This is a genomic window from Vibrio sp. R11-SG3-ISO3-SZ (assembly GCF_059834345.1).
This window is the reverse complement of record NZ_JCBDGX010000089.1, coordinates 1-115,343: the sequence shown is the minus strand read 5'-3', so window position 1 is coordinate 115,343 and position 115,343 is coordinate 1. Positions and strand designations below refer to the sequence as shown.

Sequence of the window (115,343 nt, the reverse complement as noted above, 5' to 3'; positions counted from 1 at the left end):
TCATGGTCGTCATCACTCGTTACTTCTCAACACTCTCTTTATATCGACCATTTTGCACGAACTTTAGCGCTTCTCTCGTGACCAAACGCATATTTCTTACCACCCTACAGACTTTAAGGGTGGTCGCGACTCCACCTACTTAGCTTGTGAATCAAGGCTTATCGATAGTAGAATCGAAACTCATTCCACGCTCAGCGCGAATTCAACGATAAACCAATGAGTTAAATCGAGTTGGTGTCACGTTGAACGATAAGCCTGCGCATACAGAGATAGTCATAATGAACAAACTCCTTACTCTGACACTCGTCATACTGACATTTGGCTTAGCCGGATGCAGTGAGTCAACCGAACCCACCGAAGGCAAACACTACGAACCACTCCCCGTTAACCTCTCCACCTTCCGAGTGGAGCCCGTTATTGAAGTGTTCTCTCTACATTGTAGTCACTGTCGTAAAATGGAAGAGGCGCTACCTGAACTTGAACAATTGGTCGGCCAGTCGTTTGGCAAGGTGCACGTCACGTTCAATGAAAGCGCACAAGTGGGTGCGATGATTTACTACTCCGCGCAAATGCAACTTGGTCATACACCGGATCACGCAATGATGACGGAACTGTTTGCCGCTGCGCAAATGGGGGATGGCGCATCGTTAGATGACAAGAAACAAGCGATTGATGCGGCGTTTGAAACTCGCAACTTAACCAGCCCTTACAATCTCGATAATGATCAGCAAAGTCAGCTGTTTAAAAAGATCGAACGCGCGCATGAGATGACCACTCAAGGGCAGATCAATGCGGTGCCAATGTTCATCGTCAAAGGCAAGTATCGCATCCTTACCTCTGCCCACAGCGATATTGCCGACATTGCCAATACGATCCAATTCTTACTTGCTCAACCTTAACTCTGTCAGGACGTTACTATGTCTAAAATTATCATTCCTATCGTTATCGTGGTTCTCGCGGTGTTTTTTGTCTATCGTACTTGGACGAATAGCAAAGCGGCCGAAGCTAATCTTGCTGCTGGCGAGGCATTTTTGGCTGAGAATGGCCAAAAAGAAGGCGTTATCACCACCGACAGTGGTCTTCAATACCAAGTACTCACCAAAGGTGACGGGACGGTATTCCCTACCGTGGCAAGCACAGTAAAAGTGCACTACCACGGTAGTTTGATTGACGGCACGGTCTTCGACAGCTCTGTCGACCGTGGAGAGCCTATCAGCTTTAAACTTGGTCAAGTGATCAAAGGGTGGCAAGAAGGACTGACTTACATGAACGTCGGTGACAAAGTAAGACTGTTTATTCCAAGCGCATTGGCGTACGGAAAAAGCGGCACTGGCCCTATCCCACCCGCAGCGACACTCATTTTTGACGTTGAATTGCTGGCCATTGACTAAGGCAAGGTCATCTAACCGAGTCTCTTGTGATAATCCATAAAAAAAGCCGCTAAGCGGCTTTTTTTCAGCTGACAAACATAGCGTTTTACTTGTGTTTGTCTTGAATAAACGTACGGCTGACATCGACAACGGCAATGTCTTTAAAGAAGCTACGACCAAGAAGTATTGGGTAGGTCAAGTGCGTTCTGTCGGCTAATGTGAACTCTGTTTTTTCCTTCACATCACCGATTTGAATCCAGCCCTCAACCACTGCGCGCTTTTCAGACTCTTCAGAAGTTGATTGGCGAATTTTCACCCAGCGCTGAACAGGCAAAGCAATTTCTCTGCTTTTTACACCCTCGTGTTCAATTTTGAACTTGACCCAATCCTTTCCGTCACGCTCAAACGGCAACACCTCTACCGCACTGATTGATGACGTTGTCGCCCCAGTATCGATACGCGCTTTAAAGCTCGCTTCTAGTCCGGGCACATACACCCACTCTTGTTCACCAAGCATCAACTTACCATCCGCCGTTTTCTTCGGCGATTCTGTCGGCTTAGGTGCCACTGGTTTTTCCGGTTTAGGCTCAGGTTTGACCTCAGGCTCTTGTGGTGCAGTCGGCTCTGGCTCCGAGGTGTCTGGTGACGTCACCTCTGGCGTTGTCACTTCCGGCTCCTGCGTTTGTGGCGTTTGCTCAGGCTCAACCACTGATTCACCCGTCGTTGAACACGCCACCAATCCACCACTCAATAGTAACGGCAGGACGATTTTCCATGTTTTATTCATTGGACCACCTAATCTTGTCAACATGGCCGCTCATCTTGAGCGGCACTCGCGAGTTTTCAATACGCAGATGTCTTTACGCGACACGAACGATAGCGTTGGCAACGTATGGGATGTCTTTTTCCGTCAAACCGGCAATGTTAATTCGACCATCGCCTACGCCATAAATGCCATATTCTTCACGAAGTTGCGTCATTTGCTCTTGGCTAAAGCCTAGCACAGTGAACATGCCTTTGTGGCTCTGAATAAAGTCGAATTGTGATGTTCCGTGGCTATTTTTCAGTTCATCACACAATGCTTTGCGTAGGCTAACCAAACGTTGTTGCATCTGTGACAGCTCTTGTTTCCAGACTTGGGTCAGCGCGTCACTGCCCAAAATGGTTTTCACTAGCGCCGCGCCATGATCAGGCGGCATGGTGTAAGTGGAACGCGCGAGGGTCATCAACTTGCCTTTGGCGTTGTCCGCTTCCTGCTTAGTGTTTGCAACCACAATCGCCGCTCCCGTGCGCTCACGGTATAGGCCAAAGTTTTTCGAGCATGACGTGGTGATCAACATCTCTTCCACGTTGTCTGCCATGTAGCGAAGACCTTTCGCGTCTTCCTCTAACCCATCGCCAAAACCTTGATAAGCGATATCGACAAACGGGGTAAAACCATTTTTCTGCGACAGCTGGGTGATGGCCTGCCATGCGTCAAAATCGATGTCAGCACCCGTTGGGTTATGGCAACAGCCGTGCAATAACACGACGTCATCTTTTCCAGCGGTGCGCAGATCCGCCATCATCGCATCAACGTCGACTTGCTTAGTGTCACGGCTAAAATAGCGGTAGTGACGTACTTTCAGCCCCGCCGCTTCCATCACAGGTTTGTGGTTCACATAACTTGGATTAGAAATCCATATTGTTGTATTTGGCTGCGCCACCTTCATCAAGTCACCCAGCATACGCAGAGCACCGCTAGCACCTGGGGTTTGAATAGCAGACACGCGATCCATTGCCGATGTGCCCGTCAACAGCAGATCAATCATCGACTGGTTAAACTGCTCACAGCCCGCAAGGCCAACGTAAGATTTGGTGGTTTGCGTCGCGACGACAATATCTTGGGCTTGTTTAATGGCTTGCATTACAGGGGTTTCACCTGCGCTGTTTTTATAAACGCCAATGCCAAGGTCTACTTTTTCATCACGAGGATCGTTGCGGTACGCAACAGAGAGAGAAAGAATCGGATCCAGCATAGGTGCTGGTAATTGAGAAAACATGAAAGTCACAACCCTTTGAAATTCAAGATGGCTGACAACTTATCATTTAATCCTACTTTCTAGAAACTATTTTGTGAGCGATAGTTCAATTTCATCGATTGCTTTTGTAAATTTTCACATACAGTTAACAATGAGCCCTACCCCAAGGTATTACTGCAATTTGAACGTGTGGATGATTTGATTCGCGCTACCCCGCCATTCAAGATTAAGATCGCGCTGCTCTTGAATGTATTTGCCATCGATTAAGGTATCAATGTACTGCGTCACTTCACGCTGCGCATCATCAAGCTCTGCTAGGGAATACCCCGTCCAGACCCAGATGTCTTTTCCCGGGCACTCGGCGCGTACGCGTTTGACCAACTTAAGGATTTGCGGCACGTTAGCAGGGTGGAGCGGATCCCCACCGGACAGCGATAACCCTCGGCGCTTGATACGTGGATCGTTAAGATCAGCGATGATTCTATCTTCCGCTTCTTGAGTGAACAACACTCCTGAGTCCAAACGCTGAGTAGACTGATTGTAGCAGCCTCGACACTGATGCACGCAACCTGAGACAAACAAGGTGCATCGCGTGCCAGGGCCATTGACCACATCGACGGGGTAATATTGGTGATAATTCATCGCTCTTTCCAAAACAAAAGCCGCTAACTAAACACGAAACAAAACAGAGGACAAAAGAAGCCAGTCAAACTGGCTTCTTATCAGCTTGTCTAGGTGGCCACTTACAGATGCTTAACGCGTCGTTTTACTTCTTCTTGCTTGCCGAAGTTGAAAGGTCTGGCGTCTGGGCTACCAAGATAACCACACACGCGGCGCGTCACTGATACTTTGGTCGAGTCGTGGTTGCCACAGCTTGGGCAGGTAAAGCCTTTGCTGGTACAGTCGAACTCCCCGTTGTAGCCACACTCATAACACTCGTCAATCGGCGTGTTGGTGCCGTAGTAAGGCACGCGGCTGTAGCTGTAATCCCAGACGTTTTCGAGCGCTTCGACGTTGCGCTGCATATTCGGGAACTCACCGTAGCAGATGAATCCACCGCTTGAGATCTCAGGGTATGGCATTTCAAAATCAATTTTATCGTACGGGTTAACCTTTTTCTCCACATCAAGGTGGAAGCTGTTGGTGTAGTAGCCTTTGTCCGTCACCCCTTCAATCACACCGTACTCTTTGGTATCGATTCGGCAGAAACGGCTGCACAAGTTTTCACTTGGTGTGCCGTATAAGCTGTAACCGTAGCCAGACTCTTGTGTCCACTGATTCACTGCTTGTTTAAGATGCTTAATGATGTTAAGCGCTTTTTCACGCAGTTCACTGTTATCGTACACATGGGTTTGATGGCCAAAGAGCGCATTCACTGTCTCGTGGATACCAATGTAACCAAGTGAAATCGAGGCACGACCGTTTTTGAAGATGTTCGCAATTGGCTCATCGGCACCTAGTCGGATGCCACATGCCCCTTCCATATAGAGGATAGGTGCGACGCGCGCTTTGACATTCTCTAAACGTGAGATGCGTGTTTCCAACGCACGGCGTGCCAGTTTCAGCTTGGCATCCAGCAGTTGGTAGAATTTGCTCTCATCGCCGCCCGCTTGAATAGCGATGCGTGGCAAGTTGAGGCTCACAACCCCCAAGTTATTGCGCCCTTCATGAATCAGCTCGCCATTTTCTTCATAGGTGCCCAAGAAGCTACGGCAACCCATCGGCGTTTTAAATGACCCAGTCACTTCGACGACTTTTTCGTAATTCAAGATGTCGGGATACATACGCTTCGATGCACATTCCAACGCCAATTGCTTGATGTCGTAGTTCGGATCGCCCGCTTTGTGGTTTAAGCCATCTTTAATACCAAATACCAATTTTGGGAACACTGCTGTTTTGCGGTTTTTACCCAATCCGGCAATACGATTTTTCAAGATGGATTGTTGGATAAGGCGTGAGCCCCAACTGGTGCCTAAACCAAAACCAAAGGTGACAAACGGTGTTTGCCCATTGGCGGTGTGCAGGGTGTTCACTTCATATTCCAACGATTGGAAAGCGTCATAACACTCTTTTTCAGTGCGCGCACGCGCAAACGCCTCAGGATCATGAATATCCCACTCTTTGGCGATCTCTAGGTGCTTGTCATAACTCGTCATCACGTACGGTTCGAGCACCTCATCAATACGGTTGATGGTGGTGCCGCCGTAGATATGGCTAGCAACCTGCGCGATGATTTGCGCCGTAACTGCGGTCGCCGTCGAGATCGATTTCGGTGTATCAATCTCTGCGTTACCCATTTTAAAACCGTGGGTCAGCATGCCTTGCAGGTCAATTAGCATGCAGTTGAACATTGGGAAGAACGGCGCGTAATCTAAATCGTGGTAGTGAATGTCGCCCGATTCATGAGCTTGAACAACATCACGGGGTAAAATGTGGGTTTTCGCGTAGTGCTTCGCAACAATGCCTGCCAAAAGATCGCGCTGAGTTGGGATCACCTTGCCATCTTTGTTGGCGTTTTCGTTGATGAGATCAACATTGCTCTCTTCAATCAGACCTTCAATTTCACGCGTCAGTGCACTTTGTTTTTCACGCGCGATGTCACGGTCATGGCGGTACTCAATGTAAGCACGCGCGAGTGACTTATACGGCCCCTGCATCAACTCGTTTTCAACTAGGGTTTGGATTTCATGGATGTGGACTTCATCGTGATCGCATAATTGCAGCTCGATCGCTAACGCGACATTGAGTGCGTAGATGGCAATTTCTTTATCAACGGTATCGGCGGCGGCTTCCACTGCGGCTTGTATACGATCTCGGCTAAATGGCGCTCTTGAGCCATCCCGTTTGATTACGATTGGTTTCACCTTTTCTCCTTACCCAGCATACTCACAGAGTTATCCACAAACACACTATATAGGGTTAATTTCTATTCGATCAATACTATATATTGTGGCGTATTTAACGAGATAGGCACCATGAAAGTATTGATTTTGATCAATAAAAAACGCCCCTAGCGTAAGATCAAAGCGTTCTAGTGGCACCGATCAAAATTAGGAAGGAAACGATGAAAACATTCAGATTTGAGATAAATTCGCTTGCAATTTTCAGAGCACTTATAGGATAAAGGATGAGTCAAATTCATGGATAGGGTGACGCTAACAATGCGCGATTGGACCGCCTCTTTTCTCTCACTCAGAGCTTACGTGCTACTTGTCGCCTTGGTTGGTTCCATCGGCTCAAGTCATGCTCTGACGTTAGCCAGTTGGAATATTGAGTGGCTTAGCTCTGACCCTAGCGATCGCTTTGAAGCGTCACTGCGTTCTGCGCAAGATTTCGACGCTTTAGGTCGTTATTTTGCCCAAATCGATCCCGACGTGCTCGCCTTTCAAGAGGTCAATGATGAACAAGCGCTGCGCAGCGTTGTGGGTTCGGGCTATCAAATCTGGTTGTCGGATCGCTCGTTAGAGCGCCATCAAGACGCCCAGTTTGGTGCGATTAACCAATATACAGGGTTTGCGGTGAGAGCGGGTATAGAGGTCGTTCAACGTGACGACATCATACTGGTGGACCAAGCTCGCAGCCGACTGCGCTTTGCCGCTTATCTGGTGCTTAACCCGCAAGGCCATCAACCCCTGCACCTTCTTTCGGTGCATTTAAAAGCCGGTTGCAGCGGCGCGTATCGTGATAATCGAGATTGTCGCCTTCTTTACACTCAAGGTGAGAGCTTAAACGCGTGGATCAGTGAACGTGAAGCAAACCAAGAGGCTTACCTCATCATGGGCGACTTTAACCATAATCTAGCGTTTAAAGGCGACTGGCTTTGGCGCACCTTGACAGAGGGCACCAAAGCGCAATTGGCGAGCGATCGTACCGCAGCGCAATGCGTCGTGCGCTCTAACAAACAAGCGAATAAAACCCATAAGTTTCGCAGCCTAATTGACCATGTCATCGCCAGCCCATCGCTTACTCTGGCCATGCCTTATCAAGTCACCTATAAAACGAGTGACCTCTTCCAATATCGTCTTAGCGATCATTGTCCGATGGTCACTCGCATTATCGACTAATTTTGGTTATCCCCTTGGCTTTAAATAGTCGTTAGCGAGCAAAGCGATGTTTCATCGCAACGTAGTACAGCACGGGGATCACCAACAACGTTAAGATGGTAGAAACGAAGATCCCGAAAATCAAACTAATGGCGAGACCATTAAAAATCGGGTCATCGAGAATGAACACCGCGCCAATCATCGCAGCCAGTGCGGTTAACATGATGGGTTTAGCGCGAACCGCCGCCGATTGAATCACCGCTTCTGCAAACTCAACGCCCTCTTCGACCTGTTGATTAATAAAGTCCACCAAGAGTATCGAATTACGTACGATGATGCCTGCTAGCGCAATCATGCCAATCATAGAGGTCGCGGTAAATTGCGCGCCGAGCAATGCATGACCTGGCATCACACCGATGATGGTCAGTGGAATCGGCGCCATAATGATCAGCGGTACCAAATAGGATTTAAACTGCGCCACTACCAATAAGTAGATCAGAATCATACCAACACCATAAGCAATGCCCATATCGCGGAAGGTTTCGTAGGTAATGGTCCACTCGCCATCCCAACGCACTGACACGCCATTAAGTCCATCAGGTTGCGCGACGTAGTATTGCTCTAGGGTCATCGCCTCATCCAACTTACCGACTAAGTCGAACATGCCGTACAGCGGGCTATCCAACTCGCCAGCCATATCGGCGACCACCATCACCATAGGCACCATGTTTTTTCGTACTATATAGGCTTCCATTGGCAACACGTTGACGCTCACGAGATCCGAGAGCGGAAACGCTTGACCATTTTGGCTGCCGACCTTCATGTTCAGCACTTGCTCTAAGCGCACTTTAGCCTCTTCACTGGCTTGAATCATAATGGGCACTGGGTATTTACTGTGCTCGCTGTGCAGATAAGTCACAGGCTTGCCACCCACCGCCGTTGCCAGCGCATCGACTATCGACGCATACGGCACTTGATAATGCGCGGCCTTACTTCGATCAATCGCCACCTGCCATTTTTGGTGATGTTCGGGCAGATACATGTCAACATCAACGATGTCCTCTGTCTCACGGAAAATTGCTCGTATCTGCTGTGCGGCTTGATGACGAATGGCATCGGTTGGCGCGTAGACTTCTGCCAATATCGGTGACCAAACCGGTGGCCCCGGCGGCACTTCAACCACTTTAACTTTGCCCCCAAAGCGCGATGCAATCTCATTGAGCACTGGGCGCACCTCACCAGCAATGGTGTGGCTATCTCGGTCACGATCTTTCCTATCCACCAAATTCACTTGAATATCGCCTTGATTCGGTTGATTGCGCATAAAGTAGTGACGAACCAAGCCATTAAAGTTGATAGGCGCCGCCGTACCCGCATAGATTTGATAGCCAGTGACTTCAGGCACCTCCTCGAGCGCTTGTCCAAGTTCAAACAGTACGCGCTGCGTCCGCTCTAGCGGCTCACCCTCTGGCATATCCAGCACTACTTGAAACTCGGATTTGTTGTCAAAAGGCAGCATCTTCAACACCACCGATTGCACCACTGGCAGCAGTACCGAACCAGCAATCAGCGCCAATATCGCCAACAATAACAACCAACGATTGCGACGCTGTGCTCTGGCGGTGACAAAAGGGGCCATAATGCGATGAAACAGTGATGAGCTCGCACCGGTAGCGTCTTCGTGATGGGCGTGTTTGAGTAGATGATGCGCTAGCCAAGGTGAGAGCACAAAGGCGACCGCCAGTGAAATCAACATCCCCATAGACGCATTGATTGGAATTGGGCTCATGTATGGCCCCATCAATCCGCTCACAAACGCCATCGGCAGCAATGCCGCGATCACGGTTAAGGTTGCTAAGATGGTCGGTCCACCGACTTCATCGACGGCGACGGGGATCAATTCATCAAGTGATTTTTTGCCCATCGACATATGGCGGTGAATGTTTTCCACCACCACAATCGCGTCATCGACCAAAATACCGATTGAGAATATCAGGGCGAACAGTGACACGCGATTGAGGGTAAATCCCCAAGCCCAAGACGCAAACAACGTGATCATCAAGGTCACCACAATGGCGATTCCGACGACGATAGCTTCACGCCAACCCATGGTCAGCAAGACCAGAATCACCACCGCCGCCGTGGCGAACGCCAGTTTGCCAATCAACGTATTGCTTTTGTCCGCCGCGGTTTTACCGTAGTCACGTGTTATTTCAACCTTAATGCCTTCGGGAATCAGTTGATTCTTAAGTGCGTCTAAACGCGCTTCAACGGCTTTCGCGACGTTGACTGCATTCTCACCGCTTTTTTTTGCCACCGCGAGCGTGACTGCGGGATGCAAGCCCTCTTTTGAGCTCGTCCACACCTGCTGCGTCGGCGTGTTAGTGCCTAAGCTAACCGTAGCAATATCTTCTAAATAGACGGGGGTTTGGTTATACAACCCGACCACTAGCTGTTTCACCTCTTCAACGCGTGAAAGAAATTGGCCGACTTGAACTGGAAACTGTTGATTTTCATGGGTCAAGCTCAGCATGGGTGAGCTTTGATTCGCGGCGGGCAAATGCTGATTGAGCTGATCCAAGGTGATATTAAAACTGTTCATCTTTACAGGATCTAAACGCACGTCAACAATGGTCTCGTGACTGCCGACTGTATAGATGTCTCGTGTCCCTTCAATGCGTTTAAGCTCAGTTTCTAATCCGTGTGCTACCTGAGTTAACTGCTGCTGATCGAGCTTCGCCGATGGGCTGGATAAGGTGATACTGACGATCGGCACATCCTCAATCCCTTTGGGTTTAATGACGGGCTCACCGACACCCACGCCCTGCGGCATCCAGTCTTTATTGGAATAGAGTTTATTATAAATGCGCACGACAGCGTCGTTACGGCTAACGCCAACATCAAAGATCGCGACGATCATCGCGCCATCGGGCTGCGAGAAGGAGTAGATTTTATCAATACCCTGAATTTCAGAAATGATCTGTTCTGCGGGTGTGGTGACTAGGCTCTCCACTTCTGCGGGCGTTGCGCCGGGGAAGGGAATATACACATCCGCGAAGGTGACATCGATTTGCGGCTCTTCTTCTTTGGGAGTGATGATAACCGCAAACAGGCCCATCAATAAGCCCACCAACGCCAACAATGGCGTCATGGCTGAGTTTTGAAATGCTGCGGCAATACGGCCTGAGATCCCTAGCTTATGTTCCATGCGACTTTCCCCCTGCCCTTATTGCTGCTGGCTTAATGTGGGCAGGGTCGCGTAGATCGCGTCTCCCTCTTCCAACCCAGACAGCACCTCAACGTACTCGCCCACTTGTTGACCTAAACGCACTGGGTTAAGCACCGGTCCGTTTTTACTTTGACGGTAAACCGCACTTAACTCGCCTCGGCGTACTACCGCCTCATTGGGAATCATTTGTATGACGCGTTCACCGAAGCGAAACTCAGTTTTCACCCACATTCCCGGCACCAAGGCGCTCGCATTAGCAGGCAAATCTTTGCTGTCGGGTAAATCCAAACGAATTTTGAAGGTGTGAGACGTGGTGTCGGCATAGCTGAACAAGTTATAGGAGGTGGGCGCGACGCGCTCGCCATTGGGTGCCATCACATCAAATTGAGAGACATCCTTAACAAGTGGTTGATAGAGCTGAGGAATTTGCGTTTCAACGCGCAGGCGATCTAAAGAGAAGCCACTAAGTAGTGGCGACCCTGGCGCAGCGGTTTCACCCAGTTCGACATGACGCGCTGTGACCACGCCGTCATAAGGCGCTTGAATACTGGTGTAGCCAAGGGACTCTTTTGCCTGAGCGACACTTGCTTGCGCCGCTTTCACTGACGCTGCAGTGCTGCGCGCACGCGCTTCTGCGCTGTCCATTTGATCTTGAGAAATCGCCCCTTTCGGGAAGAGTTGACGATACCGGGCAACCTGAGCTTGCGCCTCACGATTAAGCGCAATCGCACTAGCCAGTTGTGCATTGGCGGCATCGAGCGAGGCCGATTGTTGCACCGCGCTGATTTCAAGCAACACTTGCCCTTGTTTAACGACATCATTGACATCAACGTGCAGGCTCACAACTCGCCCAGACGTCTGAGCGGCGACGGTTCCTTGATTGACGGGTTGAATCACGCCATCTAAATGGACACTCTGCGCCATCGGAGCGCGTGTGACCGTGTACAAGGTGTCATTCTGGTTAGCCATGCTCACATAAGAAAAGCCCATCAGGCTCACGGCCAGTGTAGACGTGACTACAGAGAGTTGAAATGTCCTTTTCATGATCGCCGCTCCTTTTTTTGAGGGGTTATGTATCAGTGTAAAACTTAAGCCAGTTGAGACTGTGACTTGCGGCTGTTTTTAAAACAAATCATTAGGTTAGTGGCCCCTAGACCAACCATCATGCTGGCAAAAAAGATCCACACGCCCACGTTACCTAAACCAAGACTGGCCATTGCAGGTCCTGGGCAAACGCCGGCTAGCCCCCAACCCACGCCAAACAGCGCAGCGCCGCTTAACAATCGACCATCAATCTGCTTACTTTTTGCTAGGCAAAAGGTCTGTGCTGCGAGCGGCTTTTTCTTGGGTTTAATCAACAAAAAATAGCTCGGCATAAACACCAACAAGGCGCCGCCCATCACAAACATCAAACTTGGATCCCACTGACCCGCGATGTCCAAAAAGCCCAGAACTTTGTTTGGGTCTGCCATACCCGACACCACCATGCCCATGCCAAATAACACGCCTGCCAACAGTGACGTTAGACGAAAAACAACTTTATTCATGAGAAGATCCTAGGGTTATACAAGGTGGAATCGAACAAATACCGTCAGCGCTGCCACGCCCATAAAGACGCCAGTCGCGACCATTGAACGCTTAGACAAACGGCCAAGGCCACAAATACCGTGCCCACTGGTGCAACCGTTGCCAAGGCGTGTACCCACTCCAACAAGCAAACCGGCGAGCGCCAATCCTGTCGCACTGGTTGAATAGACCGTCACCACATCGTCAACAAACAGCAAGGCTGCAAGAATACCGCCCGAGACCATGCCCACCGCGAAAAGCAATCGCCAAGAAAAATCGTTCGATTTCGGCGTAAGTAGCCCCGTCATGATGCCGCTAATGCCCGCGATTTTTCCGTTAATCAGCAACAAAATCGTGGCTGAAACCCCAAGTAACATGCCTCCTGCTAACGATTCCCAAGGAACTGTGAACGCCATATTTACCTCTAAATGTTGTATATATTAATGTTGGGTTTACCCTGTGTTATCGAGCGCAAAAAATCGTCTCTAAACTCTGAATAAGTTGAATCACTCGCGCATCTGCCAAGGAGTAGAACACCTGTTGGGACTCTTTACGCGCCTGTATTAACCCGTGCTTACGCAGCACAGTAAGATGTTGAGAGAAGGCGGATTGACTCAGTGCCGACCCTTCTTGCAACGCCCCAACGCCGACTTCGCCTTGCGTCAATTGACATAAGACCATCAAACGCTCTGGGTGAGCCATGACCTTGAGTAGCTCAGAAGCCTCAACCGCATTTTGTTGCATTTGGCTTAGATTCAATGTTTGTTCACTCATGACACACCTATTATTTTGCAATGGAATGCTCTCTAACGAATGGCTTGATAATAAACTCTAACCTAATTTAGTCAATACTAATTTAGTATTTTTGCAATTAGGCAAATAAACATTAGACTTTTCTAATTTAGAGTTCTATAGTACGAGGGTTTCATCACGAAAATGATTCGAAGGGAGAACGATCATGACGTTAGAAAATGCTATTCGTGTACTGGCAGGCAGTATGGTTCTGCTCTCGGTGGTCCTGACCTTCACCGTCAGCAGCCACTTTGTTTGGCTAACCGTGTTTGTTGGCGTTAACTTGATTCAAAGCGCGTTTACAGGTTTGTGCCCTGCCGCTTTCTTTTTGAAAAAACTTGGTTTTCACTAATCGGAGTCACCCATGACTAAAATTGTTATCGTAGGCGGTGTTGCAGGTGGTGCATCTGCGGCTGCTCGTGCTCGTCGCCTTAGCGAGGATGCTCAAATCATCATGTTGGAACGTGGTGAGTTTGTTTCGTTAGAAAAGTAAACAATAAACCACTCTTTTTGGGGAGTGTCTATTGCTTACCTTTTTATAGGATTTGGAGTAACCAAGAATGACAAAAATAGTAATCGTTGGTGGTGTTGCTGGCGGTGCATCAGCTGCGGCACGTGCTCGTCGCTTAAGCGAAGATGCTGAAATCATTATGTTTGAACGAGGCGAGTTCGTATCGTTTGCGAATTGTGGATTACCATATCATATAGGCGGAGATATCACGGAAAGGGCTAACCTTCTTCTTCAAACTCCTCAAAGTTTCCTTGCACGGTTTAATGTTAATGTAAGAACCATGAGTGAAGTGGTTAGCATCGACAAAGAAAAAAAGTTTGTTACTATCAAAAATGTACTAGACGGTTCTGAGTACACTGAAAGCTATGACTTTCTACTGCTCAGCCCAGGTGCAGGCCCAATTGTTCCACCTATCCCAGGAATTGATAATCCCCTAACCCATTCTCTGCGGAATATCCCAGATATGGATAAAATTATTAACACAATAAAGATGAACCGTCCTGAACATGCGACAGTTGTAGGTGGTGGTTTTATCGGATTAGAAATGATGGAAGCATTCCATCAGCTAGGTATTAAGACGACATTAGTTGAGCTTGCTGATCAAGTAATGACACCAGTCGATCGTGAAATGGCTGGCTTTGCTCATGCTGAGATCAAAGCTCATGATGTCGACCTTCGCTTAGGCGTTGCTCTAGAAGCTGTAGAGTATGTACAAGAGCCTCATGTCCCTAACTTAGAAAGTGGTGAAACTGATGAGCATGCTCATATTCAGGGGCACCTCAATCTAACTTTAAGCAACGGAGACATGATCAAGACAGAAGTACTTGTGATGGCTATCGGTGTACGTCCTGAAATCAAACTAGCCCAGGATGCTGGTTTGAGAATTGGTGAATTAGGCGGCATCTGGACAACGCCTAGCATGCAAACAAGCGATCCTTCCATTTATGCGGTAGGTGATGCGATAGAAGAAGCTGACTTCGTTACTGGCAACCCTACCCTTGTTCCCCTTGCTGGCCCAGCTAACCGTCAGGGACGCATGGCGGCAGATAACATGCTTGGTCGCAATGAAACTTATCAGGGAACTCAAGGTACTGCTATTTGTAAGATTTTCGATCTAGCGATTGCTTCTACTGGTAAAAATGAAAAAACACTGAAACACGAAGGTATTCCATATAAGAAGGTTTATGTTCACACTGCAAGCCATGCAAGCTACTACCCTGGCGCAGAAATTGTTTCATTTAAGATGCTTTACTGCCCAGATACTTTAAAAATACTCGGTGCTCAAGCTGCGGGTAAAGATGGTGTTGATAAGCGTATTGATATCATGGCGGTGGCACAACGTGCTTGCATGACTATCGATCAACTTCAACATCTTGAACTGACTTATGCTCCACCGTTTGGTAGTGCGAAAGACGTAATTAACCAAGCTGCATTTGTAGCCAACAATATTGAGAAAGGTGATATTAAGGCTATTCAGTTTGAAGAGCTTGAAACACTGACTGAAGATCAAATCGTTCTTGATGTGCGCACACCAGCAGAGATTGAAAACTTCGGTACATTACGCGGCTCAATAAATATTCCTGTGGACGAACTTCGTAACCGTATGAACGAGCTTCCAAAGGATAAAGAAATCGTTGTTCTTTGCGCTGTTGGGTTACGTGGTAACGTCGCTTGTCGCCAACTAACAAATAATGGTTACAACGCTCGCAATGTAGTTGGTGGCTATAGAACTTACATGTTCTCAAAGGCTTAAGTTGTGCTAATTCTTAGGGGAGCCTATCGGCTTCCCTAATTATTTCTAGCTACTCTATACTAAAGTCCATCTGTTAGTTAGATCTTTAATAGTCTGCCGCCCATACATTATTTCTGTCACTTGGCCCTCTTTGAAAACAACATACGCAGGAATACTTCTTAGTCCTAATCGTTCAGATATGGATTTCGAAGCCTCAACATCAGATTTCAGAACAACCGCCTTACCCTTCAGCTCAAAGGCCGCATTGATCAGAGTACCTTCCATTACCCGACAAACAGAGCACCAATCCTCTGAGATTGCTAACAATACATCGTCATGCTTTTTAACAAGCTCTTTTAAATGGTTCTCAGTTTCAATTCGAATGACGTCACTCATGAAATCTAGATTCATTTTTTGTCCTGTTAACCTTCATTGAAATAATTTGGTCTAAGCTTACGTCAGCATTATCCAATACTCGTTACCACGTAACGTAAGCAAGTTCATGTCGAAATATTCCGAGCCTGGCTCGGGATCGACTCTAATGCATTGTTTTTATAAAAAATCACCTGCAAAATCTATTGCCGCAATGTCAGAATCATTTAGCCGCAGTTGATCTACCAACTCATACACCAATGCCTTTGTTTCCTCTTTAGGCTCCCTGTTGTTCTTACATTTAATTTGGTTAACTTCCAACCGTAATTTGCCTTCTGATTTCACTTTCAAATCGACAGTTACTCTTTCGGGTACTTCCATTTTGAACGCAAGGTAGGTTCCAGCAGCAAACATCGAATGAAAACTGACGATACATTGTTGCTGTTCCACCGACTCCTGAAGTAGCTCATCATAGTTGTATATTTGTACAAGCCTATCATCGCCACCTTCAAAAATAACAGGAAAAGGAATATCCGCATCATCAGGCCTAGTAGTACGGCTCAAAATGCGCTGTTCAGTTCATCGGCCATGTAATGCCACCAAATCATCATATTAGCTCAATTCCCGAATAATGGCTTCAGGGTTGCCAATTCCCTTACACCACACCAACCTAATAGAATCCTTAACATAACCGATTTGATTTCAAATCTTTCGCCCTTCGTCTTCAACAAGCCCCCTACCCAGATTTTACCTAGCAACATTGGTAAAATCTGGTCGGACAATTAAAACCAAGTCATTAACTACAGGATATTATCTGAATTGAAGATAATCTTTCGTTTCTGAGTTCAGATACAGCTCGATGTAAACCAACTCTTGTCCCGTTTTATAGTTGAGTTGAAACTTATCCAGAAACCTTAGAGCAGCTCTACTCCCATCAAAACCTAACAAGATTTTGGGCGCACAAGCGGTCGGTAAAGATGGCGTCGATAAACGCATTGACGTGATGGCGGTAGCTCAGCGCGCAGGTATGACTGTCGATCAGTTGCAGCACCTTGAATTAACTTACGCCCCACCGTACGGCTCGGCAAAAGACGTCATCAACCAAGCCGCGTTTGTTGCCAACAACCTAATCAAAGGCGACAGCAAAGCGATTCACTTTGATGAAATCGACAACCTCACAGAGGACCAAGTCTTGCTTGACGTGCGTAACCCAGGTGAGTTGGAATCAGTCGGTTACATCGATGGTGCGATTAACATCCCTGTCGACCAGTTGCGTCACCGCATGAACGAGCTACCTAAAGACAAAGAGATCGTTATCTACTGTCAAGTAGGGTTACGCGGTAACGTGGCCTACCGTCAATTGGTCAACAACGGCTTTAAGGCGCGCAACCTACTCGGTGGTTACCGCACCTACAAGTTCGCTACGGCCTAAGTTTTTATTCCACCACGTCAACACTGTCTTGGGGAGCGAATGGCTCCCCTTTTTTGTTTCGTTACCTACACAAGCCACCATATCGTGTCGCCACCGTCTGAGCAAAAACAGGCACACCGTACCTAGTAAGATAGCACTGATCATCCATTGCTCTCGGTTCATTCCTAGTTCCAGCATTATTTGTCCTTGTGATTGATGGTGCGAGTAGGCATCGGCATTACAAAAAACGTCCCTCTTGCACTGTCACTTCTTTCTTGACGAAATCAATAAAAGAACTGATGCGTCGTGACGTAGCAGAGTTACGGTAATAGACAGCGTGAATAGGCTGACGAATGTCTTGTGAAGCATCTGTAAGCAATTCAGTGAGGGCACCACTCTGCCTATCTTGATAAGTCATGAAGTCTGACAAGCACGCGATCCCAGCACCGTGCAGTGCTAAGGCACGAATCGTTTCCCCGTTGTCCGAACGTAGATTACTCGTGATCTTAATGAGCTTGTTACTGTCATCAAGCAATGGCCAATCTTTTAGCGACTCCGGGCGGCTAAAGCCCAGCAATTTGTGCGACAGCAGATCTTGAACACAGTTAGGTTTGCCTTGTGCTTCAATATACGCAGGACTGGCGAGAATGCGTATACGGCTATGGCCAATAAACGTGGCTCTGAGCGTTGAATCTCTTAGTTCTCCGATGCGAAACGCAATGTCGGTCTTTTTGCCGACCAGATCGATGTTCTCTTCATTGGAATTTAACTCAATCTCCACATCAGGATACGTTTGCTGATAGCGAGCAATTAATGGCGTCAGCACATGCAAACAAAAAGGGGTCGCGGCATTGATTCTCAACAATCCTGATGGTTGTGTTTTTTGGCTGGTCAGCTGCGCTTCCGCCGCTTCTACCTCATCCAAGATTTGCCGAACTTTGGCGAGGTAGACCGTCCCTTCACTCGTCACATCTAGCTTTCGCGTTGTACGATTAAGCAGCGTCGTGTCGAGTTTCGTTTCTAAGCGCGATACGGTGCGACTGACAGCAGAGACCGTCACCGACAATACTTGTGCAGCATCGCTGATCGAACCCACATCCACTACAGTCACAAACGTCTTCATCTCATCGAGGGTCGCTTTCATTGTTTACCAATTATCAAATTAGATTTTCTTTTTGTTAACTATACTGCAAGAAATAGGCACCGTACATTAGTCAGCACACAAACCCTTCCTTTAAAAATAGGAGTTCATATGGCAGTTCCCACTTTCGGTGTCGGCACATTTCGTCTGACAGGAGACACAGTAAAACAATCGGTCAAACACGCGCTCGACTTGGGCTATCGCGCCATTGATACAGCGCAAATCTATGGCAATGAAGCGGATATTGGAGAGGTGATCGCGGCAAGTCATCTGTCTCGTGAATCTCTATTTATTACCACCAAGATTTGGGTGGATAACATGAGTGAGGCATCACTTATTGCTAGCCTTCGAGAGAGCCTTAAGAAACTCAACACGGATTACGTCGACCTCACTCTGATTCATTGGCCGGGGACAGACAAGAATATCGAGGAGTACATGAAGGCGCTGATGGAAGCAAAGACGCTGGGTCTGACAAAACAGATTGGCGTGTCGAACTTCAATATCGACCTGCTTCAGCAAGCGATTGATATCGTCGGTGTCGATCACATTGCCACTAACCAAATTGAACTGAGCCCTTATTTGCAAAACAACAAACTGGTTGAATTCATGCAACAGCAAGGGATTCAGGTGACGTCATACATGACGCTCGCCTACGGCAAAGTGCTTCACGATGAGGTCATCAAACAGATCGCGGTTGAGTGCAACGCAACCCCAGCGCAAGTTACACTCGCTTGGGCGCTAAACAAAGGCTACGCTGTGATCCCTTCATCGACCAAGCGCGATAACTTAGCCAGCAACCTTGAGGCGCAAAAGCTAACACTGAGTGATGATAATATGGCACGCATCGACGCATTAGAAAGAAATGGGCGTGAAGTCGCCCCAGATGGGTTAGCACCCATCTGGGATTAGTCGGGTAATAGCGTCGGAGATCTGTTTTCTCTAAAACGCCGTCCTCACACAAACCATTACACGCAATGGGTTTGCACCATCAAACCCTTTGCTTTTCAACGCTATTGATATATAAACTAATGCATTGTTTTACCACGTTATCCTTGCCTTTCCTTTTTTATGTTACTCACCCTTGTTATTTTGTTGGCTATCGTCCTTACCGCGCTGCTGGCGCACTACTATCACTCCGAATCTGTACGTAGAAAAAGTCGCCAAGACGCAAAGCAGACGCTATTGCTGCGCTGCAAACGCATTAAACAGACATTCAAAGGCCACATAGAACGCTTTTGTGCCCTTGATGCCCTAACGCCAGAAACAGAAATGGCCGTGCTCCGTTTAGCCAACCTGTTCTTCGTTTTTCAACCGGTCAACAGTCACACGGTTGAGCAATACCAAGAGACGTTAAACAACTTGGTCAAGACGATTGATGAGCGAATTGATGCGGCCCAAGAGACATCACTGGACATGCTGAGTGCTGATCTTGAGCGATTTGCCGCTTCACTGCCTAAAGCGAACAGTGCTTATACTGCCAGCTTCTATCGTAATGACTTACCTGCGATGATTTATCACCTCAGCAATCAGACGACCACTTCCGTGAGTGATGAGGCCACCATGAAACCTGCACCAGAAATGGTCACCGAGTAAGGTAAGCAGTTGAGAGTGCTCACACTCTCGTTTGTGTTCGCATGAGCTGCCTAATTAATACGCTATAGTGCAGACTGCAAAGAGAAAGGAGAACTCATGTCAGCCACCCACACTCAACCCGTCATGAAATGGGGCGTGATTGCGCCGGGTCGCATCGCGCATAACTTTGCCAAAGGGATAAGTGTTGTCGACGATGCCTGTATCACAGCCGTCGCCAGTCGAGATAAACAGCGCGCAACGGCGTTCGCTGATCAGTATGGAATCGATCGCATATATTTGGATTACGCCGAGTTAATTCGCGACCCCGACATCGATGCCATCTACATCGCCACACCTCATGCGTTTCACTTTGAGCTAGCAAAACAATGCTTGTTGGCCCGAAAACCGGTGTTATGTGAAAAGCCATTGACGATGAATGCCGCGCAATCACAAGCGTTGGCGAGCCTCGCTTTAGAACAGTCCACTTTCATCATGGAGGCGCTGTGGTCGAAATTTCTCCCTGTTTGGCGAAATATGAACACATGGTTGGCGCAAATTGGCGAAGTGAAACAGGTTCACTCGAGCTTTTGTTTTAAGGTGGATGTTGACCCAAATGATCGTTTATTTGATCCCTTGCTTGGAGGTGGAGCGCTGCACGACATTGGCATTTACAATATCGCGCTATCGAACCTCCTATTTGGTCAAGCGCCGTGTGACTGGAAACTGAGCGGCGATGTCGGGCAAACAGGGGTGGAAGAAACGGTTAATGCACTTTTAGATTATGGTGACGGCCGACATGCCACCTTTCATTGTAGCTTCTATGTGGATGAGCCAATGGTGATGCAAATCTCAGGCACTCATGGACGCATTGTCATTGATGCGCCTTTCTTTGGTGCCCAATCTGCCACGCTCTACGCTGACGATAACGCCCCTGAAACCTTTCAGGTCACCCATCACGGCGGTGGGTTTGAATACCAGATTCGTGAAGCCATGGCATGCATTCGCAGTGGCCAAGTATTTAGTGAGATTCACCCTCTCTCATCAACGCTAGAGCACATGCATATTATTGATCAAATGCGCGCTGAACTGGGCATCCCAACGCCCTAGCACAAGACTGTTCGCCATCAGATTTAGGTCACCTAGATTTAGGTGACTCTTGAACAATTCCCAAAATAGTCACTCAACACCTCAATCACTAACTGATGATCGTCAGCTTGAGGTAACCCTGAGACCGTGATGGCACCTACAAGGCCACAACCTCGAATTCGAATCGGGAATGACCCACCATGCGCACAGTACTGAGTCGCATCTAGGTGCGTTTGGCGTTCAAAATCTCGCTGCTTTTGCGCATTGTACTGACCTAAGTAATAGGAGCTGTGGCCAAATCGCATCACAGAGCGGCGTTTGCGCATCGCCCAGTCTAGATTGTCGGCTGTGGTTCCGGGCATGGCGAACTGAAAGATGACCTGTTCAAATGCATACACTTCAACCAGCACAGCCGCCGACTGCGCTTCGGCACGCTGTTTTAACGCCAGCCCCAGCTCCCATGCTGTCTCATTGTTAAAGCGTTCAAACTGAAGTTCAGCTTCTTGCTCTAACAATACCTCTATTGACGCTTGAGTCATTGATTCCACTCCCAGTCACCTTCCAGTGCTAATGTTTGCCCTAAGCGACTGCTCTGCATCGCTAATTCAATCAGGCGAATCGTCACTAGCGCTTGTTCGGGCGTGACGGGGACTGGCGTGTTGTGTCGAATGGCGCTGGCCATTTGCTCAAAATAGGTTTGGTATTGACCCGAAAAAGTGTCAATGCGCTCAGAGCCTTCACCGTGATAAAAACGCCCAAAGTGCGCCTCACTTTCTTGGCCCCAGCTTAGGTCTAAAGGTGTCATTCCTGAAATTAGCTGAGACTCCTGCGGATCAAGACCGTATTTTTCATAGCTGCCCTGTGTGCCCTTAACGCTAAAACGATGGTTGGGGCCCGCACTGAACATATCGCCATGAAGTACTGCTAATCGGTTGGGGTAATGAAGCATAACGTTGAAGTAATCCACCGTGGTGCTCGATGGACGTAGCATTTTGCAATGAGCACTGATCGCCTCTGGTAAGCCAAACAGTTCAAGCGCTTGATCGATAAGATGCGAGCCAAGATCGAATAAAATACCGCCGCCATCGGTTGCCTGTTCACGCCAGCGAACGCGCACTTCGGGTCTAAATCGGTCAAAGTGAGACTCGAAATGTTTAACGTCACCCACTCTGCCCTCTTCAATAAGGGATTTAACGGTTAAAAAGTCTCCATCCCAACGTCGATTGTGGTAAACACTGAGTAGACACTGATTTTGTTTCGCCAAATCAATCAACGCCTGACCATCTTGCACATTCGTCACAAACGGCTTCTCAATGATGACGTGCTTCCCCTTTTCCAATGCTAATTTCGCTAACGGAAAGTGTTCACTGTTGGGCGCGGTAATAATCACCAGTTCAGCGTCAGATTGAGTAAGCATCGCCACGGCGTCTGTAAAGTGCTGGACGTTTGGCCAATCTTGGGCCACCTCCGCCTTACTGGTGCTGACAGCAACAAAATCAAAGGCTTCTAAGCTGGTAATAAACGGGATGTGGAAGGTTTTTGCAGAAAAGCCGTAGCCCACTACAGCAGTTTTGATAGGAGAAAAAGTCATAGCACTACTCGGTCAATTATGGAGATTACCCATCTGGGGTCAAATGGGAGATCTGAGGTTCGTCGTTTATGAACAACCGATTCTATTCGACATCCATCACTCATAAAACCCCAAAAACATTCATCACTAAAATTCCATGATGACAAACATTACTCACTGTTCTGTAAACCTTATTTCACCATAGAACGCATGGGCTTGCTCGCCACTATTGTCCGTATCGGTCATAATAGCAATGACATCAATATACTGGTACGCGCGGGCGTTATCGATATCACTACCCTTGTCGCCAAAGTAGGTGATGAAGTCTTGATAAACGTTACGCTTTTCATCATGCCATAAGCCAAGTTTTGCCTCGTGGTCTTTCACCGCTAACATTTTGACCCTTTCACCTGCATAAGCATTATCCCAAGAAGTGCCTTCACTTTGTGAGCTCGACCAAACGTAGTTGAGCGCTTGTGAGCTTAGTCCCATCAAGCCCTTTTCCATCACAAGATAAATCCGCGCGGCATAATCATCCCCTTGTTTGCTGCGCTCGTCTAATCTGGTGAGTGCTTGGTCCACTTTCCATCGCCAATGGATCATCGGTGTCTGCAAAAGATCAACACGCTTAGCGATTACCCAGCCAGACGCACTCTCTTCACTGACTGCTTGCAGCACTGAACCACCTAGCATTGGCTGATATTGAGTATTGCCAGAAAACACTTTTTCACGCCACGTTGAGTCATTAATCTCAAACGGCAGTAATGTCACATCAGCGCTGACATAAAACGCGCTGCTGAAAAGAAAGAAGCCAAGTGAAGATTTCATGGATAACACCAATATAGAGTTGAGGTGATAACTTAGTGTAATCACCATTTAATAACGATACGATCAGCATGAAACGGCCGCTGCCTAATTTCAAGGAGGTATTTCGCCTCCTTGGTGCTTATCGAGATTACACCCCGTTTCTGCGTTTTTGCTTTTCTCCCATCACCCGTCGCACCATTTTGCCAAATTGTTTACTTTTTGCGCGTTGCTGCGCAAGCGTGGCGCCGTTGTGGGCCTGCTCACGTAAGAGCTTTTGGTAGTTGTGAAAACGGCGTTCATCCAACTCACCATTGGCGATAGCTTGCTGCACGGCGCAGCCCGGCTCACTTTGATGCTGACAATCACCAAAGCGGCACGCTTTAGCCAAGCTCGCTACGTCTGCAAAAGTCTCACTCACGCCATCTTCACAGTCCGCCAGTTGAATTTCTCGCATTCCCGGAGTATCGAGCAAAACCGCGCCCGAGGGCAGAAAGTGAATCGAGCGCGAAGTGGTGGTGTGCCTACCCTTGCTGTCATCCTCACGGATACCTCCGGTCGCTTGCTCCTGCTCTCCTAGCAAGGTATTGACGAGCGTGGATTTCCCCACCCCAGACGATCCGATAAACGCCACCGTTTGGCCTTCGCCGCACCAGCTCATCAAGCGACTTACGCGGTTAGCGTCAAGCGCATTGACACTCTCAACCATGAGAAATGGATCCAATTGCTGCACCTGTTGGCGCAGCGCCGCTTCATCCTCGCACAAATCGGCTTTAGTCAGCACGACTACGGGCTCAACCTTGGCTTCATTAACAAGGGCAAGGTAGCGCTCAATGCGGCTTAGGTTGAAATCATAGTTAAGCGAACAGACGATAAATACGGTGTCCACATTGGCAGCAATCAGTTGCTGTTCGACCTTTGTCCCTGCGGCTTTTCGGCTAAACAGGCTTCGGCGTTCAAGTAGAGACGAGAACTGTTGCTGACCATCCAACACTAGCCAATCGCCAACGGTCATCGCTGGCAATGAACGGGTGATCGGTAAATGATGCTCTTGATAGCCGTCACCTTGTGGGCTTAGCACCACGTAACCACTGCGATGATGTGCGATGACGCGAGCCCAGCGAGTATCATCGTAATCGTCTAATGAGATCTGCTGCTGAAAAAATGGCTTCCAACCGAGACGTTTAAGCAAATTCGGCTTTTTGTTGGCCGCGGTTAAAAAAGAAAATTTTGTATTCATGATTGAATTATCCCAGACGCAACAATGCGCCTTAATACATAGAGCATTAGGGTCTAATTCGGATAGAGTTGACCCCGGCGATACCGGGCAAAGAAGGGGGACTGTGGATTGTCCACAAAGAGCGATTTGGCGGTTTACCCTTTCACTGCCCAGTTGCTGTTCATCATTACAATCATCTTGTGTCCTCGCTTTAGGTGAAATAACGCGCTGAATATAGACCTCAGTGGTGAGGCTGTCAAACCCAGCGCATACAATCCGAGTTCAACAATGCGTTACGCCGATGCGACTAACTCGTCTCGGACTATTTTGGCGCCGTCGCTCAATGCTTTGAGCTTGGCAGCAGAGACCTCGCGAGGCAGAGGTGCCATGCCGCAGTTGGTACAAGGGTACAGCTTATCGGCATCGACATATTTGAGCGCTTCTCTGAGCGTACTTGCGACCTCTTCTGGCGTTTCAATGTCATGAGTGGCGACATCAATAGCGCCCACCATCACTTTTTTGCCTCGAATCAATGATAACAACTCAATCGGCACACGTGAGTTGTGGCACTCCAGTGAGATAATATCGATGTTTGATTGCTGCAACTTAGGGAACACGGCCTCATACTGGCGCCACTCGCTGCCCAACGTTTTTTTCCAGTCAGTGTTGGCTTTGATACCGTAGCCATAGCAGATGTGCACCGCGGTTTCACATTTAAGCCCTTCAATCGCACGTTCTAAGCAGGCGACTCCCCAGTCGTTCACGTCATCGAAGAACACATTAAACGCGGGTTCATCAAACTGGATGATATCGACACCTGCCGCTTCAAGCTCTTTTGCTTCTTGATTGAGGATCTTGGCAAACTCCCACGCCAATTTCTCACGGCTTTTGTAGTGCGCATCATACAAGGTATCGATCATAGTCATCGGCCCAGGCAGTGCCCACTTGATGGGTTGGTCAGTTTGCTGGCGCAAAAATTTCGCGTCCTCGACAAACACGGGTTTGATGCGACTTACCGGGCCAACCACGGTTGGCACGCTTGCTTCATAACGATTACGAATGGTCACGGTTTGACGATTGTCGAAATCCACCCCACCCAAATGCTCAATGAATGTAGTGACAAAGTGCTGGCGCGTTTGCTCGCCGTCACTGACGATAGTAACGCCCGCGAATTGCTGCTCTTGCAGGGCTACACGCAGAGCATCGCGTTTTCCATCTTGCAGCGCTTCCCCTTCTAACTTCCACGGGGACCACAGTGTCTCCGGCTCGGCAAGCCATGACGGTTTAGGTAAGCTTCCCGCGGTAGATGTCGGTAGTAATGTTTTCATCGATTGTTCCTTCACAGTATTTTCATCATGGTTACGCGTAGCTTTCTGACCACTGCTCAAGTCGCGCTTGATACGGTTGAATAAAGTGCGTTTGTGCAAATTTCCCTTGCTCTACTGCTAATTGGCTGCGTTCTTCACGGTCATAGACGATTTGTGTCAGAGAGTGATCGCGATTTTTCAATTTTGGCTGATACACCGCGCCCGCGGCTGCGTTAGCGTTGTAGATCTCAGGGCGATAAATCTTTTGAAAGGTCTCCATCGTGCTGATCGTGCTGATGAGTTCTAGATTGGTGTAATCATTGAGCAAGTCCCCAAAGAAATAGAAAGCCAACGGCGCGGCGCAGTTCGGCGGCATAAAGTAACGCACGTCTAAGCCCATCTTTTTGAAATACTGCTCAGTAAGCGACGATTCATTCGGCAGATACTCAACACCGAGCACCGGGTGTTGATTGCTGGTGCGGCGATAGATTTTGTTGTCAGAAACACTGAGGCAAATCACCGGACGCTTGTTAAACGATTGCTGATATGTCGAAGAGCGAACAAAAGACTGGAACAGTTGGCCATGCAGCTCACCAAATTTGGGCGGCACACTAAACTGGTTCGCCTGCTTATTGTGCTCAAGCAGTAAGACACTAAAATCGTAATCGCGCACATAGGAAGAGAAGTTATTCCCCACGATACCTTCAATACGTTGATTGTTTTTATGATCCAAAATATGCGTTTGCAGAACTTCTATCGAGGGAAAGGCGTCACTTTGCCCGTCCAACGCAATCTCGACGGAGATGATGTCCAACTCCAATGCGTAACGATCACCAGTAGGGTTGTCCCAATGGGCAAGCGAATTGAAGCGATTGTCCATCATTCGCAGCGCCGCTCGCAGGTTCTCTTGACGCTGCTCGCCCCGTGCCAAGTTGGCAAAGTTGGTGGTAATACGCGTGTTGTCTGACGGCAGATAATGCTCATCAAAACGCAGGCTCTTAACCCTAAAAGTGAACTCGTTATTCATTGTAATTATCCTTTTTCCTGAGAAAACGCTGACGGTTTAGGCTCTGCTAGGTGGGTCAAAGCCTAACGACAGTTATACGGAGCTCATGAGTTGAAGAATATTGGTATTACTTCACTTTAAACATGAAGAAGTTTCATGGTGAGAATAGCGAAACGATAAATAAAACGACTGACCTACTGGTCGTCAATGGTGAAAATCAACAATATAAACAAGGTATAACGTTGTCACTAGCGGGAAAACAGAGTTAGACTTAACGATAGTGAATAGGTTACAAAGGCTTGAAAAACATGGTTACGTCGCGTTCCACCGCATCGACGCATAAACAAAAGGAAGTGCAGAGAATTATGGCGGCGCTATCAACTGCTGTCGCGCAACACAAACTAAAACCGGGACAGCGTTTGGTTGAAGCGCAAATTGTCTCCGCACTCCAAGCCAACCGTAACCATGTACAAACGGCGCTACAACGCTTGGCCCTGCAACACATCGTTAAGATCGAGCCCAACCGTGGCGCGATGGTGGCCAAACCTAGTGAAGCCGAAGCCAAAGAAGTATTTGCGGCTCGTCGGGTGATTGAAAGAGGTATCGTTGAAGGTATTTCATCCGAACTGATGGCCGACCATTGGCATGAGATTCTTGCACACATTGAGCGTGAGCATGCTGCTGTACATACCGATGATCGACGAGAAATTGTCGACGCGCTGTGTGACTTTCATCGTCTCTTAGCGCGACTCTGTGGCAATACGGTATTGATGGAGATGTTTGACAACCTGATGGTACGCAGCTCGTTAATCGTCGCACTCTACCAGCGTAACGACGTTCCCACCTGCCAGCATGATGAACACCTGCAGCTTATAGAGGCATTAAAGTCTGGCGACACAAGCCTTGCCGTCTCTGTGATGTTAGCCCACCTCGACCATCTTGAGGCTGAGCTAGACTTAAGCCGTCACAAAGAGCAAGAACTCGATTTGAGTGAAGCACTCAACCTTTGATATCAGTATTGTGCTTACCACTTATTCTTTCTCGTTCTCTGAGCCTTACCGCGAAGCTATACTGACGTCAAGCCCGCGTTTATTGCGCCTTCTCCAATTGATGCAACTGAACTTCTGGCCTGGTAAAGGTGACGTTTCCGCGCTTGATACCCATAGTGGGTAGCGCTATCTTCGCGACGATATCGGCTTTGTCTAACGCATCAAAAAACACCGCGTCCGCCGCCTTTCCGACCCCTATGCCATGCTGAACAATTTTCATGAGCCTTGCTGAATCGGTACAAATCCAATCGAAACACTGCGCTAACTCTGTTTTTGTCGCCAAATGGGCAATGTTGGCATACAGATTCGCCATCCTGATTTGAGACGCGTCGCCATAAGGTGTAAATGGATTCTCAATGTTGTTGCTCGATATTGAGCAGCACACCCCACGCTGACTCATCGGCTTGAGCGGCGCCACCCCTCTCGGTATCAGACAATCAAAATCACGACCGTTGAGAAAAAGATCGGTGCTCGGCAGCGCCGTCAAATGAACACCTGCCATAGCCATTTGTGCTGCTATGGGCGCGAGCGCTTGTGATGGCAGCGCCGATAGTTTTGTCACATGCCCAACGGTAACCCGTCCCTGATAATCAAATGCCTGCGTCATCTCGATAACAAACGGCAATGTCATGTTGGATGTATCAAGGTCAAAATCAAGGTGAAAATCAATATCCACATCGTATTGCTTGGCCAAAGAAAACAGCGCCCTTACCTGCTGCTCTGGTTCACTATCGGTATAAGGGCACCCCCCCAACAGATCCGCCCCTTGATCGAGTGCGTCAGCCAGTAATTCGTACGTTCCCGGGTTATTGTGAAGGCCTTCTTGTGGAAAGACGCACAACTCCAGCGTTATCGCCCAGGCATACTCTTTTTTGAGCGCTGAGATTGCCTGAAAACCAACCAACCCTATCACAGGATCAATCTCTACATGCGTACGCATATAACTGGTACCATGCTTGATGGCCTTCTCTAGTACCTGTTTCCCGCGCTGATAGATGTCTTGATAAGTGAACTCCGCTTTTAGCCGTGAGGTCTGTTCAATCGCTTCTTGCAGTGTGCCTTTTTGCAAGGCACACCGAGATACCGTGCATGCTTTATCAAGATGTACATGGGTTTCTACCAGACCGGGTAGCATCAACCTGCCTTGTGCGTCTATCTCTTTCCTCCCCCTCAGTTCACCGGGTTCAAGTTCAACTTGCCGTTTAAAGCCAACAAACACCCCCTCGTTGATAAATGCGCAGTTAAGTTGTGGCTCGCCGTCCAAGCGGCAATTGGTCACTACAGTATCGGCTATCATTAGCTTGCTCCTAAATACGCTTTTTCTAGCTCAGAATCTGATCGTAGCTGTTCCGAACTGCCGGTTTGTACAATGGTGCCCGTTTCAAGCAGGTACGCGCGATCGGCTATCTGCAAGGCAAGGTTCGCCATCTGATCAACCAGTAAGATGGTCACGCCGTCATCTCTGAGCTGCGCGAGCGCATCATAGAGCTCAGCGATCATCGAAGGTGCGAGCCCAAGTGACGGTTCATCCAACAACAAAATGTGTGGCTTCGCCATTAATGCCCTGCCTACCGCCACCATCTGCTGCTCACCTCCGGATAGAAGGCCCGCCGGACTGTCGATACGATCGCGAAGACGAGGGAATCGCGCCAAAATAGCCTCAATTTCTGACTCTTTATCCACTTCATCTATACGGCTGTGTGCTCCCATTAACAAATTATCTCTGACGGAGAGCTCACCAAATAACTGACGACCTTCGGGTACCAAAGCCAATCCGCGTTTCGCTATTTGACTCGCATCGAGGTGATGGATATAAGCATCGTCAAGACCAATCGTACCGCTGCGCGGTTTTTTCAAACCAGCGAGGCTTTGTAAAATGCTGCTCTTTCCAGCGCCATTGGCGCCCAAGATGGCGACACACTCACCCGGGTTCACTTCAATGTCCACTTCGTGCACAACCGGTGAGGCACCGTAATCTATCGTTAATTGCTTGGTAAACAACACGGCTTCTTTTTCCGCTTTCCATCTGTTTTCACGCGGCGGTGCGGTATAACTGGTTGCGCCAAGATAAGCGGCGATGACTTTGGGATCTTGTTGTATCTGTTGAGGTTTGCCGAAGGCAATGGGCGTACCTGCATCCAGTACTAATATGTCATCACTGACACCCATCACCAATTTCATATCATGCTCAACCAAGATGACCGCAATACCAAAGCCTGCAATCGACTTAATTAATTGAGCAAGCTGATCGGTGTCTTCTCTACTCAGCCCAGCTGCAGGTTCATCCAGCAGTATCACCCACGGGCATGTCGCCAACGCACGCGCAATCTCGACCAAACGTCGATCGACATGTGGCAAGTCTTCCGCTGGCGTGTGGATAGAGCCACGATAGCCCACCAAAGCCAATAGGTTTAACGCCAGATCTCTTTGACCGGATTGCTCCGCATAAAACGGGTGACCGAGTGTACCCTGCTGCATTGCAGCAAGCAGGTTTTCAATGACCGACATATCCTCAAACAGTTGTGTGGTTTGATAGGTGCGAGAAACACCACTTCGGGCAATGCGGTGTGCAGGAAGCCCCGCGACTTCTTCATTCAACATCACACTGCCTTGATCGGGCGTATAAAAACCACTGATCATATTGAGCACGGTGGTTTTGCCCGCGCCATTAGGGCCGATGATGCTCGTCACTTTGCCTAACGGCGCTTCAAAACTCACCGCTTTGGCGGCAACCACGCCACCAAACGTGATACCGATATTATTGACTTTGAGCGCGTTCAACCCGTTGTCAGCACGATCATAAAACGTCGCGATAAGATGACGATTGACAGAATGGGGCGGAAGTTGGGTGAATGAGCGACGAAATTTCGCTGCGACCTCTCCAATCAAACCTCTTGGCGCCACCCATAGAACCACCAATAGCAAAACAGCGAATATCAGCAGGCGATATTCCGCCAGAGGCGCTAAGAGTTCAGGCAATAACACGACCACAGTGGCGCCAATGACCGGCCCCCACAGCGTGCCGACTCCCCCCAAAATAACGACGAGAACGGACAAAATTGACTGGGTAAACGGAAATGTACTTGGGCTGATGTACATCATAAGCGGAGGGATCATCGCCCCGGCGATACCGGCAAATGCCGCAGACAAAGAAAACGCGAGGGTTTGCGTCTGTACTGGATTAAATCCTAGCGATCTCGCGGCAATAGGGCTGGACTTGACCGCGCGCATCGCTTTGCCCCAGCCACTGAAATAAAACAGCTGATAGGTGAGTAACCCCAAGCCTAAAATGGCAGTGCTGGTTAAGGCAAGTAGACGTTCAGGTTCCATCTCTCCGAATTGCGGCATCATGATACCCATCAATCCGTTGGCGCCTCCAGTGAGGCTCTTCCACTCCATCAAACCATGATGAACCACAAAGGCAAAAGCGATCGTCACCATTGCCAAGTAAGGGCCAGTAACCCGCATAGCTGGAATGGCGAGTAATGCTCCAATGGCTGCGCACACTAAACATGCCGCAGCTAAGGCGAGCACAAACGGCACATCATTGAGCAATAATAATGCGCTCACGTAAGCACCGATGGCGTAGAAAGCAATGTGACCGAAGCTTATCTGACCACTCATCCCCATTAATATGTTGAGCCCGACTCCGACGATAGCCGTTAACACGCATAGGGTAAAAACCAGCAGAGAATAACTGTCGAGTAGGAAACACAATATCGCCCCTACTAGGGTGAACAGCGCCACCCATAACCAAGACTTGGTATTGATAGCGCTCATACCTTCACCTCCTGACCTTTAACAAACAGGCCATTCGGCTTCACAGCCAAAGCTATAATGACCAGAGTAAAGGTAATAATTTGTGTAAATGCAGAGCCAAAATAGACGGTGACAATCGCTTCAACTAAACCAAAAATAAGCCCTGCGCTGAATACGCCGGAGGCACTCGCGATCCCGCCAAGGATAGCAACAGCAAACGCCTTCAAGCCAAACAATGTTCCCATGTCCGAATGCACGGCATAGAGCGGCGCGATGAGAATGCCTGCAATTGCCGCAAGTACCGTAGAGACAGCAAAACTGACGGCGACCACGCGACTAACATTAATCCCCATTAACTGCGCTGAATTGGGGTTTTGAACGCTCGCCTGCAGCACCTTACCAAGTTGGGTATGCCTTACGACCAAGACAAGTAAACCTGCAATGACCACCCCGACAACCGGGATCATGACTTGCAGTACATAAACACCGCTACCAAATAGCTCAAGACTTGTCGTCGCGAACGTGTTGGTGAACTGCCTTGGCTCTTTGCCGAAACTGAACAGAACCGCGTTGTCCATCAATATCCCCCCAGCCACTGTCGCCATAAGCCACGCATCGGAGCCTTTGCTGGCAAACGGACGCACTAAGAACCGCTCGATGACCAGTCCATATAATGCGCTTAAAAGCAGTGTGATAGAAAAAGCAACCCAATACGGCATACCCCATGTGATACATAATGTGTAAGCCAGCACAGCACCAAGCATCATCGCGCTGCCCTGAGAAAAATTCACCGTCTTACTGACGATAAAGGTAATATGGAAACCCAAAGCAAGGAGAGCATACATGCTCCCCAGACCAAGGCCTGTTATGATCGCGGCGGTTAACATGGCGCTACGCTCTCCTTTACATGGTGATGGATGAATAACCCAAACCGATCGTTACTGAACTGGAACGATTTGGTTATTCACAAAGTGTGTGAACACGTAGTCATTGGGGCCGATCGCATCATGCTGTGTTTCTGTAAACGGACGCTTGAAATCCTTGATCAGCCCTTGATAGTCATCAATGCGGTAGTACCCTTCACGAATCGCGCTCCCCTCCGTAGATCCAGCATTCTTGATTGCGAGCGCCGTTAAATGCATCGCGTCATACGCATTGGCAATGCCAACGGCTGGAGTCACATCGGCAACACTTTGTATCTCTGGGAATTTCGCTTGTAACTTGCCAAATACCTCGCCGCCTTTTCCGGTTGTGGTATCCGTAAAGGTAAACGTCTGAATAAAGTGCACTCGATCGGCCGTTGGACCAGCTAGCTCACCGAAACGTCCACCCGCCGGTCCCCAGTGGGAGACTACAGGGACATCCCAGCCCATACGTTCAAGTGATTTGACCACCTGAGCAGAAGGCGCGACGTTCGCTACCATTAATAGCGTGTCCGTCCCTTTCTCTTTTAAACGGGTCAATTGTGGGACTAAGTCAACGTCACCAGATTCAATACGCTCAATACCGGTGTGTTCTATGCCACGACTATTGAGAGCTTGGCGAAAACCTGTTTCGTTCGACTCACCCCAAGGGTTGTTTATCAGCAACATGCCTGGCTTTTTCATCGCATACTTATCGATGGCATACTGAACCAGCGCTTCGTCGACCACCTCATCCACCGCTGAGACACGAAACACATAGTTCTCCTTAGCGCCATTTTTGGTAATGGGTGTACCCGCGGCCCACACCCCCATGAAGGGCATTTTCATTCGGTTGGCGACAGGTACAATCGCAAGCGAAACGGGCGTGTCTAAACCACCAAATAACACAGCGACCTCTTCTTTTTGAATCAACTCGCGTGCCGCTAACAGCCCTTTTGATGGGTTGCTTTCATCGTCACGTCGCACCAGTTCAAGTGGTCGACCTAATACGCCGCCACCTTCGTTTATCTCATCAATCGCAATTTCTAACCCACGAGTGATCGCCTCTCCTGATTTCGCCGACTGGCCTGATAGAGCAGCAACTAATCCCACTTTAATCGGCTCCTGCGCAATGGTTGAAAACGCCGTCAAAGACGCAGCGGCCAAAGCGCCTATCCCAAGTCCCTGTCTGACCCATTTTTTGATAATTGAATGTTTCATAAGATCCCTCTTTTTATTGATTGCTAGCTATTGCACAATAATTGCTAGCAATTTAGGTGCCATACGAAAAAGTGCGGTTTTCAGCCGATTAGAGGCGCACTTTGCACAAAAAAGGCACAAAAATTAACATTTTTGCACCAAATCAAACCACATAAGGAAATGAATCGATGAGTGAACTAGAGAATGCTGTAGACATCGTCCAACAATTTTTAGAAGCATCAATGAAGCCAGATCCGGAGACGGCCGCGACGTTTATGGACCCTGACGTTAAAATCACTTTTACAGGTCGAAGAGAAATGGAGGATACCCACGCCATCACGGCTTTTAACCAACAACGATACCAATGGGTGAAAAAGAACATTCAGCAATACGATGCAATGGAAAAAGAGGGCCACTGCGTCGTGTATTCAACAGGTTTTTTGTATGGTCAGTGGCCAGATGGACGCCATTTCGATGGCAATCGCTACACAGATAGATTTGAAGTCAGGAAGGGTAAAATTACAAAAATGGACGTGCTCAACGACAGCGCTGAGTGGATTCTTGATCCATCGATAAATCGTGAGCAGGCTGAATAGGTCAGCACGTAGATCATACTGATGTCCATTCACGCCTTCTCATCAATTTGTAACCCCCTACGCCACATGATGTTGGCATGGGGGGTTATAAACATATTTTAGCAGCGTTCAGATAACTCTTGCAGATAATACCGCCACCCTCCAGTCTGGGTAATGTCGGTAGCCCCTTCAATGCCAATCCCTTCACATATGAACCCTGTAACCCAGTCACCAGAATCAATCTCAACGCGGCCCAACCCCAATGGATGGGGAATGAGCATCAAAAGGGAACCAAGCTGCTTTTTCGGCACGCGCCAAATTTCAACTTCAATCTTTTGCCCTTGGTTTGAATGACGCACTAAGCCCGGTCTCAGTGGGGGCCCGCCGGCTAAGCAATAAAGAGAATAGTGTTCAGATGTCGTGGTTCGCCGTTTAAAGTTCGCACCTAACTCAATCAGTTGATGATTGAGCGCTAAATCTTTCATGTGTGCACCACAAACCAATAGGTCCACACTCTCGCAACTCTCTAATTCTATTTCGGTCGCCCCTAGCGGTAAGTTCATCGTTCTCTGCCACTCGGTCGCTAACGCAACCAAGGCTTCGTCATGAAACGCTTGGGCAAACAGAGTTACGCCAAACGGGAGTCCGGCGTCGGTGAAACCTGCTGGCATTGCGATCGCACTGTAGTCGAGTAAGTTCATGAAATTGGTGTAGTAACCAAGGTTTGAGTTGAGCCCGATTGGGTTGTTGCTCACCTCATCAATAGTGTAAATCGTGCCGGCGGTAGGGGTTAGCACAACATCCACATTTTCCATCAATTTATCGCACTGAACTTTAAATGCTTGCAGTCGATACATGGCTTTAAACGTATCCGCAGCCGATAGTTGTTTCGCTCCACCGACAATCGTTTGAATCACTTCTAAACACTGTTCTTGATTATCGTTGAAAAAGGATTCAATCGCGGCGTATCGCTCCGCAACCCAGGGACCTTGGTAAAGAAGATTGGCGGCTTCTAAGAAGGGTGACAAATCGAAAGGAATAGTCTGCGCGCCCAAAGACTCTAAGCGAGCAACCGACTGAGCATAGAGCTTACGGTAGTCTTCATTACCAAAGAATTTAAGCTGCTCTTCACCTGGAACTCCGACCCTCAATCCTGAAAATTGCGTCGTTGGGTTTTGTCCTTGTTTAAGGGCATGGCGAGCATAACAGTCGCTCTCATCGTAGCTTGCGCCAACTTGGTAGAGGGTGCTTAAGTCTTCAGCACATTTGGTAAAAAACGTCACGCAATCTAGTGTACGGCAGGCCGGAACAACGCCACTGCAGCTCAACACCCCTCTGCTCGGTTTGAGGCCATAAAGGTTGTTAAATGCTGCCGGGACACGTCCTGAACCCGCGGTATCGGTACCCAATGCAAAGTAAACTTGGTTGCTCGCAACCGCAACCGCACTGCCAGAGCTCGAACCGCCTGAGATGTATTCAGGATCAAAGCTATTTTTCACCGCTCCCCAAGGGCTGCGTGTACCCACTAAGCCAGTGGCGAACTGGTCAAGGCTCGTCTTACCTAAGGGGACTGCACCTGCTTTTATCAACTGCTGAACAACGTAAGCCGACTCCGTTGGTTGATAGCGGTATGCCTCGCAACCCGCGGTGGTGTCTAACCCCTGCAAATCGATATTATCTTTGATCGCAAAAGGAACACCAAACAGAGGTAGCTGGTCAATCTCTTGCCCTGAAAGTTGAGCGAGATACTCGCCCAGTTGCTGGTCAGAAATCACTGACACCCAGGCATTGGATTGATCCGCTCTCACTTGCGCCAGTTTGCTGCGCAAAAACGTCTCTACCTCTATATCACCATTACGGTATGCTTCAAGTAAGCGACCGATCGTTGTTGGCTCTTCCATTGCCTGACACCTTGTATTTGAATCTGTCATCTTTTCTATCCTCAAAAAACGAATCATGCCTTGCAGGTGTTGACGACAAGCAGTGGCTCACCCGCATGGACTTGTGCGCCCGCCTCGTGGCATATCGAGTCAATCACACCAGAGACACTCGCGGTCACCTCAAGCTCCATCTTCATCGCTTCTAGTATCATCACGACGTCGTTCTCTTTTACCGTTTGGCCTGGCTTAACAAGCACTTGCCAGATGTTGCCAGCAACATGACTCTCAATGGCTTCTTGTCCCTCTGCAAGCTCAGTGTGTACATTCGACTGCTCAATTTCAGTGGCGACAAAATTCGCTTGTCCAGACTCTTCCCAGCGTTGGCGCTCTTGTTCAAATGCTTGTTGCTGGCGCTCTTTGCTTTGCTTTATTTCCTCGGCATGGTCATCTAGAGTGGATTGATAATCTGCGAGTGAAAACTCTGTCTGTTCAATTTTGATTGGGTAATGACCTAAAGGATGCTTTTCACGAATATCCAATAGCTCTTGTGCACTCACTTCATAGAACCTAATCTGGTCAAAAAAGCGCAATAGCCAAGGCTTGGTAAAGGCTTCTGTTTGACGGTAGCGATTCCACATTTGGAAAGTGCGACCGACAAATTGATACCCCCCGGGGCCTTCCATGCCGTAGACACACAAATAGGCGCCACCAATGCCTACCGCGTTTTCAGGCGTCCAAGTACGTGCTGGATTATATTTAGTCGTGACCAAGCGGTGACGAGGATCCATTGGCGTTGCGACCGGCGCGCCAAGATACACATCCCCTAAGCCCATCACTAAGTAGCTGGCATCGAACACAATGCGCTTAACGTCCTCGACTGAATCAAGCCCGTTGATACGGCGAATAAACTCAATGTTGTCTGGGCACCAAGGTGCGTCTTTACGTACGATCTCATCGTATTTACGTATCGCCAGCCGAGTGGCTTCATCATCCCAAGAGAGTGGCAAATGCACTACGCGAGCAGGGACAGCGAGATCATCGATGTTATCCAGCGTTGCTTCAATTTTTTCTAGCTCTTCAAGCAACTGCGCTCTTGGCAACATAAGGTTATCGTAGTGAATTTGCAGGGAACGTATACCCGGAGTCAGTTCTTCTACACCTAGCAACCGCCGCTCTTGAAGCTTCAGCATCAAAGCATGAACTCGAAATCGCAGACGAATATCGAGTCTTTGTGGTCCATATTCCACCAGCAGGTAATCCTCGCCACTGGGTCGATATACCACCTGTTCTCCATATTGACTGGCTGGTATTGTTTTAATGACGGGCGAGCCGAGATCTGCTCTTGGCAGCGCCATTTCATCAATAGTGCCGACTTCAATTTGAGCCAGCTGCGCGCGCTCGGCTAACTCGGCGTTTTCTACCGTAACCGGAATAAATCGAATCTTATCCCCTGCTTTGAGCTGTCCCATTTTCCATAGATCGGCTTTGATGATGGTGGCAGGGCAAACGAACCCTCCCAAGCTGGGCCCATCCGGCCCTAAGATGACCGGCATGTCACCCGTGAAATCGATGGTACCAACCGCATACGCATTATCGTGAATGTTAGAGGGATGAAGGCCCGCTTCGCCACCGTCAGCCCGCGCCCAATTTGGTTTCGGTCCAATTAAGCGTACACCGGTTCGGCTCGAGTTAAAGTGCACTTTCCACTGCGCATCAAAAAATGTATCGATATCTTCCTGAGTGAAAAAATCAGGCGCACCGTGCGGCCCATAGATCACTCGAATCTGCCACTCGCCGTTGAAAATCGGCTGAGGAAGTGAGCCAATTTCAGCGCTACCCGCTTGAACGACGGGATGAATGTGCAACACATCGCCCGCTAGCAATGCGCGCCCAGCATGGCCCCCAAATTGACCTAAAGTGAAGGTTGAACGGCTACCTAGATATTGAGGGCAATCAATTCCCCCCTGAACAGCGAGATAAGTGCGAGCGCCATCGAGTATTTTACCGAGTTTGAGCGTTTGTCCTGCTTTGATGCCGATGGCCGCATTCATCGCAACTGATTGATCATCAAGCGTCGCTTGAATCGTTGCACCCGTTAGAGCTATACGAGTGTCTTGGTTAAATTTTAACGTTGGACCAGAAACAATCATTTCCAGACCGGCACTGGATTCATCATTCCCCAGCAGTCTATTGCCTAAACGGAAGCTCAAGCTATCCATCGGACCTGAAGGCGGCACGCCAATGTCCCAGTAGCCTGTTCGTGCTGGGTAGTCTTGAATGGTGGTTTGGGTACCTCCGCTGATCACATCAAAGGTAGCGGGCTTGAACTCAAAGCTATTAAGAGATTGAGTCAGCACCTCGCCTTTCTTAACCCGTTCGCTCGCTAAGAGCTGGCTCAAGTACGCTTTGTTGTGCTCTATTCCGTAAATAGTACTTTTGTCCAAGCTTTGTTTAAGTTCAGCCAGAGCCGTGTCTCTATCGGCAGCATGAACGATCACTTTCGCCAGCATAGGGTCAAAAAATGGTGATACTTCGACGCCCGCTTCAATCCAGTGTTCAATGCGCAAATTCTCTTGCTCTGCCCACTCAACATGGCTCAATAGACCGGCACAAGGTTGAAAGTTTTTGTTGGCATCTTCCGCATAGAGACGAACCTGAATTGCATGACCTTGTGATTTGAGGTGCGCGCCCAGCGCTTTTAAGTCGAGTTGCTCTGCCCCTTGGCGAACCATCCACTCGACAAGGTCCACACCAAACACTTCTTCTGTGACACCATGTTCAACCTGAAGACGTGTGTTGACTTCAAGGAAGTAGAAGGCTTGTGTTTGCTGATCCAATACAAACTCCACCGTTCCTGCATTCCGGTAATTGACCTGAGCGGCCAACTTCACTGCGGTCTCGTGCAGCTTAATTCGGGTTTCATCGTCTAGGTTAGGCGCGGGGGTTTCTTCAATGACTTTTTGGTTGCGGCGCTGCGCCGAGCAGTCCCGCTCGCCCAAGGCAACGACATGACCCTGCCCATCGCCAAAAATCTGGACTTCAATGTGGCGTGCTTGCTGAATAAACTTCTCGATAAACACGCCACTGTTGCTGAAATTGTTCTCACTTAATCGTTTAACTCTGTCGTAAGCCTCATCCAACTCTTGGCTTGTGAAGCAACATTGCATGCCGATACCACCACCGCCCGCCGTGCTTTTGAGCATCACTGGGTACCCAATGTTCTCCGCTTCACGCAGTGCTTGCTGCTTGTCGTTAAGCAACCCCGTGCCAGGGAGAAGTGGAACATTGGCTTGAGTGGCAATGTCGCGTGCAGAGTGTTTTAGTCCGAACGCACGCATTTGCTCTGCTGTGGGCCCTAAAAAGACCAACCCTTCTTTTTCGCAGCGTTCAACGAACTCTGGATTTTCACTCAGGAAACCGTAGCCAGGATGAATCGCTTGCGCGCCCGACTCTTTGGCAATGGAAAATATTTTATCTTGATCAAGGTAGGTCTCGGTCGCGCCCCCTTGTCCTAGAGAGAACGCCTCATCAGCACCGATGACATGGAGGCTGTGTGAATCGGCTTCGCTGTAAATCGCAACGCTGCCAATATTGAGGTGTTTTAACGTGCGGATAACTCGACAGGCAATGGCTCCACGGTTAGCAATCAATACCTTACTAAACATAATTTCGTCCCTAAAATCCGGGTCGTCCCGGAACAACAAAGAGCATTCGTTAGGGTCGTCCCTTGCTCATGTTCGACAGCGTGCTTGCTGACGTTATCGCCAAAACCTTTATTCCCAGATAATGACCTCAACGGGGGTGGGATTGTAGGCATTACATGGATTGTTCAATTGTGGGCAGTTTGACATCAACACAATGACGTTCATGTGAGCTTTAAGCTCCACGTATTTACCTGCACCACTGATACCGTCGGCAAAAGTCAGACCGCCTTCGGCTGTGACGGGGACATTCATAAAGAAGTTAATATTGTGGGTGATGTCGCGCTTCGACATACCAAACTGCTCATTTTCAGCCACCGCCAGTAACCAGCTATCACGGCAAGCATGCATACACTTTTTGTCTAGCGAGTAGCGTACTGTGTTGCTCTCAGTCGCACATGCGCCGCCCAAGGTATCGTGTCGACCACAGGTATCCGCCACTATCTCAAGCATTACGTTGCCTTGATCAGATAAAATCTTAGTGCCTGCGGTTAGATAAACATTGCCCTGCTCTCGAATCGTATCCATCGCGCTGTAACGCTCTGAAGGATCATTGGCGTTGTAAAACAGCGTATCTGCGGCTTGGTTACCCTCAATATCAAGAATGCGCACAGTCTGCCCTTTTTTGACGACTTTCATGTAGTAATCACCCGCTGGCACGGTGTCACGATATAGGGCTTCATTAAGTGGCAATTGGCTCTCTACAATCATGTTTTGCTCCTTTAGCAACATTGGCGGGTGGCTGATGGTTCAAACGTTCGACTTGCCGTTGCTGCATAGCGGCGGTTATTTTCAAAGCCTCGCTCGTTCTCTTCCCGATGAGTGAGACAGGCATCGCCATCTTGCATTGGCTCAGATTCCCATACTGAAACCTCAACGGGCTGGTATGGGTAGGTTTTTGATGGATTAAGTGGATGTGGACAAGTGGTCATCACAACCAACGTATCCATTTCAAATCGCAGTTCAATGCTATCGCCCGCGTTGCTGTGTTGTGGGTCGTAGTTAAGATTACCCTCCTCATCGGTGGCGACTTTGCTAAATAGATTTAAGTTCGCAGCCAAATCACGCTTACCTAAACCGTATTTAGCCACCTCGACCAACAACGCATCATAACCATTTTGCTTCCACTGATTGCGTTGGGTTTGGTAGTCCCGCTCACCCCATTTTTCTGCCACTTTTTGTTTGTTGCTGACCCCACACACCGTATCAATCCAGCCGGTATCATCGCGCACAATCGAGCAGAAGATGCGTCCCATATCAGAGTACAAACAGTGGCCTTGGGTTAACTTAAACGTATGTTGGCACTTCAAGGTATCGGGCGCATTGTAGCGCTCAAGTAGATTAGCCGGGTTGTAGAACAGCACACTCAAATTCGCACCACCCTCGATATCTATGAAGCGTACGGTTCGCCCTTTGGGTACCACCATTGACCAATGCGCGGCCCCTGGCAGAGTGTCTGAAAAAATCACATCCTGTTTTGCTAACATGTTTTATTCCTTATGCAATTTTGGAAAAAAGTTGGTCTGGCGGCGTGTTGTCCAACTGCTCGGTTGAGATATCAAATGTCACCTGAGCGCCAAAACGCTCCGGCGCTTGCTCATCATGACGAGTATGATCAAACACCCATAAACGGTTGCCCAGATGGAAGCCTTCACTCAGGTCGTGCGTGATCATGAACACCGTTAAATTTTGCTCTTTCCACAGCGACTTCACTAACACATGCATATCTTTTCGAATCCCCGGATCCAGCGCGCCAAACGGTTCATCCAACAACAAAATTCTTGGTCTTTTTATCAGCGCCTGAGCGATGGAGAGTCGCTGCCTCATACCACCCGATAGCTCATGCGGGTATTTATCTTGAGCCGCTACAAGGCCAACCTGCTCGAGCATCTTTAATGCCTGCTCTTTGGCCTGCTGCTTCTTCGAGCCAAACAGTCGTCCCAGCGTGCGGCTAGAAAGACTATTCGACTCAAACTCATAACCGAGCATGACATTCTCAAGTGCTGTTAAGTGTGGGAATACAGAGTACTTTTGAAAAACGATGCCTCGTTCGACTCCAGGTTCTTGAGTCAAAGGTTCGCCATCCAATAGTAATTGTCCTCTTGAGGGTGTTTCGGTACCGAGCAACATATTGAGGAATGTGGTTTTACCGCACCCAGAGGCGCCTACAATACTGACAAAATCCCCTTCATGAACGGTAAGGTTTAGACGCTCTAAAACAATGTTGTCGCCATACTCTTTCCAGACCTGTTTAACTTGAATGATCGGAGGGGTGTTTTCTTTGTTCGTAGTGGAGTTAACCATGGCTCTCTCCTTGTGACTGGTGATACCAAGGGCTGAGCTTTTTTGATGCTAGACGCAGCAACCAGTCCATGCTGTAAGCTAAGAGAGTAATCCACAACACATACGGCAGAATCACATCCATCGATAGATAACGGCGTACTAAGAAGATACGATAGCCCAAACCTTCGGTAGCGACTATCGCTTCTGCAGCAATCAGAAACAGCCATGCGCTACCCAAGGTTAGGCGAACCGCTTCAATCAGTTTGGGCATAATTTGCGGAAGGATCACTCGCACGATTATTTGCCAACTGTTCGCACCTAAAGTCTGAGCCTTTATGAGCTGTTCATCCGGCAAGCTTTGCACTCGAAGTTGAATATCCCTAATGATGATTGGACACACACCGATGACAATCAGCACGACCTTGGACAATTCACCCACTCCGAATGAAATGAACAAAATCGGTAAAATCGCCATAGGTGGTATCAGTGATACGGCCGTGATCACCGGTGATAGCGACGCGCGCATTAAAGGAACGATCCCGGTCGCAATGCCCAATGACAGACCAAGTAGAGCACTGAGACCAATCCCCCAGCCCAGCCGTGCTAGGCTTGCAAAGGTGTCCGTCCACATTAGGTATTCGCCCGTTCTTCGACTTGGGGTAAAGGCCATTCTATCAATGGCATCAGCAAAACTGCTGAAGGCTGGCAGCAATTTGTCTGCGGAGTTCGCCGCCAATCTCGCATCCGATGCCGTCACATAGACGGCAAGCAGGATAAGAAAAGGCATCACGCCGAGCAAAACCCGCCCAAGTTTAGACGGGTGACGGTTAATTACTTTGGTCATAATGACTCCAATTACAACGACCGAATGGTGAGGTTACAGCGTGTTGTCCGCTGCCATCTGCATGTATTCAGAAGTAAATCGGAGCTTGACGTTGCTAGGGTCACCGAACACACCCGTTGGTGTTTCTACACCAATGAAGCCCGCATCAGGTGCACCTTCGCCAAGTAATCCATGTTCAAACGAAAACTCACTGACTTTTTGCATCGTTTCTGCCAGTTTAGGGCTTTGCGTAAAGCTGACCGCCTCATCTGCTGAGTAGAACATGTTGGTCGCTTGGAGTTGAGACTTGTAGCCATCAAGATCTGTCCCTGACGCTTGCGCCATATATGATTTGGCTTCATCGCCCTGTTCAGGTGATTGCATGATTGACATGATCTCATACCATGCGCCCGTTAATGCTTTACCTAGTGCGGGGTTACTTTGTAGCGTCTCTGTATTGACGACGAGTAGATCAATGATTTCGCCAGGAATATCAGATGAGTCGAAAACAAAAGAGGTGTCTGGCTGAGAAGTAATTTCGCTAAGAAGGGGGTTCCAAGTCACAACCGATGTCACTTCACTTGTGCTAAACGCAGCAACAAGATCAGCGTCAGAGGTGTTCACCACTTTCACATCACGCTCACTCAAGCCGACACTTTCTAATGCACGGGCCATCAAGTAGTGAGACACACTCAACTCGACAAGATTGATCGATTTGCCTTTTAGGTCTTCAAGTTGCTTGTCCCCTTTAAGGACAATACCGTCATTCCCATTGGAAAAATCACCGACCACAAGAGCAGTAGAGTCCACACCACTTGCAGCGGGAATCGTTAATGCATCCATATTGGTCATCACAGTGGCATCGAACTGACCTGTCGTGAACTGGTTGATCGACTCTATATAGTCGTTCACCTGCACGACATCGATGTCAATGCCATATTTGTCTGCCCATTTGTCTATGATCCCAGCATGATCGGCATAATCCCAAGGCATCCAACCAACGTAGATGGACCAAGCCAGCGTAAATTTCTCTTTCTCTTGAGCGACTGCGATAGGTGAAAAAGCGGATGCCAGTAGCGAAGTGCCGACAACCGATGCGAGTAGGCTTTTTTTGATTTGAGCTTTCATTTGAATCTCCTCCATGAGGTCACTGAATATCAACACAAGAGACGCAACCAATAAGTTTGGTTCAATCTCCCGGGCTTCTATCCCTCCGTGTGACCTCTTACGAGGTTGACAACTCTTGACCCAGACACTGTTTCAACAGCCGGAACCCTAGATGTCTATTTTCCAAATTGTATGTTAGCCAGACAACATTAACCGCTAACTATGCGCTCTTGTGAACTGATATCGAGTATTACAAAACTCATGCCAACCATTAAGACACATAAAATCAACAACTTAAAATCGATTAACTTCACTCAACCTCTCTAAATGAGATCATATTGGTGCATAAGCCCTACATGGGTGCATTGAAAATCCGGTCACTGTTTAACGACTTATTCCATGCATGATTGAGTATCCCGATAAACCCAAACAACATTTTCATCCGATAGTGGTATTTCAAACCAAGACCAGAACAACTCCAACATTTCAGGTGTCATTTCATACGACTTGGCATCCAAATTTGAATTGCGCAAAAGCGCCCTTTGCCGACATGTTTCAAAAGGTACGTCAAGGTAATGCACTTCACTCTCAACCCCCTTTTCTGATGCCCAGCGAATAAAAGTATCCCGGTCAAATTTGCGCCAGAAACCAAAATCGAAAATAACTGGTACACCGAGAGTAAAAAGCTGAAGAGCAGAATCTTTAAACAAGTCTTGAAGCGCAGCTAAACGACTGTCGAAGAGTTCACGCTCCATATGCTCACCATATAAAGGAATCATCCATTCATCTATGGAGAAACGAAAAGCCCCATACTTTTTTGCTAGTTCCTTGGAGTAAGTCGTTTTACCTGAGCCGATAAAACCGCATACGAAATAGATCTTGGTCATAATTTCTCTTTAGCTAATAATATCCAACAAAAGTGTGAGGCGCGCGATCGTAACACTCTAGCCGTACGTCCTTACCACTCAACTTGGTCCAGTATGAATAGTAGCTTGCCGATCGCCAACATGTTTCCCGACGCTTTCAATTTACGCAGAGGGGATAATTTCCACGCTATCGATAAATTTAAGTAATGATGGGCTGAAGAATATGAGGTTATAGTACCTAAACGACACCTAAGACCTCTTCGCGATAGGGGACACCAAATTGGCCACCATTTGGCCACCGGCATAATAGGCAACGTCCCGAGCTTGAATTTCAGACATGAAAAAACACGCAATAAAGCGCTTAATATTCAATAGATTGGGACAAAAATATTAGTTGGGAATGATTGGAGCGTACTGCGGGAATCGAACCCGCATCATCAGCTTGGAAGGCTGAGGTAATAGCCATTATACGAAGTACGCATCTTCGGAAAGCGTGTTTACTATGCCATATCCGATGAAAAAGAAAAGCCTAATTTCCAGTTATTTAGCTCGTTCGGACGCTTTTTGTACGTAACGGGCAAACTTTCATCGACGCATCGTCTCTTTACCCTTTTTCTGGGCTGGGCGGCTCACCCAATTCGGTCGGTATCCTTTATTTGTCGTGTTTTGCTCGCTAGAATAAAGCCAATTTTAGATAGCTATCCGAGAACTGATTGCCATGGCAAAACTCACCCTTCAAGAGCAAATGCTCAAAGCTGGCTTAGTCAATGAGAAGAAACTCAAGAAAGCCAAGAAAGGCTCAAAAAAATCGCGTGTTCAAGCGCGTGAAGTGAAAGCCGCCGTCGAAGAGCAAAAAAAAGCGCAAGTTGAACGTGATAAAGCACTCAGCAAAGAACAAAACGAACAGCGCTTAAGCAAAGAGATTCGCGCCCAAGTGAAACAACTGATCCAGATGAACAAGCTAGACTTGGGCGATGGAGAGATCAAGTACAACTTTACCGATGGCACATTGGTCAAATCTCTCTATGTGACGGAACTGGTGCGAACCCAGCTTAGTAAAGGCATTCTTGCAATTGTACGCGAAGATGAGTCTTACGTTGTGATTCCAAGTAGCGTCGCGAATAAAATTGCTCAGCGTGATGAGAGTGTCATCGTCGATCAAAAAGAAGCGGATGAAGAGACCATCGCAGAGGACGACCCATATGCAGAATTTGTCGTCCCTGATGATTTAATGTGGTAATTAACGCCCACCTAAACAGCGAACTTGCCCATCGTGAGTTCGCTACTCTTGCTCAGTGGTCGACGCCTCTATCGTTCGACTGACGACACAGTCCTTACCCTTGGCTTTTGCCTCATACATTAAGTGGTCCGCATCGGATAACGTAATGCCCTTGTGGGTCTTCGGGTACATTGCGCAGCCCACGCTCACAGTCACGTGACGTGTGCCTTCGATACAGCAGTCAACAAGGCGGACATTGTCACAAATCTGATGGGCAATTAACCGAGCTGTATTCGACGTTTCACCAAACACCAACACAGCAAACTCTTCTCCGCCGATTCTGCCCAGCAAGCAATGTTTCGTGATTGCGTCCCGCGCTGCCCACGCCACATTTTGGATTACGCAGTCCCCTATTTGATGACCAAAGGTGTCGTTGACCTGTTTAAAGTCATCAATATCAAAAATGATGACCGCCAGTGGCCGGCCTCGACTGATGGCACGGTTGAACTCACGGATAAAATGACGGCGGTTGCTGACTCCAGTCAACTCATCTTGTTCACTCAACTTTTTCAACCGACGATTGGCTGCTTCCAGCTGCACCGTTTTCCGCTTCACCGTCACTTTAAGTAGCACAATGTAGCCAAGCGCCGTCAACGTACAGACAAAAACAATCAGCGGCACCAAATATTTAGGGTAGACGGTACTGACGTACATCCAGCGCTGTAATATTTGGTTTTTGTCGTCCTCACTAAAACGCTTGAGGTTGCTGATGATGGTGTTATAGAGGTCACGCTCCCCTTCCGCCACGGCAGGGCGTAAGTCGCCGGAGTAAAGATGACGAACACCAATAAAGCGGTGAGGTTCATCGCTGCTATAGAGATAAAAATTCGCGACCTGAAGATCAGAAACAAAGGCGGAAATTTTTCCATTAAACGCGGCATCAATCATCAGTTGGTTGTTGGCAAAACTGACGACATCTAAGCCAGGGAATTCACGTCGGGTAAAAGACTCTTCGTAACCACCGGCAACCACACCCACGCGATAATTGTGGTCACCACGCATAAACTCATCAATGTCTTGAGTGATGAGCGATTGATGGACATAGAGCTGAGTATCGATCTTCATAATACTCGGGCCATACTCAAGATACTGCTCTCGACTTTCTGACCAGAGCAAACCGGCATGGATATCGGCGTCACCGCTTTTCATCGCATCCAAAGAGGCTTGCCAGTCCACGAGTAAAAATTCGACGTTGACCTTATTCAGCTCACCATATTTGCGCCAGTAATCAACCAAGATCCCATCCGGTTCCCCTTTCTGATTGAGAAAGGAAAAAGGCTTCCAGGCTTTGGAATTGGTCACGACTATCGTTTCCGCGTGGTCGGCATACACCGAGTTAGCCACCAACACCAGAAGCAGTACAAATAACTGACGCACATCATCCCCTAAACGAAAAAGCTCAAGCATGCATTGCTTGAGCTTCAATACTTCACTCAACGGTTAATGTATAGACGACGTCAGCACGCTTTTCCTGCGCCCATCGTGATTTACCCACAAACTTAGTGCAACAATACACATAATTGAGAATTGGATCTCACTAAACAGGTGGGGGCATTACCCCATCACGTTTGCGCTACGCGTCTATTACTCAGTTTTAAAACGCTGCATCTCGCCATTAAGATCAGAAATGCCTTGCTTGACGGTATCCGTGACCTGTGAGGACGACACAGAAATCGTCGCCACGTCTTCTGCGGATGCGATCACCTGCGCCATGATCGACTGTATCTCTTGCGTTGCTGAAGATTGTCTTTGCGCGGCATCCAACAAGGCATTCATTTGTTGGCTCACCTGTTCGATTTGGTCGGTAGTCTGGCTCAGCGTCCCATAGGCTTGTTGGGTTTGCGCTGCGCCTTGCTGCGCTAGATGGCGGCTTTGTTCTATCTCACTGACCACTTGAGAGGTCGACGTCTGAATCGCATTGACGATAGCGTTGATTTCAGAAGTCGATTCCGTGGTACGTGAGGCAAGCAAACGCACCTCATCAGCCACCACAGCAAAACCGCGCCCGTACTCACCGGCTCGCGCCGCTTCTATCGCAGCATTCAACGCCAGTAGATTGGTTTGTTCCGCAAGTCCCTCAATCACCTCTGTTACGCGGCCAATCGCCTCACTCTCTTTACTCAACTCAGCAACTCGCTGATTGGCCGCTTCAATACGACTGTGCAGCTCATCGACTGTGGTGCGATTGTGTTCGAGTGCCTCACCACCGAGTCGAATCTGCTGGCGTGATTGCGCCAAACTCTCAGCCGATTGCTGCACTTGAACTGAAGTGGTTTGGGCACTTTCACTGACATCGGCAAGTTGATTGCCAACATCGCTCATTTTCTCTTTTTGTAGCGCCACTTGAGACGCGGTCTTTTGGTTGGCTTTGAGTAGGTCATTCATACTGTCGTTGACCGACTGAGCCTTGCTCGATACACCATGAACAATCTCATTCAGCGCCGTGTTCATGGTATTGATTGACAGCATCAAGCTCGCGAGTTCATCGCTCCCTTCGATGCGCAATGGGGATTGAGAGACATCCCCTGAAGCAATGGCCTGCGCGCGCTTGGAAACAATTTTTAAACGGCGGCCGATGTTATTACCCATCGCTTGTGACAAGCTCACCGCCACAATCACCACAGCAATGATTGAACCAACCAAAACACTGATGACTGTCGTCACGGAGGTAAATATCCCCTCACCGCTTATGTCCGCTTTTTGCTGTTGTATCTCGATCAAGGCTTCAAGCTGACGGTCTAGATCATCCACCGCGGGAATCAGCTCGTTGGCCATCACTTGGTTTGCCTGATTCCAATCGGTGGAGAGTCGCAGTGCAACCACTTGATCCGCTAATGGATAGTATAGCTGCTGCATCTCTTTAAACAGCTCCCACAAACCTTGATCACTGCTCGACAGTAAGGTTAATTTAGATTCAATTTCATTGACTGGTTTGGCATGCAGGTCAAGCCACTCATGGTACTTGTCTAAGTGCTCTTGTTTGCCGTATTGGAGAAAATCTCGCATCGCCGACAGCGCATTTGCAAATGAGGTATAACTGTCTGCGTACAAGCGGAACAAGCGCTTGCGCTCTCCACCCTCTTTATTGCCCGCTTCATCGTTAATCAGGCCCTGCAACTGATCTAACGCCACTTCGGCAATCGGCGCCGCTTCATAGATAAACAATGAGTGAGCCGGTAAATTTTCGTCACTGTGACTGAGTTGGGCGATACGTGAAAACAGTGCGCTGGTGTTCTGCCAAGCCGCATTGATCTGCTGGTATTGCGCCTCACTCACTAACGGCTCAAGTGCAGGCAAGGCGTTATTCAGGCCCTCCATCGCTTGCTGTAACTGCTGGAACTGTTGCTCTCCGACACGTTCGTCGCCGCCCAATAGCATATAGGCACGTAACGTCGATACGGTGGCTTGAAGTGATTGCTGAATAGAACGCGCAGCATCGACCGTCGGAAGATCGGTCGATAGCAGCGAATCGGTATGCTGCTCTACAGTGTTAACACTGCGAAAAATAAACAAAGCGGATACGATAAAAAGTACTGCAAGTGACACAAAACTAAGACGTAACTTCCCTGATATCGTGAGTTTCATCCTTAAACTCCTAAAGTTAGTTTCGCTGCAACTATATCCTGTTCAACCGGATTGTTAAACAATAGTGAACAAAAACTTACTACTTTCGTTTAGCTGGGATTAGTGATGCGCGATCGAAAAGGGCGTTAAATCTGAGGACCAGTGTGGCAGGCGTTGACTCGGATAATAGACTTATAGATGTGATAGAACCCAAAAATCGCCCCAGAAGGCTCCAGGGCGAGACTCGATTAGATGTGCGAGCTCACCACGTACTGTTCTAATTCTTGGTTTGATACAGTTGTGATCAACTCATCATTCAAGTAAAACGCTACACTCTCATCACCTTTGACGCCGGTAAGCGTTTTGCTTGTTCCATCTAGGTAAGCGATGTCCATTTGTACGGTATTGGCGTCAATGGATTGAATCGTTGTGTTTTCAATCTCGTTCGCACTGGAAAGCGGGACATCCGTTAGAGACTTGTCCAACTTATCGTTTACCTTGATGTAGTTGTCGGTTGGCGTATCCACTACCGCAGGAGACTTCCCAGTGATTGGGTTAGTGCCCGTCCAAAACTCCACCGCGTTGACGATAAACAGGTCAGCGACACTGGCAATACCGTAAACCGGTGACAGCAAAACAAACAAACCTTCACGGCCGTAGCGGTTATCTACCGCTTCTAGGTTGAATTTAGTGACAAGCCCAGTTGTCGCCATTTGTCCCATACAACCCGTCAGTGTGCTAACGCCTAGCGCGGCAATCACCGCGACTTTTACTTTGCTTGATTTCATTATTGTCGTTCCATTGTTGATGATGGCGCGCATGCTAACGACAGAGTCATCGGTTTGAAAGAGATCGCCTCTATTTTTTACCGAATACTGACACGTTAAGTGTCTAATTACTCAGCACTTCTATCATTCCGACAAGATGATTCGTCCCTATCCTACATGCCAAACCAATAGCCCACTGACAACTTAGGTCATAAACCGCGCAAATTGTAACCAGAACAGTCATCAATTGTTGCGCCATTTTTAACAACAAAACAAACGCTTAACATCTCAGTATTTATTTTCTATTTTGTCCCAAAAAGAGATTCCAATCACATATAGATTGGTTATAATTCGCGCCCGTTGCGTCTTATGTTGATAAACGCAAACAAAATTTGAGTATTCCGCCATTAACCCGCCTCTTCCCCCGAAGAGACTCACAGAGAAGAATAATGAGCAAGATTGATAAAGCATCACGCATCCTGCTAGCAGGTTTCTGTATCAACCTCTGCCTTGGCATCTTGTATGCTTGGAGCGTATTTAACAAGGCACTCGTCACAGAAGCAGGCTGGAGCGCCGCTGAAGCTTCTGCCCCTTATGCCACTGCAACCATCACTTTCTCTATCTGTCTTTTAGTTGCGGGCATTCTTCAAGATCGCATGGGTCCACGTCTGATCCTAATTCTAGGTACAGTACTGACTGGTCTAGGTATGATTGCCTCTGGTTTTGCGACCACCCCGCTGATGCTTAACATCACCTTTGGTGTCATTACCGGTGCCGGTATCGGTTTTGGTTATGCATGTTTGTCTCCATCGGCGATGAAGTGGTTCCACTCGTCGAAGAAAGGTATGGTTAATGGTTTGATCGCAGCAGGCTTTGGCTTGGCGGCAATTTATCTTGCTCCTGTGACGTCTGCGCTGATTGACAGCATGGGCATTCAGAGCAGCTTTATGGTGCTTGGTGCCGGTGTACTCGCGATTGCGGTTCCTCTTGCAGCCACCATCAACAACCCACCAGCAGGCTACACGCCAGCAGAACCAAAAGTAAAAGCGGGCGCGGCGCCAAAAGCAGTAAAAACTTCTGAGAACTTGTCTTGGAAAGCAATGCTGAAAACGCCTCAGTTCTACTCGCTTTGGGTTATGTACGCGTTTGCCGCATCTGTAGGTTTGATGATCATTGGTAACATCACCACCATCGCAAGTGTTCAAGCAAACCTGCCAAATGCGGTTTACCTAGCGTCTATCCTTGCGGTCTTTAACTCTGGCGGTCGTGTTGCTGCGGGTATCTTGGCTGACAAAATTGGTGGTGTGCGCACTCTGCTTCTCGCATTCGTGTTGCAAGGCATCAACATGGTGCTTTTCGCCACCTTCAAATCAGAGTTCACACTGATCATCGGTACGGCGATCGCAGCGGTGGGTTACGGTACCCTGCTAGCGGTATTCCCAACCTTGACAGCGGAATTCTACGGCCTGAAAAATTACGGTACGAACTACGGCGTACTCTACACTGCATGGGGTATCGGCGGTGCAATTGGTGCGGCAGTCGTTGGTTTCTCGATGAAGCACGGCGAAGCATACGGCCTTGCTTACACCATCTCAGCAGTCATGATGGGGGTTTGTATCGTGCTAGCGCTAGTGACCAAACCGCTATCTGAAGCGAAAGTTGCTGAGTTGAAAAATGCCTAAACATTGATTTGTTTTGCAAAAGGCTTACCCTGATCGGTAAGCCTTTTTTGTATTTCAAAGTAATGTAGGACGAGACAGATTGTTATGGACGCTCAACCCACGCTCGCGCCCCATTATTACCTCGACAATTTTATCAAGCTCACTTCGCATGCTCAGCAGTGGTACAGCGACCTGCTGCATGAGGACGAGCAAGCGTGGTTGGCTCGCTTTAATATGCAGAGCCGCGATGCTCAGTGCTTGCTTGTTCGATTACTGAGCCGTAAAGGTGAATGGTTTCGCAGTGATAAGTTACACTATCCAGAAATCAGCAGTATCACCGAGGCGTTAAGCACACTCGAGCAACACGGTTTTATCCTTATTAATGGTCCGATTGATAAGAAAACCTTAGCCGCGTCATTATTGACCAAACCCGAAATCGTCGCTCTGTTTTCACCGCTCAATAAGCAGCGAAAGAAAGAAGCCTTGGTGGCTGAGCTGCCCCGCGAGCCTTTTCTCACCGCTTCCGCGTTAGATTTTGACTGGATCAAGCTTGAGCATGGCAGCATGCTCGATCTGCTTCTCACGCTGTTTTTCGCCAATACCCACCAAGATTTAAGTCAATTTGTCCTTGATGACTTGGGCCTTCATCGTTACGAACCCTATCCTCTGAGCCGCGAGCGGCGCTTTTTTCCAATCAGAGACGATGTCGATAGTCTGCTGCAACTCAGTCAGTTGAGTGAGCAATACCAACAAGGCGACAGAAAATGCGCCGACACACTGGTCACGCTAGCCGATCAGATCCCCACTTCGCATACTCACCCTTACGTGGAGCGCAAACGTCAGCACCTCATCAACGATATCGCGCGCGATCTTGAGCGCGTCCAGCGTCTTGACGAGGCGCTGACGCTGTATCAGCAAACAGATCTTCCTCCCACCCGTGAGCGACAAGCGCGCATTCTAGATAAGTTGAATAGAGATTTTAGTGACGTTGTCACTAAGATGTTACATACACCAAGAGACCAAGCTGAGTACGAAGTCGCGCTCAAGTTGCAACAACGATTAAAGCGCAAGCAGGGAGAGCGCGTACCCAGGGCGCAAAAGCCTGCGCACGATGCGATGCACCTTGCGCTTGACCTCTCTCGAGAACGGGTTGAGTTGGCGGTGAAAGCTCACTTAGAAGCGCAAGGTTGGCAGGTCTATTTTTGTGAAAATGCGCTCCTCAATGGCTTATTTGGTTTGGCATTTTGGCCTGTCATCTTTGCGCCCGTCGAAGGGGCATTCATCAATGCTTACCAATATCGCCCGCTTGATCTCTACCATTCAGATTTCGCAAGCAAACGCCGCGAAGAGATTGAGCATGTGATGCAAACTCTACAAGGGCGCGACTGGTCAGCACTGCTCACGACCTATCGGGACAAATACGCCACCAACAATGCGTTTGTACAGTGGTCGCTATTGGACGAAGAACTGCTTAGCCTAGCGTTAAACACCATTCCAACACCCACACTGATCGCTTTGTTTCGCATTTTATTGAGCGATCTTAAGCTGTATCGCAATGGCCAGCCGGATCTGATCGCCTTTAAAGAGGGTCAATATCAATGGATAGAAGTCAAAGGACCCGGTGACAAACTGCAAGATAACCAATGGCGCTGGATTGAATACTTCACACGGCTTGAAGTACCTTTTTCGGTCTGTTATGTCACGCACCAGGCGGAACCTTATTCGAGCGAAAATGCGCATTAATTTGCACTATCGCTCAGTTTTTGCTGCAATTCATCTATCACTGACCAGCGGAATCATCCAAATCATGAATCCAAAAAAGATCTTGAGCCTACTTACCGTACTCTTTTTTGCCGGCTGTGCCACCTATGCTGGCCTGAATTACGATCAGCTGTTTGGCATAGAGCAAGTGCGCGAGCGCCGAGTCGACGCGAGCGATACACGACACGATTTCTTTCATGCTCAAGTCAAACCTATTCTTGATAAACGCTGTGTGGTTTGCCACGCCTGTTACGACGCCCCTTGCCAGCTCAAGATGTCATCAGTTGAAGGAATAGAACGAGGTGGCAGCAAGGAACTGGTCTATCAAGGTACGCGACTGACTGCCGCAAGCCCGACGCGTCTGTTTGAAGACGCGCAAACCACACAACAGTGGCGCGAGCTCGGCTTTCACCCGATTTTAAACGAGCGCAATCAAACGCCAACCGCCAACCTAGAGGCGGGCTTGATGGCGAAAATGTTGATGCAAAAAGAGGCGCACCCACTACCCAAACAAGTTCAACTTGAAGGTTTTGATTTTGCTATTGACCGAAGCCAAGTGTGCCCAACCATGGACGAGTTTGAGCAATACCAAGCGGATCACCCAACTTGGGGAATGCCCTACGGCATGCCGAATTTACCCCAACAGGAATACGCGACTCTCATGGCCTGGCTGCAAGGCGGCGCAACGATGAGCGCACCGCTGCCGCTTAGCCAAGAGCAGCAGCAACATGTTGATCAGTATGAAGCACTGCTTAATCTGCCTTCTCGTAAAGGTCAGTTGACTGCGCGCTATCTCTATGAGCACCTGTTTCTCTTCCATCTTTATTTCTCTGAGATAGACGATGCGCAGCCGAGATTTTTCACTATCGTACGCTCAGCAACCCCACCGGGCGAGCCGGTTCAGCGCATTGCCACTCGCAGGCCGTACGATGATCCGGGCGTGGCGCGCGTATACTACCGCTTGATCCCTGAGCAAGGCACTATTGTCGATAAGACGCACATGCCCTATGCGCTTAATCAGCAGCGCTACCACAACTGGAAAAGCTGGTTTATTGATGCTGAGTATGACGTCGCGACCTTACCCAGTTATGAGCCTGATGTCGCGGCGAATCCCATGACGGCCTTTATCGATCTACCCGTCAAAGCGCGCTTCAACTACTTGCTCGACAACGCACAAAATACCATCAACGCCTTCATCAAAGGGCCGGTATGCCGAGGACAATTGGCGCTCAATGTCATCAATGACCGATTTTGGGTCTTTTTTTTAGATCCCGATAAATCGGATATTCCGCAAGTGAATGAGTTTTATCGCTCGCAAGCCGACAACCTAAAACTGCCTGCTGAGCTGGAAAGCAATACGCTGCCGATTGCCAATTGGGTCAGTTATTCCAAGCAGCAAGCGCGCTATTTGAAAGCGAAATCTGAGTTCACCAATCAGTGGTTTAAAGACGGCAAACACCTGACCACCGATATCATCTGGACAGGCGGTGGCACGAACCCCAATGCCGCTCTCACGGTATTTCGCCATTTTGATAGTGCGTCGGTGGTCCAAGGGTTAGTCGGCACGCCACCAAAAACCGCCTGGGTGCTTGATTATGCCTTGTTAGAGCGCATTCATTACCTCCTTGTGGCAGGCTTTGATGTCTATGGCAACTTTGGCCACCAATTGATGACGCGCATGTTTATGGACTTCCTGCGCCTAGAGGGAGAAAGTAATTTTGTCGCCTTACTTCCTCAAGAGGTTCGTCATCAAGAGCATTCGAGCTGGTATCAAGATCAGAGCGCTCAGTTGAGTGATTTCTTACAGCGCAACGTCGAACCCTTCAACCAACCAACGCAAGTGCGCTATGCCAGCGATGATCCGAAAGCGGAGCTGTATGACATTCTCCAAACCCAACTCGCCCCCGTACTGTCCAACCGTTTCAAGATTGAGCAAACGGGTCTAAGCGAGCGCAGTGAAGCAACCCTGAGACGTATCGATGCAATACAAGGTGAAGGTCTGGTCCATTTGCCACAAAGCCTGATGATCATGGTGCGCGCGCCAAGCGGACAAGAGCAGTTGTTTACTCTGCTACACAATAACGCTCACACCAATATTTCTAGCTTGTTTAATGAAGAGAGTAACCGTGATTTCGCCAATGATGATTTAACCTTAGTGCGCGGAGTGATCGGTAGCTATCCGGCTGCGTACCTATCGTTGGAGGAATCTGAGGTCGATCAGTTGGTCGAATCATTAGAAGCGCTGCGAACCGAAGACGATTACATTAAGATACTGGATCAATTCGCGATTCGCCGCAGTTCTGATGAATTCTGGCCGTTCAGTGACCGCGTGCACGAGTGGTATAAAGCGGATCAACCGATCGAATTTGGATTGCTGGACTATAATCGTTTTGAAAACAGATAAACGTTTTAATTGGGTTTAACGTGTTATCGGAGGTAGTTATGGGACTTCAAGACAATATCCGAGCATTGGAGCAACAAATCTATGTCGCGTGCTCCGAAGGTGATTACGACACCGTACAGATGTTAGAGCACCAACTCGACAGCTTGAGAAACCGGTCATCTCACACCCGTGATGACTCCCCTTATGCACCCGAAGGGAAGCTCTATCCGGAAGACGACTGGTACTAACTATAGTTGCTCAGTCAACTGGGCCGCCTCACTCGCCCTGCCTTGCAGGGCGTTTTATTATTCTGTCACTCGCTCTGTTCATTCCAACATTGTTCGCTGAGTTATTGGCCTACATGTCCAACCCAATTTGCGTAGGCGTTCTTCGCCCAATCCGCTAAAATATTCCGTCACTAAAAAGCGCTTTACAACGCAAGATTACACGCTATCATTCGTGCGCAAACGTTTGCCTCACTTTTTGAGTCTGTATTTTGAGGGTTTTATGCTGTCCGATATTGAAATCTGTCGCACGACATCACTGCAATCTATCGATCAGGTTGCGCTTAACGCTGGATTAACGGAATCAGAGTTTCACAGCCAAGGAAAATATAAGGCCAAAATCTCACTGAGCACACTGAAAAGGCTCGATGATCAACCTACAGGCAAGCTAATCGTCGTGACCGCGATTACTCCAACCCCTCTTGGCGAAGGCAAAACCGTCACCACGATTGGCCTTGCGCAAGGATTGAAAAAGTTGGGGCGCTCTGTAATGGCGTGCATTCGTCAACCTTCTATGGGGCCCGTGTTTGGCGTCAAAGGCGGCGCAGCGGGCGGCGGTTACTCGCAAGTCGCGCCGATGGAAGAGTTGAACTTGCACCTCACTGGCGATATTCATGCGGTGAGCGCTGCCCACAACCTCGCGGCGGCCGCCATTGACGCGCGTCTGTATCATGAACAGCGCAACGGCTATGACGATTTCGAAACGCGCAGTGGACTCAAAGCACTGCGTCTTAACCCAGAACGCATCGTGTGGAAACGCGTAATGGATCATAATGACCGTGCACTGCGCATGATCCGCGTGGGTCAGAACGAGCCAGGTAAAACCATCAACGGCTTTGAGCGCCAAGATGGCTTTGACATTTCAGCCGCATCGGAACTGATGGCCATTCTTGCCCTTGCCAGCAACCTGAGCGATTTGCGCCAGCGTATCGGCCGTGTTGTACTAGCTTATGATCTCGATGGGCAGCCCGTGACCGCAGAAGATTTGCAAGTCGCCGGCGCTATGGCAGTCTGCATGAAAGACGCCATCGAACCCACGTTAATGCAAACGCTAGAAGGTGTGCCGACCTTGATCCACGCTGGGCCTTTCGCCAATATTGCTCACGGTAACTCTTCCATCATCGCAGACAATATCGCCACCAAGTTGGCCGATTTCACGGTCACCGAAGGCGGCTTTGGTTCAGACATGGGCTTTGAAAAAGCGTGCAACATCAAAGCGCAACTCTCCGGCAAAGCGCCTGATTGCGCCGTCATTGTGGCAACGTTGCGCGGACTTAAAGCCAACTCTGGCTGTTACGACTTAAAGCCAGGCCAAGCCTTGCCTGACGCCCTATTCCATGATGATAAAGACGCGCTGCACGCTGGATTTGAAAACCTAAAATGGCACATCGACAATGTCAACAAGTACGGCGTGCCGGCGGTTGTGGCCATCAACCGATTCCCGCAAGACAGCGAACAAGAGCTCGCTGAGCTGAAAGCGCTGATCGAAGCTCTGCCAAACAATGTCGCCGTTTCTATCAGCGAAGGCTTTGCCCTTGGTGGTGAAGGCACTCGTGAGCTTGCCGCCAAGGTGGTGGAACAAACGCAGACGAGCGCGAGCTTTAAGCCACTGTATCAACTTTCCCAATCACTGGAAGAGAAACTGATGGCGGTAACAGAAACAGGCTATGGCGCGTCGTCCATCACGCTCAGTGAGCTGGCGAAAGCGCAACTGGCCCAGTTCAAGCAACAAGGCTTTGATCACCTTGCCGTCTGTATGGCAAAAACGCCCATGTCCATCTCGACTGATGGCGCAGTCAAAGGGGCGCCTAGTCACTTTGATGTGCCAGTACGGGAACTCAAGCTGTGTGCAGGTGCCGGTTTTATCTACGCCCTGTGTGGCAATGTGATGACGATGCCTGGTCTCCCTGATAAACCAGCGTTTATGAATCTTGATCTAGACGATGACGGCAACATCATCGGGCTGAGCTAAACCTTAGCGAGTTAGCTTCGCCTTTCAGGTTTTATTCAAGTTTGAACGAGGCTTGGGCACTGTGCCTAAGCCTTTATTTTTTAAGCCACTGCGCCACTTTTCACCCTAGATGTTGTACCATTGACATTCAGTCAGCCAACAGTGGACCCCATCATGGAAGCCGAACTACTCGAAATCAAAAACTTCCTCGCCCAACATCCGCCTTTTGATGAACTCGAAGATGAAGTTCTCAACACCGTCACGAAAAGCATCGAAATCTCCTATTTTCGGGAAGATACACCCGTCATCCACTTTGGCGATGAGATTCACGATCTGTATATGATTCGCAGTGGCGTCATTGAAGTCTACCGCCGCAAAGGGGAGCTCTATAACCGAATCGATGAGGGCGCCTTATTTGGCCAAATGGGGCTACTGACCAACAACAAAGTCCGCTTCCCGGCGAAAGCGATCACCGACACCCTACTCTATTGCATTCCCGAAGCGGTGTTCCAGCACCTCTACGACAACTATGAATCCTTTGCCGATTTTGTTGAAGTACAAGACAGTGCGCGTCTTCGCCATGCGATTTCCACCTCAACCGAGCAAAACGATCTCACCACGTCTAAGGTGCGCACCTTGCTGACCGGTGAAGTGCCTTACATCTACAAAACCGAGTCGATTCAAAACGCGGCGATCAAAATGGCCGATGAGAATGTCTCTTCGTTGTTGATTTATGATGCTGATATCGTCGAGAGCGATGAAGAAGACACCAACCCATTAGTCGGGATCATTACCGACCGCGATTTGTGCACACGCGTGCTCGCGCAGGGTCTTAACCCCGCAGACCAAGTAGCGGACGTGATGACCACCGAACTCATCTCCCTTGATCACAACGCCTACGTCTATGAAGCCATGCTCACCATGCTGCGCTACAACGTCCATCATTTACCTGTGCTGAAAGACAAAAAACCGATAGGCATCATTGAGGCAACCGATATTGTTCGCTATGAGTCACAAAACTCGCTGCTACTGGTGAGCACCATCTTCCAACAACAAAGCATTGATGAATTGGCGGTGTTGTCCCAACAAGTGAAGGACAGTTTCGTCCGTCTGGTGAACGAAGACGCCAACTCGCACATGGTGGGCAGCGCGATGTCGGTGATTGGTCGCAGCTTTAAGCAGCGTATCATCGAGTTGGCAGAAGAAGAGCTCGGCGAAGCACCCATCCCCTACTGCTTTGTCGCACTGGGATCGATGGGGCGCGATGAACAGTTATTAGTCACCGACCAAGACAACGCCATTATTCTCGACAACAGTTTTGATAAAAAACGGCACGATGACTATTTTGCACTGCTCGCCAAACGCGTCTGTGATGGGCTTGATCGCTGCGGCTACCAATACTGCACCGGCGACATTATGGCGACAAACCCCGACTGGCGAATGACACGCACCGAGTGGGAAGAGTGTTTTGCCGATTGGATTGACGATCCAAACCCTAAGGCGCTGCTCAATGCCTCTATTTTCTTTGACTTAGATGGCGTGTATGGCAGGCTCAAATTCGCGGAGCAACTCAATGGTTTTATCGTCCGCCGCGCCCGTAAGAACAACCGTTTTCTCGCGTGCTTGGCGCGCAATGCCATGAACCGCACCCCACCACTTGGCTTTTTTAAAGATTTTGTGATGGAAAAAGACGGTCAGCACAAAAACTCGATCAACTTAAAACGTCGTGGCACCGCGCCACTGGCCGACCTTATCCGTGTGCATGCACTGGCCGTTGGCTCTCGCTCAAGAAATTCATTCGAACGTCTTGATGACATTCAAGAAGCGGGTATTTTGCCAAAAGGCAAAGCGCGAGATTTGCGTGACGCGTTGGAATTCATCTCCATGGTACGTATCCGCCACCAAGCCTATGATGTGGAAAATGAGATTGAACCAGACAACAACATCGAGCCTGAGCACTTGTCTGATTTTGAACGACGCAACCTCAAAGATGCGTTTCAGATATTGAGTAATGCGCAGAACTTCCTCAAGTTCCGCTATCAAGCGAGCAACAACTTTAAGTAGGCGACACTATGCTAAATCGACTCAAATACGCTGGCAGCATAGACTGGCCGAACAAGTTCCAACAAAAGCTCGCACTGACTCAAGATGAGCGACTGCTACGCTACTACCAAGCGGGCGTGCCTGCGCTCGACACCCCAATTAGCGAGGTGAAGTTTCTAGCGATGGATTTTGAAACCACCGGCCTTGATGCCAATCAAGATGACATCATCACCATAGGGACTGTGCCCTTTGATCTTAATCGAATCTACATGAATCAGGCCAAGCACTGGACCGTTCGTCCCCGTCAGCAGTTAGCGGAAGAGTCGGTGGTCATTCATGGCATTACCCACTCAGATGTGCTGGACGCTCCGGATTTGTCTGCTGTGTTTGATCAAGTATTAGAGCAAATGGCGGGTAAGATCACCGTGGTTCACTATCAAAAAATCGAACGTGAGTTTTTCGATCAAGCGCTGCGCTCTCGCATCAATGAAGGCATTGAGTTTCCAGTGGTCGATACCATGCAACTTGAAATCGAATGGCAGAAGAAACAGACCCAGGGCATCATCAATCGGATTAAAGGCAAAAAACCACAATCGGTCCGTTTAGCGGCAAGTCGCACACGTTATGGTTTGCCACAATACACGCCACATCATGCCCTAACCGATGCGATCGCAACCGCTGAGCTTCTTCAAGCGCAGATCGCCTATCGCTTTGCACCTTCGACCCCCATTGGCAAACTGTGGATTTAAGTCGCTGTCACTCAGAGGTTTCAATTTTAGCGAGGCATAAAAAAACGGGAGACCTTCGAGTCTCCCGTTTTATTTTCACTTATTGTTGGAATGACTTACTGGTTGTATTTCTCAGTACGCATACCGAGTATCAAGCTGACACACATCAACAGCAGGACAATCGTGAACGGCAGCGCGGTTGAAATCGCACCCGCTTGTAGCGCTTGAATCGCTTCCGTACCACCAATCCAGAGTAGCGCAACCGCAATCGCCCCTTCCATGAAGGCCCAGAATACACGTTGCAGGACAGGCGCATCCACTTTACCACCAGCGGTAATGCTGTCGATAACCAGTGAGCCTGAGTCCGATGAGGTGATAAAGAACACCAAGACCAGTACCACTGCAATCACAGAGAGCATCGTGCCCATTGGCAGCACATCAAACATCTGGAACATCGCTAGCGACACATCCGTCAAGCCGTTGGCACCTAGCTCACCAATGTTGTTGACCACTTGATCAATCGCAATGCCACCGAAGACCGACATCCAAAGCAAGGTAACGGCGGTAGGGACAAGCAACACTGCGGTCATGAACTCGCGCACAGTACGACCTTTAGAAACGCGAGCAATGAACATACCGACAAATGGCGACCATGAAATCCACCAAGCCCAGTAGAAAACAGTCCAACCTTGGAACCAAGCAACGTCTTCACGACCATGCGGGTTACTTAACGGGATGATGTTTTCAACGTACGCCATCAGCGTTGTGCCGATGTTGCCAAACGTAACCGCATAACCGATCAGAGCCACCAAAATCAGCAGCACGAACGCTACCAACATGTTGATGTTACTGATCACTTTTACGCCACCGTCGATACCACGAACAACCGATACCACCGCCAATAATGTCACAATAGTAATCACGACAATCTGTAGCCCTAGGCCGGCATCAATACCGAAGACATGGTGAATACCACTGGCCGCTTGTTGCGCGCCAAGACCAAGAGACGTTGCCAAACCAAACAAGGTAGCCAAAACCGCTAGGATGTCCACCACGTGACCTGCCCAGCCCCAAGCGCGATCGCCCAGAAGTGGATAAAAAATTGAGCGAATTGAGAGCGGTAAGCCTTTGTTGTACGCAAAGAACGCAAGTGACAGTGCCACCACGCCATAGATAGCCCACGGGTGCAGACCCCAGTGGAACATGGTTGCGCCCATAGCCAGTTTGGCGGCGGCTTCTGTGTTGGCTTCCACACCCAGTGGCGTTTCATACCATCCGGTGAAATACGCAACAGGCTCTGCCACACTCCAGAACATCAGTCCGATACCCATACCAGCAGCAAACAGCATAGAGAGCCAGGAGATGAACGAATAGTCCGCCGTCGCTTGTTGACCACCAAGTCGGATTTTTCCAAGCGGTGAAACAATCAACGCCAGGCAGAAGATCACGAAAATGTTGCCCGACCAAATGAACAGCCAATCAAAGCTGCCAATGATTTGCCATTTTAGGCCATCTAACGCAGATTTAGCCGACTCCGCATCAAGCACTAGCGTCGCTACCAAGAACAACGCGATCAAACCCGCGCTGATCCCAAAGACAGGGTTGTGAACATCAAACCCCCACTTTTGCACATTATCTTGCCCGACGGTGTAGTCGGTGCTATCGATACTGTACTTATCTATACCCTTAGTCATCGTTCCTCTCTTAGATGATTAGTGCGTGTGTTCGAGCTTGTTGACATAAAAATCATTAGTCGTAAAACTAATATCTTGCGCTTTACGACGCATTCCTAACGAAGTTCAAGCTCGTCGCGAACGCACATATTGTACTCACCCATATAAAATGTTCCATTAAACCTCGGTTAAATGTTCACTTTTTACCCACAAAGGTTAGCAGAAGTTCAATTTTTAAACAAAACCCTCACTCAATGCTGACATGGTTTTGTTTGAATTCTAAACATTTGAACTCTACTAAATTCATCACTACACTTCCTTCTTAATGATAATTCACATGATGAGTGGTCCGTCAAGCGCCTGAAAGAACATTGATCTTTACACTTCAAATGATTCACTAATTGAGGTATTTTCCCCGCTCCATCGCGACGTTAATAGAGGTATCAAGTTGGAAAAGCACGAAGAAGTATTGGTTTCACTCCGCCAAATCATGCGCGCTATTGATTTGCACTCGAAGAAACTGAGTAAAGAGTCAGGCCTAACCGGGCCACAATTAATACTCATGCGCTCAATTCGAGAACTCGGTGAAGTGACCATTCGTGAGCTATCTAACCACACCAACATGAGTCAGGCGACGGCCACTACCATCCTTGACCGCCTCGAGCGCAGTGATCTGGTTAAGCGCGTGCGCAGCGTGCAAGACAAACGCAAGGTACACGCTCATTTAACTGACAAAGGCCGCCAAGTGCTCAGTGAAGCTCCAATGCCACTGCAGCAAAGCTTCATCAATAAGTTTCAAACGCTGGAGGAGTGGGAACAGTCGTTGTTGCTCTCGTCCGTCCAACGCATTTCCGCCATGATGAATGCCGAAGACATCGAAGCGGCACCAGTGCTAGAGCTGGGTAGCATCATCAAGCCAGAATAATTCGCCGCGTTACGCACATGATCAAGGTGAGTGGCTATCGGTAGATTGGCCACTCACTCGACGCTTTCACTTGGCGAATCGATAAATGGGTGTGAATGTCTTTCACATGATTGAGAGTCTGTAACTTGCGAGTAAATGCTTCATAGCCGCTCAAATCGCGCGCCGCGACCTCAAGTAGATAATCGTACGCCCCCGACACCACATGACAGCTCACCACCTCTTCCATCTCAATCACGTCTTGTTCGAAACTGGTAATAGAACTCGCCTGATGGTTATTCAAGCTCACTTCGACAAATACTGTCATTCCAACCCCAATATGCCCCGTGTCTAACTTTGCATGATAGCCGCTGATCACCCCACTCTCCTCTAAGCGTTTAATTCGCCTCGCACAAGGTGACGGTGACAATCCGACCTTTTCCGCTATTTGCGCCGCGGATTGACGCGAATCTCGCTGCAATAGCGAGAGAATGTGTTTATCAATTCGATCCATACTACGTTGCCTATATCACTCAAAAAATGATTTATCATTAGCAAAATCTGGCACACATTAAGTAGATTTCCACTCACTTTGCCATCTTTAACCCCATCATACGATTCATACTTAGCAAATGATAATTAAATGTTAAAGCATTATGTTCACAGGCTATCTTGCTATGCTGGCAACCCTCCTGATGTGGTCAGGCTTTTTTCTTTCGCTACGTATGGGCGCTCAATCTACATTGACTCTGGCTGATATTGCGCTGCTGCGTTTTATGCTGCCCGCAATTGTTCTGTTGCCGTTTGTCATCAAACACAGAACGGCAATTCGAGATACGCCTTGGAGGCTAAAACTAGGCTTGTTTATCGGTTGCGGCCTTCCCTATCTATGGGTCGCGGGTAATGGAATGCAGCTTGCACCGGTTTCCGATGGCAGCGCACTTATCCCTGGCACCTTACCGCTGTTTGTCACGGCGCTTGCGGTGTTGGTTTATCGTCAATCACTGAGCCACCATAGAGTGATAGGCTTATGCCTGATTGTGGTTGGCATCGCGATATTTCTGCATTATGGGGCCAGTGCGGGCCACCATCAGCTTAATGGTTACCTTGTCTTGCTTGTGGCGAGTTTCATGTGGAGTGTGTTTACGATTTGCGCCAGAGTCGCCGCGCTCAACGCCTTAGCCGTGGCCGGATGGGTATCATTGCTTTCAAGCTTGACGTTAGCACTCTTGATACGGACTGGGGTCGTGCCGAGCACCTTAGCCAGTGTCGACGTCACCCTGTGGCCGTACGATGAATTGCTCCGCCATCTTTTACTGCAAGGCGTTGGAGCGGGCATTATTGCCGCCTTTACCTACCTTCATGCCATTGCTCACCTTGGCGCTGAACGCAGCGCGGCGTTTGCAGCGACGACACCTGTTATCGCGACGCTCTTAGCTTGGTTTTTCTTGCAAGAATGTGCCAACGCGGTGAGCTTGCTCGCCCTCGGCTGTATATCGCTTGGCAGTATTATCGCCAGCAACGTCTTTTTAAAAAATGATCAGTCGGTCGCTTTTACTGTCAAACCCTATACTGTCAAACCGAAGGCAGCGAACGCCAAGCAACCTTAATGCACCTTAGTGGACAAGCGTTACACAGAAAGTTTGATAAACGCGGCGGGAATGACCACGCACAGCCCATAGACCCATAAAGGGATCCAACGACCTTTTTGATGAATGAGTACGGGTGAGCATACAAACAGGCCAATCAGTACCAACAAGGCGCTGCCCGGTGCCCATTGCTCAACTAAAGCGATAACCACCAAATAGCCGATAATAAACCATTGCGGTAAGTGCAGTTTTAATCCGAGCGCGAGTGAGAAAAGTAGAGCAGCAAACAAAGACAACATAGGTGACTCTTTATTATGATTTGGCTTAAATATTAATGAGAACCATTATCAAAAACAAGTCATTTTTACGCGCGATTCGAACGTGTTATCCTCTGCGCACTTATCTTCTAACACCTAGCGATTTATGAAAACACCCTGCATTGCAGCATGTAAAAACAATGGCGGAATCTGTAGCGGCTGTCACCGTACTATGGACGAAATAGTTCAGTGGTCTCAGCACTCTGATGAACAACGTGATCACATCATGGACTCAATCAGCGGGCAACAGAGTACACACACGTGTCCTCAGTGTGCTAGCCCTACTCAGTGTGACATTAGCCTAGGGAAATCAACATGTTGGTGCTTTTCGCTCGAAGAACGAGACAAATCGACGCTCAATGACGATACTTCTCGTAATCTTTGCTTATGTCGCCGCTGCCTTAGCGCACTGCCGTTGGCCTAAAAAGCTCACCACCTTAGCGGTAAGATAATAAATAGACCTATCGAACAAAAAAGTTGTAACCAAGCTTGTCATTCACGACAAAAATGAATCCATACACTATTAAACAACTTGCACCGAGTTCACAAAAACCGCGTCAATGTATATGAAATTCATCTAAAAGCCTTCAGTAATATTAATTGTCATCATTGATCAATAAATAGACAGCAAACTATGTCAAATTGCTATTTTTTCGTCATTTGAGTCGCTGATTCGCACGCGCTAGGATGACTAAAATAACGACATAATGAGGGCTTACCTATGGAAAAACTCTTCGCTTCAGCACTGGAACTCAAACAGCGTACCCAAGTGACAAGTCTATTTGCCATGAACGGTTTCAAGATTATCAACACCGACTTTGACCAAGTGATCTTCGAACGCTTGGGCACAAAAATTCAAGTCCATTTTGATCGCTCAGCTAACGCGCGCACACTCGCGGTACTCGATAGTTAAACACTTCAGAGCTCCCCTACCTCCGCCAACGTGTTGACCTTCCCCAGGTAAGCACTCATGCTCTAAAAGTCGCGGTAAATAGGCCGCGACTTTTTATTACATCTCCACATCCCGATTCAGTAAAAAGCTCGCTAGCCATAACGCTGAGTAGAATAAAATGGTAACATCGCGCCAATAGATAAAGGTGTATTGAGCAAGCAGACACATCGTCAGCCCGCGGTATCAGCGCCAAACCTGAGATGAATGGGGTGACTCATTTCTCATCTGGCTCAAGCACAAAAGAGTAATTACAAGGTATTCAAATGGTTAACAACACAATTCAATGGTTTCCTGGCCACATGCACAAAGCGCGCAAGGAGATCGAAGAAGCCATTCCGCAAGTGGATGTCATTATTGAAGTGCTCGATGCTCGTATCCCGTTTAGCAGCGAGAACCCGATGATCTCTCAACTACGCGGAGAGAAACCTGTGGTTAAAGTGCTCAACAAGCGCGATCTTGCCGATCCTGAGCTCACTCAATTGTGGATCGAGCACTTTGAGAAAGAGCACAACGTGAAGGCGATGGCCATCACCACACAAAATCCCCAAGAAGTACATAAAATCCTCGAGCTTTGTCGTAAGCTGGCGCCGCATCGTGAAGAGATCGGCAAAAACGTTCGTACCATGATCATGGGCATTCCCAACGTTGGTAAATCGACCATCATTAACACACTGGCTGGTCGTGTTATTGCGCAAACCGGCAACCAGCCTGCCGTCACTCGACGCCAACAACGCATCAACTTGCAAAATGGCATCGTACTGTCTGACACGCCGGGAATTTTGTGGCCAAAAGTTGAAAACCCGCACAGTGGGTTCCGACTCGCCGCAACGGGCGCTGTGAAAGACACGGCAATGGAATACGATGAAGTCGCATTCTACACCGTTGAGTACTTAGCCAAAGCGTACCCAGAGCGCTTAAAAGAGCGTTACCAAATTGAAGAGTTACCAGAAACCGATATTGAGCTGATGGAAGAGATCGGTCGACGCCGCGGCGCATTGCGCACAGGTGGGCGCGTGGATCTGCACAAATGCTCAGAAATCCTTTTGCATGAGCTGCGCGGCGGAACACTGGGTCAATTGACTCTGGAGCGCCCAGAGATGATCACTCAAGAGTTGATCGAAGTCGAAATCGAAGCGGCCCGCAAAGCAGAAGAAAAAGCGAAGAAGAAAGAAGAGCGTCGTAAACGTTACCTGAAAAACAAACGCTAAGGCGTTTAGGAGAGTATCGATGAGAGTTCCCACGAATATTATTACCGGTTTTTTGGGTACAGGAAAAACCACCGCCATTTTGAATCTGCTCAAAGAGAAACCGGCAAACGAGCATTGGGCGGTATTGGTCAATGAATTTGGCGAGATAGGGATTGATGGCGCACTGCTCACAGACCAAGGCGCACTTATCAAAGAAGTACCCGGCGGCTGCATGTGCTGTGCCGCTGGCGTGCCAATGTCGGTGGCGGTCACGGCACTGTTGCGTACCCAACCAGATAGGCTAATCGTTGAGCCTACGGGCCTGGGGCACGCGCACAAAGTACTGGCTACCCTCACCTCTGCGCAGTTTGCTGATTACATCGATTTGAAAGCGACCATCGGGCTGGTCGATCCGCGCAATCTCTCTAAGGATAAATACACCAGTAACCAGAACTTTATTGATCAACTGGCCATTTCCGACATCATTATTGGCAACAAGGTTGATCAATGTCAGGTCAGTGATGTGGATGCCTTCAACGATTGGGTCACGGTTCAGACACCACCAAAAATCTACAGTCAGTTGGTGAAACAAGGTCGCTTCCCTATTGAGTTACTCGATAGCCAGCGCCGCAATAAAGCGCCGTCGAGCGCGCCAATGGACGCTCATCACCATGAACATGCCGAGCAAGAGCCTCAATTCGCCCTTGCCCCCGATCAAGTGATGACTCGCAAAGAAAACCAAGGCCAAGGTTACTACAGCTGCGGCTGGATTTTCGGTGCTGAAGTCACCTTTAATTTTGATGACCTCTTTTCAGTGCTGTCTGATCTTACCGCTGAGCGCGTCAAAGGCGTGTTGAATACCAACAATGGCAGCTTCGCGTTTAACGTCAGCAATGGCGTGGTTTCCGTCAATCAAGTCAGTTTGGAGGGATTTGAAAGCCGCCTAGAAGTCATCGACAGCCAGTTATTACCTTGGCAACAACTTGAAGACGTCTTGGTTAGTATCTCTAGCCTCAAAGCATAACGAGTCGCTGCCAGTGGTAGCGCTGGTGGCCTCTTCTCGCCTTTTTCTCATCCTAGAATAAACCTCTTGACCCTGTAGCCAACTACAGGGTTTATAATCACGCCATGATTTCTTCAACATGGCTTATCAACATGGAACGGTTAACCCGCGGTCAGTTGGCCAAACAACTGAACATCACCATTGAAGCAATACGATTTTATGAGCAGCAAGGGCTACTAAAGCCACAACGTGCCGCCAACGGCTATCGTCAATACGATAGTGACTGCGTCGCCAAGCTCTCGTTTATTCTGCACGCAAAAGAGTTGGGGTTCACACTAGAAGACATCCAAGAGCTGCTCTCCATCCATATCAAGCCTGAGCAACATACCTGCCAAGAGGTAAAGGGTATTACGGAAGCTAAGCTGGACGATATTGAACAAAAGATACAGCGCCTGCAACACATGCACGATGCGCTGCAAGTGATCAATCAGCGTTGTTGTGGCGGCGCCCATGCGGCAACACACTGCACCATACTCACAGCACTTGCGCATACAAAGCCCGAGGAGAGATAGCATGAGCCGAATTGATACCTTTTTCATGACGTTGCTTGATTTATGGCTCGACTCCGCCTTTTGGATTATTGTCGGCCTCATCGTCGCGGGCATCCTAAAAAGCTTGATGAACACAGACAAATTGGGGCTGCTATTCAGAGGTTCTGGCTTGTGGCCTGCGGTAAAAGCGACAGTATTAGGCGCGCCATTGCCTCTGTGCTCATGCGGCGTGATCCCTGCGGCTTTGGGCCTTCGACGCGCTGGCGCCTCCAAAAGCTCGACGGTCGCTTTTTTGATCTCGACACCAGAAACGGGCGTTGACTCCATCTCCATCTCATACGCGTTACTTGGGCCATTTATGGCCATTATCCGCCCTATTGCCGCAATGAGTTCTGCATTAGTCGCAGCGATACTCGTGCTAGTAACAGACAAAGAAACGCAACCCGCGACACCCTCTCAGCCAAGTAACAACCATTGCTCATCAAGCTGCTGTAGCAGTAAGCCAGTGGAGAGCAGCCCTACCTCATGGACAACACGGTTTTGGCAAGGTCAGCGATTTGCCTTTACCGACTTGATTTCCGATCTCTCTATCTGGTTAATTATAGGGCTAACAATGTCCGCGTTAGTCGTGACTTTTATTCCTCCTGAATCTCTAGGTGAACTTAGCCGCGGCCCTTGGGCGATGCTGGTTATGGCTCTGATTGGCGTCCCTATGTATATCTGCGCGTCAGCCTCAACGCCTCTCGCAGCAGGCTTTATGCTTGCGGGTGTCTCCCCTGGCGCCGTGCTTGTCTTTTTACTTGCAGGCCCTGCCACCAACATGGCGACATTGGGTGTGGTTTATCACCAGCTAGGCAAGCGCGTTCTTGTGAGCTACCTGATCGGTGTTGTGGGCGTGGCAATGGTGTTTGGATATATGACGAACGCGTTAGTGGATACGCTCGCCATCGACATCCAAACGCAACTCGACAGCAGCAGTCAGCTTATCCCAGAGAGACTCGTTTGGTTAAGCGCCATCGTATTATTGATTGCGATCTTCAGAGACATCTACAAGCGGTTTCAGCCGTTAAATAAACGCTTGGCCTAATCCACAACCAAACATCCTTTGCGGGTCGTTAGAAGAGCAAATAGCGCACATAAAAAGGCCGCAAAAGCGATAATGGTGAGTGGCAATGACCAGGTTTGAGTCTGAGAGTAAATCATGCCAACAATAGCGGGGCCAACAGCCGCAAGCGCATAACCTATTGATTGGGCCATACCTGACAACGTCGCCGCTTGTGCTGAGGTCCCGGATATCTGCCCCAAAATCGACAAAGCGAGAATAAAGGTAGAACAGTTGCCCAAACCAAACACGCCAACCCAGAAGATAGCCCACTGAGGAAACAGCATTAGGCCAGTCACACCTACCCCGTTTAAAAGCGCAGCACCGACAAATAAAGGCGCAATACTTTTGCTTCTAGCCATGATAGGAATGAGCAGCAACCCCGGAAACATAGTCGAAAACTGCAAAAAGCCATACACATACCCCGCTTCTAACTCGCTGTAACCCAAAGCCGCGAGAATTTTTGGCAGCCAGCCTGCAAACGTGTAAAAAATAAAAGAGTTCAAACCAAGCGCAAACGTGAAGTACCAAGCAATAGGCTGGCGCATAAGCTTGTTTAATGGGTAGTAATCTTTGCTACTCGCAGTGCTGCGAGTTTTGCTTTCCGCTAACCTTGGCAACCAAAAAGCCAAAGCGAGCACAGGAAAAATCAAATTTCCCGCCAATGCGACTCGCCAACCGATAGAGATGTCATCAATAACGTTGGTGACAGGCACCATGACCGAAGCGCTCAGTGTCGAGCCAATACCCATCGATATACCATACAGTGCAGTCACTGTCGCAATTCGGCCGGGAAATGACGCCTTGATGATTGCCGGAGCCAACACATTGCCGATTGCAATGCCAAGGCCGATAAGCGTTGTTCCAATGAACAACCAGTAAAAGTGCCCAAAAGAGCGAGATACTACACCAACCGCGATCAAAACTAACGCAAAACAAATCGACTTCTCTAAACCCAGTTTGCTGCCAAGCTTGGGACACCAAGGAGACGCCAACGCAAACATGATCAACGGCGTTGACGTAATCACACCCATACTGACCGCTGAAATCTGTAACGAGTCCATAATTTGCGAAATGAGCGGAGCTAAGCTGGTGAACGGTGCGCGTAAATTGATAGAAAGCAGCAGCACGCTAATCATCAACAAAGTCGTGTTTTTTGATTTGAACATCGGTTTCAAACTTTTTAGCAGGAGAGATAACGTTGAAATGTCTTATCTTACGCTTTTAACTGGCAATAGCCAGAAGGCGAACAAAATGCGCGTCGAGAATGGCAGCGTACCCTAGATAAAAACTCAAGCCGGAAAGATGGGTCTTCGAAAATGATACTTGTGGTAATGTGCGGCCGATAAACTGGGAAATGGATATTCTGAGAAATGTCTAATAATGCATTGCTCAGAATAAAAAACCATACCTGTGGCAAACATCGTTAAGTGTTGTACACTTTATAAAACGTTTGAAGGTATGGTTGTTTCTATCTCAACGTATGCTTTCGTAAAATCAATATAGGGTTGTTTTTACAATCTATTTCAAAGTGCTTAAATCACTCTTTCCCGAATACGTTGTTTTCTTGTTCTTGTACACGAATAAACGTCGTGCGTTTCGTTAACTCTTTAAGCTTTGCTGCGCCTACATAGGTACACGTTGAGCGCACACCACCAAGGATGTCAGAAATGGTGCCGTGAACACTGCCGCGGAATGGTAGAAGTACGGTTTTTCCTTCCGCTGCGCGGTACTGTGCAACGCCGCCTGAGTGCTTGTCCATGGCTGACTGAGAAGACATGCCGTAGAACTTCATGAAGGTTTTGCCGTCTTTTTCTACCAGCTCACCGCCTGATTCTTCATGACCCGCGAGCATGCCGCCGAGCATGACAAAATCGGCACCACCACCGAACGCTTTGGCTACGTCACCGGCGCAAGAACAGCCACCGTCACCGATGATCATGCCGCCAAGGCCGTGCGCTGCATCCGCACATTCGATGATGGCGGAAAGCTGCGGGTAACCCACCCCCGTTTTCACGCGAGTAGTACACACCGAACCCGGGCCAATACCCACTTTGACGATGTCGGCACCGGCTAGAATCAACTCTTCACACATGTCGCCTGTAACGACGTTACCCGCAGAGATGGTCTTCGTTGGGAATGCTTGGCGCACTTGCTGGACAAACTCCACCAAATGCTCAGAGTAGCCATTTGCGATGTCAATACAGATAAATTCCAAGTCATCGCTGAGGGCGAGAATTTGCTGCGTCTTTTCGAAATCACGCTGTGAAGTACCCGTTGAAACAAACACTTTATTGAGCGTTTCTGGTGTGGCATTGGCGACAAACTCAGCCCACTGCTCAACAGAGTAGTGCTTGTGCATTGCCGTCATCACGCCGTGCTCAGCAAGTGCGGTTGCCATTTCAAAGCTGCCGACAGAGTCCATATTGGCAGCGATCACAGGCACGCCAGACCATTGACGGCCACTATGCTTGAATGTAAAATCGCGGGTTAAATTTACTTGAGAACGACTTTTTAGGGTAGAACGTTTCGGGCGAAACAGGACATCTTTAAAGCCTAACTTAAGTTCTTGTTCGATACGCATGGATTACCATTCCTTTCTCTTCAAATCGGAGTGTCGGTGCGTTTTCGGTACGCTTTGGCAGAAGCGTGACTGAGTTTCGGACACAAAAAAACCGGAGCGTTGGCAGACGCTCCGGTTTTCAGCATTATAGGTTGTGATTTGTTTCCTGCAAGACTGATATTGTTAGATTTTTTGTGATACAGTTCGGTTAAGTTGCATACCTAAATTCCCTACCCTTCAGATCTATTCTTAATTTTTCATTATTAGTCAGTTGGTTAACAACACCTAGCCAAACGTTTGCTTTTATCGCTCGCTCATTTCCAGCGCACTCATCTGGGTTATTTCACCTTTTCCACTCACACCCTGAGCCACGGATATTCAAAACAGACGGCATTTCTTGCTCAAATTTCAGGCAAAAAAATGGCCAAGCACGGAGCTTGACCAAATGGGTAGACAAAACTGACGTTGTTTTGTGATTAGAAATCGTAACGAATACCGGCTTGTAGTTGGTCGTCTTTGTTATCGATTTGTTCGAAACGGTAACCAGCGTAAGTACGTAAATTGCCGTTGAACTTGTGCTCAACTTCTAGCGCAAAGTGATCCACAGAATCTTCATTAGCCACTTCTTGGTAGTTGTAAACTGCAATTAAAGACGTTTTACCCAATTTATACTTAGCGCCGAGTTCGTACATTGAAGCGTCAACTTCTACGTTACTTACAACTTTGGTTCCATCACCGTAAATAGCAGCTAACGTCAGAGAATCCACTGAGTAACTCGCACCAATGTTATATTGATCTTCAGAAAGACTACCTTGATCTTGAGAAGTGTAACCAAGGCCCAAATCAAGACCAAAATCTAAGCTGTATACCGCAGAAATGCCGAAACTATCGTTATCTTTTTGATCAGATGCGATGTAGTTCGCTTTGATAGTCAAAGCGTCGAAGTTCCCTGCGTAAACAAAGTTGTTTTCTCGTTTATCTTTGTTAGCACCGATTAGATCTGCGGCAGCTTCATCGAAAGTATTCATTAGATCGGTAAAATCTGTGATTTGAACCTGAGCAGAGTCCTGCTTTCCGTAAGAAAACTCACCGAACTTTGTACCAATACCTGCAAAGATATAACGATTGTCGATAGTTTCACTATCGCCTGGTTCTACTTGTGCTTCATATTTACCGAAACCGTAAAGCTCTTCGGATAATTCAGTTTTTCCTTGAAAGTTGAAACGTGCACGCGATTTATCTTTGAAAGAACTGTCTGATGCCGATTCATTCTCATCGGAGATGTTGAAACGGGCTTCCGCACGGCCACCAACCTTCAACTCTGTTCCTTCTGACTTATAAACAGTCGCCGCCAATGCGGAACCTGAAGTGAGAACCGCCAACACTGCTGATGCTAGAACTGCTTTATTCATCTTACTTACCTTTTTTAATCAAAGAGCTTCATTGCTCAAACCAATTCAATGGCGACTAAGTTAGTCAGACTCTATGAAGGTTTCATGGCTCGTCGATGACACTTTGGTGGCAGTTCTATGTAATAATGATGACAAAACCTTATTTAAAATCAGTCAATTAATTAATGTTAAATAGAAAAATGTAGATTTAGGCTGAAAAATAGCCACTATCGTTCATCTTTAGGAGAGTCCATCACCACCATGGTGGATATGGAATTGACTTGTCGGCACTCACCCAGTACATCCGCGTGAAATTTTTTGTAACTGGGCAGATCTTTCGCCTCGACTCTAAGCAGATATTCGTTCGATCCTGTGATGTTGTGGCACTCCACCACTTCATCAACAAACCTGACATGATCTTCAAATTCCAACTGGGCTTGCTTGCGATGACTGGCTAGCCCAATCGACACGTAGGCGACAAAGCCAACACCCAACTGTCCATTATCGAGCACCGCGCGATACCCTTTTATCACCCCTCTTTTTTCCAACTCTTGCACACGTCGCAAGGTTGCTGAGGCTGAGAGCCCAATTCGCTCAGATAGCTCTACATTGGATATTCTTCCGTCATTTTTTAACTCACGCAATATTCTGTCGTCGTATTTATCCATTTTGATAATTCATATCTTTTGGTGGCGAATTTACACAAATAAAAACACACAATTGCTCGCACGACAACATACGATAAGGATTCGTTTCTTGATTAAGGATTGCATCATGTTACTGGATCAAGTGATTGCGCTGACTCTGTTCGCGTTCGTTTCTACCTTTACCCCGGGGCCCAACAACGTCATGTTAATGACCAGTGGCGCCAACGTCGGCTATCTAAGAACGCTGCCGCATATCGCAGGCGTGGTGTTCGGCTTTGCGTTTATGGTGCTACTAGTTGGGCTCGGGTTGACGCAAGTTTTCATCACCTATCCAGCGCTTCATCAAGGATTAAAGTGGCTCAGCTTACTCTACCTTGGTTACCTCGCGGTAAAAATTGCATTGAGCGGACAAGTCTCCAGTCAAGAGGCGTATAAACCGCTGACTTTTCTCAATGCCGCCGGGTTTCAGTGGGTCAATCCCAAAGGTTGGTCAATGGCACTGACGGCGGTCACCCTCTATAGTAATGGAGGAGGTGTGTGGGAACTGTTGGTGATCTCCAGCGCATTTATGCTCGTGAATTTCCCCTCTTGCTCCTTCTGGGTATTGGCAGGCAAAGAGATGCAACGCTGGTTAACCAGCACCACGCGCGTGCGCGTGTTTAACATCACGATGGCACTGCTGTTGATCGCATCTACCCTACCGATGCTGTGATTCATCTCAACGCTGTTGGTGCGGATGTGCTTTTGGCTAATTTACATCTTTCGAATGTAAATTTAGTTAAAGAGACTGACATTAACGAGGTTGAGCTGTTAATCTTAAATGCGAAAAAGAATAATTATCGACAACTACTGTCGCGCTCAACCTGATTGTAAGAGTCCTCATTATGAAGAAGCCTTCACCAAAACTGCTTACTGTTGTATCAACAGAGACCATCACGCCCAATATGCAGCGCATCGTATTGCACGGCGACGCCTTAAGTGACTTTCCCCATGACTGCGATGGCGGTTACATTAAACTACTGTTTAACGCAGAAGGTGGCACCGATCTCACTTCACAACAAGAAGGTCAGCGCCCCATCATGCGTACCTACACCATTCGTCACTTTGATGCGGCCGCACACACTCTTGAAGTGGATTTTGTTCGTCACGAAACTCGCGACTTAAGTTGCGGCTTTGCGGCGCGTTGGGCGATGTCCGCTCAGGTGGGCGATAACATCTCAATTGCCGGCCCTGGCACCATTGCGCCTATTAACACAGATGCCGACTGGTTTTTTATGGTCGCCGATATGACTGCGCTCCCTGCTCTGTCCGCCAAAATCAAACAACTGCCTGAAGACGCACGCGGTTATGCGGTGATTCAGGTTCAATCCGAGCAAGATAAACAAGCCTTAACGATACCCAGTCACTTTAATGTACTTTGGGTCACCGAAGGCAAGCCTTTGGCAGAGCATGTCAAAGCGCAACCTTGGTTAGCAGGTCAAGCGTCCATTTGGTGTGCCTGCGAGTTTGATTCGATGCGCCAACTGCGACAGTATTTTAGAAATGAGAAAGAGGTGGACCGCGACTTCATCTACATCAGCAGTTATTGGAAGCAAGGTGTCTCAGAAGATGGCCACAAGCAAATTAAAAAGCAAGACGCCGATAGCCTCGCCTAGTTACTCACTAACCGGCTCGCGCTGTGCGAGCCTCTCTGCCAGAAAATCAATCACAAGGCGAACCTTGGACGACAAATTTCGATTGTGGGGATACAGCGCCCAAATGCCTTCTCGGTCAACGCGATAATCGGTGAGCACTTCAACCAATTGGCCCGATTCTAAATCCTGTTTGACGTAGTAGTCGGGCAGTTGAATCAAACCAAGGCCGCGCTTTGCCGCACTGCGCAGCGCAAAACCAGAGTTACAGCGCACTCGACCCGAGACTTTAATCGCTCGCTCTCTCGTCCCTCCGACAAACCGCCAATGATCCAGTGACCCAACCAAGCAACTGTGATTCACCAGTTCAGACAAGGTATGCGGCTCGCCATAGCGCGCCAAATAAGCCGGTGAAGCACAGACGTGAATTTGCCGAGATGACAGCCGCTTGGCAATCAAACTGGAGTCTTGTAAGCGGCCAAGGCGCACGGCGATATCAACGCCTGATTCAATCAAATCCAACGTTTGATTGGTGAGATTTAAGTCCAGATCCACTTGCGGATAGTGCTCCAAAAACTCATTAAGGATCGGCGCGACATGCGACTCACCATAGGCCACTGGCGCAGTGATTTTCACAATGCCTTTTGGGCTCGATTGCATTTGTGTCACAGAGAGCTCTGCCAATTCAAGCCCTTCGACCAGATGCTTGCAGCGCTGAAAGTACAATTGCCCCGCTTCGGTGAGCGAGACTTTACGCGTAGTGCGGTTAAGCAGTTTAACCGCTAGCCGCTCTTCAAGCGCAGCGACCTTACGGCTGACTTGCGCCACAGAGGTATTCAATTTTTTGGCCGCGACAGTAAACGATTGATGATGACCCACTGCGACAAACTCGTTCACCCCTTCCCAATTCGCCATGACTCTCTCCTCATTTAAACTCGCCAATTATTACATATACGTAAAAATCATTTGCAAATCCACCTCATTATCAACAAAAGCGAAACAGTATAAGGTAGTAATGAAATAGGACGCTGCAGCTTTCGCTATTGTTGCTAGGCTTAGAGCGTCTGCCCACTGCTAAAAAAGAGGAATACCCGATGGCACTTGATATTAAACCCGGTCAGGAATTCATTAAGTCTAAAGCCGCTGTGGCTTGGGCGGCTGGCGAGCCACTGAAAATGGAAGAAGTAGATGTCCAACTGCCGAAAAAAGGCGAAGTGTTGGTGCGTATCGTGGCGACGGGCGTATGCCACACCGATGCTTACACGCTCTCAGGTGACGATCCAGAGGGGGTATTCCCCGCGATTCTCGGTCATGAAGGCGGCGGCATTGTCGAAATGGTTGGGGAAGGCGTAACGAGTGTTTCCGTCGGCGATCACGTCATTCCACTCTACACCGCAGAATGTGGTGAGTGTAAGTTCTGTACCTCGGGTAAAACCAACTTGTGCCAAGCGGTACGTGAAACACAAGGCAAAGGTTTGATGCCGGATGGCACCACGCGCTTTTACAAAGATGGCCAGCCTATTTTCCACTACATGGGCTGCTCAACCTTCTCTGAATACACTGTGCTTCCAGAGATTTCACTGGCGAAAGTCAACAAAGAAGCGCCGCTTGAAGAGGTGTGCTTGCTCGGCTGTGGCGTCACCACAGGTATGGGCGCGGTTTTAAATACGGCGAAAGTACAAAAAGGCGATACCGTCGCGATTTTTGGCCTCGGTGGTATTGGTCTTTCGGCAATCATCGGAGCACGCATGGCGGGCGCGGGTCGTATCATTGGTATCGACATCAACGAGAGCAAATTTGATTTGGCCAAGCAACTGGGTGCGACGGATGTCATCAATCCACAATCCTTTGAGCGCCCCATTCAGGAAGTGATCGTCGAAATGACGGATGGCGGTGTCGACTTCTCTTTTGAGTGCATTGGTAACGTCAATGTGATGCGCTCTGCACTCGAGTGTTGCCACAAAGGTTGGGGGGAGTCAGTGATCATTGGTGTGGCCGGTGCAGGCCAAGAGATCTCAACCCGTCCATTCCAATTGGTGACAGGTCGTGTATGGCGCGGCAGTGCCTTTGGTGGCGTTAAAGGCCGCTCTGAGCTGCCCGATATTGTTGAGCGCTACCTAGCGGGTGAATTTGGCTTGCAAGAGTTCATCACGCACACCATGGGCCTAGATGAGGTCAACCACGCGTTTGATCTGATGCATGAAGGTAAGAGCATTCGCTCTGTCATCCACATGGATAAATAACCCGCCCGCACACTCATCATTCGTCTGCCGTCACACTGTGGCGGCAGCCAACGTTAGGAGCATACGATGACCTTAACTAACCTATCGCAAGCCAAAGTGGCCCAAGGCTGGCACAAGCAATATAGCCATGACTCTGAGGTGCTAAACTGCACCATGCGTTTTGCACTATTTTTGCCGCCCAATGCCAGTGCCACCTCGCCTGTACCCGCTTTGTATTGGCTCTCTGGCCTCACCTGTACTGACGAAAACTTCATGCAAAAAGCCGGTGCGTTCAAAAAAGCGGCCGAACTTGGCCTGGCAATTATCGCACCCGATACCAGCCCAAGAGGTGACGAGGTCGCCGATGACCCAGAGTACGACCTAGGGAAAGGCGCCGGATTCTACCTCAACGCTACACAGCCACCGTGGAAAAAGCACTATCAGATGTACAGCTACATCACCGAAGAGTTGCCGACCCTGATTGAATCACACTTCCCCATCTCCTCGCTGCGCTCCATCTCTGGCCACAGCATGGGCGGACACGGCGCGTTGACGATTGGCCTGAAAAATCCGCATCTGTACCAGTCGATTTCCGCTTTTAGTCCGATTTGTCATCCGATTCATGTCCCTTGGGGACAAAAAGCGTTTCAGGCGTATCTCGGTTCAGATGTCGAAACATGGAAGCCATACGATGCGTGTGAGCTATTGAAATCTGGGCCATCACCTTTGCCTATCCTTGTCGACCAAGGTGATGCGGACAACTTTTTAAACGATCAACTCAAACCAGAGATGCTGTTTGCCGCGGCAAAAGCCCATGACAGCCATTTGGAACTGCGCATGCAAAGTGGCTATGACCACAGCTACTTCTTCATCTCGAGCTTTATTGATGATCATCTCGAGTTTCACGCTAAGCACCTCGCTTTGATTGACGCGTAACACGCTCTCGCTGGCATTCAAACGCTAATTCGGTACAATCGGCGCCAGATTGAATCAAGAATGAATGCCAGCCATGCACCAACCGGACTCGCTGTTTACTCGCTTTGAACCAGCGATAGATACCCGCACACTACCTGAGAAGTTCACGTTCCCCTTCTACTACCAGCCGCATCCGCTGTGCGTGGCAGCGGCTGCGCAGTTGCAGCAACACTTGATGAGCCAAACCCAGTGGCAGCATGACTTTGGTGTTTCGCCAAACGGCGCTCTGAAGAGTGATTCTGCAGCAGTGCAACACTCGAGTGGAAAAATGTTTGGTGTGTTGTTAGTGCGCTCACCGCAAGGTGAGATTGGTTTCTTTTCTACTTTTTCAGGCAAAATTGCTGACCAAAACCTTCTGCCCGGTTTTGTCCCGCCCGTCTTTGATATGCTCGCGGAAGAGAGCTTTTTCCGCCGAGAATTAGCGCAAATCACCGACATTAATGCGCAAGTCACCGCTTGGCAGCAAAACCACGATCTGACACCGCTCATAGAGGAGCTCACCACGCTCAATCAGACGTTCTCCAAAGAGGAGCACTCTCTGAGAAAAACCATGATCACGCGCCGCGCTGAGCGCAAAGCAGAGCGCCAAACCCTACAAAGCGAGCCACACAGCGCCGAGCAGCAAGCGCGCCTCGATGAATTAGCAAAACAGAGTGTCGCGGATAAAAACCGCCTCAAGTATCTAAAACTGGAGTGGGAAGAGAAAACGACAGCATTACAGCGACGCATTGACGAACAACAAGCGCAGTTAGACGCGTTAAAACAAAAGCGCAAAACGCTCTCAAACCAACTGCAACACAAGTTGTTTGACCACTATCAGTTTCTCAATGCACGCGGTGAATCGCGCTCACTCAATGCAATTTTCGCCCCAACCACCACCCCGACGCCTCCTGCTGGCGCAGGCGAATGCGCTGCGCCGAAACTGCTCCACTACGCGTATCAGCATGGTTATACGCCACTGGCTATGGCGGAGTTTTGGTGGGGAGTGTCACCCAAATCGGAAATTCGCCAGCACCGACATTTTTATCCATCGTGCAACAGTAAGTGTCAACCGATTCTCGGCCACATGCTGCAAGGGCTAGAGGTGGATGACAATCCACTAGAGCAAAACTGGGCCGAAAACCTGCCCCTCGACATTATCTATGAAGATGACGCCATGGTGGTGGTCAATAAGCCTTCTGGCCTACTTTCAGTCCCGGGTAAAACCATCACAGATTCCGCCTATACGCGTTTGATTGAGCGCTACCCTGAGTGTGAAGGGCCGTTTGTTATTCATCGATTAGATATGGCGACCTCTGGGCTTTTGGTGTTCGCTCTCACGCGCCGTGCGAACAAAAGCCTGCAAAAACAGTTTATCTCTCGCCAAGTACAAAAACGCTACATCGCGCTACTCGATGGCCAAGTGCCTGGCAATGAAGGGGAGATTTCGCTGCCGCTACGAGGCGACCCAGACGATAGACCACGCCAACTGGTTTGCTTTGAACACGGCAAACCGGCGTTAACCCATTGGCAATTAATTGAACAACGCGATGGGCGCAGCAAGTTACGGCTTTACCCAAGAACAGGACGCACCCATCAATTGCGCGTCCACTGTGCCCACCACCTTGGCCTCGCCATTCCGATTGTCGGTGATGCGCTCTACGGCCATAAAGCTGATCGTCTACATTTGCATGCCGAGCGATTGGAGTTTGAGCACCCTTACACTAAAGAGCTGCTCATCTTCGAAGCGCCGTGTGAGTTTTAAGTAAAAAGCCGCATAGCGTTGATGCTATGCGGCTTATGAACTCACGCTATGGCAGTGAGAATGAAGGCGCCAAACGCCCACTTAAACGCATGCCGTAATCTCCATCACCACTGCTTGATACGGCGCTAAGGTTAATCCATCAAGGTTAAATTCCGCTTGCGGATAGTTGTTGATCAGCACTTGTTTGGCTTGATACGGATAGCGGCGTTCTAAGGTTTGATCAGTAAAGTTCGCCACAACCAACAGAGCGCGGCCGCTTTGCTCATCTTGCCTCACATAGGCGTACACTTCACTGTCTTGCGGGTCGAGCAATGTGTGACGGCCATACACCACCACATCACCAAACTCTTCACTTTTACGCAGCGCAATCAGGGCGCGGTAGTGGTGGTAAATCGAGTTAGGATCAAGCACCGCTTGCGCCGCATTGATCTCTGGATAGTTGTCATTGACCGGCAACCACGGTGTCCCGGTGGTGAATCCCGCATTGGCCGCATCTTCCCACTGCACAGGCACTCGGGCATGATCGCGTGAGAAGTCGTTGAGAAACGCCAATGCGTCTTGCTCTGCCATGCCACGCTCCATCATTTTTTGATAATGGAACTTGGCCATCAAATCGTTAAACTCCTCGATACTGGCAAAGTGCTTGTTGGTCATGCCAATTTCTTCGCCTTGATAGATGTAGGGCGTGCCGCTCATCATGTGCAGCACCGTACCGAGCATTTTCGCACTGATGACTCGATATTGCGGCGAATCACAACCGTAGCGAGAGACGGTACGCGGCTGATCATGATTGCTCCAATAGACGCTGTTCCAGCCTTTTTGATACAAATCGTCTTGCCAACGTGCCATGATCTCCTTGTACTGCACCAGATCGAACGGCTTTTTCACTGCGTTATGCTCTTCGCGATCAATGCTGACGTGCTCAAATTGGAAAATCATGCTGATCTCTTTGCGATCAGGGTGCGAATAGTAGCGGCCATCTAAGGTCGTCGTGAAGGGCGTTTCGCCTACCGTCAACACATCGTAATGCTGAAGTACCTTCTCATGCATTTCACGTAAGTACTGGTGCACCAACAGGTTATTGGACCAATGTTCCCAGCCTGCGACACCGGCATCAAAAATGGTCGCATCGGGAAAATCAGATGGCTTACCAATCATGTTGATCACATCCATGCGAAACCCGCCAAGCCCCTTTTTGAGCCAAAAATGCATCATCTCATACACAGCTTCACGCACTTCTGGATTGGCCCAGTTGAGATCCGGCTGGCGATTGCTAAACAGGTGCAAATAATACTGGCCAGTATTCTCATCCAGTGTCCACGCTTTGGGCTTAAAGAAAGACTCCCAGTTGTTGGGTTCACTACCATCGGGTTTGGGATCTTTCCAGATGTACCAATCGCGCTTAGGGTTATCCTTGCTGCTTTTCGATTCAATAAACCAAGGATGTTCATCAGAGGTATGGTTCACCACCAGATCCATCACAATCTTGATGCCGCGTTTGTCCGCTTCTGCCAACAACCTGTCCATGTCCGCCATGGTGCCAAATTCTGGTGCGATCTGCTGATAGTCTGAAATGTCGTATCCGTTGTCATCCATCGGTGACTTGTAGACAGGACTAAGCCAAATCACATTGGCTCCGAGCTCTTGAATGTAATCCAGTTTGTCGATGATGCCCGGAATATCGCCAATACCGTCCCCATTAGAATCATTAAAGCTTCTTGGGTAGATTTGGTACACCACGGCATCGTGCCACCAGCGTTTTTCCAGTTGTCCCGTCATCATGGGAGACTCCTTAGCAAGTTAACTGCTGGTGCCAACCACCAGCTCTGTGTCCAGTTGGACGGTTTCGTAAGGGATGTGTCCAAGCGCCATTTGCGCCGCCACTTGGCCCTTTTTCATAATCGGTTGAGCAATCGTTGTCAGGCCCGCTTGCGCCGCTTTCGGAATGCCATCAAAGCCGACAACGCGCAGTGTATCGGGCATAGAAAGACCAAGTTCATTGGCCACATCTAGCGCGGCGAGCGCGATTTTGTCACTCATACAGAGCAGCACATCGACTTTTTTCGGGTTGGCCAACGCGCCGCGCAGCATGGTTTTCAGGCTGGTTTCGTCAAGGTCGTGAATCTGCCAGACGTTCTCGTAGGCCAAATCAATCCCGCTTTCTGCCAAAGCTTTTTTATAACCTTCAAAACGACAACGCGAGACGGACTCTTCACTGGTATACAGTGAGCTCAGGTTCGCCAGTGACATGGAGGTCGACGGCTCTAGACGCAGGCCGAGAATCAACACATTGTCATCCGGGCTACGAATGGCGTGTTTAGCGATCTCATAGCACGCGGTGAAGTTATCTACGTTCACGGAAGGAATATCAGGAAGAGAGAAATCCACCGACACCACCGGCTTGTGTTGACGCAAAATCAGGTTGATCACGCTCGGGTCCATCGGCTTACCATAGACGATAAAGCTATCCGGAATGGTTTCCACCTGCGTATTTTGGTAGTTCTCGTGATTGGAGGGCAGCAGCAGCATATTGACGTGTGCTGCGTCCAAGGTTTTTGATATTCCCGCGAGAAATTCGGTCGCCACCGGATCGGTAAAATTGTACGCCAGGCTGTCTGCCAGCAATACACCAATCACGCCTGTTTTTCCCGTTCTTAAACTGCGCGCCGTAATGCTTGGCCCCGTGTAACCAAGCGTTTCACACTCCGCCAAAATCTTCTCACGCAGAGACTGGGAGAGTTGGTTGGGACGATTAAAAGCGTTCGACACCGTCGCGGTCGAGACCCCAAGATGGGCCGCCACGGTTTTCAACGTCGGTTTTCGCCTTTCACTGCTCATCGCACTACCACTCCTTCACTGACTCCCTGAGTGAACCACACCAACGGCGTCGATAGATCAGGGTTATAAGTCACAATTCTAAATCGATTAAGAAGAAATAAGGAACTCACTTGATCACTAAAAATTGATTAGTTTGACAGCGGTCATAGAGTGAGCAGCAAACCAGAGAAAAATTTGATCAAAAGCACAAGATTGAGCAGAAAAACAGGCGAATTTGAAATAACGTCTTATGTTGTTTATTGATAGCTTAATCGATTAAGAAATTACTGGTCTTTATAGAAGTTATAGAATCTTGATGGGTTAAGTCTAGGGAATAACATCAATTATAACAATGAAACAAAGTATCTGAACCCACCCTAACCCATTGAAGGTAAAGGGTATCGAATACATGGAGTCTTACTGATGAAAACCTCTCTACTTGCTGGTGCAATCGCGGTCGCGATTTCTGCTACCTCCGCGTTTGCCGCCGAACTGAAGTACGCACCGGGTGAAGACGCTCGCTTTAATTGGCAGAGCTACGAAGCACTCAAAAATATGGATTTAAAAGGTGAAACCGTCACCGTATTCGGCCCTTGGTTGACCGAAGATAAGGAGCTGGTGGAAAGCGTTATCGCCTACTTCGAAGCGGCAACAGGCGCCGTGGTGAAATACTCTGGCTCAGACTCGTTTGAGCAGCAAATCGCCATCGATGTACAAGCAGGTAGTGCGCCAAACATTGCGATCTTCCCGCAGCCAGGTCTTGCGGCTGATTTGGCCTCAAAAGGCTTCCTAACGCCACTTGAGCCTTCCATGGCCGACTGGATTAATGATAACTATGCGGCAGGCTCATCCTGGGTCGACCTGGGCACATTTACCGGCAAAGATGGTAAAGAAGCGCTCTACGGCTTCTTCTATAAAGTCGATTTGAAATCACTGGTTTGGTATGTGCCTGAAAACTTTGAAGATGCAGGCTACGAAGTACCAGAAACCATGGAAGAGCTTAAAGCGCTTACCGATCAAATCGTCAAAGATGGTGAAACACCTTGGTGTGTCGGTCTAGGTTCTGGCGGCGCAACCGGCTGGCCAGCCACTGACTGGGTAGAAGACATGATGCTGCGCACCCAATCTCCCGCAGATTACGACAAATGGGTTAGCAACGAGCTGAAATTCAACGACGCGAAAGTGGTCGGCGCAATTGAAGAATTCGGTTGGTTTGTTCGCAACGACGCCTACGTGGATGGCGGTGCGCGTGCGGTCGCTGCGACTGACTTTAGGGATTCACCAAAAGGTCTCTTTACCTCTCCGGCCAAATGTTACATGCACCGTCAAGCGTCATTCATTCCAAGCTTCTTCCCTGAAGGAACGGAACTGGGCGCGGATGCGGACTTCTTCTACTTCCCTGCTTATGAGTCGAAAGACTTAGGTAAACCGGTACTGGGTGCCGGCACCATGTGGAGCATCACCAAAGATTCCAAAGCGGCTCGCGCGTTCATGGAGTTCCTCCAATCGCCGATTGCGCATGAAATTTGGATGGCTCAGTCTGGTTTCTTAACACCGCACAAAGGCGCTAACGTGGATGCGTACGGCAACGACACCTTGAAAAAACAAGGTGAGATCTTACTTCAAGCCACAACCTTCCGCTTTGACGGCTCTGACTTGATGCCAGGTAAAATCGGCGCAGGCGCATTCTGGACAGGCATGGTCGACTACAGCGGCGGGAAATCGGCGCAAGATGTCGCCAACGACATCCAAAAAACCTGGGATGCGCTCAAATAGTTCATCTCATCCCATGCGGGCTACCTAATGTAGCCCGCTGATGAGACTGCCGTATTGATGTTCAACCCTCGACAGTCAGCTAAGCGTTTTCTGTCGGTATGGGTTCCAAGTTGAGGTCGTGATGGAGCAACTCTATTCCTCTTTATTTATCATGGCGCTAGGCGTCGCCAGTTGCGTGGTCTACTTTGTCGGCACCAACTGGTTACTTAGCGTGATCTTCCCGACTCGTCGGGTTTCCAATCAGACTATGGCGCAAAACCTGCGTCGCGCCGCAGCGATTCGCCCTTGGCTCTTTCTTGGCCCAGCGTTGGCGTTTTTGGGCCTCTACCTTATTTATCCCGTTTTTGAATCTGTGGTGTTATCACTGCACGATCGAAACGGCTTTGAGTTTGTAGGCTTGAGTAACTACACCTGGCTGTTTAACGATCCGGAGTTTCGTGAATCCCTGTTCAACAACCTATTGTGGCTATTGGTCGTACCGGCTGCCTCGACCTTCTTTGGCTTGGTGATCGCGGCGCTGACCGATAAAGTCAGCTGGGGCAATATTGCCAAAAGCTTGATTTTTATGCCGATGGCCATCTCCTTTATCGGTGCGTCGATCATCTGGAAGTTCGTTTATGACTATCGTGCGTCAGGCTCAGAACAAATCGGTATTTTAAACGCCATCGTCGAACTGTTCGGCGGTACGGCGCAAGCATGGATTACTCTCCCTTTTTGGAATAATTTCTTTTTGATGGTGATCTTAATTTGGATTCAAACCGGCTTTGCGATGGTGATTCTCTCAGCCGCGCTGCGCGGTATTCCCGAAGAGACGGTGGAAGCGGCGGTCCTTGATGGGGCCAATGGCGTGCAAATCTTCTTCAAAATACTCATTCCACAGATTTGGGGCACCATTGCTGTGGTCTGGACCACCATCACCATCTTAGTGCTGAAAGTGTTCGATATCGTCCTTGCCATGACCAACGGTCAATGGAGTACACAGGTGCTGGCGAACATGATGTTCGACTGGATGTTTAGAGGCGGCGGTGACTTTGGCCGCGGCGCGGCGATTGCCGTGGTGATCATGGTCGCGGTTGTTCCTGTTATGGTGTGGAACATGCGCCAAGCCAGCGCTCAAATGGAGGATCGTTAATGTCTCAGCCTCAAACTACAGCACCCAATGTGAGCCAAGCCAAGTTTAGCCTGAGTAAACTTAGGCGCTCACCGCTGACCTTTCTTGTCCACCTTTCGGTGCTCGTCATCGTGATTCTTTGGACACTGCCGACCGCAGGCCTGTTTATCTCCTCATTCCGAGATAAAGATCAGCTTGCCCTGAGTGGTTGGTGGACATCCCTTACCGCATCCGAACAAAATCTCGTTGATCGCACCGGCGATCCCGACACACAAATTCAACGGGGCGATCAGTATGTGCTTGCCGGGCAACTGCTACTTGATGGTGAGCCTGTTGATATTAAAGCATTTGGTTTCTCCTCAAGAGAGCCGACCGCTTACCAACCCGGCGACGTGGCCGAGATGAACGACGGGACATTGACCGTCACTGAAGATGGTCACTATGAAATGGTCTCAAACGAGCCGTTCAAAGGCTCACGTGGCAAACGTATTTTCTATACCGCCGTCGTGCCGCCCAAGTTTGGCTTAGATAACTACCGCGAGGTACTGACCGCAGAGGGGATTGGACGCTCATTCATTAACTCACTCACCGTGACGATTCCCGCTACCATCATCCCGATTTTGATCGCTGCGTACGCTGCGTATGCGCTCTCTTGGATGAAGATGCCCGGTCGCAACCTGCTGATTGCTATGGTCGTTGGCTTGCTTGTGGTGCCATTGCAGATGTCACTGATCCCCTTGCTGCGTCTCTACAACGACATTGGCGCCTTCTTTGGCGTGGGCGCGAAAACCTATCTCGGTATCTGGCTTGCCCACACCGGCTTTGGTCTGCCACTGGCGATTTATCTGCTGCGCAACTACATCTCTAGCCTACCAAGGGAGATCATTGAGTCCGCCAAGGTCGACGGTGCGACAGACTTTGAGATCTTTATGCGCATCGTACTGCCACTCTCCTTCCCTGCCCTTGCCTCTTTTGGCATTTTCCAATTCCTTTGGGTATGGAATGACTTACTGGTCGCGACGGTGTTCTTAGGCACAGGAGAAGAGCACATGGTGCTCACCGCCCGCTTACGCGAACTACTCGGCTCTCGTGGCGGTAACTGGGAGATCCTCACGGCCTCAGCCTTTGTCTCAATTGCTGTACCACTGACCGTATTTTTTGCCTTGCAGCGCTACTTAGTGCGCGGATTGCTTTCTGGCTCTGTGAAATAACCAGCCAAGGATTGAAGAGAATTGATAATGACAGGATTAACACTGACCAACGTAAAAAAAGCCTACGGTGACACCCAAGTCATTCACGGTGTCGATTTGGAGATTGATCAAGGCGAATTTATCGTCTTTGTCGGGCCATCAGGCTGTGGTAAATCCACCTTGCTGCGCATGATTGCGGGGTTGGAAGAGATCACCTCTGGCGATTTGTTTATTGAAGGGGCGAAAGTCAACGATTTGCCTGCGGCGATGCGCGGTATTGCGATGGTGTTTCAAACCTACGCCCTCTACCCGCATATGACGGTTTACGACAACATGGCGTTTGCGATGCGCATCGCGAAAGAGTCAAAAGAAGCGATCCATGAACGAGTAATGGAAGCCGCGCGCATGCTGCAACTAGAACCTTACCTCGACCGTTTACCGAAAGCGCTGTCCGGTGGGCAAAGACAGCGAGTGGCGATTGGCCGCGCGATTGTACGCCAACCAAAAGTCTTCCTTTTTGATGAGCCACTCTCTAACCTCGATGCGGCGCTGCGGGTACAAACGCGTATTGAGATCGCCAACTTAAAAGAGGAGCTCAAGCAAACCACGATGATCTACGTGACGCACGATCAGGTCGAAGCCATGACACTCGCCGATCGCATTGTGGTGCTTTCAGCAGGCAAGATTGAACAGGTCGGCACCCCATTGGAACTCTACACCAATCCAGCGAACGTGTTTGTTGCGCGCTTTATTGGCTCACCTGCGATGAACATTAGCCCCGTCACTCTTGAAGCAGCAGGCAGCGAGTCTCAAATCAAAGCCGAAAGCGGCCTCACCATTACTGTCCCGATCGCAGCGCAGAGCGCATTAGTTGGCGACACCTTGCAAATGGGCATTCGCCCAGAAGATTTTCGCGTCGCCGCAGAGGGGCAAGAACTGATGACGGGCACGGTGCTGTTTGTCGAATCGCTCGGTGAAGTCACGCTGCTGCACATCCAGGTGCCCAATCATGAAGAGTCCATCGTGGCCAAACTGCCGGGTATTCTCGACTATCACAAAGGCGAGCAAATTAAACTGACGGCCGAGCCCGATAAGATTCACTTGTTCAACCAACAAGGTATCTCACTGAAACATCTGTAGTGTGTCTATCGCTCACCCTGTTTGAACAAGAGAGTTTGGACAAGAGAGTGTAAAAAAAGAGAATCCGATGAAAAACCAAGTTCAGTTAATCACTTACACAGACCGCCTAACGGGTGGCGGTCTTCATGCGCTGCGCAACACACTCAGCAACACGTTGAGCGACCTCTTTGGGGGCGTGCATATTTTGCCGTTCTATTACCCAATTGATGGTAGCGACGCGGGATTTGATCCCATTGATCATGCTCAAATCGACCCAAGGCTTGGCGATTGGCCCGATCTCAACGCACTTGGCAAAGACGTTGAAATCATGGCCGACCTTATCGTCAACCATGCCTCTGGCCAATCACCCGAGTTTTTGGATGTGCTGGAGAAAGGCGAAGCCTCTGAGTATTGGTCGATGTTTCTTAAAGAGCGCGATCTGTTTCCAGATGGCATCAGTGAAGAGCAAGCTAAGCGGATCTATCGCCCTCGTCCGGGCAGTTGTTTTAGCGCAAAAACCCTCGCCAGCGGTGAATCCGTCAACTTTTGGACCACTTTCACTGACAACCAAATCGACATCAATGTGGAAACGCAAGCGGGTCAAGCCTACCTTGAGCGCGTACTGACCCTATTTGCTGATAACGGTGTAAAAATCATTCGCCTTGACGCCGCAGGCTATGCGATTAAACGCGCGGGCACCTCCTGCTTTATGATTGAGGATACCTTTGCGTTTATCGATGCCTTATCCAAGCGCGCCAACGCACTTGGCATGGAGACCGTGGCGGAAATTCATAGCCACTATAAAACCCAAATTGACGTGGCGAGCAAAGTCAATCGTGTCTACGACTTTGCTCTGCCGCCACTGGTCCTACACACCCTCTATAGCAATAATGTCGAGGCGTTGGTCAAGTGGCTGACGATCGCGCCACGAAACTGTTTAACCGTGCTCGATACACACGATGGCATCGGCATCATCGACGCTGGTCCTGAAGGTGACAAACCGGGGTTACTCAACGCCGAACAAATCGATCGGCTCGTCGAGACGATTCATCAAAAGAGCCAAGGAGAGAGTCAGCAGGCAACAGGTAGCGCGGCGAATAACCTCGATCTCTACCAAGTCAATTGCAGCTACTATGACGCACTAGGGCGATGCGATTTTGATTATTTGGTGGCGAGAGCCATTCAGTTCTTCAGCCCCGGCGTTCCTCAAGTCTACTACGGCGGTTTGTTGGCAATGCACAACGACATGGCCCTGCTCCATCGTACTCAAGTGGGTCGAGACATCAATCGCCCTTACCTCACACCAGCGCAGTTAGCCGCTGAACGAGGCAAGCCTGTCGTCAACGCCTTGTGTGAACTGATTCGATTGCGTAATCGCAGCGCCGCGTTTGATGGTAGTTTTAGCGTGGCTGGCGAGGGTTCAAGCCTCACGATGGAATGGGTTCATTTAGACAGTCGCGCAACGCTGCAACTTGATTTGGCAACTCGCAGAGCGCAGATTCACCTTGAGGATGCAGGCAATATACGCACGTTCGATTTGCAAACGTGGCTAGACGAGCGTTAAGCATTCTGCGGCCTTCACCCCACTCTATAAACTCATTGAACCGGCTTCTCAGCATGAGAAGCCTTTTTCTGCCTAGCATTTACATTGTAAACCGTGAACTTTCGCTCAAGCTTGATGAGCAGTTTATCATTCATATTGCTCAATATTACGAGTCACACTAGACTTAATTTATTAAGTCAGTTGTTCATTTGTTTAAAACACTGCGCAGACAGTGACGTGTATCTTCTTCAAATAAGGGGAGAGTTATGACACCACGCCACTGGGTTCACATTGCTGTTACCGCCTTGTCCATCGCGTTGCTGTTGAGTTTACCTCGCGTATTCGCGAGCGAATCACCTGAGATTACGCGCGAGCAAACCCTTATTCTTGGCACGCTTAGCTCCAACCCGAAGAAAGCTTTTAAACGTGCGCAGCCCTTTGCCGATTACTTAGCGGCGAACCTCCATCAACATGGTATTGTACAAGCCAAAGTTGTGGTGGCCAAAACTAACCTTCAGCTGGCCAATTGGGTCAAAAGTGGCCAAGTAGATATCGTGTCAGAGACGGTGTATGCCTCGGACGATCTTATCAAGTACAGCCATGCTGAGATGATTGCGCGGCGCTGGAAAAACGGCGTAGCCAACTACGCCTCACTTTTCTTCGTTCATCAAGACTCTGACATCCATACCTTGGATGATTTGGTGGGCAAAGTAATCGTCTTTGAGGATCGTAACTCCACCAGCGCGTTTCTACTTCCTGTCTCTGCGCTCATAGAACAAGGCTATCCGCTGCATGAAGTGACTTCACCCCGCGATCTGCCACCTGCAGATAAAATTGGCTACTTCTTTTCCGATGAGTTCTCATCTGCGGGCGGTGAGTCCAATATGATGAGTTGGGTACATCGTAAAATCGTATCCGCTGCGGCGTTCAGTGATATCGACTGGGAGAAAGAAATTCCGGCACCAATCAAAGAACAGCTGCGCGTTATCTACACGAGCCCCTCTGTGCCGCGTGCGTTTATGCTCGTTCGACCTGACATGGATCCTGTTCTCAAACACGCGATAAGCCAAGTCCTATTCTTGGCAGACCAAGACCCGAACGCCGCGCTGCCACTCAAAAAATACAAGGAGACAGCAAAGTTTGATCCTATTACCGACGATATAGAACAGAGCATCGTCTGGTCTCTGCAACAGAAAGCCCTCGTTAACCAATATCTAGGCCGCTAAATAAGCAGCATCAAGGGGCAATAGGATGAAACTCAAAAGTAAACTGGTCGTTGGTAATATGCTCGCCGTGATACTCACGCTAGGGAGCTTTGCACTCTCTCAATGGCTTATCAACAGCCATTACAATGCCAAGGTACTAGAAGAAAACGGACAGCACATGGCGCAGCGTTTTATCGGCTATGCGAAAAGCCAAGCCGAACAAACGATGAGCTATCTCACTGAAGCGCTGCTTAACCCTATGTACTTTTACGATTTGGATGGGATTGAGCGGATTTTGGAACCGACGCTGCAAAACGTCTCTACGCTCGAAGTCAAAGTGTATGATTTCAATGGTACCGTCATTCACAGAGGCAGCCGTGAAGGGGATGCCTATGGCATGCCCCTGAATGATACCAATGTCGAACAGACGACACTCGGCAAACAGATGGAGTATCTGCACCATGAAGGGAATAGACTTATTATCGCCCGCCCACTGATTCTCAATCAGGAGCTGCTTGGCGGTGTGATGATGGTGTACTCATTGATCGCGATACAGCGTGACATCGCTGAAAACCAAGCGATCATTCAACAAATTAACCAAGCCAGCACAGAGCACAGCACCTTTTTAATTGTGGTGGTCACAGCGGTGATGTGTCTCGTCAGTTTTGTGATTTCAATTGTCATGGCCAACACCTTAATCAAACCCATCACAAAACTGGTGCGTCACTCTCAGCGTATCAGCCGGGGTCACTATCAAAATCTGAATAACATTGAGCGTGGTGATGAGCTTGGTGAGCTAGCCAAAGCCTTTAATGAAATGGACAATAACCTCAAAGAACGCAGTGATGCCATTCAATTTTTAGCTTACAACGATCCACTGACAAAACTACCCAATCGCACCCAGTTTTTGGGCTTTTTAGAGGGATTATTGGAGCAGCACCGCGTGAAGCCCCTGACGTTCGCGATTCTTTTCCTAGACTTGGATGAATTCAAACGCATCAATGACAACTTAGGTCATCAAGCCGGCGATGAGTTACTATGCAGCGTCGCAAGTAAAATCAGCGAGAACTTACGTCACAGTGATTTTGTCGCGAATCTACTCAGTCGTCACGCCAAAGAAAATAGCCTAATTGCCCGCGTCGGCGGGGACGAGTTTTTACTCTGTATTCCTCACATTGATCAACACGCAGCCGGTGACATCGCGCAGCGCCTGGTACACCTGTTTGAAGAACCGATATTACTCCAAGGGGTCAACGAATCCGTGGTCGTTGGCGCAAGTGTTGGTATTGCCCTCTTCCCTGCCAACGGCCAAAGTGCCGAGGAGCTGGTCAAAAACGCCGACATCGCGATGTACGCCGCCAAAACGCAAGGCAAAGGGCGTTACTGCCATTTCACCGCAGAGATGGAATATCAAGTACTCAATCGCGGCGTGATTGAACGAGAGTTGCGGGCGGCAATCATCGACTTTTCTCAATTTGAAATCCACTACCAACCGAAAGTGAATATGCAAACAGGTCGAGTCATCGGCGTTGAAGCGCTGATTCGCTGGAATCACCCAGCCAGAGGGTTAATCGCGCCAAGCGAGTTTATCCCCGTCGCAGAATCCACTGGGCTGATTCTACCCCTCGGCCAGTGGATTATGGAAGAAGTGTGTCTGGCACTGAACAAGTGGCATCAGTTACCGCACACGGATGATTTTCATGTTGCAATCAACCTCTCTGCCAAACAGGTTTATAACCAAGACATTGCCGCACGTCTAGCGGAACTGGTCGACAAACATCAGCTTCACGCCTCGCATCTGCACGTCGAGGTAACGGAAACCGCCTTGATGCTCGATATGGATAAAGCCAAAACAACGCTGGATAAAATCCGTCAATTGGGTATTGAAGTATGGTTGGATGACTTTGGGACAGGTTACGCGTCGCTTGCCTATCTGAGAGAGTTCAACGTCGATGGTTTGAAAATCGACCGTAGCTTTGTGTCTGATATTGAAGAGGATGAGAATGATCGCGCATTGTGCTCGGCCGTGATTTCAATGGCTCAGCAGATGAATATCAAAGTGGTGGCTGAAGGCATCGAAACCGCGCAGCAAGCACGCTACTTACTGAGCGAGCAATGTGAACTCGGCCAAGGGTATCTTTATTCGAAACCTGTTTACGCCGAGGCCATCAGCCGCATTCTCTACCAACAAGCGGAAGAAATGAGCGCCGGCAAGAGCGCCACGCTCTCCGTGGTTCCCCCGACGCTTCGAGATCATGGCTAACTAGCGCTGCTCAATCTCGCGAATCACGCGGCACGGGTTACCTGCGGCAACCACATTCGCCGGAACATCTTTCGTCACAACACTGCCCGCCCCGATAACGGTGTTATCACCAATGGTCACTCCTGGGCAAACAATCACACCACCGCCTAGCCAGACGTTATCACCAATGGTAATCGTGGTACCAAACTCAACGCCCTCTTCGTCACGCCCTTTGACATCTAACGGGTGGCCTGCGGTGTAAAGCTGAACATTGGGAGCGAGCAACACGTTATCGCCAATGTACACCGGCGCCACATCCAAAATCACGCAGTTAAAGTTAGCGTAGAAGTTTTTACCCACATGAATATTACTGCCGTAATCACAACGAAACGGCGGCTCTAAATAGGCCTCTCCCGCATCAGGCAGCAAGCTGTCGATCGCCTCGCGCCATTCTGGGCTGTTGGGAATCGTGTTGTTGAGCTTGAGTAAGTGCTCTCTACAACGGATGCGCTCTTGGTAGAGTGTCTCGTCCCACGCATTGTACGGCTCACCAGCGAGCATTTTTTGTTTTTCGGTTCTCATCACTCAGTTACCTTTAACCAAAGCACATCATATGCTTCGAGCAAAATATCTTCACCGACCAGTTGCTTACCAGACAGTAAATCTCGGGTTCGCCTTGACCCCAAAATATCGCATATTGACGCTGGAATTGATTGTGTGGATTCGGCAAAATTACAGATAGCGAGAAGTTGCTCACCCTTTCCGTTCGTCCGGCAGTAAGCAAAAAGTTGCGAACGATACGTTTCTAAAATCTCTGTTTTTGCATTACCAAACTCTGGGTGATTTCTACGTAGTGCTATCATCTGTTGGAGATCTTGATTGATGCGATACTGATAACTGCCTTTGCTTTCTGCCAATGCGACCGCTTCTGCGCTAATTTGAGGGCGGTTCACCCAGCGCGCATCTTCGCGTTTAAACTCATCATTCAAGTAGCTGTGATCGTTCAAGATACCCAGTTCATCACCTTGATAAATCAGCGGAATACCACCGATGCTCAAGTTGATGCTGTTAAGCAGACGAATACGCATCAATGCGTGCTCAATCGCTTGTGCATCCTCCGCTTCTATTGCTTTTTCTAACCCAGCAAGAGAGGCCAATGAACCACACACGCGGCAATCGCCCGTGGTTGGATTTTCTTGGAATGGGACACCTTGAGAGAATGAACCGTCGAATTTGCCAGTGTAGAACTGGTTTAGGAAGCGGCGATGCTCATAGCCATTAATACCAAGCTGCTCAGCGACTGCATCATCAAACGTCCAGCCAATATCGTCGTGACAACGAATGTAGTTCACCCATGAACACGCATCTGAAATCTCAAAGCTTTTCTTTAAAGATGCCGTCAGAAGATTGGTTTCACGTGTTGCCAAACTTTCCCACATCAGCGCCATCATCAGTGGGTTGTAGGACAACTGACACTCTTCTTTGTCGATGTACTGTGCCACCTCATCTGGATGCACAATCGCTTCTGACTTGAATAACACGGCAGGCGCTGCAATCTGCAAACAGGTGTTGAAACACTGAATCAGAGTATGAGCCTTCGGCAAGCTTTCACATTGGGTCCATTTCTCTTTCCAGATGAACGCCAGTGCATCCAAACGTAATCCTTCACAGCCAATATTGGCAAGGAACAACATCTCATCAGTAATCGCGTTAAATACTGCAGGATTTGAGTAATTGAGATCCCATTGGAAGCTGTTGAATGTCGTCCAAACGTACTTCTCTACATCTTCTAAGAAAGTGAAACTACCACGACGAACGGTTGGGAAGATCTCGCGACAGGTTTGGTTGTACTCATCCACTTCTTTCTTATCGGTGAAAAAGTAGTAAAAATCTTCAAACTCAGGGTTGCCTTTACGCGCTTGCTCCGCCCAGTGGTGTTCATCAGAGGTGTGGTTGAACACGAAGTCCAGCACTAGGCTGACGCCTTCATCACTCAATGCCTCTGCTAACTGCGCCAGATCTTTCTCTGTGCCTAGCTTTGGATCGACCTTGCGGTAATCCGACACGGCATAGCCGCCATCGCTGTCCCCTTCTGGTGCTTTGTAAAGCGGCATCAGGTGTAGATAGTTGATCCCCAGAGACTTGAGGTATGGGAGCTTCATTTGTAGCTTTTTCAAATCACCCGCAAACAGGTCCACATACACAGCCATACCGAGCATTTTTTCACTGCGGTACCAACTTGGATTACCGAGACGCTTTTCATCCAAGTTCTTCCATTTGCGTTTACGACCAGCAAAGGCTTTGGCAAGCACAACCACCAGCTTTTGTAGGTGCAAGAAGAAGTCATAACGCTCACCATAAAGCGAGTGCAGTTGCCCAACTAAAGATGGAAAATACTGCGTCAGACGTTCAAGAAATACCTTCTCATCTTTCTTGGTTAGCTTTGGCAATTCAACCGAATCAAGAACTTGCTGCAGTGCTTGCTGGGTTTGTCGTTCGTTTAACATGTTTTCTCTCCTACCAAGCTAGATACTTGAACGTTGCGCAGTGCCAGCGAGCCGCTATCCACATTCAAGGCGACACTTGCTTGCGTTTCTTTGGCGTAAACAAGGTTGGTAAAGCTGAATTGACCAGCATTGATCAACAACTCGACTGAGCCTTTGTCGATCAACACTTCGACTTGGAATTCATTCTCAATCGGTAAGGTCACGCGATAGTCGTGTGGAAAGTGTTCATCAATGCGTTCCGAGCCAAACTGACCACGACGTACAGAGCGCACTTCTATGCCTTGCTCGACACCAACAAACTCAAAGTAAGCTGGATTGTCTTGGTACACATTTAGGTGCAACGTTTGGCTATCTTGCAGCGTCACATCAGCGCTGAACTTCATGACTTCTTGTAGGCTGTAAAGACTAATCGCTTGTTCGTCACTTGGCTCTGGCGTTTGCACATCGAGACTTAACGCCTGATTAAGCTCTCTCACAAAGCGTTGTCCAACACGTAACCCTGCTTTACCTTCAAACAGGAACAGCTCACGAGGCATGGCCATCGAACTGCGAAACTCTTGGGTTGGTAACTCAAGCGAGTACTGATGATTGCTCATCCATGTACTGACGATACGGCGACCGTCTTCAACTGGGATGTCAGAAAATGATTGAGTCGCGTAGTAATCACGACCGAAATCGAGCCACAATACGGTCTCTGGATAATTGTGATTGATGAAGGTTTCGCCATCAAAGTCACCGATAAAATACTGCGTACCTGCTCCGCCACAGTGAGCGCCTTCACCGATGCCAACCACCAATACCCAACGTGTTTCTCGCGAGCCCTCGATAGTCAGTTCAAACAAGTCTGGACATTCCCACGGGCCTTTACTGTGCGCACCATGACGGTAGCCAAACTCGCTCACTAAACGCCAATCCAATAGGTTGGTCGAACGGTAGAACTCGATATGTTGACCGCAAGACACCACCATCACCCACGCTTGGCTTTGCTTATGCCAAATCACCTTAGGGTCACGGAAATCCGGATTACCCCGTGCAGTAATGATCGGTGCGCCGTTGGCGAACTTCTTCCACGTCATGCCATCTTGGCTATAAGCGAGGGACTGCTGCTGAATTGGGTCTTCAACTTCAGTGCCATCAGCCAATCTCACTTTAGGTTGAATGAACGAGGTGTAGAACGCCAATAAGCCTGGTTTTCCGGCCTCAAATAAACCTGAGGTGTTATGCCAATCGACAATCGCACTGCCCGAGAAACACATGCCAGATTCATCTGGATACAGTGCTGGCTCAAGCTCTTGCCAATCTATCAGGTTGGTGCTGATTTTGTGTCCCCAGTGCATTGGCCCCCAAACTGTATCGCTTGGGTAATACTGGTAGAACTGGTGATAATGACCGTTGAAGAACACCAATCCGTTTGGATCGTTCATCCAACCTGAGTTAGGCGTCATATGCAATAGAGGGCGATACTTTTCGCTCATAAGCCAATCCAATGTTGTTGTGAATATTTCTAGGTTTGGACGCGACGAAAAATGGAGCCGGAACAGGCTCCCAAAACGGACGCTACGCAGCCAATGCTGGTCCAAAACTAGAAACATCGAAAAAGAGTGGGGTTCCCTCCTTGCGAGGAAGGAGGGATTTCTTGCGCGGTTAGAAGCTGTAGTTCACACCTAAGATAAATAGAGGAATGTAACCATCGAACTCATCACGTTGCGGGCCGCTAGCGAAGTCAATTTTCTTATAGCTTGCCTCACCAAACATGCGCCAGCTCTTTGATAGTGGGTAGTTGGCAGATACGCCTAGCTTAGAGTAGTCTTCCGTCCACGCATGAGCGCCTGTTGCATCAACACTCTTTTCGAATGAACCAAACTCCCCCCACAATGACGCAGAAAGTTTACCGAAGTTATGCCAAATACCTGGTTTAATGATCCACTCAGTCTCTGTTTCAGAGTAACCATCTTTTGCCTTCCATTGACCTTCTTGGTAACGGAAATTCAACCATGCGCCCGTGTTGTCATTGATTTTGTAGCTAAAGCCTGGCTCAACTTCCCAGTACGGAAACTCCCCCGTGCCACGCTTGTATTCCACGTGGTAAAGCGCGTAACCATGCATACCTAAACGATCTGTCAGTTGGTAAGAACCAAACACTTTACCGCCCGGAGTAGTGCGTTGGTCAATACTCTCACCGGCTAACTTCAATCCCCAACCAATATTACCTTTTTCATGGTTGTAACTACGGTTAACATAGATTTCTTGGATTGAGTTTACGCCTCGGTTGTAGTCGGCATGCTTCAAGTTGCCATTGAATAGTTCCTCACGACCTGAATAGAAGCCAAAGTCCCACCCTGGCAAATCATCATGCCTAAAACTTCCCTGCGCGATTGTATATTTCAGTTTTCCTTCATTGACACCATCGTCACGGACGATACGTTCCACTTCGATATTCGAACCAAGCGTTCCATGAAACTTACTCTCTTCACTTTTGGGGACATCGAGCGCGGTCAAGAGCTCAGCATTGGAGTACTCTGATTTGAGTTGCTCAATTTTTTGCGCTAGTTGCTTTTCTTTTTCGGGGGCTGCCAGCTCATCTGCCCAACCAGAGCTAGATAGAGCCAAACTAAAGAGAACAGATGATGCCACTACTGTTTTTTTCATGATGATTACCTTATTATCACATTGTTACTGTCTACCCCGCGCCAACGGGGTAGTGTCACTGGATGCCTGCGCCAACAGGCATTAAGTACCACATTCAAAACCGTGAATTTTGAGTGCAGTGAACCCTAAGCCCGCCGCCAAGCGGGCTTTTTTATAATTGTTTTATTTGAAGTTATATTAGCTTGCGCGCTTAATTTGCGGAGGCAAGGTGATCAAGTCATTCAGTGTCATGCCTCGCCTATACGCTTTACCTTTACTATCAAATAGATGGCATTTTTCTGCCGGAATGCGGATATTTAAGCGCTGGCCAATATCGACTTTAACTGTACCAGGTACACGAACCAAGACCTCTTGACCACCTCTCACCAACGTTGTGTAGAGCAAAGATTCCGTACCAAGACGCTCAAAACCTTCAACAATCACCCCGACACCTTCTTCATCCAAATGAATGTCTTCCGGGCGAATCCCGAGTGTCATCAGTGCACCTTCTGTCGCCCCTTTTGCATTTACATCAGCTTGGAAAGTGTAATCCCCTACCTCAACCGTTGCCTGCTCATCACAAGCATTAAGCAGCGTAGCGGGTAGCAAGTTCATTTTTGGTGAACCAATAAAGCCGGCAACGAATAACGTTTTCGGAAAATAGTACAGTTCTAAAGGCGAACCGACTTGTTCTACTAGGCCCGAACGCAATACAACAATTTTGTCCGCTAATGTCATCGCTTCCACTTGATCGTGCGTCACATAGATCACCGTTGATTTCAGCTTTTTGTGGTACTCAGCAAGCTGTAATCGCATGCGCACTCGTAATGAAGCATCAAGATTTGACAAGGGCTCATCGAGCAAAAAGAGTTTCGGATTTCGCACAATAGCGCGCCCAATAGCCACACGCTGACGCTGACCACCCGATAGTTGACTTGGTTTTTGTTTCAGAAGGTTTGTCAGCTCTAGCATTTCCGCTACCTGACGTACTGCTGAATCAATATCGTCTTTGCTTTTCTTCGCCAGTTTTAGGCCAAAAGCGATGTTTTCGTAGACCGTCATGTGCGGGTAAAGCGCATAAGATTGGAACACCATGCCAATCCCACGATCGGTTGGTGAAAGGTTGTTAACCACCTCACCGTCTAAGCACATGTCCCCTGATGAAATCTCTTCCAAACCTGCGACCATACGCAGCATGGTTGACTTACCACAGCCTGATGGCCCAACGAATACTGTAAATTCACCGTCTTCAATGGTCAGGTTGGCATCCTTGATGATATGCGCACCATCTGGATAAATTTTATTGATGTTCTTCAGTTCTAAACGTGCCATTGTTCTACCTTAATAATTCTTGGTGGTTGTGGGCAGTGGCTTTCACCACTGCCCATCACTCTTCTTATGCTTAACCTAGGATTGCGCCTAAGTTCATGCCTTTAGTGTCGTCGAAACGCCATGTTGCGTGACCAACTCGGTCATCAGGGCCAATGCCAACAACACGCATGCCCGCTTCTTTCGCTGCATCGACGCCTGCTTCTGCGTCTTCAACCACGATGCATTCGTCAGCGTTGACTCCAACTTGGCCCGCAGCATGAATAAACACATCTGGTGCCGGCTTAGAGCGGTTTACCGACCAACCGTCGCCAATTGCATCAAACAGCGGCGTTAAGCCAAGACGATGCAAAATTGGGCGAGCATTCTTACTTGCTGATGCCAGTGCCACTTTGATGCCACGTGCGTTTAGCTCAAGTAGGAATTGCTCAATACCCGGTAGAACGTCTTTTGCAGAAATCGTGTTCAGCAGATCCACGTAGTAATCGTTCTTGCGCTTCATTAGCTCAGCAAACTTCTCTTCGCTGATCTCTTTGCCGTTCAAGATAATGTTCAGCGACGCTTGACGAGATATGCCACGTAGCTGCTCATTGATCTCACGGTCGAAGTAGTAGCCTTCTTCGTTCGCCATACGTTGCCACGCTTGGTAGTGCAGCTCAGCCGTATCCGTGATAACGCCATCTAGGTCGAAAATAAATGCCTTACACATTGAACGTCACCTCTGTTGAATCGATAACACGTGGCTCGCCTGCAACTTCAATGTTTAGTGCTTGGCCGTTGAACTCAGGGCGCTCGATACGAACTTGCTCTTGGTCAACGGTCACTTCTAGACGCTCACCTTTCCAGTAGATTGGGAAGTTCAGGCTTTCCCATTGCTTAGGAAGGTTAGGGTTAATACGCAGGTTGCCACCTAGCATACGAACACCACCGAAGCCGTAAACCACACACTGCCACATGCCGCCGATAGACGCCGCGTGAATGCCGTGATCCGAGCTCTTCATGTTCTGACCGATGTCGATAGACGCGGCTTGTTGGAACAGATCGTAAGACAGCTCTGGGTTGCCAACATCTGACGCCAATACCGAGTGCGTAGAAAGACTTAGCGACGAATCGTGTAGCGTCTTCGGCTCGTAGTAGTTCCAGTTAGCCAGCTTGGTTTCTAGGTCGAACTTATCTTCTTGCTGTAGGAACAGCACCATGATGTCCGCCTGCTTAGAAACCTGCATGTCGTTAACCTGTTCTAGGTTGTAGTCTTGGAACAGACCACCAACGAATGGCTGCTCTTTGTACTTAGTCAGGTCGATGATTTCTTTCTGTAGGTAAGTGTCATCCTGTGGGATTACCTTATCTTCAGCACGTGGCTTAGGTAGGTAGATATTGTCTACGCGGTCTAGCCACATTTGACGAGCTTCCACTAGGTTTAGCTTGTCAGACAGCTTAGCCAGTAGCTCTGGGTTCGACGCTTCTAGATCTTCGTAGTAACGAATCGCTAGTTTGATGTTCTCTACTGCCATGTAGTTAGTAAACGCGTTGTTATCGATGTGCTCTTTGTACTCATCAGGACCGATTACGTCACAGATACCCCACATGTTGCGGTCTTCTAGCCAATCTAGGCGGCTGGTCCAGAACGTAGCCGTGTCGAACATGATCTCGTAGCCCATGTCGTCCATAAACTTCTGATCGCCTGTGATTTGGTAGTACTGCCACAATGCGTAAGTGATGTCACACGTGATGTGCTGCTCGATAAAGCCAGACCAAATCTTCGTCGACTTACCTGTAATGATGTCTACTGCACCCCATACTGGCGTGACTTCTTCACCTGTTAGTGCTGATTCCCATGGGAACTGTGCACCAAGGTAGCCGTTATCTGCTGCTTTCTTACGTGCCCCACCTAGCGTGCGGAAGCGGTACTCTAGCAGGCTGCGAGCCACTTCTGGCATGGTGTAGATGAAAAACGGAAGCATGAAGACTTCTGTATCCCAGAACGAGTGGCCTTTGTAGCCTTCGCCAGACAGACCTTTCGCACCGATACCGAAACGAGAATCGTGCATTGGCGTGAAGATGTTCAGTTGGTACTGAGCAAAACGAATCGCCAGTTGGTCAAAGTCGTTACCACCGATAGTGATGTTCATACCAGCCCAACGCTTGTCCCATTCAGCCACGCTGTCTGCTAGTAACTCGTCGAAGCTGCGGTCTGCGTTTGCTTTTAGGTCTGTCAGCGCGTGGTCACGTAGCGCTTGTAGTTCGTAGCCTTCAACATCAAACTGCTTGTCACGTGAAGTGTGTACCACACCCACTTTCTCAGTACCGAATGTGTCGCCCGCTTTCAGATCGTGGTGGATGTTAAGCCATACTTTACGGCGATCCATCTGTAGACCTGGGTCGATTTCAGTTTCTTGACCGTTTACAAAGTAGCGGTGAGACGTTAGGAAAACGAAGTCTACTTTGCTCTCTGTGGTGTGCTGTAGAAGCTCAATGAATCGCTTATCATAGATACGCTTTTCACCTTCGTGGAAGTGCTGTGCACCCGAGTTTGAAAGTTGCGCATCCACACCAGAGCGGATTTCAATCTTCGCATCGCTGTTCACAGCCTTAACTTGAACATCGAACGCCATTAGATGAAGGTTTGCTTGCGAGAAGAAGCGGCGGAAGCGCATCTCGAAGCTCTTACCTTCTGTGTTTGTCCACGTGAACTCACGGATAAGTTCACCGTTTTTCACGTTTAGACGACGAGAGTAGTTGCTCACTTCACCCGTTTCTAGGTGGAACCGACGACCATCGATGAAGATTTCGATAGCGCTCATGTCTGCCGCGTTTGGCAGCTCTGTTACTTCATCTTCATCAAATTTGTTGTATGTACCCGCAACGAAAAGGTTGCGAACCTGTCCCACGTATTTTTCTTCCGTTGAGCTACGTGCGCCCATGTAGCCATTTCCTTGGCTCATTACTACTTCACATTTACCTTGGAATGCTGAGTCAAATGCCGTCTCTTCGACGATCCAGTTTTTAAGTTCGCCTTGACCAGCAGTGTAATTCATTAACATCTTAAATATCCCCGAGAATTAACCTTTAACAGCGGAAGAAATATCGTTACCAACGAAGTAACGTTGAAAAACCATAAACACAATGAGTACTGGGATTGTCGACAGGAATGCTCCCGCCAATATCAGGTTCCAGTCACCTGCTACGCCATAAGCGTTACGTAAACTCAATAGACCAACGGGTAGCGTAAACGCATCTGCTGGACTATTTATCACCACCAGCGGCCAGAAGAAGTCGTTCCAAGCACCTTGGAAACCAAGGATTGTGACCGACAAGATGGCTGGCTTAGCCAATGGCATAAACACTTTCCACAAAATCACCGCTGGGCTTGCGCCATCGACAATCGCGGCCTCTTCCAGCTCTTTTGGTATGTTTTCAAAGAACTGCTTCATAATAAGAACTTGCCCGGATGCCACCACGGCAGTTATCACGGCCCAAGGCGTATTCAGTAAGCCAATCTCTCGATAGATAAGGTAGTTCGAGATAAAGGTCACTTGCCCTGGAATCATCATGCTAAATAGCATGAATGCGAATACAGCGCGTGCTCCAGTGAACTTCAGTCTTGCTAGGGCGTAACCCGCAGTACAGGCAAAGAACAGAGTCAAAATCACTTTGCCAATCGCAATGAGAAACGAGTTGATGGTCCAGCTCATGAACAAGCTCTTGCCGGTATCAAGACTTACCGATTCGGTGTAAACGCGAACGTAAGACTTAAAGACATAACCAATCAAACCCGGTGCAGCGTTATCCCATGCTGCGACTCGCCCGCGACGCTCCATCTTGCTTGGTGCAAGTGTGCTGTCGATTAGAATCTGGCCGCGCGGTGCTTCTACTGTTAGCGGTAGCGTTGCCACCTCTGGCCCCTCACCGTCATACTTAATAGTGAATGCCCACGTTTGGCTGTGACCTGTTTTTTCGATTTCGCGACGACCGCGGCGCTCGATGAACGTCACCTCTTCGTTGCTATCCACCAGCTTTGGCTCAGATACCACAGCGTAGTCTGATGCAAAGTCAGTCACCGTCGCAGCAGCCATACCGGTACCAGGTCGGCGACGCGGTACTTCAATAGTCGGTACTGCTAGCTCTTTGCCCTCTTCCACCGCGTAAGTCACCGTGAAGTCAATTTCCGCGCCCGGAGCAAAACCACCAAACATCGGCGCATCATTGCCTTGTTTACCTAGCTGATAAGCCGCCCCCCAGTTGCTTGGTTGAACCTGAGCAAAACTAAACTTAAATGGCTGCTCAAGTGGGTCATCTTTCAAACTCGCTAGAAATGCGACAACAAACGTACCTAACATGATGGTGGCAATAGCCAGTAGCGCGGTGTAAACCCAAGCCACTTTTGCCCAGCGACGGCGTGCTTGGAACTTAGCGACCTCAGCCATTGATGCCATAGGTTTTTCGTCTAGCTTTTGAGTATTGGTCATTGAGTTAGCCATCTGCTTTCTCCTTAATACCGAAGATTTTTTGCAGGTAAACCACGGCTAATGTAATGGTTGCCAAGATGAGTGCTGCTGCGCTTGCCATGCCGATTTGTGGCGTGCCACCCGGTGGGAAGGCGTTGTGGTAAACGTAGTAAGCTAGCGTAATACGTGATTCCAGCGGTGCTGCTGAACCCAGCAGTGCGACTTGGTCGAACATTTGCAGTGTGCCGATGATTGAGAAGGTCACAACAACGAATGTCACGGGCGCAAGTTGAGGAATCGTAATGTTCCAGTGCTGTTGCCACTTGTTCGCGCCATCAATATGCGCCGCTTCATAAAGTTCTTCTGGGATACCTTGTAGGCCCGCTAAGAAAAGCAGCATGAAAGTTGGAATCGTGGTGTAGATGTTCTGAATCACGATAGCCCACAGCGTAAGCGGCATTGGCCCAACATGGTCACGTGTATTTAACCAGTTCACCTCAACAACAGCGTCTGTTACCGACACCCAGCCCATCGCACTTGCCACGAATGTTCCCACACCCGCAATGATGAAGGAGAGAATTGCCCATGCCGGGTCAAACCAACTTACCGGTAAGCCTTTCAAACGATCTTTAGTCACTAGTACAAACTGAGTTGCCATTGCAATCAACACAAAGCAGCTAAGATGCGGGAAGTGATTCACCACGTCCGTAACAAAACCATTTAAGTAGCCATTCTTTTGGTAGAACCAAATGAAGATCAACGTAACGGCTGCACTCGACAAAATACTCGGCAGGTAAAAAGCTGTTCTAAAGAAGCTTTTGGCTCGAATCTTCGAATTCACCAAGATGGCTAAACCAAGCGCTAAGACCGTTTGAATACTGGTTACAATAAGAGAGAACCAGATTGTATTTGCCAGCGAAAGTAAAAACAGATCGTCTGAAAGCAGGGCTTTAAAGTTACCCAAGCCTACCCAAACAGCTTCTGAAAACAGATCGTATTCCGTGAAACTGAAATAGACCGTTCTGACTAATGCATAAAGGAAAAAGATTACCAACGTCAGTACAAATGGCCCTGCTAAGAGCCATCCGTAGACTTGTTGGCGTAAACGTAAAGAGTTCATCCAACGCCCCGTTTAGTTTACTGTTAGAGCGTTATAACGTTCCTGAGCCATTTTAATCGCTTCTTTTTGCGACATCTGACCCAGTAGAACTGAATTTAACGCTTCGTTAATTGGGGTCATCCATGCTGTACCGTAATCACCAAACGCGAAAGGCTCTACATTTCCGTTGAGAGCGCCATCAAAGACTTGTTTGGCTAATTCACTTTCTGAATCTTGCTGAGCAAAGAATTCAGACTCACCTAATGCTTCACGACTTGGCAGTGCTAAGCCAGAATCCAAAACCCATTCTTGAGCTTTCTGGCTAGTTAGAATCTCTACTGCTTTTTGTGTTGCTTCAATGTTCTTACCATCGGCGTTTACACCCCATGCAACCGTGAACAATAGGTTACCGCGCTCACCGCTGACAGGGTCGGTTGGCATAAGCGTTGTGCCGTAAGGCAAGTTTGGCGCTTTGTCGCGCAGATAACCGCTGATCCAGTTACCTTCTAGTGCTACCGCTGTTTCTTCAGTACCAAAACAGCCGCCGCCCCAACCTTGACCAAGGTCTGTCGCCAGAATGCCCACTTCATCTTCTGTCACAAGACCTGTGTAGAAGTTAAAGGCACGCTCGAAGTTCTCATCTAGAATCGTTTGGCCATTTTCATTGAAAGGCTTCCAACCCGTTGCCAATGCGAAAGGTGCGAAACGTGCGTAGTCAGGCATTACGCAGATTCCAGAAACTTCGTCACCCAATACTTCTTTCACTTCAAGAAGCTTGGTACGCAAGTCTTCCCAAGAGTCATCGTTTGTTGGGTAGTCAACTTCAGCGTCATCGAAAATATCTTTGTTGAATTGAAGCGCGATAGTATTGAAGTCTTTCGCAATGCCGTATTGTGCATCTTCAAGCGTAAACGCGCTGTTTAGGCTTGGAATAAGTTCGTTGGATAGAGTATTAAGATCCGCGTTGTTCGGCGCTACCTTACCCGACTTAACTAACGTGTTAGCAAAAACGATATCAATATAGAAAGCGTCAGGGGCAGTGCCTGCCGAAAGTGAATTAGTGATAAATTGTGAGAAGTCCCCCTCAATCGCCTGATATTTAATATTGAGTCCGGCTTGTTCAAAATCGTCTGCAAGGACCTCGTTCACCAGTTTATTGAGTACGACGACGTCATTACCACCCCAGCCAGCAATGGTGATATCGGTTTTTGCAGTAACGTGTGCTGATAGGCTAGCAGCAAGTAGGGATACTGCTAATGTCGTTTTTTTCATGTTGCCCTCAAATCCATTCGTTCTTAGTTCGAGGGTATTATGCAGAACCAACGTAAGCGTTTACGTTAATTAGATCACATTACGTAAACCCCCACTGTATAAATAGAAAAAGCGTGACTAATAGCACGCTTTTATCCAAGCTAAATCAAAAAAAGAATGGTTACGTTGTGTTCCCGAGCTTCAGATCCACAGGCACAATAGAACCCACTGGATGTTCACCCATCATCGCTTTTTCAAGCATGATGGCTGCTCGTTGAGCAATCATATCCGTATCTTGGACTATGGTGGTTAGGCTGTTTGAGATACCCGGCAACCCATCGTAGCCTACTAATGAAAAGTCACCGGGAATATCGTAACCTCTATCGTTAAGGGCAGCCATAACACCGAGAGCCGTTTCATCGCACTCGCAGACAAAACCTTGGTAGCTTTCAAGTTGTTTACTATCCATAGACATAAAGAAGCGATACGCAGCAATTTCACCTAGAGGCTCAGCCCCTGTTCTTAGCTCTCGAACAGGCAGCGCATTATTTGCCATGACAGACATGTAACCTTGATGACGAAATTGGTAACCATCGCCATACGTTGTGGGAGTGACGAAACATATATTAGTGAGTCCCTTATCCACTAAATGTTGCGTCGCTGCTCGTCCCCCATTGAAATCATCCGGTGCAACCCAAAATGAACCTTCACACATTCCAATGCAAACGTAAGGGAGATTTAATTGCTTACACATTGTAATACGATCATCATTCGTGGTAATACCGAGCAAGATAGCGCCCCCGACTTGATGTAAGTCTGCGTCGCCAAAACTAACCGGAAGAAGATTTCTACCTGATTTGCGAATCGCTGTGGATAGTGATGGCCATAACATCCCTAAATAACGCGAGGCATAAAAATCGAGTGGCCCAAGAGAGATAGCAATAGTGTTCTTATGGCTTCCCGTTAGCTCACGTGCTGAAGAACTAGGCACATAACCAAGATCTTTACAGATATCTAGAATACGTGCTCGCGTTTTCTCACTAATGCCCGGTTTGTTGTTGAGAGCTCGACTCACCGATGCGATTGATACACCGGCTATTTTAGCGGCCTCATGAATGGTTGTTTTTTTTAACTCTTCCTCTGATTTTGGTAATGTCACCGCGCTCTCCTAGAACGTAAACAACGTAAATTTACGTTTATTATCTGAATAAAGAGGAAAATAACAAGAAGTATTTACGTATTCTGTATAGTAAATGCGTAAATGGCCATGTCGCCATCTGTTTGGCTAGGTTTACTGTCGTAAAGAAAACGCATCTCCCCACATAACACCCATAGCGTTCATGCTACAATGCGAACGACATCCATAGCACTAGAGTATCATCATGGCGTTTTCTCACCTTGGCCTCAGCGAGCCGTTGGTTCGTGCAATTGACGAACTGGGCTACAGTAAACCGACCCAAATTCAAACCAAAGCTGTCCCTGTCATTTTACGTGGCGACGATTTAATCGCCGCGGCTCAGACCGGTACAGGTAAAACCGCCAGTTTTGTCTGGCCAATTTTGGAGCGACTCGCCCAAGGAGAGACTCAGCGTAAAAAACGTTTTCGTGCGTTAATTCTGGCGCCAACCCGCGAGTTGGCCGAGCAGATTGATGAAAAAATCCGCCACTACAGTCACCACATGCCGCTCACCTCTGTCGCCCTGTTTGGTGGTGTGGATGATAAAGCGCAAAAGCAGACGTTGATCGAAGGCGTTGACATTGTGGTGGCCACACCGGGGCGCCTACTCGATTTATACGGCCAGCGCGCCGCCTATTTTGAAGAGGTCGAAGTGTTGGTGCTGGATGAAGCGGATCGCATGTTAGACATGGGGTTTATTGACGATCTGAACAAAATTCTCGACCGACTGCCAACCGATATTCAGCATCTCTTGTTTTCAGCGACCCTATCCAACAAGGTCCGAGAGCTTGCCAAGACGGCGGTTCACGATCCGTATGAAATCAGTATTGCCGCCAATCAGGCATCGAAAAAGAACATTGAGCAGTGGCTGATTACCGTTGATAAAGATAAAAAATCGTCCCTGTTGAGCCATCTCATCAAAGAGAACGACTGGGACCAAGCGCTGATTTTTATTGAGACCAAACATGGCGCGGCCAAGCTCGCCGATCAGTTGGCCAAACGCGGCATTGACGCTGAAGCGTTTCATAGTGGTCGTAGTCAAGCGATAAGAAAGCAGCTATTAGCGGATTTCAAAGCCGGTAAAATCCGTTACATGATCGCCACTGGCGTGGGCGCACGCGGGATCGATATTGAAGGGCTGACACGGGTGATTAACTACGACCTGCCTTTCCCTGCCGATGAGTACGTCCATCGCATTGGCCGAACCGGCCGCGCCGATGCCCAAGGTGAGGCGATCTCGTTTGTCTCTAAAGATAACTTTAAGAACCTGTGCATGATTGAGAGCCGCTTAGGTCACTTGATTGAACGACGCGAAGTGGAAGGCTTTGAGCCACGCAAGCCCGTACCGATTTCGATCCTCAACTATGTGCCGAAACATAAACGTCAACCTAAGGAAGAGTAATGAGTCACCCTGACATCAGTCATCCGACTAAGATGACGTTTTTCGAGTTCTTGACACCGCTGGTGGCACAAGGGAAAAAGACCATCACGATTCGAGATGAAGCTGAGTCCCATTATGTGCCTGGCACTGAAGTCGAGGTGTTGACACTCGAGACGCAGCAGAGCGTTTGCACCATCCGCATTCTTTCTGTGGAGCCACTGCGCTACGACGACATCAACGAATTTCACGCAGAGCAAGAGCACCTCCCGTTGCCTGAGCTGAAAACCTTGATTCGTGACATCTACCCCGATCTGGATCAACTGTTTATGATTCGTTTTGAGCGAGTGGCATAGCCTTTTTCACTCGCCCAGTGCGTGTCTGAATCAGTAGGCACGCACTGATCAATCCCAGTCCGACCCAGCCTTGAATGCTGAGCCTCTCACCTAGAAATATCACTGCCAGCAGTGCTGCCACCAAAGGCTCAAACAGAGTTAGTAGTGTCGCCGCGCGCACTTCGACCCTGCGCAATCCAAAACCAAACAGCAGGTAGCCGACAAACATTGGGATCACAGCCATATATAGAGAGACAGCGCTGTTGATTGCTGATGCAAATAGGGCACTTCCCGTCCAAAATAGTGTAGGCAGCAACAAACATGCACCAAGGCCGAAAATCGCCCCCATCGCACTTTGGGATCGTACACCTAAAGTAATAAGCTGCTTTGCTGCCAGTGAATAACCGGCATAACTCGCCGCTGCCACTAACCCCAACACAACACCGAATGTAAAACGCCCATTGTCCAAGGTGTTCACGCCATCACCTTTGGTTAGGGTTAACAGCATGACCCCAATCGCCCCAAAAGCGAAACTGATTAGCCATTGTGTCGATAGCGCTTTAACCGTGCCAAAAAGACGCTCAAAACAGACGGTAAACAGTGGCGCAGTGGCAATAGAAACCACCGTCCCTATCGCAACACCTGACCACCGCATCGAGGTATAAAACGCCAGCGGGTACAAGGTTAAAGCCAACGCGCCCAAAATCAGCGTACGAACATGTTGGCGCAAAATTGCCAGGTCTTTTATGAGTGCGGGAGCAGCGATAAGCGCCAAAAGTAATCCCCCCAATCCCATCGCAAAGGCACCGATCGCTAACGGGTGAATGGTCGGAGCGAGCGCCGCAGCGCTGCCAGTGGTTCCCCAAAGTAAGGAAGCGAATAGGATGGCACCAATAGATTGCCATTGTGAAGAAGAAACGTGAGCAGACATTGCCTAATCCAAGCCAGAAATACTCCATTTAGCTTACGGCAAGCCTAAGACATCCAATGTGCAGAAAGGACGGTTTATTCGGTTATTCTGATGATTATGGCGCTGTTAGAGATGACGTACTTGTTTCGGTGACAGTGAAAAGTGCACCTGAAATCGCCGCGAGAATGCTGACGCGTCTTGATAACCACACTGCTCTGCAATTCGAGCAATACTTAAGTCGGTGTGAGTCAATAGTGCATGAGCTCGTGACATACGCTCTGCCGTAATATACGCGTGAACGGTTTGTCCGGTGTGCTTTTTGAATTGCGATTTAAATTGTGTCGCACTCAAACAGGCGATTCGACTGAGAGATTCAATGCCCATCGGCGCATCGATATGAGCACTGATGTGCGCTTTTACCCTCTGAATTCGGGCATCACCACTGCGCTGCATTTCTTGTCGTGCTAGCAGCGATGTAAACAGTTCAAATGCTTGACTTTCCAAAGGCGTATCAACAGACTGCTCCAGTTGCGCTGCGAGAAACTCAATGTAGTGCTGAAGTGGTGTCGAGATTGAGAACACCGGCATCTTGGCAGTCAGTAAGGGCTCTGGCAACGTGTCGCTATCCACGACTAAAAAACGGGCGGCTTCATCGGCTCGGAAGATGTGCTCAAGTGTTTTCTTCACCACCACACACTCTCCCGGCGAAACCTTTCCACGATAGTCTTCAAGCTCAATATCAATCGCTCCGCTTAGCGGCAGAACCAATTGATGATAAGTGTGCCAATGACCGCGTTTTTGTTTGGTGTATGAGCGAACACTGATGTCCATACTGTTCCTTGTCCCACTGCAAGAGCAGCTCATTGATTGACGCACTAGACGACTGGTCTAGTTTTACACTATAGTAGCGGCCATGAACGCAAAAACACAAGATACTCGTCAGCACATTCTCAATATTGGTTATCAGTTGGTGGTCAATAAGGGCTTTACCGCCGTGGGTTTGTCTGAACTGCTGAGCACCGCCCAAGTGCCGAAAGGCTCTTTTTATCACTATTTCAAATCGAAAGAGCAGTTTGGCGAGGCGCTAATTAGCGAATACATTCGTGAGTACATGGCGCGCAGCAACGCGATATTGACTCAGACCGATCTGAACGGTTTTGAACGACTCGTTCACTATTTCTCTCGCTGGCTGGAGAAAGATTCAGGCACCTGCAATGCGAACCGCTGTCTTGTGGTCAAGTTGAGTGCTGAAGTCGCCGATTTATCCGAGCCGATGCGTCAATCGCTCGCCAAAGGCGCAGAAATGGTGATAGAAAGCCTTGCTCGCTGTATTGAAGTGGGCATTGACGATGGCTCGGTCCAGGTAGTCAACGCACATGCCACGGCCACACAGTTATATCAACAATGGTTAGGTGCGAGTTTGCTCAACAAACTTGTTCAAGATGAAACCCATCTTGAGCTGTGTTTACTTAGCTCCAAAGCCTTGCTAGGTGTTCCAGCCGTCAAGTAGCGCTGGCTCATCACACTTTGCTCCCCCGTTATCGACTATGCTGGTAGCGGGATTTTTTGGCCACACAACTAGACGACTGGTCTAATAACATAACTAAGACGTACTTTATGTCATGTCTACACAGGAGAACATCATGTCAGATTCCATTAACCGACGCGTAGTGCTTGCATCTCGCCCCAATGGCGCCCCCACTGCGGATAATTTTCGTTTAGAGACAACGGACATTCCAAGCCCAGCAGAGGGCGAAGTCCTGTTGCGCAGTGTTTATCTCTCCCTTGACCCGTACATGCGCGGGCGGATGAGTGATGCAAAATCCTACGCAGACCCGGTTGCTATCGGTGACACCATGGTCGCAGGTACCGTGTGTCAGGTCATCGAATCTCGCCACGATCAGTTTAAAAACGGTGATTGGGTGCTGGCCTACAGCGGATGGCAAGATTACGCACTGTCAAATGGCGAAGGCTTAATCAATATGGGCCAAAACCCGGCGCACCCTTCCTATGCGCTCGGCGTAATGGGCATGCCTGGCTTTACCGCTTACATGGGCCTACTTGATATTGGTGCCCCCAAAGAAGGCGACACGCTGGTCGTGGCTGCCGCCACTGGCGCGGTCGGTTCTATGGTTGGCCAAATCGGTAAATTGAAAGGTTGTTACGTTGTCGGTGTTGCCGGCGGAGAAGCAAAATGCCGTTATGCGGTAGAGCAGCTTGGCTTTGATGCGTGCATCGACCATAAAGCGGACGACTTCGCTGAGCAACTCGCCACGCATTGTTCAAAAGGCATTGATATCTACTTTGAAAACGTTGGCGGTAAAGTGTTTGACGCTGTTATGCCATTGCTCAACACTGGCGCGCGCGTACCATTGTGTGGCCTTATCTCACAGTACAACGCGACCTCTTTGCCACAAGGGCCAGATCGCCTGTCAATGTTGATGGGGCAATTGCTCGTTAAACGCATCAAGATGCAAGGCTTCATCATTTTTGATGATTACGGTCACCGTTATGATGAGTTCGCTCAAGACATGAATCGTTGGCTGGCAGAAGGTAAGATTCACTACAAAGAGCACTTAGTGGAAGGGCTAGACAACGCGCCTGATGCCTTTATTGGCCTACTCGAAGGGAAAAACTTCGGTAAGCTGGTCGTTAAAACCAACGAGCCTGTATAAGGAGTCGTTATGATTACGCTGCACCACCTAAACCAATCGCGCTCTAAGCGCATCATTTGGCTACTAGAAGAGCTGAATCTTGAGTATAAAATCGCGCCTTATCAACGTGATAACGTCACGTTTCTCGCGCCACCTGAACTCAAAAGTGTTCACCCTTTGGGTAAATCGCCCGTCATAGAAGACCAAGGGCTGGTGATCACCGAATCTGGGGCCATTACAGAGTATCTGATCCAACGTTACGGGCCACATCTCGCGCCTAAAGCAGACAGTGATGACTATGTCGATTACCTGCAATGGCTCCATTTTGCGGAAAGCTCAGCGGCGCTGCCCTTGCTACTGAAGATGTTTGTCGCCAAAGATGGCGCGCAGACCAACTTCCTTGCCGGCTACGCCGATCTTGAGTTAGATAAGGTGATGAGTTACGTCAATCAACGTTTAGACGGTAAACGCTACTTGGTCGCCGACACCCTCACCGGTGCGGATATCATGATGTCTTTCATCGTGGAAATCTTAACCAAGTTCGGACTATTGGAGCGCTACCCTCATATCGCTACCTATGCTAAACAGCTTGCGACTCACGACAAGTTCAATAAAGCGGAGCAGTTAGAAACGCAATATGGTTAAACCGTAGGCATTGGCACCGTTAAATATCAAAACGCCGCCCTTTTTAGTCACTAAAAGGGCGGCGTTTTCTTTGGTTATTCTGTCGCCTCGTGAATCGCTTCTTTGGTGTCATTCCATACTTTGGAGGAGTCTTCTTTCACTCCTTCCCAGGTGTTGGAACAACCGGCGAGAAGTAAGACAAGCGTTGCGATCATGGCAGAGAGTTTCATCGTC

General features: G+C 48.8%; 101 protein-coding genes, 1 tRNA gene, 1 pseudogene and 1 riboswitch (1 of these 104 running past the window's edge). Of the genes and pseudogenes, 45 read left to right on the top strand and 58 right to left on the bottom strand.

The window, feature by feature from the left end:
- A protein-coding gene (locus AC6R1O_RS11690; protein WP_500631338.1) for an OmpA family protein crosses the window boundary here: on the bottom strand, positions 1-4 show its beginning. It extends 620 nt beyond the left edge of the window; only the first 4 of its 624 coding nucleotides appear in the window; the start codon lies at positions 2-4; the stop codon falls past the left edge of the window.
- Between the two features lie 274 nt (positions 5-278).
- On the opposite strand from AC6R1O_RS11690, the gene AC6R1O_RS11685 reads away from it, so the two are divergent.
- Both AC6R1O_RS11685 and bamJ read left to right on the top strand, forming a co-directional pair.
- On the top strand, positions 279-899 hold the full coding sequence (locus AC6R1O_RS11685; protein WP_500628310.1) for a thiol:disulfide interchange protein DsbA/DsbL: 621 nt from the start codon (positions 279-281) through the stop codon (positions 897-899).
- A gap of 18 nt (positions 900-917) precedes the next feature.
- The gene (gene bamJ, locus AC6R1O_RS11680; RefSeq protein WP_500631339.1) at positions 918-1,391 is read left to right on the top strand and encodes a BamJ family beta-barrel-assembly machinery protein; all 474 of its coding nucleotides are present in this window, start codon (positions 918-920) and stop codon (positions 1,389-1,391) included.
- Between the two features lie 85 nt (positions 1,392-1,476).
- Here the strand turns inward: bamJ and AC6R1O_RS11675 are convergent, their stop codons facing one another.
- The 4 genes from AC6R1O_RS11675 to nrdD form a co-directional block, all read right to left on the bottom strand.
- The gene (locus AC6R1O_RS11675) at positions 1,477-2,157 is read right to left on the bottom strand and encodes a putative ATP-dependent zinc protease (RefSeq protein WP_334551810.1); all 681 of its coding nucleotides are present in this window, start codon (positions 2,155-2,157) and stop codon (positions 1,477-1,479) included.
- A gap of 73 nt (positions 2,158-2,230) precedes the next feature.
- Positions 2,231-3,412, bottom strand: a complete 1,182-nt coding sequence (locus tag AC6R1O_RS11670; RefSeq protein ID WP_500637644.1) for an amino acid aminotransferase — start codon at positions 3,410-3,412, stop codon at positions 2,231-2,233.
- Between the two features lie 150 nt (positions 3,413-3,562).
- Complete coding sequence (gene nrdG, locus AC6R1O_RS11665; protein ID WP_500631342.1) at positions 3,563-4,033, bottom strand: anaerobic ribonucleoside-triphosphate reductase-activating protein; 471 nt, start codon at positions 4,031-4,033, stop codon at positions 3,563-3,565.
- Positions 4,034-4,134: 101 nt separating this feature from the next.
- Positions 4,135-6,255 carry an anaerobic ribonucleoside-triphosphate reductase gene (nrdD, locus tag AC6R1O_RS11660; RefSeq protein WP_500631343.1) on the bottom strand — a complete coding sequence of 707 codons (2,121 nt, stop codon included), beginning with the start codon at positions 6,253-6,255 and terminating at the stop codon, positions 4,135-4,137.
- Between the two features lie 297 nt (positions 6,256-6,552).
- Here nrdD and AC6R1O_RS11655 point away from each other — a divergent pair, with 297 nt between their 5' ends.
- On the top strand, positions 6,553-7,455 hold the full coding sequence (locus AC6R1O_RS11655; RefSeq protein ID WP_500631344.1) for an endonuclease/exonuclease/phosphatase family protein: 903 nt from the start codon (positions 6,553-6,555) through the stop codon (positions 7,453-7,455).
- A 31-nt stretch (positions 7,456-7,486) separates the two neighbouring features.
- On the opposite strand, the gene AC6R1O_RS11650 is transcribed toward AC6R1O_RS11655, so the two are convergent.
- Genes AC6R1O_RS11650 through AC6R1O_RS11630 form a run of 5 tightly spaced genes read right to left on the bottom strand, consistent with a single transcriptional unit; the run spans position 7,487 to position 13,003 of the window.
- Positions 7,487-10,642 carry an efflux RND transporter permease subunit gene (locus AC6R1O_RS11650; protein ID WP_500637645.1) on the bottom strand — a complete coding sequence of 1,052 codons (3,156 nt, stop codon included), beginning with the start codon at positions 10,640-10,642 and terminating at the stop codon, positions 7,487-7,489.
- An 18-nt stretch (positions 10,643-10,660) separates the two neighbouring features.
- Positions 10,661-11,707 (bottom strand): efflux RND transporter periplasmic adaptor subunit, encoded by a 1,047-nt coding sequence (locus AC6R1O_RS11645; RefSeq protein WP_500657080.1) that lies wholly within the window; start codon positions 11,705-11,707, stop codon positions 10,661-10,663.
- Between the two features lie 44 nt (positions 11,708-11,751).
- Entirely contained in the window at positions 11,752-12,210 is a 459-nt protein-coding gene (locus AC6R1O_RS11640; protein WP_487902882.1) for a DUF6691 family protein, read from the bottom strand.
- 15 nt (positions 12,211-12,225) lie between these two features.
- Positions 12,226-12,645 (bottom strand): YeeE/YedE family protein, encoded by a 420-nt coding sequence (locus AC6R1O_RS11635; protein WP_500631955.1) that lies wholly within the window; start codon positions 12,643-12,645, stop codon positions 12,226-12,228.
- A 46-nt stretch (positions 12,646-12,691) separates the two neighbouring features.
- Positions 12,692-13,003, bottom strand: a complete 312-nt coding sequence (locus tag AC6R1O_RS11630) for a metalloregulator ArsR/SmtB family transcription factor (protein ID WP_500631956.1) — start codon at positions 13,001-13,003, stop codon at positions 12,692-12,694.
- Between the two features lie 184 nt (positions 13,004-13,187).
- Here AC6R1O_RS11630 and AC6R1O_RS11625 point away from each other — a divergent pair, with 184 nt between their 5' ends.
- From AC6R1O_RS11625 to AC6R1O_RS11615, 3 genes are all read left to right on the top strand, one after another.
- Positions 13,188-13,373 (top strand): YgaP family membrane protein, encoded by a 186-nt coding sequence (locus AC6R1O_RS11625; RefSeq protein WP_334551801.1) that lies wholly within the window; start codon positions 13,188-13,190, stop codon positions 13,371-13,373.
- A 12-nt stretch (positions 13,374-13,385) separates the two neighbouring features.
- Positions 13,386-13,514, top strand: a complete 129-nt coding sequence (locus AC6R1O_RS11620; RefSeq protein WP_500637729.1) for a hypothetical protein — start codon at positions 13,386-13,388, stop codon at positions 13,512-13,514.
- 67 nt (positions 13,515-13,581) lie between these two features.
- A complete protein-coding gene (locus AC6R1O_RS11615; RefSeq protein ID WP_500637647.1) occupies positions 13,582-15,285 on the top strand; it encodes an FAD-dependent oxidoreductase in 1,704 nt (567 codons plus the stop codon).
- 54 nt (positions 15,286-15,339) lie between these two features.
- On the opposite strand, the gene AC6R1O_RS11610 is transcribed toward AC6R1O_RS11615, so the two are convergent.
- Positions 15,340-15,660 carry a thioredoxin family protein gene (locus AC6R1O_RS11610; protein ID WP_500657079.1) on the bottom strand — a complete coding sequence of 107 codons (321 nt, stop codon included), beginning with the start codon at positions 15,658-15,660 and terminating at the stop codon, positions 15,340-15,342.
- A 156-nt stretch (positions 15,661-15,816) separates the two neighbouring features.
- Positions 15,817-16,200 (bottom strand): hypothetical protein, encoded by a 384-nt coding sequence (locus tag AC6R1O_RS11605; RefSeq protein WP_500637649.1) that lies wholly within the window; start codon positions 16,198-16,200, stop codon positions 15,817-15,819.
- A gap of 382 nt (positions 16,201-16,582) precedes the next feature.
- Between AC6R1O_RS11605 and AC6R1O_RS11600 the strand changes: the two are divergent.
- Positions 16,583-17,068: pseudogene (locus tag AC6R1O_RS11600) on the top strand (rhodanese-like domain-containing protein); the annotation flags it as partial.
- Between the two features lie 217 nt (positions 17,069-17,285).
- On the opposite strand, the gene AC6R1O_RS11595 reads toward AC6R1O_RS11600, so the two are convergent.
- On the bottom strand, positions 17,286-18,191 hold the full coding sequence (locus AC6R1O_RS11595) for a LysR substrate-binding domain-containing protein (protein ID WP_334551798.1): 906 nt from the start codon (positions 18,189-18,191) through the stop codon (positions 17,286-17,288).
- A gap of 108 nt (positions 18,192-18,299) precedes the next feature.
- On the opposite strand from AC6R1O_RS11595, the gene dkgB reads away from it, so the two are divergent.
- The 3 genes from dkgB to AC6R1O_RS11580 all read left to right on the top strand — a co-directional run bounded on the left by dkgB (position 18,300) and on the right by AC6R1O_RS11580 (position 20,867).
- On the top strand, positions 18,300-19,097 hold the full coding sequence (gene dkgB, locus AC6R1O_RS11590) for a 2,5-didehydrogluconate reductase DkgB (protein ID WP_500657078.1): 798 nt from the start codon (positions 18,300-18,302) through the stop codon (positions 19,095-19,097).
- Positions 19,098-19,256: 159 nt separating this feature from the next.
- Complete coding sequence (locus AC6R1O_RS11585; protein WP_500657077.1) at positions 19,257-19,781, top strand: hypothetical protein; 525 nt, start codon at positions 19,257-19,259, stop codon at positions 19,779-19,781.
- Positions 19,782-19,877: 96 nt separating this feature from the next.
- Complete coding sequence (locus AC6R1O_RS11580; RefSeq protein ID WP_500657076.1) at positions 19,878-20,867, top strand: Gfo/Idh/MocA family protein; 990 nt, start codon at positions 19,878-19,880, stop codon at positions 20,865-20,867.
- 38 nt (positions 20,868-20,905) lie between these two features.
- Here AC6R1O_RS11580 and AC6R1O_RS11575 read toward each other — a convergent pair whose 3' ends face one another.
- The 6 genes from AC6R1O_RS11575 to AC6R1O_RS11550 all read right to left on the bottom strand — a co-directional run bounded on the left by AC6R1O_RS11575 (position 20,906) and on the right by AC6R1O_RS11550 (position 26,773).
- Positions 20,906-21,385: a heme-degrading domain-containing protein gene (locus AC6R1O_RS11575; protein ID WP_500657083.1), complete on the bottom strand. Its 480-nt coding sequence runs from the start codon at positions 21,383-21,385 to the stop codon at positions 20,906-20,908.
- Complete coding sequence (locus AC6R1O_RS11570) at positions 21,382-22,437, bottom strand: oxidoreductase (RefSeq protein ID WP_500657075.1); 1,056 nt, start codon at positions 22,435-22,437, stop codon at positions 21,382-21,384. The genes AC6R1O_RS11575 and AC6R1O_RS11570 overlap by 4 nt, the downstream gene beginning before the upstream one ends.
- A 153-nt stretch (positions 22,438-22,590) precedes the next feature.
- On the bottom strand, positions 22,591-23,244 hold the full coding sequence (locus AC6R1O_RS11565) for a DUF3047 domain-containing protein (protein WP_500657074.1): 654 nt from the start codon (positions 23,242-23,244) through the stop codon (positions 22,591-22,593).
- 127 nt (positions 23,245-23,371) lie between these two features.
- The gene (rsgA, locus tag AC6R1O_RS11560) at positions 23,372-24,460 is read right to left on the bottom strand and encodes a ribosome small subunit-dependent GTPase A (protein WP_500657073.1); all 1,089 of its coding nucleotides are present in this window, start codon (positions 24,458-24,460) and stop codon (positions 23,372-23,374) included.
- A gap of 272 nt (positions 24,461-24,732) precedes the next feature.
- On the bottom strand, positions 24,733-25,767 hold the full coding sequence (locus AC6R1O_RS11555) for a methionine synthase (RefSeq protein WP_487902870.1): 1,035 nt from the start codon (positions 25,765-25,767) through the stop codon (positions 24,733-24,735).
- 31 nt (positions 25,768-25,798) lie between these two features.
- Positions 25,799-26,773 carry a DUF1852 domain-containing protein gene (locus AC6R1O_RS11550; RefSeq protein WP_500657072.1) on the bottom strand — a complete coding sequence of 325 codons (975 nt, stop codon included), beginning with the start codon at positions 26,771-26,773 and terminating at the stop codon, positions 25,799-25,801.
- 287 nt (positions 26,774-27,060) lie between these two features.
- On the opposite strand from AC6R1O_RS11550, the gene AC6R1O_RS11545 reads away from it, so the two are divergent.
- The gene (locus AC6R1O_RS11545) at positions 27,061-27,762 is read left to right on the top strand and encodes a GntR family transcriptional regulator (RefSeq protein ID WP_500657071.1); all 702 of its coding nucleotides are present in this window, start codon (positions 27,061-27,063) and stop codon (positions 27,760-27,762) included.
- A gap of 79 nt (positions 27,763-27,841) precedes the next feature.
- On the opposite strand, the gene AC6R1O_RS11540 is transcribed toward AC6R1O_RS11545, so the two are convergent.
- From AC6R1O_RS11540 to AC6R1O_RS11525, 4 genes are read right to left on the bottom strand one after another with little or no spacing between them, the layout of a single operon-like run.
- Entirely contained in the window at positions 27,842-29,098 is a 1,257-nt protein-coding gene (locus AC6R1O_RS11540; protein ID WP_500657070.1) for an amidohydrolase family protein, read from the bottom strand.
- Positions 29,098-31,581: a branched-chain amino acid ABC transporter ATP-binding protein/permease gene (locus AC6R1O_RS11535; protein ID WP_500657069.1), complete on the bottom strand. Its 2,484-nt coding sequence runs from the start codon at positions 31,579-31,581 to the stop codon at positions 29,098-29,100. The genes AC6R1O_RS11540 and AC6R1O_RS11535 overlap by 1 nt, the downstream gene beginning before the upstream one ends.
- Positions 31,578-32,447: a branched-chain amino acid ABC transporter permease gene (locus AC6R1O_RS11530; protein ID WP_500634058.1), complete on the bottom strand. Its 870-nt coding sequence runs from the start codon at positions 32,445-32,447 to the stop codon at positions 31,578-31,580. The genes AC6R1O_RS11535 and AC6R1O_RS11530 overlap by 4 nt, the downstream gene beginning before the upstream one ends.
- 51 nt (positions 32,448-32,498) lie before the next feature.
- Positions 32,499-33,683: an ABC transporter substrate-binding protein gene (locus AC6R1O_RS11525; protein ID WP_500657068.1), complete on the bottom strand. Its 1,185-nt coding sequence runs from the start codon at positions 33,681-33,683 to the stop codon at positions 32,499-32,501.
- Positions 33,684-33,850: 167 nt separating this feature from the next.
- Here AC6R1O_RS11525 and AC6R1O_RS11520 point away from each other — a divergent pair, with 167 nt between their 5' ends.
- Positions 33,851-34,258: a nuclear transport factor 2 family protein gene (locus AC6R1O_RS11520; RefSeq protein WP_500634060.1), complete on the top strand. Its 408-nt coding sequence runs from the start codon at positions 33,851-33,853 to the stop codon at positions 34,256-34,258.
- Between the two features lie 98 nt (positions 34,259-34,356).
- Here the strand turns inward: AC6R1O_RS11520 and atzF are convergent, their stop codons facing one another.
- The 9 genes from atzF to AC6R1O_RS11475 form a co-directional block, all read right to left on the bottom strand.
- On the bottom strand, positions 34,357-36,138 hold the full coding sequence (gene atzF / locus AC6R1O_RS11515) for an allophanate hydrolase (RefSeq protein ID WP_500657067.1): 1,782 nt from the start codon (positions 36,136-36,138) through the stop codon (positions 34,357-34,359).
- Positions 36,139-36,191: 53 nt separating this feature from the next.
- The gene (gene uca, locus AC6R1O_RS11510) at positions 36,192-39,782 is read right to left on the bottom strand and encodes an urea carboxylase (RefSeq protein ID WP_500657066.1); all 3,591 of its coding nucleotides are present in this window, start codon (positions 39,780-39,782) and stop codon (positions 36,192-36,194) included.
- 108 nt (positions 39,783-39,890) lie between these two features.
- Positions 39,891-40,529 (bottom strand): urea amidolyase associated protein UAAP2, encoded by a 639-nt coding sequence (locus tag AC6R1O_RS11505; protein ID WP_500657065.1) that lies wholly within the window; start codon positions 40,527-40,529, stop codon positions 39,891-39,893.
- Between the two features lie 11 nt (positions 40,530-40,540).
- On the bottom strand, positions 40,541-41,305 hold the full coding sequence (locus AC6R1O_RS11500; protein WP_500657064.1) for an urea amidolyase associated protein UAAP1: 765 nt from the start codon (positions 41,303-41,305) through the stop codon (positions 40,541-40,543).
- Between the two features lie 10 nt (positions 41,306-41,315).
- The gene (locus tag AC6R1O_RS11495) at positions 41,316-42,122 is read right to left on the bottom strand and encodes an ABC transporter ATP-binding protein (RefSeq protein ID WP_500631977.1); all 807 of its coding nucleotides are present in this window, start codon (positions 42,120-42,122) and stop codon (positions 41,316-41,318) included.
- Entirely contained in the window at positions 42,115-42,945 is an 831-nt protein-coding gene (locus AC6R1O_RS11490) for an ABC transporter permease (RefSeq protein ID WP_500657063.1), read from the bottom strand. The genes AC6R1O_RS11495 and AC6R1O_RS11490 overlap by 8 nt, the downstream gene beginning before the upstream one ends.
- Before the next feature lie 33 nt (positions 42,946-42,978).
- Positions 42,979-44,052, bottom strand: coding sequence for a putative urea ABC transporter substrate-binding protein (locus AC6R1O_RS11485; RefSeq protein ID WP_500657062.1), 1,074 nt, complete (start codon positions 44,050-44,052; stop codon positions 42,979-42,981).
- 64 nt (positions 44,053-44,116) lie between these two features.
- Positions 44,117-44,214, bottom strand: a riboswitch (guanidine-I (ykkC/yxkD leader).
- Between the two features lie 209 nt (positions 44,215-44,423).
- Positions 44,424-44,918: a P-loop nucleotide/nucleoside kinase family protein gene (locus AC6R1O_RS11480; protein WP_500657061.1), complete on the bottom strand. Its 495-nt coding sequence runs from the start codon at positions 44,916-44,918 to the stop codon at positions 44,424-44,426.
- A 384-nt stretch (positions 44,919-45,302) separates the two neighbouring features.
- A tRNA-Gly gene (locus AC6R1O_RS11475) sits at positions 45,303-45,377 on the bottom strand.
- Positions 45,378-45,615: 238 nt separating this feature from the next.
- Here AC6R1O_RS11475 and AC6R1O_RS11470 point away from each other — a divergent pair.
- Positions 45,616-46,137: a DUF2058 domain-containing protein gene (locus AC6R1O_RS11470; protein WP_487903396.1), complete on the top strand. Its 522-nt coding sequence runs from the start codon at positions 45,616-45,618 to the stop codon at positions 46,135-46,137.
- Positions 46,138-46,179: 42 nt separating this feature from the next.
- Here AC6R1O_RS11470 and AC6R1O_RS11465 read toward each other — a convergent pair whose 3' ends face one another.
- The 3 genes from AC6R1O_RS11465 to AC6R1O_RS11455 all read right to left on the bottom strand — a co-directional run bounded on the left by AC6R1O_RS11465 (position 46,180) and on the right by AC6R1O_RS11455 (position 50,528).
- The gene (locus tag AC6R1O_RS11465; protein ID WP_500637665.1) at positions 46,180-47,553 is read right to left on the bottom strand and encodes a transporter substrate-binding domain-containing diguanylate cyclase; all 1,374 of its coding nucleotides are present in this window, start codon (positions 47,551-47,553) and stop codon (positions 46,180-46,182) included.
- A gap of 207 nt (positions 47,554-47,760) precedes the next feature.
- Complete coding sequence (locus tag AC6R1O_RS11460; RefSeq protein WP_500631982.1) at positions 47,761-49,761, bottom strand: methyl-accepting chemotaxis protein; 2,001 nt, start codon at positions 49,759-49,761, stop codon at positions 47,761-47,763.
- Positions 49,762-49,988: 227 nt separating this feature from the next.
- The gene (locus tag AC6R1O_RS11455) at positions 49,989-50,528 is read right to left on the bottom strand and encodes a DUF3332 domain-containing protein (RefSeq protein WP_500633571.1); all 540 of its coding nucleotides are present in this window, start codon (positions 50,526-50,528) and stop codon (positions 49,989-49,991) included.
- 428 nt (positions 50,529-50,956) lie between these two features.
- Between AC6R1O_RS11455 and AC6R1O_RS11450 the strand changes: the two genes are divergently transcribed.
- From AC6R1O_RS11450 to AC6R1O_RS11420, 7 genes are all read left to right on the top strand, one after another.
- Positions 50,957-52,189 carry an L-lactate MFS transporter gene (locus tag AC6R1O_RS11450; protein ID WP_500657060.1) on the top strand — a complete coding sequence of 411 codons (1,233 nt, stop codon included), beginning with the start codon at positions 50,957-50,959 and terminating at the stop codon, positions 52,187-52,189.
- An 84-nt stretch (positions 52,190-52,273) separates the two neighbouring features.
- Positions 52,274-53,911, top strand: a complete 1,638-nt coding sequence (locus AC6R1O_RS11445) for a VRR-NUC domain-containing protein (RefSeq protein WP_500657059.1) — start codon at positions 52,274-52,276, stop codon at positions 53,909-53,911.
- 64 nt (positions 53,912-53,975) lie between these two features.
- On the top strand, positions 53,976-56,333 hold the full coding sequence (locus AC6R1O_RS11440) for a fatty acid cis/trans isomerase (protein WP_500657082.1): 2,358 nt from the start codon (positions 53,976-53,978) through the stop codon (positions 56,331-56,333).
- 38 nt (positions 56,334-56,371) lie between these two features.
- Entirely contained in the window at positions 56,372-56,560 is a 189-nt protein-coding gene (locus AC6R1O_RS11435; RefSeq protein ID WP_487903389.1) for a hypothetical protein, read from the top strand.
- A gap of 259 nt (positions 56,561-56,819) precedes the next feature.
- Positions 56,820-58,568 carry a formate--tetrahydrofolate ligase gene (locus AC6R1O_RS11430; protein WP_500657058.1) on the top strand — a complete coding sequence of 583 codons (1,749 nt, stop codon included), beginning with the start codon at positions 56,820-56,822 and terminating at the stop codon, positions 58,566-58,568.
- 153 nt (positions 58,569-58,721) lie between these two features.
- Positions 58,722-60,611, top strand: coding sequence for a putative nucleotidyltransferase substrate binding domain-containing protein (locus tag AC6R1O_RS11425; RefSeq protein WP_500633567.1), 1,890 nt, complete (start codon positions 58,722-58,724; stop codon positions 60,609-60,611).
- Between the two features lie 8 nt (positions 60,612-60,619).
- Positions 60,620-61,339, top strand: a complete 720-nt coding sequence (locus AC6R1O_RS11420) for a 3'-5' exonuclease (protein WP_500631988.1) — start codon at positions 60,620-60,622, stop codon at positions 61,337-61,339.
- Between the two features lie 95 nt (positions 61,340-61,434).
- Here the strand turns inward: AC6R1O_RS11420 and AC6R1O_RS11415 are convergent, their stop codons facing one another.
- Positions 61,435-63,012 (bottom strand): BCCT family transporter, encoded by a 1,578-nt coding sequence (locus tag AC6R1O_RS11415; protein ID WP_500625245.1) that lies wholly within the window; start codon positions 63,010-63,012, stop codon positions 61,435-61,437.
- 427 nt (positions 63,013-63,439) lie between these two features.
- Between AC6R1O_RS11415 and AC6R1O_RS11410 the strand changes: the two genes are divergently transcribed.
- Complete coding sequence (locus AC6R1O_RS11410; RefSeq protein WP_500657057.1) at positions 63,440-63,916, top strand: MarR family winged helix-turn-helix transcriptional regulator; 477 nt, start codon at positions 63,440-63,442, stop codon at positions 63,914-63,916.
- A gap of 34 nt (positions 63,917-63,950) precedes the next feature.
- On the opposite strand, the gene AC6R1O_RS11405 is transcribed toward AC6R1O_RS11410, so the two are convergent.
- A complete protein-coding gene (locus AC6R1O_RS11405) occupies positions 63,951-64,406 on the bottom strand; it encodes an Lrp/AsnC family transcriptional regulator (RefSeq protein WP_500657056.1) in 456 nt (151 codons plus the stop codon).
- Between the two features lie 142 nt (positions 64,407-64,548).
- Between AC6R1O_RS11405 and AC6R1O_RS11400 the strand changes: the two genes are divergently transcribed.
- Positions 64,549-65,502 carry a DMT family transporter gene (locus tag AC6R1O_RS11400; RefSeq protein ID WP_500657055.1) on the top strand — a complete coding sequence of 318 codons (954 nt, stop codon included), beginning with the start codon at positions 64,549-64,551 and terminating at the stop codon, positions 65,500-65,502.
- Positions 65,503-65,522: 20 nt separating this feature from the next.
- Here AC6R1O_RS11400 and AC6R1O_RS11395 read toward each other — a convergent pair whose 3' ends face one another.
- The gene (locus tag AC6R1O_RS11395) at positions 65,523-65,780 is read right to left on the bottom strand and encodes a hypothetical protein (RefSeq protein WP_500625241.1); all 258 of its coding nucleotides are present in this window, start codon (positions 65,778-65,780) and stop codon (positions 65,523-65,525) included.
- A 124-nt stretch (positions 65,781-65,904) separates the two neighbouring features.
- On the opposite strand from AC6R1O_RS11395, the gene AC6R1O_RS11390 reads away from it, so the two are divergent.
- From AC6R1O_RS11390 to AC6R1O_RS11365, 6 genes are all read left to right on the top strand, one after another.
- Positions 65,905-66,222: a DUF1289 domain-containing protein gene (locus tag AC6R1O_RS11390; protein ID WP_500625240.1), complete on the top strand. Its 318-nt coding sequence runs from the start codon at positions 65,905-65,907 to the stop codon at positions 66,220-66,222.
- Between the two features lie 297 nt (positions 66,223-66,519).
- Positions 66,520-66,711, top strand: a complete 192-nt coding sequence (locus AC6R1O_RS11385; RefSeq protein ID WP_500657054.1) for a hypothetical protein — start codon at positions 66,520-66,522, stop codon at positions 66,709-66,711.
- Between the two features lie 302 nt (positions 66,712-67,013).
- Entirely contained in the window at positions 67,014-67,958 is a 945-nt protein-coding gene (gene ylqF / locus AC6R1O_RS11380) for a ribosome biogenesis GTPase YlqF (RefSeq protein ID WP_487903378.1), read from the top strand.
- A 19-nt stretch (positions 67,959-67,977) separates the two neighbouring features.
- Positions 67,978-68,961 (top strand): CobW family GTP-binding protein, encoded by a 984-nt coding sequence (locus tag AC6R1O_RS11375; protein ID WP_500637674.1) that lies wholly within the window; start codon positions 67,978-67,980, stop codon positions 68,959-68,961.
- Positions 68,962-69,092: 131 nt separating this feature from the next.
- A complete protein-coding gene (gene zntR, locus AC6R1O_RS11370) occupies positions 69,093-69,512 on the top strand; it encodes a Zn(2+)-responsive transcriptional regulator (protein ID WP_500637675.1) in 420 nt (139 codons plus the stop codon).
- A 1-nt stretch (position 69,513) separates the two neighbouring features.
- A complete protein-coding gene (locus tag AC6R1O_RS11365) occupies positions 69,514-70,578 on the top strand; it encodes an SO_0444 family Cu/Zn efflux transporter (protein WP_500637676.1) in 1,065 nt (354 codons plus the stop codon).
- Here AC6R1O_RS11365 and AC6R1O_RS11360 read toward each other — a convergent pair.
- The 4 genes from AC6R1O_RS11360 to AC6R1O_RS11345 form a co-directional block, all read right to left on the bottom strand.
- The gene (locus AC6R1O_RS11360; RefSeq protein ID WP_500637677.1) at positions 70,575-71,762 is read right to left on the bottom strand and encodes an MFS transporter; all 1,188 of its coding nucleotides are present in this window, start codon (positions 71,760-71,762) and stop codon (positions 70,575-70,577) included. The two genes, AC6R1O_RS11365 and AC6R1O_RS11360, sit on opposite strands and share 4 nt — an antisense overlap.
- 371 nt (positions 71,763-72,133) lie before the next feature.
- On the bottom strand, positions 72,134-73,177 hold the full coding sequence (locus AC6R1O_RS11355; RefSeq protein ID WP_334551741.1) for a GMP reductase: 1,044 nt from the start codon (positions 73,175-73,177) through the stop codon (positions 72,134-72,136).
- 455 nt (positions 73,178-73,632) lie between these two features.
- Entirely contained in the window at positions 73,633-74,568 is a 936-nt protein-coding gene (locus AC6R1O_RS11350; protein WP_500637678.1) for a porin, read from the bottom strand.
- A gap of 206 nt (positions 74,569-74,774) precedes the next feature.
- Entirely contained in the window at positions 74,775-75,215 is a 441-nt protein-coding gene (locus AC6R1O_RS11345) for an Lrp/AsnC family transcriptional regulator (protein ID WP_500657053.1), read from the bottom strand.
- Between the two features lie 106 nt (positions 75,216-75,321).
- On the opposite strand from AC6R1O_RS11345, the gene AC6R1O_RS11340 reads away from it, so the two are divergent.
- Together AC6R1O_RS11340 and AC6R1O_RS11335 are read left to right on the top strand one after the other, a co-directional pair.
- Complete coding sequence (locus AC6R1O_RS11340; protein ID WP_500633557.1) at positions 75,322-75,906, top strand: LysE family translocator; 585 nt, start codon at positions 75,322-75,324, stop codon at positions 75,904-75,906.
- A 172-nt stretch (positions 75,907-76,078) separates the two neighbouring features.
- Positions 76,079-76,849 (top strand): siderophore-interacting protein, encoded by a 771-nt coding sequence (locus tag AC6R1O_RS11335; RefSeq protein WP_500633556.1) that lies wholly within the window; start codon positions 76,079-76,081, stop codon positions 76,847-76,849.
- Here the strand turns inward: AC6R1O_RS11335 and AC6R1O_RS11330 are convergent, their stop codons facing one another.
- Positions 76,850-77,740: a LysR family transcriptional regulator gene (locus tag AC6R1O_RS11330; RefSeq protein WP_500657052.1), complete on the bottom strand. Its 891-nt coding sequence runs from the start codon at positions 77,738-77,740 to the stop codon at positions 76,850-76,852. It lies immediately after the preceding gene.
- Positions 77,741-77,919: 179 nt separating this feature from the next.
- On the opposite strand from AC6R1O_RS11330, the gene AC6R1O_RS11325 reads away from it, so the two are divergent.
- The 3 genes from AC6R1O_RS11325 (at position 77,920) to AC6R1O_RS11315 (ending at position 81,766) form a co-directional block, all read left to right on the top strand.
- The gene (locus AC6R1O_RS11325) at positions 77,920-79,068 is read left to right on the top strand and encodes an S-(hydroxymethyl)glutathione dehydrogenase/class III alcohol dehydrogenase (RefSeq protein ID WP_500657051.1); all 1,149 of its coding nucleotides are present in this window, start codon (positions 77,920-77,922) and stop codon (positions 79,066-79,068) included.
- A 66-nt stretch (positions 79,069-79,134) separates the two neighbouring features.
- Complete coding sequence (fghA, locus tag AC6R1O_RS11320; protein ID WP_334551735.1) at positions 79,135-79,983, top strand: S-formylglutathione hydrolase; 849 nt, start codon at positions 79,135-79,137, stop codon at positions 79,981-79,983.
- A gap of 73 nt (positions 79,984-80,056) precedes the next feature.
- Entirely contained in the window at positions 80,057-81,766 is a 1,710-nt protein-coding gene (locus tag AC6R1O_RS11315) for an RluA family pseudouridine synthase (RefSeq protein ID WP_500657050.1), read from the top strand.
- 81 nt (positions 81,767-81,847) lie between these two features.
- Here AC6R1O_RS11315 and AC6R1O_RS11310 read toward each other — a convergent pair whose 3' ends face one another.
- Both AC6R1O_RS11310 and AC6R1O_RS11305 read right to left on the bottom strand, forming a co-directional pair.
- Positions 81,848-83,548, bottom strand: a complete 1,701-nt coding sequence (locus tag AC6R1O_RS11310) for a glycoside hydrolase family 13 protein (RefSeq protein ID WP_500657049.1) — start codon at positions 83,546-83,548, stop codon at positions 81,848-81,850.
- An 18-nt stretch (positions 83,549-83,566) separates the two neighbouring features.
- On the bottom strand, positions 83,567-84,604 hold the full coding sequence (locus tag AC6R1O_RS11305) for a LacI family DNA-binding transcriptional regulator (protein ID WP_500657048.1): 1,038 nt from the start codon (positions 84,602-84,604) through the stop codon (positions 83,567-83,569).
- A 402-nt stretch (positions 84,605-85,006) separates the two neighbouring features.
- Here AC6R1O_RS11305 and AC6R1O_RS11300 point away from each other — a divergent pair, with 402 nt between their 5' ends.
- From AC6R1O_RS11300 to AC6R1O_RS11270, 7 genes are all read left to right on the top strand, one after another.
- The gene (locus AC6R1O_RS11300; protein WP_500633550.1) at positions 85,007-86,359 is read left to right on the top strand and encodes an ABC transporter substrate-binding protein; all 1,353 of its coding nucleotides are present in this window, start codon (positions 85,007-85,009) and stop codon (positions 86,357-86,359) included.
- A 121-nt stretch (positions 86,360-86,480) separates the two neighbouring features.
- Positions 86,481-87,491: a carbohydrate ABC transporter permease gene (locus AC6R1O_RS11295; RefSeq protein WP_487903479.1), complete on the top strand. Its 1,011-nt coding sequence runs from the start codon at positions 86,481-86,483 to the stop codon at positions 87,489-87,491.
- Positions 87,491-88,681 carry a carbohydrate ABC transporter permease gene (locus AC6R1O_RS11290; RefSeq protein WP_500633549.1) on the top strand — a complete coding sequence of 397 codons (1,191 nt, stop codon included), beginning with the start codon at positions 87,491-87,493 and terminating at the stop codon, positions 88,679-88,681. Before AC6R1O_RS11295 ends, AC6R1O_RS11290 begins: the two co-directional genes overlap by 1 nt.
- A 27-nt stretch (positions 88,682-88,708) precedes the next feature.
- Positions 88,709-89,800 carry an ABC transporter ATP-binding protein gene (locus AC6R1O_RS11285; protein ID WP_500657047.1) on the top strand — a complete coding sequence of 364 codons (1,092 nt, stop codon included), beginning with the start codon at positions 88,709-88,711 and terminating at the stop codon, positions 89,798-89,800.
- Positions 89,801-89,867: 67 nt separating this feature from the next.
- Positions 89,868-91,343 carry a sucrose phosphorylase gene (gene gtfA, locus AC6R1O_RS11280; RefSeq protein ID WP_500657046.1) on the top strand — a complete coding sequence of 492 codons (1,476 nt, stop codon included), beginning with the start codon at positions 89,868-89,870 and terminating at the stop codon, positions 91,341-91,343.
- A 245-nt stretch (positions 91,344-91,588) separates the two neighbouring features.
- Positions 91,589-92,548 carry a phosphate/phosphite/phosphonate ABC transporter substrate-binding protein gene (locus AC6R1O_RS11275; protein ID WP_500657045.1) on the top strand — a complete coding sequence of 320 codons (960 nt, stop codon included), beginning with the start codon at positions 91,589-91,591 and terminating at the stop codon, positions 92,546-92,548.
- Positions 92,549-92,573: 25 nt separating this feature from the next.
- The gene (locus tag AC6R1O_RS11270) at positions 92,574-94,790 is read left to right on the top strand and encodes a putative bifunctional diguanylate cyclase/phosphodiesterase (RefSeq protein WP_500657044.1); all 2,217 of its coding nucleotides are present in this window, start codon (positions 92,574-92,576) and stop codon (positions 94,788-94,790) included.
- Here AC6R1O_RS11270 and AC6R1O_RS11265 read toward each other — a convergent pair whose 3' ends face one another.
- The 11 genes from AC6R1O_RS11265 to AC6R1O_RS11215 all read right to left on the bottom strand — a co-directional run bounded on the left by AC6R1O_RS11265 (position 94,791) and on the right by AC6R1O_RS11215 (position 109,190).
- Complete coding sequence (locus AC6R1O_RS11265; protein WP_500657043.1) at positions 94,791-95,351, bottom strand: sugar O-acetyltransferase; 561 nt, start codon at positions 95,349-95,351, stop codon at positions 94,791-94,793.
- The gene (locus tag AC6R1O_RS11260; RefSeq protein WP_500657042.1) at positions 95,351-97,276 is read right to left on the bottom strand and encodes an alpha-amylase family protein; all 1,926 of its coding nucleotides are present in this window, start codon (positions 97,274-97,276) and stop codon (positions 95,351-95,353) included. The genes AC6R1O_RS11265 and AC6R1O_RS11260 overlap by 1 nt, the downstream gene beginning before the upstream one ends.
- Entirely contained in the window at positions 97,270-98,751 is a 1,482-nt protein-coding gene (locus AC6R1O_RS11255; RefSeq protein ID WP_500657041.1) for a glycoside hydrolase family 32 protein, read from the bottom strand. The genes AC6R1O_RS11260 and AC6R1O_RS11255 overlap by 7 nt, the downstream gene beginning before the upstream one ends.
- 169 nt (positions 98,752-98,920) lie before the next feature.
- On the bottom strand, positions 98,921-99,925 hold the full coding sequence (locus tag AC6R1O_RS11250) for an OmpG porin family protein (RefSeq protein WP_500657040.1): 1,005 nt from the start codon (positions 99,923-99,925) through the stop codon (positions 98,921-98,923).
- 177 nt (positions 99,926-100,102) lie between these two features.
- Positions 100,103-101,236, bottom strand: coding sequence for an ABC transporter ATP-binding protein (locus AC6R1O_RS11245; protein ID WP_500657039.1), 1,134 nt, complete (start codon positions 101,234-101,236; stop codon positions 100,103-100,105).
- 70 nt (positions 101,237-101,306) lie between these two features.
- On the bottom strand, positions 101,307-101,942 hold the full coding sequence (pgmB, locus tag AC6R1O_RS11240) for a beta-phosphoglucomutase (RefSeq protein WP_500657038.1): 636 nt from the start codon (positions 101,940-101,942) through the stop codon (positions 101,307-101,309).
- A complete protein-coding gene (locus AC6R1O_RS11235; protein WP_500657037.1) occupies positions 101,935-104,277 on the bottom strand; it encodes a glycoside hydrolase family 65 protein in 2,343 nt (780 codons plus the stop codon). Before AC6R1O_RS11235 ends, pgmB begins: the two co-directional genes overlap by 8 nt.
- Before the next feature lie 18 nt (positions 104,278-104,295).
- Positions 104,296-105,714: a carbohydrate ABC transporter permease gene (locus tag AC6R1O_RS11230; protein ID WP_500657036.1), complete on the bottom strand. Its 1,419-nt coding sequence runs from the start codon at positions 105,712-105,714 to the stop codon at positions 104,296-104,298.
- Complete coding sequence (locus tag AC6R1O_RS11225; protein ID WP_500657035.1) at positions 105,707-106,801, bottom strand: carbohydrate ABC transporter permease; 1,095 nt, start codon at positions 106,799-106,801, stop codon at positions 105,707-105,709. Before AC6R1O_RS11225 ends, AC6R1O_RS11230 begins: the two co-directional genes overlap by 8 nt.
- 12 nt (positions 106,802-106,813) lie before the next feature.
- On the bottom strand, positions 106,814-108,052 hold the full coding sequence (locus AC6R1O_RS11220; protein ID WP_500657034.1) for an extracellular solute-binding protein: 1,239 nt from the start codon (positions 108,050-108,052) through the stop codon (positions 106,814-106,816).
- 160 nt (positions 108,053-108,212) lie between these two features.
- Entirely contained in the window at positions 108,213-109,190 is a 978-nt protein-coding gene (locus AC6R1O_RS11215) for a LacI family DNA-binding transcriptional regulator (RefSeq protein WP_500657033.1), read from the bottom strand.
- Positions 109,191-109,413: 223 nt separating this feature from the next.
- On the opposite strand from AC6R1O_RS11215, the gene AC6R1O_RS11210 reads away from it, so the two are divergent.
- Positions 109,414-110,610 carry a DEAD/DEAH box helicase gene (locus AC6R1O_RS11210; RefSeq protein ID WP_500657032.1) on the top strand — a complete coding sequence of 399 codons (1,197 nt, stop codon included), beginning with the start codon at positions 109,414-109,416 and terminating at the stop codon, positions 110,608-110,610.
- On the top strand, positions 110,610-110,942 hold the full coding sequence (gene yqfB, locus AC6R1O_RS11205) for a N(4)-acetylcytidine aminohydrolase (RefSeq protein WP_487901553.1): 333 nt from the start codon (positions 110,610-110,612) through the stop codon (positions 110,940-110,942). Before AC6R1O_RS11210 ends, yqfB begins: the two co-directional genes overlap by 1 nt.
- Here the strand turns inward: yqfB and AC6R1O_RS11200 are convergent.
- Positions 110,914-111,852 (bottom strand): DMT family transporter, encoded by a 939-nt coding sequence (locus AC6R1O_RS11200; protein ID WP_500657031.1) that lies wholly within the window; start codon positions 111,850-111,852, stop codon positions 110,914-110,916. The two genes, yqfB and AC6R1O_RS11200, sit on opposite strands and share 29 nt — an antisense overlap.
- A gap of 105 nt (positions 111,853-111,957) precedes the next feature.
- Positions 111,958-112,662, bottom strand: a complete 705-nt coding sequence (locus tag AC6R1O_RS11195; RefSeq protein WP_487901555.1) for a helix-turn-helix domain-containing protein — start codon at positions 112,660-112,662, stop codon at positions 111,958-111,960.
- Between the two features lie 82 nt (positions 112,663-112,744).
- Between AC6R1O_RS11195 and AC6R1O_RS11190 the strand changes: the two genes are divergently transcribed.
- The 3 genes from AC6R1O_RS11190 (at position 112,745) to AC6R1O_RS11180 (ending at position 115,130) form a co-directional block, all read left to right on the top strand.
- Positions 112,745-113,341 (top strand): TetR/AcrR family transcriptional regulator, encoded by a 597-nt coding sequence (locus AC6R1O_RS11190; RefSeq protein ID WP_500628375.1) that lies wholly within the window; start codon positions 112,745-112,747, stop codon positions 113,339-113,341.
- Between the two features lie 133 nt (positions 113,342-113,474).
- Positions 113,475-114,506, top strand: coding sequence for an NADPH-dependent curcumin/dihydrocurcumin reductase (gene curA, locus AC6R1O_RS11185; RefSeq protein WP_500657030.1), 1,032 nt, complete (start codon positions 113,475-113,477; stop codon positions 114,504-114,506).
- A gap of 9 nt (positions 114,507-114,515) precedes the next feature.
- Positions 114,516-115,130, top strand: a complete 615-nt coding sequence (locus AC6R1O_RS11180) for a glutathione S-transferase family protein (RefSeq protein ID WP_500657029.1) — start codon at positions 114,516-114,518, stop codon at positions 115,128-115,130.
- Positions 115,131-115,343: the final 213 nt, after the last annotated feature.

Bases quoted from the DNA above. Each gene is read 5' to 3' on its own strand.
- AC6R1O_RS11685 (WP_500628310.1), top strand. From the start codon at position 279: ATGAACAAACTCCTTACTCTGACACTCGTCATACTGACATTTGGCTTA.
- bamJ (WP_500631339.1), top strand. From the start codon at position 918: ATGTCTAAAATTATCATTCCTATCGTTATCGTGGTTCTCGCGGTGTTT.
- AC6R1O_RS11675 (WP_334551810.1), bottom strand. From the start codon at position 2,157: ATGAATAAAACATGGAAAATCGTCCTGCCGTTACTATTGAGTGGTGGA.
- AC6R1O_RS11670 (WP_500637644.1), bottom strand. From the start codon at position 3,412: ATGTTTTCTCAATTACCAGCACCTATGCTGGATCCGATTCTTTCTCTC.
- nrdG (WP_500631342.1), bottom strand. From the start codon at position 4,033: ATGAATTATCACCAATATTACCCCGTCGATGTGGTCAATGGCCCTGGC.
- AC6R1O_RS11655 (WP_500631344.1), top strand. From the start codon at position 6,553: ATGCGCGATTGGACCGCCTCTTTTCTCTCACTCAGAGCTTACGTGCTA.
- AC6R1O_RS11650 (WP_500637645.1), bottom strand. From the start codon at position 10,642: ATGGAACATAAGCTAGGGATCTCAGGCCGTATTGCCGCAGCATTTCAA.
- AC6R1O_RS11645 (WP_500657080.1), bottom strand. From the start codon at position 11,707: ATGAAAAGGACATTTCAACTCTCTGTAGTCACGTCTACACTGGCCGTG.
- AC6R1O_RS11640 (WP_487902882.1), bottom strand. From the start codon at position 12,210: ATGAATAAAGTTGTTTTTCGTCTAACGTCACTGTTGGCAGGCGTGTTA.
- AC6R1O_RS11635 (WP_500631955.1), bottom strand. From the start codon at position 12,645: ATGGCGTTCACAGTTCCTTGGGAATCGTTAGCAGGAGGCATGTTACTT.
- AC6R1O_RS11630 (WP_500631956.1), bottom strand. From the start codon at position 13,003: ATGAGTGAACAAACATTGAATCTAAGCCAAATGCAACAAAATGCGGTT.
- AC6R1O_RS11625 (WP_334551801.1), top strand. From the start codon at position 13,188: ATGACGTTAGAAAATGCTATTCGTGTACTGGCAGGCAGTATGGTTCTG.
- AC6R1O_RS11620 (WP_500637729.1), top strand. From the start codon at position 13,386: ATGACTAAAATTGTTATCGTAGGCGGTGTTGCAGGTGGTGCATCTGCG.
- AC6R1O_RS11615 (WP_500637647.1), top strand. From the start codon at position 13,582: ATGACAAAAATAGTAATCGTTGGTGGTGTTGCTGGCGGTGCATCAGCT.
- AC6R1O_RS11610 (WP_500657079.1), bottom strand. From the start codon at position 15,660: ATGAGTGACGTCATTCGAATTGAAACTGAGAACCATTTAAAAGAGCTT.
- AC6R1O_RS11595 (WP_334551798.1), bottom strand. From the start codon at position 18,191: ATGAAAGCGACCCTCGATGAGATGAAGACGTTTGTGACTGTAGTGGAT.
- dkgB (WP_500657078.1), top strand. From the start codon at position 18,300: ATGGCAGTTCCCACTTTCGGTGTCGGCACATTTCGTCTGACAGGAGAC.
- AC6R1O_RS11585 (WP_500657077.1), top strand. From the start codon at position 19,257: ATGTTACTCACCCTTGTTATTTTGTTGGCTATCGTCCTTACCGCGCTG.
- AC6R1O_RS11580 (WP_500657076.1), top strand. From the start codon at position 19,878: ATGTCAGCCACCCACACTCAACCCGTCATGAAATGGGGCGTGATTGCG.
- AC6R1O_RS11575 (WP_500657083.1), bottom strand. From the start codon at position 21,385: ATGACTCAAGCGTCAATAGAGGTATTGTTAGAGCAAGAAGCTGAACTT.
- AC6R1O_RS11570 (WP_500657075.1), bottom strand. From the start codon at position 22,437: ATGACTTTTTCTCCTATCAAAACTGCTGTAGTGGGCTACGGCTTTTCT.
- AC6R1O_RS11565 (WP_500657074.1), bottom strand. From the start codon at position 23,244: ATGAAATCTTCACTTGGCTTCTTTCTTTTCAGCAGCGCGTTTTATGTC.
- rsgA (WP_500657073.1), bottom strand. From the start codon at position 24,460: ATGAATACAAAATTTTCTTTTTTAACCGCGGCCAACAAAAAGCCGAAT.
- AC6R1O_RS11555 (WP_487902870.1), bottom strand. From the start codon at position 25,767: ATGAAAACATTACTACCGACATCTACCGCGGGAAGCTTACCTAAACCG.
- AC6R1O_RS11550 (WP_500657072.1), bottom strand. From the start codon at position 26,773: ATGAATAACGAGTTCACTTTTAGGGTTAAGAGCCTGCGTTTTGATGAG.
- AC6R1O_RS11545 (WP_500657071.1), top strand. From the start codon at position 27,061: ATGGTTACGTCGCGTTCCACCGCATCGACGCATAAACAAAAGGAAGTG.
- AC6R1O_RS11540 (WP_500657070.1), bottom strand. From the start codon at position 29,098: ATGATAGCCGATACTGTAGTGACCAATTGCCGCTTGGACGGCGAGCCA.
- AC6R1O_RS11535 (WP_500657069.1), bottom strand. From the start codon at position 31,581: ATGAGCGCTATCAATACCAAGTCTTGGTTATGGGTGGCGCTGTTCACC.
- AC6R1O_RS11530 (WP_500634058.1), bottom strand. From the start codon at position 32,447: ATGTTAACCGCCGCGATCATAACAGGCCTTGGTCTGGGGAGCATGTAT.
- AC6R1O_RS11525 (WP_500657068.1), bottom strand. From the start codon at position 33,683: ATGAAACATTCAATTATCAAAAAATGGGTCAGACAGGGACTTGGGATA.
- AC6R1O_RS11520 (WP_500634060.1), top strand. From the start codon at position 33,851: ATGAGTGAACTAGAGAATGCTGTAGACATCGTCCAACAATTTTTAGAA.
- atzF (WP_500657067.1), bottom strand. From the start codon at position 36,138: ATGGAAGAGCCAACAACGATCGGTCGCTTACTTGAAGCATACCGTAAT.
- uca (WP_500657066.1), bottom strand. From the start codon at position 39,782: ATGTTTAGTAAGGTATTGATTGCTAACCGTGGAGCCATTGCCTGTCGA.
- AC6R1O_RS11505 (WP_500657065.1), bottom strand. From the start codon at position 40,529: ATGATTGTAGAGAGCCAATTGCCACTTAATGAAGCCCTATATCGTGAC.
- AC6R1O_RS11500 (WP_500657064.1), bottom strand. From the start codon at position 41,305: ATGTTAGCAAAACAGGATGTGATTTTTTCAGACACTCTGCCAGGGGCC.
- AC6R1O_RS11495 (WP_500631977.1), bottom strand. From the start codon at position 42,122: ATGGTTAACTCCACTACGAACAAAGAAAACACCCCTCCGATCATTCAA.
- AC6R1O_RS11490 (WP_500657063.1), bottom strand. From the start codon at position 42,945: ATGACCAAAGTAATTAACCGTCACCCGTCTAAACTTGGGCGGGTTTTG.
- AC6R1O_RS11485 (WP_500657062.1), bottom strand. From the start codon at position 44,052: ATGAAAGCTCAAATCAAAAAAAGCCTACTCGCATCGGTTGTCGGCACT.
- AC6R1O_RS11480 (WP_500657061.1), bottom strand. From the start codon at position 44,918: ATGACCAAGATCTATTTCGTATGCGGTTTTATCGGCTCAGGTAAAACG.
- AC6R1O_RS11470 (WP_487903396.1), top strand. From the start codon at position 45,616: ATGGCAAAACTCACCCTTCAAGAGCAAATGCTCAAAGCTGGCTTAGTC.
- AC6R1O_RS11460 (WP_500631982.1), bottom strand. From the start codon at position 49,761: ATGAAACTCACGATATCAGGGAAGTTACGTCTTAGTTTTGTGTCACTT.
- AC6R1O_RS11455 (WP_500633571.1), bottom strand. From the start codon at position 50,528: ATGAAATCAAGCAAAGTAAAAGTCGCGGTGATTGCCGCGCTAGGCGTT.
- AC6R1O_RS11450 (WP_500657060.1), top strand. From the start codon at position 50,957: ATGAGCAAGATTGATAAAGCATCACGCATCCTGCTAGCAGGTTTCTGT.
- AC6R1O_RS11445 (WP_500657059.1), top strand. From the start codon at position 52,274: ATGGACGCTCAACCCACGCTCGCGCCCCATTATTACCTCGACAATTTT.
- AC6R1O_RS11440 (WP_500657082.1), top strand. From the start codon at position 53,976: ATGAATCCAAAAAAGATCTTGAGCCTACTTACCGTACTCTTTTTTGCC.
- AC6R1O_RS11435 (WP_487903389.1), top strand. From the start codon at position 56,372: ATGGGACTTCAAGACAATATCCGAGCATTGGAGCAACAAATCTATGTC.
- AC6R1O_RS11430 (WP_500657058.1), top strand. From the start codon at position 56,820: ATGCTGTCCGATATTGAAATCTGTCGCACGACATCACTGCAATCTATC.
- AC6R1O_RS11425 (WP_500633567.1), top strand. From the start codon at position 58,722: ATGGAAGCCGAACTACTCGAAATCAAAAACTTCCTCGCCCAACATCCG.
- AC6R1O_RS11420 (WP_500631988.1), top strand. From the start codon at position 60,620: ATGCTAAATCGACTCAAATACGCTGGCAGCATAGACTGGCCGAACAAG.
- AC6R1O_RS11415 (WP_500625245.1), bottom strand. From the start codon at position 63,012: ATGACTAAGGGTATAGATAAGTACAGTATCGATAGCACCGACTACACC.
- AC6R1O_RS11405 (WP_500657056.1), bottom strand. From the start codon at position 64,406: ATGGATCGAATTGATAAACACATTCTCTCGCTATTGCAGCGAGATTCG.
- AC6R1O_RS11400 (WP_500657055.1), top strand. From the start codon at position 64,549: ATGTTCACAGGCTATCTTGCTATGCTGGCAACCCTCCTGATGTGGTCA.
- AC6R1O_RS11395 (WP_500625241.1), bottom strand. From the start codon at position 65,780: ATGTTGTCTTTGTTTGCTGCTCTACTTTTCTCACTCGCGCTCGGATTA.
- AC6R1O_RS11390 (WP_500625240.1), top strand. From the start codon at position 65,905: ATGAAAACACCCTGCATTGCAGCATGTAAAAACAATGGCGGAATCTGT.
- AC6R1O_RS11385 (WP_500657054.1), top strand. From the start codon at position 66,520: ATGGAAAAACTCTTCGCTTCAGCACTGGAACTCAAACAGCGTACCCAA.
- ylqF (WP_487903378.1), top strand. From the start codon at position 67,014: ATGGTTAACAACACAATTCAATGGTTTCCTGGCCACATGCACAAAGCG.
- AC6R1O_RS11375 (WP_500637674.1), top strand. From the start codon at position 67,978: ATGAGAGTTCCCACGAATATTATTACCGGTTTTTTGGGTACAGGAAAA.
- zntR (WP_500637675.1), top strand. From the start codon at position 69,093: ATGGAACGGTTAACCCGCGGTCAGTTGGCCAAACAACTGAACATCACC.
- AC6R1O_RS11365 (WP_500637676.1), top strand. From the start codon at position 69,514: ATGAGCCGAATTGATACCTTTTTCATGACGTTGCTTGATTTATGGCTC.
- AC6R1O_RS11360 (WP_500637677.1), bottom strand. From the start codon at position 71,762: ATGTTCAAATCAAAAAACACGACTTTGTTGATGATTAGCGTGCTGCTG.
- AC6R1O_RS11355 (WP_334551741.1), bottom strand. From the start codon at position 73,177: ATGCGTATCGAACAAGAACTTAAGTTAGGCTTTAAAGATGTCCTGTTT.
- AC6R1O_RS11350 (WP_500637678.1), bottom strand. From the start codon at position 74,568: ATGAATAAAGCAGTTCTAGCATCAGCAGTGTTGGCGGTTCTCACTTCA.
- AC6R1O_RS11345 (WP_500657053.1), bottom strand. From the start codon at position 75,215: ATGGATAAATACGACGACAGAATATTGCGTGAGTTAAAAAATGACGGA.
- AC6R1O_RS11340 (WP_500633557.1), top strand. From the start codon at position 75,322: ATGTTACTGGATCAAGTGATTGCGCTGACTCTGTTCGCGTTCGTTTCT.
- AC6R1O_RS11335 (WP_500633556.1), top strand. From the start codon at position 76,079: ATGAAGAAGCCTTCACCAAAACTGCTTACTGTTGTATCAACAGAGACC.
- AC6R1O_RS11330 (WP_500657052.1), bottom strand. From the start codon at position 77,740: ATGGCGAATTGGGAAGGGGTGAACGAGTTTGTCGCAGTGGGTCATCAT.
- AC6R1O_RS11325 (WP_500657051.1), top strand. From the start codon at position 77,920: ATGGCACTTGATATTAAACCCGGTCAGGAATTCATTAAGTCTAAAGCC.
- fghA (WP_334551735.1), top strand. From the start codon at position 79,135: ATGACCTTAACTAACCTATCGCAAGCCAAAGTGGCCCAAGGCTGGCAC.
- AC6R1O_RS11315 (WP_500657050.1), top strand. From the start codon at position 80,057: ATGCACCAACCGGACTCGCTGTTTACTCGCTTTGAACCAGCGATAGAT.
- AC6R1O_RS11310 (WP_500657049.1), bottom strand. From the start codon at position 83,548: ATGATGACGGGACAACTGGAAAAACGCTGGTGGCACGATGCCGTGGTG.
- AC6R1O_RS11305 (WP_500657048.1), bottom strand. From the start codon at position 84,604: ATGAGCAGTGAAAGGCGAAAACCGACGTTGAAAACCGTGGCGGCCCAT.
- AC6R1O_RS11300 (WP_500633550.1), top strand. From the start codon at position 85,007: ATGAAAACCTCTCTACTTGCTGGTGCAATCGCGGTCGCGATTTCTGCT.
- AC6R1O_RS11295 (WP_487903479.1), top strand. From the start codon at position 86,481: ATGGAGCAACTCTATTCCTCTTTATTTATCATGGCGCTAGGCGTCGCC.
- AC6R1O_RS11290 (WP_500633549.1), top strand. From the start codon at position 87,491: ATGTCTCAGCCTCAAACTACAGCACCCAATGTGAGCCAAGCCAAGTTT.
- AC6R1O_RS11285 (WP_500657047.1), top strand. From the start codon at position 88,709: ATGACAGGATTAACACTGACCAACGTAAAAAAAGCCTACGGTGACACC.
- gtfA (WP_500657046.1), top strand. From the start codon at position 89,868: ATGAAAAACCAAGTTCAGTTAATCACTTACACAGACCGCCTAACGGGT.
- AC6R1O_RS11275 (WP_500657045.1), top strand. From the start codon at position 91,589: ATGACACCACGCCACTGGGTTCACATTGCTGTTACCGCCTTGTCCATC.
- AC6R1O_RS11270 (WP_500657044.1), top strand. From the start codon at position 92,574: ATGAAACTCAAAAGTAAACTGGTCGTTGGTAATATGCTCGCCGTGATA.
- AC6R1O_RS11265 (WP_500657043.1), bottom strand. From the start codon at position 95,351: ATGAGAACCGAAAAACAAAAAATGCTCGCTGGTGAGCCGTACAATGCG.
- AC6R1O_RS11260 (WP_500657042.1), bottom strand. From the start codon at position 97,276: ATGTTAAACGAACGACAAACCCAGCAAGCACTGCAGCAAGTTCTTGAT.
- AC6R1O_RS11255 (WP_500657041.1), bottom strand. From the start codon at position 98,751: ATGAGCGAAAAGTATCGCCCTCTATTGCATATGACGCCTAACTCAGGT.
- AC6R1O_RS11250 (WP_500657040.1), bottom strand. From the start codon at position 99,925: ATGAAAAAAACAGTAGTGGCATCATCTGTTCTCTTTAGTTTGGCTCTA.
- AC6R1O_RS11245 (WP_500657039.1), bottom strand. From the start codon at position 101,236: ATGGCACGTTTAGAACTGAAGAACATCAATAAAATTTATCCAGATGGT.
- pgmB (WP_500657038.1), bottom strand. From the start codon at position 101,942: ATGTGTAAGGCATTTATTTTCGACCTAGATGGCGTTATCACGGATACG.
- AC6R1O_RS11235 (WP_500657037.1), bottom strand. From the start codon at position 104,277: ATGTTAATGAATTACACTGCTGGTCAAGGCGAACTTAAAAACTGGATC.
- AC6R1O_RS11230 (WP_500657036.1), bottom strand. From the start codon at position 105,714: ATGGCTAACTCAATGACCAATACTCAAAAGCTAGACGAAAAACCTATG.
- AC6R1O_RS11225 (WP_500657035.1), bottom strand. From the start codon at position 106,801: ATGAACTCTTTACGTTTACGCCAACAAGTCTACGGATGGCTCTTAGCA.
- AC6R1O_RS11220 (WP_500657034.1), bottom strand. From the start codon at position 108,052: ATGAAAAAAACGACATTAGCAGTATCCCTACTTGCTGCTAGCCTATCA.
- AC6R1O_RS11210 (WP_500657032.1), top strand. From the start codon at position 109,414: ATGGCGTTTTCTCACCTTGGCCTCAGCGAGCCGTTGGTTCGTGCAATT.
- yqfB (WP_487901553.1), top strand. From the start codon at position 110,610: ATGAGTCACCCTGACATCAGTCATCCGACTAAGATGACGTTTTTCGAG.
- AC6R1O_RS11200 (WP_500657031.1), bottom strand. From the start codon at position 111,852: ATGTCTGCTCACGTTTCTTCTTCACAATGGCAATCTATTGGTGCCATC.
- AC6R1O_RS11195 (WP_487901555.1), bottom strand. From the start codon at position 112,662: ATGGACATCAGTGTTCGCTCATACACCAAACAAAAACGCGGTCATTGG.
- AC6R1O_RS11190 (WP_500628375.1), top strand. From the start codon at position 112,745: ATGAACGCAAAAACACAAGATACTCGTCAGCACATTCTCAATATTGGT.
- curA (WP_500657030.1), top strand. From the start codon at position 113,475: ATGTCAGATTCCATTAACCGACGCGTAGTGCTTGCATCTCGCCCCAAT.
- AC6R1O_RS11180 (WP_500657029.1), top strand. From the start codon at position 114,516: ATGATTACGCTGCACCACCTAAACCAATCGCGCTCTAAGCGCATCATT.